The sequence below is a fragment of the Streptomyces parvus genome, from assembly GCF_014648875.1.
GTDB lineage: Bacteria > Actinomycetota > Actinomycetes > Streptomycetales > Streptomycetaceae > Streptomyces > Streptomyces parvus.
Genome location: NZ_BMRY01000004.1, coordinates 172,641 through 287,983 on the forward strand (window position 1 = coordinate 172,641; position 115,343 = coordinate 287,983).

At 71.5% G+C, this 115,343-nt stretch carries 88 protein-coding genes, 1 tRNA gene and 7 pseudogenes (2 of these 96 cut by a window edge); 51 read left to right on the forward strand and 45 right to left on the reverse strand.

The annotated features are described in order from the left end of the window. Positions 1-1,246: the 5' portion of an aspartate aminotransferase family protein gene (locus IE140_RS14390; protein WP_150193024.1), read on the reverse strand. It extends 47 nt beyond the left edge of the window; the window shows 1,246 of its 1,293 coding nt (coding positions 1-1,246); it begins with the start codon at positions 1,244-1,246; the stop codon falls past the left edge of the window. A gap of 241 nt (positions 1,247-1,487) precedes the next feature. On the opposite strand from IE140_RS14390, the gene IE140_RS14395 reads away from it, so the two are divergent. From IE140_RS14395 to IE140_RS14415, 5 genes and pseudogenes are all read left to right on the forward strand, one after another. Further along, positions 1,488-2,555, forward strand: coding sequence for a glucose-1-phosphate thymidylyltransferase (locus IE140_RS14395; protein ID WP_150193025.1), 1,068 nt, complete (start codon positions 1,488-1,490; stop codon positions 2,553-2,555). Further along, the gene (gene rfbB / locus IE140_RS14400) at positions 2,552-3,544 is read left to right on the forward strand and encodes a dTDP-glucose 4,6-dehydratase (RefSeq protein WP_150193026.1); all 993 of its coding nucleotides are present in this window, start codon (positions 2,552-2,554) and stop codon (positions 3,542-3,544) included. The genes IE140_RS14395 and rfbB overlap by 4 nt, the downstream gene beginning before the upstream one ends. A 121-nt stretch (positions 3,545-3,665) precedes the next feature. Continuing rightward, positions 3,666-6,728, forward strand: a pseudogene (locus tag IE140_RS14405) (alpha-amylase family glycosyl hydrolase); the annotation flags it as partial. Between the two features lie 143 nt (positions 6,729-6,871). After that, positions 6,872-9,916: pseudogene (locus IE140_RS14410) on the forward strand (alpha-amylase family glycosyl hydrolase); the annotation flags it as partial. Between the two features lie 181 nt (positions 9,917-10,097). Beyond that, positions 10,098-10,171, forward strand: a tRNA-Ala gene (locus IE140_RS14415). Between the two features lie 174 nt (positions 10,172-10,345). Here the strand turns inward: IE140_RS14415 and IE140_RS14420 are convergent. The 7 genes and pseudogenes from IE140_RS14420 to IE140_RS14455 all read right to left on the reverse strand — a co-directional run. Beyond that, positions 10,346-10,483, reverse strand: a pseudogene (locus IE140_RS14420) (transposase); the annotation flags it as partial. Positions 10,484-10,646: 163 nt separating this feature from the next. After that, positions 10,647-12,692, reverse strand: coding sequence for a radical SAM protein (locus IE140_RS14425; protein WP_167533411.1), 2,046 nt, complete (start codon positions 12,690-12,692; stop codon positions 10,647-10,649). 155 nt (positions 12,693-12,847) lie between these two features. Further along, entirely contained in the window at positions 12,848-13,786 is a 939-nt protein-coding gene (locus IE140_RS14430; protein WP_229826786.1) for an aldo/keto reductase, read from the reverse strand. A gap of 32 nt (positions 13,787-13,818) precedes the next feature. Further along, on the reverse strand, positions 13,819-15,306 hold the full coding sequence (locus IE140_RS14435) for a GMC family oxidoreductase (RefSeq protein ID WP_167533412.1): 1,488 nt from the start codon (positions 15,304-15,306) through the stop codon (positions 13,819-13,821). Next, complete coding sequence (locus IE140_RS14440) at positions 15,303-16,241, reverse strand: adenosine kinase (protein WP_167533413.1); 939 nt, start codon at positions 16,239-16,241, stop codon at positions 15,303-15,305. Before IE140_RS14440 ends, IE140_RS14435 begins: the two co-directional genes overlap by 4 nt. A 568-nt stretch (positions 16,242-16,809) precedes the next feature. Continuing rightward, positions 16,810-18,843 carry a carbohydrate binding domain-containing protein gene (locus IE140_RS14450; protein WP_229826787.1) on the reverse strand — a complete coding sequence of 678 codons (2,034 nt, stop codon included), beginning with the start codon at positions 18,841-18,843 and terminating at the stop codon, positions 16,810-16,812. Between the two features lie 1,352 nt (positions 18,844-20,195). Beyond that, positions 20,196-20,783, reverse strand: coding sequence for a DinB family protein (locus IE140_RS14455; protein WP_150193028.1), 588 nt, complete (start codon positions 20,781-20,783; stop codon positions 20,196-20,198). 284 nt (positions 20,784-21,067) lie between these two features. Here IE140_RS14455 and IE140_RS14460 point away from each other — a divergent pair, with 284 nt between their 5' ends. Next, positions 21,068-21,658, forward strand: coding sequence for a DinB family protein (locus IE140_RS14460; RefSeq protein WP_150193029.1), 591 nt, complete (start codon positions 21,068-21,070; stop codon positions 21,656-21,658). Between the two features lie 103 nt (positions 21,659-21,761). Here the strand turns inward: IE140_RS14460 and IE140_RS14465 are convergent, their stop codons facing one another. From IE140_RS14465 to IE140_RS14475, 3 genes and pseudogenes are all read right to left on the reverse strand, one after another. Further along, a complete protein-coding gene (locus IE140_RS14465) occupies positions 21,762-22,013 on the reverse strand; it encodes a hypothetical protein (protein WP_150193030.1) in 252 nt (83 codons plus the stop codon). Positions 22,014-22,776: 763 nt separating this feature from the next. Beyond that, a pseudogene (locus IE140_RS14470) lies at positions 22,777-23,257 on the reverse strand (transposase). Positions 23,258-23,360: 103 nt separating this feature from the next. Then, on the reverse strand, positions 23,361-26,114 hold the full coding sequence (locus IE140_RS14475; RefSeq protein ID WP_150193031.1) for a BREX system ATP-binding domain-containing protein: 2,754 nt from the start codon (positions 26,112-26,114) through the stop codon (positions 23,361-23,363). 483 nt (positions 26,115-26,597) lie between these two features. Between IE140_RS14475 and IE140_RS14480 the strand changes: the two are divergent. Then, a pseudogene (locus IE140_RS14480) lies at positions 26,598-26,777 on the forward strand (alpha/beta hydrolase); the annotation flags it as partial. Positions 26,778-27,315: 538 nt separating this feature from the next. After that, positions 27,316-29,958: an AAA family ATPase gene (locus IE140_RS14485; protein WP_229826789.1), complete on the forward strand. Its 2,643-nt coding sequence runs from the start codon at positions 27,316-27,318 to the stop codon at positions 29,956-29,958. A gap of 104 nt (positions 29,959-30,062) precedes the next feature. Here the strand turns inward: IE140_RS14485 and IE140_RS14490 are convergent, their stop codons facing one another. Beyond that, positions 30,063-30,464 carry a winged helix-turn-helix transcriptional regulator gene (locus IE140_RS14490; protein WP_150193034.1) on the reverse strand — a complete coding sequence of 134 codons (402 nt, stop codon included), beginning with the start codon at positions 30,462-30,464 and terminating at the stop codon, positions 30,063-30,065. Between the two features lie 119 nt (positions 30,465-30,583). Between IE140_RS14490 and IE140_RS35995 the strand changes: the two are divergent. The 4 genes and pseudogenes from IE140_RS35995 (at position 30,584) to IE140_RS14505 (ending at position 34,719) form a co-directional block, all read left to right on the forward strand. Beyond that, positions 30,584-31,936, forward strand: a pseudogene (locus IE140_RS35995) (LLM class flavin-dependent oxidoreductase). Positions 31,937-32,308: 372 nt separating this feature from the next. Beyond that, positions 32,309-32,503, forward strand: a complete 195-nt coding sequence (locus IE140_RS36005; protein ID WP_229826792.1) for a helix-turn-helix domain-containing protein — start codon at positions 32,309-32,311, stop codon at positions 32,501-32,503. Positions 32,504-32,661: 158 nt separating this feature from the next. Next, entirely contained in the window at positions 32,662-34,101 is a 1,440-nt protein-coding gene (locus IE140_RS14500; RefSeq protein WP_150193035.1) for an aldehyde dehydrogenase family protein, read from the forward strand. Positions 34,102-34,128: 27 nt separating this feature from the next. Continuing rightward, entirely contained in the window at positions 34,129-34,719 is a 591-nt protein-coding gene (locus IE140_RS14505) for an antibiotic biosynthesis monooxygenase (RefSeq protein ID WP_150193036.1), read from the forward strand. On the opposite strand, the gene IE140_RS36515 is transcribed toward IE140_RS14505, so the two are convergent. The 8 genes from IE140_RS36515 to IE140_RS14545 form a co-directional block, all read right to left on the reverse strand. Further along, entirely contained in the window at positions 34,616-35,386 is a 771-nt protein-coding gene (locus IE140_RS36515; protein WP_308438383.1) for an LLM class flavin-dependent oxidoreductase, read from the reverse strand. The two genes, IE140_RS14505 and IE140_RS36515, sit on opposite strands and share 104 nt — an antisense overlap. After that, a complete protein-coding gene (locus IE140_RS14515) occupies positions 35,280-36,407 on the reverse strand; it encodes a Gfo/Idh/MocA family protein (RefSeq protein WP_150193038.1) in 1,128 nt (375 codons plus the stop codon). The genes IE140_RS36515 and IE140_RS14515 overlap by 107 nt, the downstream gene beginning before the upstream one ends. Before the next feature lie 156 nt (positions 36,408-36,563). Further along, positions 36,564-37,286 (reverse strand): alpha/beta fold hydrolase, encoded by a 723-nt coding sequence (locus IE140_RS14520; protein WP_059302981.1) that lies wholly within the window; start codon positions 37,284-37,286, stop codon positions 36,564-36,566. A gap of 51 nt (positions 37,287-37,337) precedes the next feature. Further along, positions 37,338-38,243, reverse strand: coding sequence for an NADP-dependent oxidoreductase (locus tag IE140_RS14525; protein ID WP_150193039.1), 906 nt, complete (start codon positions 38,241-38,243; stop codon positions 37,338-37,340). A 52-nt stretch (positions 38,244-38,295) separates the two neighbouring features. Beyond that, positions 38,296-39,378: an MBL fold metallo-hydrolase gene (locus tag IE140_RS14530; protein ID WP_189460419.1), complete on the reverse strand. Its 1,083-nt coding sequence runs from the start codon at positions 39,376-39,378 to the stop codon at positions 38,296-38,298. Positions 39,379-39,425: 47 nt separating this feature from the next. Further along, positions 39,426-40,541: an NAD(P)-dependent alcohol dehydrogenase gene (locus IE140_RS14535; RefSeq protein WP_150193040.1), complete on the reverse strand. Its 1,116-nt coding sequence runs from the start codon at positions 40,539-40,541 to the stop codon at positions 39,426-39,428. A gap of 187 nt (positions 40,542-40,728) precedes the next feature. Beyond that, positions 40,729-41,820: a Gfo/Idh/MocA family protein gene (locus tag IE140_RS14540; protein ID WP_150193041.1), complete on the reverse strand. Its 1,092-nt coding sequence runs from the start codon at positions 41,818-41,820 to the stop codon at positions 40,729-40,731. Positions 41,821-41,897: 77 nt separating this feature from the next. Further along, positions 41,898-42,869, reverse strand: coding sequence for an aldo/keto reductase (locus IE140_RS14545; RefSeq protein WP_150193042.1), 972 nt, complete (start codon positions 42,867-42,869; stop codon positions 41,898-41,900). A gap of 111 nt (positions 42,870-42,980) precedes the next feature. On the opposite strand from IE140_RS14545, the gene IE140_RS14550 reads away from it, so the two are divergent. Together IE140_RS14550 and IE140_RS36015 are read left to right on the forward strand one after the other, a co-directional pair. Beyond that, positions 42,981-43,706, forward strand: a complete 726-nt coding sequence (locus tag IE140_RS14550; RefSeq protein WP_150193043.1) for a MarR family winged helix-turn-helix transcriptional regulator — start codon at positions 42,981-42,983, stop codon at positions 43,704-43,706. 708 nt (positions 43,707-44,414) lie between these two features. Further along, positions 44,415-44,679, forward strand: a pseudogene (locus IE140_RS36015) (glycosyl hydrolase); the annotation flags it as partial. A 60-nt stretch (positions 44,680-44,739) separates the two neighbouring features. Here IE140_RS36015 and IE140_RS14555 read toward each other — a convergent pair. The 9 genes from IE140_RS14555 to IE140_RS14595 form a co-directional block, all read right to left on the reverse strand. Continuing rightward, a complete protein-coding gene (locus IE140_RS14555) occupies positions 44,740-45,930 on the reverse strand; it encodes a cytochrome P450 family protein (RefSeq protein WP_167533414.1) in 1,191 nt (396 codons plus the stop codon). Beyond that, complete coding sequence (locus tag IE140_RS14560; protein WP_150193045.1) at positions 45,927-47,117, reverse strand: MAB_1171c family putative transporter; 1,191 nt, start codon at positions 47,115-47,117, stop codon at positions 45,927-45,929. Before IE140_RS14560 ends, IE140_RS14555 begins: the two co-directional genes overlap by 4 nt. Continuing rightward, on the reverse strand, positions 47,114-47,641 hold the full coding sequence (locus IE140_RS14565; RefSeq protein WP_032768743.1) for a M48 family metalloprotease: 528 nt from the start codon (positions 47,639-47,641) through the stop codon (positions 47,114-47,116). Before IE140_RS14565 ends, IE140_RS14560 begins: the two co-directional genes overlap by 4 nt. Before the next feature lie 120 nt (positions 47,642-47,761). Then, positions 47,762-48,217: a helix-turn-helix domain-containing protein gene (locus IE140_RS14570; RefSeq protein ID WP_032768771.1), complete on the reverse strand. Its 456-nt coding sequence runs from the start codon at positions 48,215-48,217 to the stop codon at positions 47,762-47,764. 258 nt (positions 48,218-48,475) lie between these two features. Then, the gene (locus tag IE140_RS14575) at positions 48,476-49,552 is read right to left on the reverse strand and encodes a C40 family peptidase (RefSeq protein WP_093444093.1); all 1,077 of its coding nucleotides are present in this window, start codon (positions 49,550-49,552) and stop codon (positions 48,476-48,478) included. 32 nt (positions 49,553-49,584) lie between these two features. Then, positions 49,585-50,067, reverse strand: coding sequence for a poly-gamma-glutamate biosynthesis protein PgsC/CapC (locus tag IE140_RS14580; protein ID WP_006128197.1), 483 nt, complete (start codon positions 50,065-50,067; stop codon positions 49,585-49,587). After that, a complete protein-coding gene (pgsB, locus tag IE140_RS14585) occupies positions 50,064-51,773 on the reverse strand; it encodes a poly-gamma-glutamate synthase PgsB (protein WP_150193046.1) in 1,710 nt (569 codons plus the stop codon). The genes IE140_RS14580 and pgsB overlap by 4 nt, the downstream gene beginning before the upstream one ends. A gap of 6 nt (positions 51,774-51,779) precedes the next feature. Then, positions 51,780-54,035: a cache domain-containing protein gene (locus IE140_RS14590; RefSeq protein ID WP_150193060.1), complete on the reverse strand. Its 2,256-nt coding sequence runs from the start codon at positions 54,033-54,035 to the stop codon at positions 51,780-51,782. 230 nt (positions 54,036-54,265) lie between these two features. After that, a complete protein-coding gene (locus IE140_RS14595; protein WP_150193047.1) occupies positions 54,266-55,444 on the reverse strand; it encodes a CapA family protein in 1,179 nt (392 codons plus the stop codon). A 107-nt stretch (positions 55,445-55,551) separates the two neighbouring features. Here IE140_RS14595 and IE140_RS14600 point away from each other — a divergent pair, with 107 nt between their 5' ends. Continuing rightward, entirely contained in the window at positions 55,552-56,451 is a 900-nt protein-coding gene (locus IE140_RS14600) for a hypothetical protein (protein WP_150193048.1), read from the forward strand. 94 nt (positions 56,452-56,545) lie between these two features. Continuing rightward, the gene (locus IE140_RS14605; RefSeq protein ID WP_150193049.1) at positions 56,546-58,471 is read left to right on the forward strand and encodes a TerD family protein; all 1,926 of its coding nucleotides are present in this window, start codon (positions 56,546-56,548) and stop codon (positions 58,469-58,471) included. Positions 58,472-58,648: 177 nt separating this feature from the next. On the opposite strand, the gene IE140_RS14610 is transcribed toward IE140_RS14605, so the two are convergent. Continuing rightward, complete coding sequence (locus tag IE140_RS14610; RefSeq protein ID WP_150193050.1) at positions 58,649-60,229, reverse strand: aldehyde dehydrogenase (NADP(+)); 1,581 nt, start codon at positions 60,227-60,229, stop codon at positions 58,649-58,651. Between the two features lie 188 nt (positions 60,230-60,417). On the opposite strand from IE140_RS14610, the gene IE140_RS14615 reads away from it, so the two are divergent. Genes IE140_RS14615 through IE140_RS14645 form a run of 7 tightly spaced genes read left to right on the forward strand, consistent with a single transcriptional unit; the run spans position 60,418 to position 67,277 of the window. Further along, positions 60,418-61,578 (forward strand): NAD(P)/FAD-dependent oxidoreductase, encoded by a 1,161-nt coding sequence (locus IE140_RS14615; protein WP_167533415.1) that lies wholly within the window; start codon positions 60,418-60,420, stop codon positions 61,576-61,578. Continuing rightward, complete coding sequence (locus IE140_RS14620) at positions 61,575-61,865, forward strand: (2Fe-2S)-binding protein (RefSeq protein WP_107413764.1); 291 nt, start codon at positions 61,575-61,577, stop codon at positions 61,863-61,865. Before IE140_RS14615 ends, IE140_RS14620 begins: the two co-directional genes overlap by 4 nt. Continuing rightward, the gene (locus tag IE140_RS14625) at positions 61,858-63,357 is read left to right on the forward strand and encodes an FAD/NAD(P)-dependent oxidoreductase (RefSeq protein WP_229826794.1); all 1,500 of its coding nucleotides are present in this window, start codon (positions 61,858-61,860) and stop codon (positions 63,355-63,357) included. The genes IE140_RS14620 and IE140_RS14625 overlap by 8 nt, the downstream gene beginning before the upstream one ends. 9 nt (positions 63,358-63,366) lie before the next feature. Then, a complete protein-coding gene (locus tag IE140_RS14630) occupies positions 63,367-64,281 on the forward strand; it encodes a dihydrodipicolinate synthase family protein (protein ID WP_150196601.1) in 915 nt (304 codons plus the stop codon). 1 nt (position 64,282) lies between these two features. Beyond that, entirely contained in the window at positions 64,283-65,284 is a 1,002-nt protein-coding gene (locus IE140_RS14635) for a proline racemase family protein (protein ID WP_150196602.1), read from the forward strand. Next, positions 65,281-66,336 (forward strand): proline racemase family protein, encoded by a 1,056-nt coding sequence (locus tag IE140_RS14640; RefSeq protein ID WP_150196603.1) that lies wholly within the window; start codon positions 65,281-65,283, stop codon positions 66,334-66,336. The genes IE140_RS14635 and IE140_RS14640 overlap by 4 nt, the downstream gene beginning before the upstream one ends. After that, the gene (locus IE140_RS14645) at positions 66,333-67,277 is read left to right on the forward strand and encodes an ornithine cyclodeaminase family protein (RefSeq protein WP_150196604.1); all 945 of its coding nucleotides are present in this window, start codon (positions 66,333-66,335) and stop codon (positions 67,275-67,277) included. Before IE140_RS14640 ends, IE140_RS14645 begins: the two co-directional genes overlap by 4 nt. Before the next feature lie 85 nt (positions 67,278-67,362). Here IE140_RS14645 and IE140_RS14650 read toward each other — a convergent pair whose 3' ends face one another. Continuing rightward, positions 67,363-68,073 carry a GntR family transcriptional regulator gene (locus tag IE140_RS14650; RefSeq protein ID WP_150196605.1) on the reverse strand — a complete coding sequence of 237 codons (711 nt, stop codon included), beginning with the start codon at positions 68,071-68,073 and terminating at the stop codon, positions 67,363-67,365. A gap of 77 nt (positions 68,074-68,150) precedes the next feature. Continuing rightward, the gene (locus IE140_RS14655; RefSeq protein WP_150196606.1) at positions 68,151-69,611 is read right to left on the reverse strand and encodes an aminopeptidase P family protein; all 1,461 of its coding nucleotides are present in this window, start codon (positions 69,609-69,611) and stop codon (positions 68,151-68,153) included. Between the two features lie 319 nt (positions 69,612-69,930). Here IE140_RS14655 and IE140_RS14660 point away from each other — a divergent pair, with 319 nt between their 5' ends. The 7 genes from IE140_RS14660 to IE140_RS14690 all read left to right on the forward strand — a co-directional run bounded on the left by IE140_RS14660 (position 69,931) and on the right by IE140_RS14690 (position 79,553). Further along, the gene (locus tag IE140_RS14660) at positions 69,931-71,676 is read left to right on the forward strand and encodes an ABC transporter substrate-binding protein (protein ID WP_150196607.1); all 1,746 of its coding nucleotides are present in this window, start codon (positions 69,931-69,933) and stop codon (positions 71,674-71,676) included. 20 nt (positions 71,677-71,696) lie between these two features. Next, positions 71,697-72,668, forward strand: a complete 972-nt coding sequence (locus tag IE140_RS14665) for an ABC transporter permease (protein ID WP_150196608.1) — start codon at positions 71,697-71,699, stop codon at positions 72,666-72,668. Continuing rightward, on the forward strand, positions 72,665-73,651 hold the full coding sequence (locus tag IE140_RS14670; protein ID WP_150196609.1) for an ABC transporter permease: 987 nt from the start codon (positions 72,665-72,667) through the stop codon (positions 73,649-73,651). The genes IE140_RS14665 and IE140_RS14670 overlap by 4 nt, the downstream gene beginning before the upstream one ends. Further along, positions 73,648-74,745, forward strand: a complete 1,098-nt coding sequence (locus IE140_RS14675) for an ABC transporter ATP-binding protein (RefSeq protein WP_373296171.1) — start codon at positions 73,648-73,650, stop codon at positions 74,743-74,745. The genes IE140_RS14670 and IE140_RS14675 overlap by 4 nt, the downstream gene beginning before the upstream one ends. A 26-nt stretch (positions 74,746-74,771) precedes the next feature. Next, complete coding sequence (locus tag IE140_RS14680) at positions 74,772-75,776, forward strand: ABC transporter ATP-binding protein (protein ID WP_150196618.1); 1,005 nt, start codon at positions 74,772-74,774, stop codon at positions 75,774-75,776. Between the two features lie 231 nt (positions 75,777-76,007). Beyond that, complete coding sequence (locus IE140_RS14685; protein ID WP_373296163.1) at positions 76,008-78,332, forward strand: M9 family metallopeptidase; 2,325 nt, start codon at positions 76,008-76,010, stop codon at positions 78,330-78,332. Between the two features lie 162 nt (positions 78,333-78,494). Continuing rightward, positions 78,495-79,553, forward strand: a complete 1,059-nt coding sequence (locus IE140_RS14690) for a vWA domain-containing protein (RefSeq protein WP_150196611.1) — start codon at positions 78,495-78,497, stop codon at positions 79,551-79,553. Here IE140_RS14690 and IE140_RS14695 read toward each other — a convergent pair whose 3' ends face one another. Then, entirely contained in the window at positions 79,554-80,198 is a 645-nt protein-coding gene (locus IE140_RS14695; protein WP_150196612.1) for a LysE family translocator, read from the reverse strand. 198 nt (positions 80,199-80,396) lie between these two features. Between IE140_RS14695 and IE140_RS14700 the strand changes: the two genes are divergently transcribed. Beyond that, on the forward strand, positions 80,397-81,740 hold the full coding sequence (locus IE140_RS14700) for an aminotransferase-like domain-containing protein (RefSeq protein WP_150196613.1): 1,344 nt from the start codon (positions 80,397-80,399) through the stop codon (positions 81,738-81,740). A gap of 28 nt (positions 81,741-81,768) precedes the next feature. On the opposite strand, the gene IE140_RS14705 is transcribed toward IE140_RS14700, so the two are convergent. After that, positions 81,769-83,295, reverse strand: a complete 1,527-nt coding sequence (locus IE140_RS14705) for a cryptochrome/photolyase family protein (protein ID WP_150196614.1) — start codon at positions 83,293-83,295, stop codon at positions 81,769-81,771. A 123-nt stretch (positions 83,296-83,418) separates the two neighbouring features. Further along, positions 83,419-83,856, reverse strand: coding sequence for a hypothetical protein (locus IE140_RS14710; protein ID WP_150196615.1), 438 nt, complete (start codon positions 83,854-83,856; stop codon positions 83,419-83,421). 178 nt (positions 83,857-84,034) lie between these two features. On the opposite strand from IE140_RS14710, the gene IE140_RS14715 reads away from it, so the two are divergent. Beyond that, positions 84,035-84,850, forward strand: coding sequence for a helix-turn-helix domain-containing protein (locus tag IE140_RS14715; RefSeq protein ID WP_189460421.1), 816 nt, complete (start codon positions 84,035-84,037; stop codon positions 84,848-84,850). A 35-nt stretch (positions 84,851-84,885) separates the two neighbouring features. Here IE140_RS14715 and IE140_RS14720 read toward each other — a convergent pair whose 3' ends face one another. Then, positions 84,886-85,104 carry a hypothetical protein gene (locus IE140_RS14720; protein WP_150194069.1) on the reverse strand — a complete coding sequence of 73 codons (219 nt, stop codon included), beginning with the start codon at positions 85,102-85,104 and terminating at the stop codon, positions 84,886-84,888. A gap of 155 nt (positions 85,105-85,259) precedes the next feature. Here IE140_RS14720 and IE140_RS14725 point away from each other — a divergent pair, with 155 nt between their 5' ends. From IE140_RS14725 to IE140_RS14740, 4 genes are all read left to right on the forward strand, one after another. Next, a complete protein-coding gene (locus IE140_RS14725) occupies positions 85,260-85,880 on the forward strand; it encodes a DUF8832 domain-containing protein (protein WP_150194067.1) in 621 nt (206 codons plus the stop codon). Positions 85,881-86,038: 158 nt separating this feature from the next. After that, positions 86,039-87,091 carry an iron-siderophore ABC transporter substrate-binding protein gene (locus tag IE140_RS14730; protein WP_150194065.1) on the forward strand — a complete coding sequence of 351 codons (1,053 nt, stop codon included), beginning with the start codon at positions 86,039-86,041 and terminating at the stop codon, positions 87,089-87,091. A gap of 50 nt (positions 87,092-87,141) precedes the next feature. Then, positions 87,142-88,179 carry a FecCD family ABC transporter permease gene (locus tag IE140_RS14735; protein WP_032768689.1) on the forward strand — a complete coding sequence of 346 codons (1,038 nt, stop codon included), beginning with the start codon at positions 87,142-87,144 and terminating at the stop codon, positions 88,177-88,179. Beyond that, positions 88,176-89,243: a FecCD family ABC transporter permease gene (locus tag IE140_RS14740; RefSeq protein ID WP_150194063.1), complete on the forward strand. Its 1,068-nt coding sequence runs from the start codon at positions 88,176-88,178 to the stop codon at positions 89,241-89,243. Before IE140_RS14735 ends, IE140_RS14740 begins: the two co-directional genes overlap by 4 nt. A 78-nt stretch (positions 89,244-89,321) precedes the next feature. Here the strand turns inward: IE140_RS14740 and IE140_RS14745 are convergent, their stop codons facing one another. Genes IE140_RS14745 through IE140_RS14760 form a run of 4 tightly spaced genes read right to left on the reverse strand, consistent with a single transcriptional unit; the run spans position 89,322 to position 94,092 of the window. Beyond that, the gene (locus IE140_RS14745; RefSeq protein ID WP_093444069.1) at positions 89,322-89,774 is read right to left on the reverse strand and encodes a TIGR03618 family F420-dependent PPOX class oxidoreductase; all 453 of its coding nucleotides are present in this window, start codon (positions 89,772-89,774) and stop codon (positions 89,322-89,324) included. Between the two features lie 54 nt (positions 89,775-89,828). Then, positions 89,829-90,527, reverse strand: a complete 699-nt coding sequence (locus tag IE140_RS14750; RefSeq protein WP_229826795.1) for a TetR/AcrR family transcriptional regulator — start codon at positions 90,525-90,527, stop codon at positions 89,829-89,831. Continuing rightward, on the reverse strand, positions 90,524-92,281 hold the full coding sequence (locus IE140_RS14755) for an ABC transporter ATP-binding protein (protein ID WP_150194061.1): 1,758 nt from the start codon (positions 92,279-92,281) through the stop codon (positions 90,524-90,526). The genes IE140_RS14750 and IE140_RS14755 overlap by 4 nt, the downstream gene beginning before the upstream one ends. Further along, positions 92,278-94,092 carry an ABC transporter ATP-binding protein gene (locus tag IE140_RS14760; protein ID WP_150194059.1) on the reverse strand — a complete coding sequence of 605 codons (1,815 nt, stop codon included), beginning with the start codon at positions 94,090-94,092 and terminating at the stop codon, positions 92,278-92,280. Before IE140_RS14760 ends, IE140_RS14755 begins: the two co-directional genes overlap by 4 nt. A gap of 207 nt (positions 94,093-94,299) precedes the next feature. On the opposite strand from IE140_RS14760, the gene IE140_RS14765 reads away from it, so the two are divergent. Beyond that, positions 94,300-94,854 (forward strand): hypothetical protein, encoded by a 555-nt coding sequence (locus IE140_RS14765; RefSeq protein ID WP_150194058.1) that lies wholly within the window; start codon positions 94,300-94,302, stop codon positions 94,852-94,854. 70 nt (positions 94,855-94,924) lie between these two features. Here the strand turns inward: IE140_RS14765 and IE140_RS14770 are convergent, their stop codons facing one another. Further along, complete coding sequence (locus IE140_RS14770; protein ID WP_150194055.1) at positions 94,925-95,593, reverse strand: DedA family protein; 669 nt, start codon at positions 95,591-95,593, stop codon at positions 94,925-94,927. 26 nt (positions 95,594-95,619) lie between these two features. Then, complete coding sequence (locus IE140_RS14775; RefSeq protein WP_093444064.1) at positions 95,620-96,507, reverse strand: SIS domain-containing protein; 888 nt, start codon at positions 96,505-96,507, stop codon at positions 95,620-95,622. 228 nt (positions 96,508-96,735) lie between these two features. On the opposite strand from IE140_RS14775, the gene IE140_RS14780 reads away from it, so the two are divergent. The 11 genes from IE140_RS14780 (at position 96,736) to IE140_RS14830 (ending at position 109,571) form a co-directional block, all read left to right on the forward strand. Beyond that, on the forward strand, positions 96,736-97,533 hold the full coding sequence (locus tag IE140_RS14780) for a DeoR/GlpR family DNA-binding transcription regulator (protein ID WP_150194053.1): 798 nt from the start codon (positions 96,736-96,738) through the stop codon (positions 97,531-97,533). Positions 97,534-97,700: 167 nt separating this feature from the next. Then, positions 97,701-98,105, forward strand: a complete 405-nt coding sequence (locus tag IE140_RS14785; protein WP_006128240.1) for a cell division protein SepF — start codon at positions 97,701-97,703, stop codon at positions 98,103-98,105. 126 nt (positions 98,106-98,231) lie between these two features. Next, positions 98,232-98,591: a nucleotide pyrophosphohydrolase gene (locus IE140_RS14790; RefSeq protein WP_150194051.1), complete on the forward strand. Its 360-nt coding sequence runs from the start codon at positions 98,232-98,234 to the stop codon at positions 98,589-98,591. Positions 98,592-98,715: 124 nt separating this feature from the next. After that, the gene (locus tag IE140_RS14795) at positions 98,716-99,231 is read left to right on the forward strand and encodes a DUF6099 family protein (protein ID WP_032777461.1); all 516 of its coding nucleotides are present in this window, start codon (positions 98,716-98,718) and stop codon (positions 99,229-99,231) included. 114 nt (positions 99,232-99,345) lie between these two features. Further along, positions 99,346-100,269, forward strand: a complete 924-nt coding sequence (locus IE140_RS14800; RefSeq protein WP_093444061.1) for an LLM class F420-dependent oxidoreductase — start codon at positions 99,346-99,348, stop codon at positions 100,267-100,269. 56 nt (positions 100,270-100,325) lie between these two features. Further along, on the forward strand, positions 100,326-101,294 hold the full coding sequence (gene mmuM, locus IE140_RS14805) for a homocysteine S-methyltransferase (protein ID WP_150194049.1): 969 nt from the start codon (positions 100,326-100,328) through the stop codon (positions 101,292-101,294). Positions 101,295-101,350: 56 nt separating this feature from the next. Continuing rightward, complete coding sequence (locus IE140_RS14810; protein WP_150194073.1) at positions 101,351-102,859, forward strand: 3' terminal RNA ribose 2'-O-methyltransferase Hen1; 1,509 nt, start codon at positions 101,351-101,353, stop codon at positions 102,857-102,859. Beyond that, on the forward strand, positions 102,856-105,444 hold the full coding sequence (locus IE140_RS14815; protein WP_150194046.1) for a polynucleotide kinase-phosphatase: 2,589 nt from the start codon (positions 102,856-102,858) through the stop codon (positions 105,442-105,444). Before IE140_RS14810 ends, IE140_RS14815 begins: the two co-directional genes overlap by 4 nt. Positions 105,445-105,521: 77 nt before the next feature. Continuing rightward, complete coding sequence (locus IE140_RS14820) at positions 105,522-106,757, forward strand: arginine deiminase (protein ID WP_032777468.1); 1,236 nt, start codon at positions 105,522-105,524, stop codon at positions 106,755-106,757. Between the two features lie 114 nt (positions 106,758-106,871). Further along, positions 106,872-107,876: an ornithine carbamoyltransferase gene (gene argF, locus IE140_RS14825; protein ID WP_150194044.1), complete on the forward strand. Its 1,005-nt coding sequence runs from the start codon at positions 106,872-106,874 to the stop codon at positions 107,874-107,876. Between the two features lie 207 nt (positions 107,877-108,083). Then, on the forward strand, positions 108,084-109,571 hold the full coding sequence (locus IE140_RS14830; protein WP_150194042.1) for an amino acid permease: 1,488 nt from the start codon (positions 108,084-108,086) through the stop codon (positions 109,569-109,571). On the opposite strand, the gene IE140_RS14835 is transcribed toward IE140_RS14830, so the two are convergent. Next, positions 109,522-109,971, reverse strand: coding sequence for an ATP-binding protein (locus tag IE140_RS14835; RefSeq protein WP_007452262.1), 450 nt, complete (start codon positions 109,969-109,971; stop codon positions 109,522-109,524). The genes IE140_RS14830 and IE140_RS14835 overlap by 50 nt on opposite strands. 297 nt (positions 109,972-110,268) lie before the next feature. Between IE140_RS14835 and IE140_RS14840 the strand changes: the two genes are divergently transcribed. Both IE140_RS14840 and IE140_RS14845 read left to right on the forward strand, forming a co-directional pair. Next, positions 110,269-111,096, forward strand: coding sequence for an enoyl-CoA hydratase family protein (locus IE140_RS14840; RefSeq protein ID WP_150194040.1), 828 nt, complete (start codon positions 110,269-110,271; stop codon positions 111,094-111,096). Further along, positions 111,081-113,390, forward strand: coding sequence for a bifunctional salicylyl-CoA 5-hydroxylase/oxidoreductase (locus IE140_RS14845; protein WP_150194038.1), 2,310 nt, complete (start codon positions 111,081-111,083; stop codon positions 113,388-113,390). The genes IE140_RS14840 and IE140_RS14845 overlap by 16 nt, the downstream gene beginning before the upstream one ends. On the opposite strand, the gene IE140_RS14850 is transcribed toward IE140_RS14845, so the two are convergent. Together IE140_RS14850 and IE140_RS14855 are read right to left on the reverse strand one after the other, a co-directional pair. Beyond that, positions 113,377-113,856: a hypothetical protein gene (locus IE140_RS14850; protein WP_150194071.1), complete on the reverse strand. Its 480-nt coding sequence runs from the start codon at positions 113,854-113,856 to the stop codon at positions 113,377-113,379. The genes IE140_RS14845 and IE140_RS14850 overlap by 14 nt on opposite strands. An 11-nt stretch (positions 113,857-113,867) precedes the next feature. Next, the gene (locus IE140_RS14855; RefSeq protein WP_150194036.1) at positions 113,868-114,698 is read right to left on the reverse strand and encodes a GNAT family N-acetyltransferase; all 831 of its coding nucleotides are present in this window, start codon (positions 114,696-114,698) and stop codon (positions 113,868-113,870) included. A 216-nt stretch (positions 114,699-114,914) separates the two neighbouring features. Between IE140_RS14855 and IE140_RS14860 the strand changes: the two genes are divergently transcribed. Next, on the forward strand, positions 114,915-115,343 hold the 5' portion of the coding sequence (locus IE140_RS14860) for a DM13 domain-containing protein (RefSeq protein ID WP_150194033.1). The gene runs 150 nt beyond the window's last position; only the first 429 of its 579 coding nucleotides appear in the window; it begins with the start codon at positions 114,915-114,917; the stop codon falls past the right edge of the window.

A 115,343-nucleotide genomic window follows, 5' to 3' on the forward strand; every position in this document is an offset into this window, starting at 1 on the left:
CTTCGTCGAGGAGCGCCTCGTCCAGGGTGAAGGGGGGCGCGAGCCGGATGATGTGGCCGCCGACCGAGGTCCGGAGCCCCAGGTCGAGGGCGGTGGTGTACACGGCGCGGGCGGTCTCGGGGGCGGGGGACCGGGTGGCGCGGTCGCGGACGAATTCGAGGCCGTGCAGCAGGCCGACGCCCCGGACCTCTCCGAGCACCTCGAAGCGGGAGTGCAGGGCGGCGAGTTGCTCGCCCAGACGGTCGCCGAGGACCCGGACCCGTTCGATGAGCCGGTCGCGCTCCACGACCTCCAGCGTCGCCCGTGCGGCGGCGATGCCCAGCGGGTTCCCGGCGTACGTGGACGCGTAGGCGCCGGCCGGTGAGGCCGCGGGGGAGTGCAGGAGGTCGCGCCGGCCCGCGAGGACGGCGAAGGGGAAGCCGTTCGCCATCCCCTTCGACATCGTCACGAGGTCCGGTTCCACGCCCACGAGTTCGGATGCCAGGAAGGTGCCGGTGCGGCCGCCGCCCGTCGCCACCTCGTCGGCGACGAGGAGGACGCCGTTGTCACGGCAGGCCGCCGAGACGCGCTCCCAGTAGCCGGGGGGTGGCACGATGACGCCCGCGGCGCCGAGCACCGGCTCGAAGAAGAGGGCGGAGACGTTCGGCTTGGAGGCGATGTGCCGGTTGACGAGTGAGGCGCACCGGACGTCACAGGTGGGGTACTCGAGTTCCAGCGGGCAGCGGTAGCAGTACGGCGCGTAGCCGAGGACGCTGTTGCCCGCGAAGGCCTGATGGCCGACGTCCCAGTGGACCAGCATGCGGGCGCCCATGGTCTTGCCGTGGAATCCGTGCCGCAGCGCGCCGACGCGGTTGCGGCCGGGCTCCGCCGTGGCCTGGACGACCCGGAGCGCGGCCTCCACCACCTCCGCGCCGGTGGAGAACAGCGCGTACGTGTCGAGGTGTTCGGGAAGCAGGCGTGCCAACAGCTCGAAGAACGTTGCCCGTTCGGGTGTGGGGCTGTCGTGCACGTTCCACAGCCGCTCGGCCTGGCGGGTCAGCGCCGCGACGACCTCGGGGTGGCTGTGCCCGAGTGACTGGGTGAGCGTGCCGGCGGCGAAGTCCAGATACTGGTCGCCGTCGAGGTCCGTGAGGACTGCCCCTCGTCCCTCGGTGAAGACACGCCGGGCGAGCGCGGCCTCCTCGGATGCGCCGGGCGCCAGATGTCGTGCCTCTCTGACCAGCAGTTCTCGCTGGTGACCTGCCACCGGTTGCCCCCATGTATTGGACGAACTGAAGCGCGCTGGAAGCCAGTTGATCGTTCTGACGTGCGAGTGAAGCACCCTCGCGTGACAGCTAGCAAGAGATTTCAGAAACTTTCAGACATGACTTGCAGTGCAGGGCGCGGCTCTGCTTGAGTCGCCGATGCGACCGCCGACAACTGCCTCGAGAGCGAGGAGGGACCGTGCCCAGACACCGTCAGGCCGCACCCGACCGAAGGCAGCCGATGTGAAAGCCCTGGTCCTGGCCGGTGGAACCGGCAGTCGACTGCGCCCCTTCACCCACTCCGGGACCAAGCAACTCCTGCCGATCGCCAACAAGCCGGTGCTCTTCTACGGCCTGGAGGCCATCGCGGCGGCCGGCATCAGCGAAGTGGGCCTCGTCGTGGGCGACTACGCGGGCGACATCCGACGGGCCGTCGACGCTGGGGGATCCGCTTTCGGACTCGACATCACCTACATCGCCCAGAGCCGCCCGCTGGGCCTCGCCCACGCGGTGTCCATCGCCCGCGACTTCCTCGGCGACGACGACTTCCTCGTCTACCTGGGCGACAACTACCTCCAGGACGGCATCAGGGACTTCGTCGCCCGCGCGACGCTGCACCCCGCCGCGGCCCGACTGCTCGTCACCTCCGTCGCCGACCCCAGCGCCTTCGGCGTGGCGGAGGTCGAGACGACCGGCCGCGTGACACGGGTGGAGGAGAAGCCCGCGCACCCGCGCAGTGACCTCGCCCTCATCGGCGTCTACGCCTTCAGCCCCGCACTGCACGACGCGGTGCGAGCGATCCGCCCCTCCGCGAGGGGCGAACTCGAGATCACCCACGCGATCCAGTGGCTTATCGACGACGGGCGGGACGTGCGCGCCGAAGCGACCCCCTCCGTGTGGCGCGACACCGGCAGCGTGGAGGACATGCTGGAGGTGAACCGCCACGTCCTGGACGGCCTGCGCGGGCGACTCGAAGGAAAGGTGGACCCCGACAGCGCCGTCGTGGGACGAGTCGTCCTCGGCGAGGGGGCCGTAGTCAGGGGATCGCGGATCACCGGCCCCGTCGTCATCGGTCCCGGCAGTGTCATCAGCAACGCCGTCATCGGCCCCTACACCTCGATCGGTGCCAACTGCCGCGTCCACGACAGCTCGATCGAGACCTCGGTCCTTCTCGACGGGGCCGCCGTCGACGGTGCCGGCCGCATCGAACGCTCCTTCATCGGCCGCGACGCCGTCGTGGCGGCCCCCCGGTTCCCGTACGCCCATCGCCTCGTACTCGGCGACCACAGCAAGGTGCAGATCCACCCATGACCCGACGCATACTCGTCACCGGCGGCGCCGGATTCATCGGGTCGGCCCACGTCCTGCGCCTCCTCGGCCCCACCGGGCCGCCGGAGGCCTCCGTGACCGTCCTCGACAACCTGACCTACGCGGCGGGCCCCGCCCATCTGGACCCGGTGCGCGATGACCGGCGCTTCCGGTTCGTGCACGGCAGCGTCACCGACGCGGAGCTCGTCGACACCCTCGTCCCCGGCCACGACGAGATCGTGCACTTCGCGGCCGAGTCCCACGTCGACCGGTCGATCGAGGACGGCTCGCTCTTCGTCCGCACCAACGTCCTCGGGACGCAGACCCTCCTGGACGCGGCCGTCCGCCACGGCGTACGGACCTACGTACAGATCTCCACCGACGAGGTGTACGGCTCGATCGCCGAAGGCGCGGCGGCTGAGGACGCGCCGCTCCGGCCCACCTCGCCGTACTCCGCCTCGAAGGCCGCCGCCGACCTGATGGCACTCGCCTACCATGCCACCCACGGTCTGGACGTCCGCGTCACGCGTTGCTCCAACAACTTCGGACCGCGCCAGCACCCCGAGAAGCTGATCCCGCGCTTCGTGACCGCTCTCCTGGCGGGCGAGGACGTGCCTCTGTACGGCGACGGCTCCCAGATCCGGGACTGGCTCCACGTGGAGGACCACGTCACCGCAGTCGAACTCGTCAGGACCGGTGGACGCCCCGGCCGGGTCTACAACATCGGCGGCGGGACCTCCCTCACCAACCTGGACCTGACCCGCCGCCTCCTCGGGCTCTGCGGCGCCGGGCCCGGCCGGATCGCCAGGGTGACGGACCGCAAGGGACACGACCAGCGGTATGCGGTGGACGACACCCGCATCCGCCGGGAACTGGGCTACGCCCCCCGGGCCGACTTCACCACGGCCCTCGCCCACACGGTCCGTTGGTACGCGGACCGGCACCCGCGGACGCCCGACGGCAGCCCCGTGGACGGGACCCTCTCCTTCTGAGCCCTGGCCCGCGTCCGCGGTCACGTACCCCGGGCCGCGCCCGGCCACCCCCTTCCGTACCCACCCCTCCACGCTCCCGAGGAGCAGCACACCCGTGACCGGACCTCTCCGGCGCTCCGCCATGACCCTGGCGACCGCCCTCCTGGCGACGGCCCTCACCGGCACACCGTCCACGGCGACCGCGGCAACCTCGCCCGGCGCACCGCCCCCGTCGGACCGGGCACTCGCCGCACAGCCCGCCCGGCACGACCTGACCCGCGAGCAGTTCTACCTGGCGCTGCCCGACCGGTTCGCCAACGGCGACGCCTCAAACGACCGGGGCGGACTCACCGGCACCCGCATGGAGACCGGCTTCGACCCCACCGACAGAAAGTTCTTCCAGGGTGGCGACCTCAAGGGGCTCACCGAGCGGCTCGACTACATCAAGGGCCTCGGCACCACCGCCCTCTGGATGGCCCCCGTCTTCACCAACATCCCCGTCCAGGACAGGGGGGACGCGAAGGACGCCACGGCCGGCTACCACGGCTACTGGATCACCGACTTCACCCGGGTCGACCCGCACTTCGGCACCAACGAGGACCTGCGGACACTGGTCGACACCGCCCACGCCATGGGAATGAAGGTCTTCTTCGACGTCATCACCAACCACACCGCCGACACCGTCGACTACGCCGAGAAGGAGTACGGATACCGCCCCAAGGGCGCGTTCCCCTACCTCGACAGCGCCGGCCGCCCCTTCGACGACACCGCGGAAGCCCCCCGGATCGACGCCGACTCCTTCCCGTACACTCCCGTCGCCACGGCACGGACCAAAGTGCCGGACTGGCTCAACGACCCCACCATGTACCACAACCGGGGCGACTCCACCTTTGTCGGCGAGAGCGGTCTCAACGGCGACTTCTTCGGCCACGACGACCTGTGGACGGAGCGTCCCGAGGTCGTCGAGGGCATGAAGAGGATCTACGAGAAGTGGGTCGAGGACTTCGGCATCGACGGCTTCCGCGTCGACACCGCCAAGAACGTCAACATGGAGTTCTGGACCCAGTGGGCCACCGCCCTCGACGCCTACGCCGAGGAGCGGGGACGCGAGGACTTCTTCATGTTCGCCGAGGCCTTCTCCGCCGACGCGACGATCACCGCTCCGTACGTCACCCAGGGCCGGCTCGACTCCACCCTCGACTTCCCGCTCCAGTCCGCCCTGCGCAACTACGTCTCGCGCGGCGGACCCGCCGGCGACCTCGCACACGTCCTCGCCCAGGACCACCGCTACACCACCGACAAGGCCAACGCCTACGAGCAGGTCACCTTCCTCGGCAGCCACGACATGGGCCGGATCGGCACCTTCCTCAACCAGGACAACCCCGGCGCCACCGACGCAGAACTGCTCCGCCGCGACCGGCTCGCCCACGAACTGCTCCTCCTCTCCCGCGGCAACCCCGTCGTCTACGCCGGTGACGAGCAGGGCTTCACCGGCTCCGGCGGCGACGCCGACGCCCGCCAGACCCTCTTCGCCTCGCAGGTCCCCGACTACCTCGACGACGACCTCATCGGCACCGACCGCACCCACGCGACCGACGCCTTCGACCCGGGCCACCCTCTCTACCGGGCGATCGCCCGGCTCTCCCGCCTCACCAAGCGTCACCCCGCGCTGCGCGACGGCGTCCAGATCGAGCGCCACGTCGCCGAGGGCCAGGGCGTCTACGCCTTCTCCCGCGTCGACCCCCGCGACCGCACCGAGTACCTCGTCGCCGTCAACAACGCCGAGGAACCCAGGACCGCCGAAGTCTCCACCGGAGCCGCCCACCAGGACCTCCTCTCCCTGTACGGCACCCACCGGCCCCTGCGCAGCGGACCCACCGGCACCGTGACCGTCACCGTGCCCGCCCTGTCGGCCGTCGTTCTCAAGGCCCGCACCCCGCTGCCCCGCGACGCCGCCGCACCGTCCCTCACCCTCTCCGTCCCTCCGGCCGGAGCACGCGGCACCGTGGAGATCGGCGCGACCGTCTTCGGAGACCCCCTGACCCGTGTGGTCTTCGCCGCCCAGGTCGGCGACGGACCCTGGCAGGTCCTCGGCTCCGCCGACCACGCCCCGTACAAGATCACTCAGGACCTGCCGGGCGACATCACCGCGGGCACCCCGCTGCGCTACAAGGCCGTCGCCGTGGACGGCTCGGGCCGCACCGCCGCCGCCCTCGACACCACCACGAGTGGCGAGAACCCGCCCCCGGTAAGGCCGAAGGCCGAACGCCGGTACGTCGTCGTGCACTACCAGCGCCCCGACGGCGACCACGACGGCCTGAGGCTGCGCACCGCGTCCGGCACCGCCGAGTTCGCCGGCCGCGACGCGTACGGCGCCTTCGCCTGGGTGACCCCGCCCGAGGGAACGACGAGCCTCTCGTTCACCGTGGAGAAGGACGGCGTCCCCGACGGTCCCGAACGCGTCCTCGACGTCACCGCCGCCGGCGAGATCTGGACCCGACAGGGCTCCACCCTGGTCGATGCCACCCGCCCCGCCGCCGCCCAGACCCCCCAGGATCCGGCCAAGGCCGTCATCCACTACCACCGGCCCGACGGCGACTACGACGGGTGGGGGCTCCACGCCTGGACCGGAGCCGCCCACCCGCCCGAATGGAACGACCCGATCCGGCCCGTGCGCCGCGACGCCTTCGGCCTCGTCTTCGAGGTCCCCCTCAGCGAGAGAGCCCTCTCCCTGAGCTACATCCTCCACAAGAAGGAGGAGAAGGACGTCGCCACCGACGAGGCCCTCGACCTCCGCCTCCACGGCCCGGAGGTCTGGCGCATCGCCGGAGACCCCGCCTACCTGTCACCCTCCCTCGGCGGGGCCTTCCCGCTCGACCTGAGCCGCAGCGACGCCATCTGGCTCGACGACACCACCGTCGTCTGGCGCGGTACCGGCACCGGGGTCGCCAGTCAGCAACTCGTCTACGCCCCCGGGGGCATCGCGCTCACCGACGGATCCCTCTCCCACGAGGGCCGGTGGCTGCGTCTCACCCCCACCACGCTCTCCGCCGACCAGCGAGCACGCCATCCCCGGTACGAGGGCTGGTCGGCCTTCGCCCTCGACCCCCGCGACCTCGACCGAGCCGCCGAGGCACGACAGGGACAGCTCATCGCCACCCAGCGGGCCGCCGACGGCGCACTCCTGGGCGCGACCGCCGTCCAGCAGCCCACCCACTGAACCGCCACTCTGGAAGGGACCCAGACGTGCACGAGCCACACACCCCCGCGCGAGCCGCACACCCCACCGCCGCACACCGCGTCGCACGCCCCGGAGCGCGCCTGGCCGTCGCCACCGCGGTCGCGCTGATGGCGACGGCCGTCGCCGCCCCCACACCGGCGGCGGCCGACCACCGGACCCCGCCACCGCCTTCGGACCGGGCACTGGCCGCACAGCCCGCCCGGCACGACCTCACGCGCGAGCAGTTCTACTTCGTGCTGCCCGACCGGTTCGCCAACGGCGACACGTCCAACGACCGCGGCGGCCTCACCGGCAGCCGTCTGGAGACCGGCTTCGACGCCACCGACAAGGGCTTCTACCAGGGCGGCGACCTCAAGGGCCTCACCCAGCGGCTCGACTACATCAAGGGCCTCGGCACCACCGCCATCTGGATGGCGCCGATCTTCAGGAACAAGCCCGTCCAGGGCGTCGGCAAGGACGCCTCCGCCGGCTACCACGGCTACTGGATCACCGACTTCACCCAGGTCGACCCTCACTTCGGCACCAACGACGACCTGAAGAAGCTGATCGCCACCGCCCACGCCAAGGGCATGAAGGTCTTCTTCGACGTCATCACCAACCACACCGCCGACGTCATCCGCTCCGGCGAGAACCGGTACGCCTACCGGAGCAAGGGCGCCTACCCCTACCTGGACAGCACCGGGCGTCCCTTCGACGACACGACCACCGCCGCCCCGGTGGACGCCGACAGCCTCCCGTACACACCCGTCGTCCCTCCGGCGGAGCGGGACGCCAAGAAGCCCGCCTGGCTCAACGACCCCACGATGTACCACCACCGGGGCGACTCGACCTTCGTCGGCGAGAGCGGCCTCTACGGCGACCACACCGGCCTCGACGACCTGTGGACCGAACGCCCCGAGGTCGTGCGCGGGCTCGCCGAGATCTACCAGCGCTGGGTCAAGGACTTCGGCATCGACGGCTTCCGCGTCGACACCGTCAAGAACGTCGACATGGAGTTCTGGACCCAGTGGGCCACCGCCCTGGACGCCTACGCCGCCCGGCAGGGACGGAGGGACTTCCTCATCTTCGGCGAGGTCCTCTCCTCCGATCCCGCCGTGACGGCCCCTTACGTCACCCGGGGCCGGCTCGACTCCACCCTCGACTTCCCCCTCCAGCAGGCCGTCCGCGACGTCGCGTCGATCGGCCGCCCGGCCTCTTCCCTCACGGACGTCTTCGCCCAGGACTACCGGTACACCACCGACAAGGCCAACGCCTACGAGCAGGTGACCTTCCTCGGCAACCACGACATGGGCCGCATCGGCGGGTTCCTCCGCAAGGACAACCCCGGCGCCGACGACCGGGAACTCCTCGCCCGGGCCCGCCTCGCCAACGAGATCATCTTCCTCTCCCGCGGCAACCCGGTGGTCTACTCCGGTGACGAGCAGGGCTTCACCGGAGCCGGCGGCGACAAGGACGCACGCCAGACCCTCTTCGCCTCGCAGGTCCCCGACTACCTCGACGACGACCTCATCGGCACCGACCGCACCCACGCGACCGACGCCTACGACCCCACCCATCCGCTCTACCGCTCCATCGCAGGCCTTTCCCGCCTGACCAAGGAGCACCCCACCCTGCGCGACGGCGTGCAGATCCAGCGGTACGCGGACGCGGGCGGCGCGGGAGTCCACGTCACCTCCAGGATCGACCCGAAGCGGCGGACCGAGTACCTGGTCGCGGTGAACAACGCCACCACCCCACGGACCGTCACCTTCCGCACCGGGACGTCCCGCACCTCCTTCACCCCGCTCCTCGGACAGGCCACGACGGTCCGCAGCGACGCCCACCGCGAGGTCACGCTCACCGTCCCGGCCCTGTCCTCGGTGGTCCTCAGGGCCGGGACCCCCCTGGACACCTCCCGCACCGCACCGGCCCTGACCCTCAAGGCCCCGGCAGCCGGAGCGACCGGCACCGTCGAACTCACCGCCGACGTCCGGAGCGGAGAACTGAGCCGCGTCGTCTTCGCCGCCCAGGTCGGCGACGGACCCTGGCAGGTTCTCGGCTCCGCCGACCACGCCCCGTACAAGGTCACCCAGAACCTGCCCGGCACCACCCCCGGGGGCACCCCGCTGCGCTACAAGGCGGTCGTCGTCGACGACCGCGGACGCATCGCGAGCAGCAGGGCCGCCTCCGCCGCGGGCGAACCCGCCGCGCCCACCCGCCCCAGCGCCTTCGAACGCGACTACGCCGTCGTCCACTACCGGCGCCCCGACGGCGACTACACCGGCTGGAAGCTCGTGACCGGCGGCACCACCGCGGAGTTCACCGGCCGGGACGCCTTCGGCGCGTTCGCCTGGGTCAAGGTCACCTCCGCCACCGGCAGTGTCTCCTACACCGTCGAGAAGGACGGCGCGACGGACGGGCCCCCGCGCACCGTGGAGCTGCGGCGCACCGGAGAGGTCTGGATCGAGGCGGGGGCCGACGGCCAGTCCGAGACCGTCCCGGCCGGGGGCTACCCGCCGCAGGACGAGCGGAAGGCCGTCGTCCACTACTACCGTCCCGACGGCGACTACACGGGCTGGGGGTTGCACACCTGGACCGGCGCCGCCGCTCCCACCGACTGGTCCCGGCCCCTGGCCCCGGTCAGCAGCGACGCCTTCGGCGCGGTCTTCGAGGTGCCGCTGGCCGAAGGAGCCACGTCACTCAGCTACATCGTCCACCGGGGCGACGAGAAGGACGTCCCCGGCGACCGCTCGCTCGAGTTCGGCTCCCACGGCAAGGAGGTGTGGCTCGTCGGCGGCGACACCGGCTACCTCCTGCCCGGCAACCGCACCACGCCGGACCTCGACCTCTCCCGTTCTGAGGCGACCTGGCTCGACGCCACCACCCTCGTGTGGGACGTCAAGGCCACCGACTCCACCAGCCAGCAGCTCGTCTACGGTGCCCCGGGAAGCATCGAGGTGGAGGAAGGGGCCCTCACCGACGAGGGCCGCTGGCTGCGGCTCCTTCCCACGGTCCTCACCGAGGAACAGCTGTCGGCCCGCCCGGAGCTGGCCGGCCGTCAGGCCTTCTCCGTCGACCCGCGCGACCGCGATCGGATCGGGGACGCGCTGCGCGGGCAGCTCGTCGCCACCCAGCGGAACACCGCGGGTGCCCTCCTCGCCGCCACATCGGTGAGCGGCACGGACCCGCGCTGGCTCGACCCTGAACGCGTAGTGTCCCCGAACGGGGTTGATGCTGTTGGCGAATCGGGGTTCTGGCTCCGCTCTTGTGGTCTGGTCACGCTGAGGGATCCATCGCCGCCTTCGACAATGGGAGTCGGCGAAACCCATGAGGCTCGTATGATCGCGAGGGGACGAGGCTCGTAGCGCAGCGGTTGTCGCGCCTTCACCGCATGTGGGAGGACGCCGGTTCGAATCCGGCCAGCCCCATCCTGCTCGTCAGCGCTTGCGACCCGGCCATGCTCGTAGGCCGCGCCATGTGTCACAAGGGTTGAGTCAGAACCCGAATTCGGGCATCGATCACTGGCCCCGCCGACTGCTCGGCGGGGCCAGTGCTGCCAGGTGGGATGTCCGGGCGCGGGCGTGGGACCGGTTGGAGGTTCAGGCGTCGACGCGGGCAAGATTGATCGCGGTGGCGGTCAGCCGGGACTGGAGCCGGGTCTTGGCAAGCCCGCGATAGCGGCATCGCCGCAGGCCAGTGGTGTGCACGGCTTGGGCGATGGTGCCCTCGATGCCGACCCGGGTGGCGTCGGCTGCATCGACACCGACACCCTCCCCATAAGAAAACGGCGGTTCCCAAGCCCCATGACCGGGTCTCGGGAACCGCCGTCACGTAGTGCCCCCGAATTCGCCAACAGCATCACGGGAGTCCGGGGGGCACGCGCGTTCGCGTGTCCGTCCGGCCTCAGCCTCGCGAGAGCGCGTAAGGGGCCCCGGTACGGCGCAGTGTCTCGCCGCGGCGCCGTATCAGAGCCGGCTCCCGCAGCTCGCGGGTGAGAAGCAGCCCGGCCAGCTCCTCACCGGGCACCTCCGGGCGCAGGGCGCGTACCGCGTCGATCAGTGCGGCTACCGACGGCGCGTCAGCAGCCGGAGCGCCATTCAGGAGCCGGTCGAGTGCGCGGGCCGAAGGCCCGGACGGCGCGGGCGGCCCCGCCGGCACCCCGAGAAGCGGTCCGGCCGCTTCGGCCGGGAGCAGCGTCGCGTATCCCGCGAGCTCCTTGTCGGGTGCGATCAGCAGCAGGTGCTTGGTGAGCAGCGCCGCCTCGGCGAAGGGGGCGGGGGAGGCGACGGGGGCGAGCGTGGCCGCCGGAAAGCCGAGTACGCAGCCGGCGTGGAGCAGGATCTGCCGGACGCGTACGGACTCGGGTGCGTCGGCAGTATCGGGCAGCAGTTCTGCGGTTCTGGCCAGGAACCGGGCTACCACGCCGTCGGCCTCCCGGGTGTCCAGGGCATCACCGCCCTGGAAGTACCGGCCGAGGTAGGACCGCCACCAGGCGAGCTGCACCGCGTAGAGCCCTGCCACGACCTCTTCGTACGCCCTACGGGCCATCGCGTCCCGCTCCGCGAGTCCGCGCAGCAGCGGCACGAGCTCGCGGTAGACCAGCCGGATCCAGGTGTGGGGCGAGCGCTGCACGCCCCAGCACTGCTCCCGCACATGGTCGGCGAGGACCTCCTCGACGCTGCTCACGCCAGCGGCGAGGTCCGTACGCATCCCAATCGGCGTGACGTCGAACCTATAGAGGTGATCCTCCGTCAACGGGGCACGTGGAACAGGCAGTTGCGTGTCGATGAATCGCTCAAGCTCGGCGAACTCGCGCAGGAGCGGTTCGGACGCGACTGCGATCCGGGGGTGCAGCGGGTCCGCGAACCGGCCCTTGATCTTGGCGATCTCCTCGGACAGTGCCTGATAGAGGAAGACCTTGTCGAAGCGGTAGCTGAAGGAGAGCCCGACGTAGGGGAAGACGGTGCATCCCCGGCACTCCGGACGGAAGCCGACCTCCTCGTCCCTGACCCGCCGGAACTCCTCGTCCCGTACCAGCTCCGCCAAGTTCCGGTCCCACGCCACCGAGTTGTCGAAGGCGTGGTAGCAGGGCAGGACGAGTCGCCCGTCGGGACCGACCGTCAGGATCCGCTTGTTGGCGTAGCACTGCGTCGGAGCGCTCGGGTCCCGCGTCTCCACGTACTTGCGGAAATGCAGGTTGACCAGCGAGAACGGCGCGTACAGAAGACCGAGCAGCAGATCGGGGAGGGAGCCGTCGTCCGGTCCCGACGCCTCGGCGCGGGACGGTCCGCAGGAGCCCGCCACCGGCTTGCCGTTCTGCTCCACGAGCTTCAGCTTCCGGGCCGTCCTGCGCACGTCACGGACGGTGTCCTGCGCGTCGAAGTACTCGAACATGGTCGAGAAGTAGACGGTCACCCGGTTCTCCTGGGCGAAGCGCAGCAGGTCGGGTACCTCGTCCACGTTCTCGCGGGTGACCACGCAGATGAGTTTTAGGTTCCCCGCACCGGAGGCGACGATCCCCCGGATCACGTCCAGGGCCCGGTCGAGCGTCGGCACGCCCCGGATCGCCCGGTAGCGTTCAGGCCGCAGCGTGTCCAGGGACACGTTCATGGTGTCGACGTAGGGCACGATCGCGTCGATGTGCTTGGCGAACCGGATGCCGTTACTGGTGATCTCGACGGTCATGCCGAGGGACTTCGCGTACTGGACGATGCCGTCGATGTGCGGGTGGAGCACGGGCTCACCGCCGGTGAAGTCGACGTAGCGGACGCCGAGCGCGTGCAGTTCGTCCAGGATCCTGCGGCCCTGTTCGAGGGTGAGTTCCTCGTAGCCCTTGAACTTGTCGTCCTGCCAGACATTGCAGTAGCCACAGAGGGAGTTGCAGCGGAACGTGATGTAGAAACGGGCCGACTCGAAGGAACTCGCCACGGTCGCGGCGGTGGGAATCACGGTGTCTCTCCGTCCGAGGAGGAGGCGCGCCGGCAGGGGCCGGGCGCGCAGGGAAAGGCCCGGCGCCGGTGCGGCGCCGGGCGAGGGGACGGCCGGGCTGGGGATGGCCGGGCTGGGGATGGCCGGGCGAGGAGGGGAAGGCCGGTGTGGACGGCTCAGGGGAGCGGCGCGCCCCGGGCGGCCGTCCACAGCGCGTACCACTCCTCGTGACCGAGGCCGGGCGGGCGCCCCACCGCGTCGCGGCAGGCGCGGATCCGTTCCGGACGGGACGTTCCGACCACCGGAACGATCCCGGCCGGGTGACGCTGGAGCCACCACAGCACCACCGTCTCCGGGGTGGTGCCCTTGTCCTTGGCGAGCCGCGCCACGAGCGCGGCCGCGGGACCGGCCTGCGGATCGGAGAAACGACCGCCGGCGAGCGCTCCCCAGGCCTGGAGCTCGATGCCCCGCTCGCCGCAGTACTCCACCGTGCCTGCGGGGAAGCCGACCCCGGCGCCCGCCGAGGTGTTCACGAGCACCCCCTCCTCCACCCAGTCCCTGCGGTGGAGGCTCATCTCCAACTGGTCGACGGCCAGCGGCACATCGAGGAAGGACTGAAGACGCGCGATCTGGGCGGCGTTCATGTTGGACACACCGAAACGGCGCACGAGACCCTGCCGGTGCAGGGAGGTGAGCGCCTCCGCGAGCTCCTCCGGGACGGCCAGCGGGTCGGGCCGGTGCAGCAGCAGGACGTCGACCGCGTCGGTCCGCAACCGGGCGAGGCTCTCCTCCACCCGGCGCAGCACGCTCGGGCCGCGCAGGTCGTACAGTCCTGGCCGGCCCTCCTCGGGGAGCCGGATGCCGACCTTGGTCTGGAGGGTGATCCGGTCGCGCAGCCCCGGGGTCCGGGACAGCACCTCGCCGAAGACGGCCTCGGACTTGCCGTACCGGTAGATGTCGGCGTGGTCGAAGGCGGTGATACCGGTGTCGAGCGCCGCCTCCACCGCGGCCTCGGCGCGGGCGATGTCGCCGGGGCCGTACGGCAGGGTGTCCCAGTCGCCGCCGAGCCCCATGCAGCCGTACACCAGACGTTGGCCGCGGGCGCCTTTCGTCATGCGCGTCGGTCCTCCTGGGCCGGTGCCGCGGTTCATGAGCCGGTCACGGCGGCCGCCAGCATCTCGGCGACGGCCAGGACGGGCAACTGCGTGTTGGCTGCGGGCACCGTCGGCAGTACGGACGCGTCCGCCACCCGCAGGTTCGCCACACCGTGCACCCGGCCCTCACCGTCCACCACCGCGGACGGATCGGCGGCGGGTCCCGTCGAGCACGTCCCCACCGGATGCCAGTACGTGCCGAGGCGGGCACGCAGCTCCGCCTCGGGCAGCTCGTGAGCGGGCGGGCCCTCCGGCAGCGCGGCAAACCCCTTCATAGCTGTGGACGCGGCGAACCGGCGGGCGGTCGCCAGCCCTGACCGGAGCACGGCCACGTCGCGCCCCTCCGGATCCGACAGGAACGCCGGATCGATCGCGGGCGACTCGTCCGGGTCGGCGGACCGCAACCACACCCTGCCCCGGGAGACGGGCTTCACGAGGAAGGCCGACACCCCCGCCTCGTACCGGCCCGGGGGAAGGGAGCCGAAGAGCGGCGGCCCCGCGGAGGGAAGGATGTGCAGGTCCCAGCCGTCCGCGGGGGCGTGTTCGCTCGCCGCGCGGACGAGCACACGGTTGACGTACAGCTCACCGGCGCGCTCCTTCTCCGCCAGGGCCGCGTCCAGCTCCGGGGTCGGCACGAGCGGCAGGAAGACGCCGGGCTGGTCGCTCAGGTTCGCCCCCACGCCGGGCAGGTCGACCGCCGGGTCGATGCCGATGTCCTGCAGCCGGTCGGCCGGGCCTATGCCGCTGCGCATCAGCAGCGACGGGGAACCGAAGGTCCCGGAGGCCACCACGTACAGTCCCGCGCGGAGGGTGCGCGGCACGCCGCAGGCACGCACGACGACACCCTCCACCCGGCCATCGCGCAGGATCAGCCGGTCGGCGACGGAGTCCCCGAGCACCGTGAGGTTCGGACGCCGGCGGGTGTCCGCGTCGAGATAGGCCAGCGCGGCGTTCCAGCGCCGGCCGTCCACGGAGTTGATCAGGGGGAGGCCGTGACCGGGCGGGCCGGGCAGGCTCATGTCGACCTCCTGGTGACCGAGTTCCCTGGCCGCCTCGAGGGCGGCCCGGCTCCACGGGGAAAGTTCGCGGTCGGGCACCTCGCGCAGACCCATCCGCCGTACGGCCGCGGTGCGGTACGGCTCCATGGCCGCGAAGCTCCAGCGGCGCCCACCCGAACGCTCCCACTCGACGTGGTCGGCGGCCGAACCCCAGGTGTTCCAGCAGCCGTTGACGCAGGACGAGCCGCCGATCACGCGGCCTCGAAACCGATGGACCGGCACATTGCGCTCCCACACGTCCTCGCGGGGGAGCGCCCGGGAGTCGAGCGTCCTGGCCGGCCAACCGCTCGGGTCCGGTCCGTAGTCTGGCCCCGCCTCGACGAGGCAGACGGAGCGCCCGGCGTCCTCGCTCAGCCGGGAGGCCAGGACACAGCCGGCCACGCCTCCGCCCAGGACGACGACGTCGTAGGAGCCGGCGGTCACTCGGTGTCCTTCGCGGCGGACCGGGGGCCGGTGAGCTCGGCGACCTCGTCGACCAGGGCGGCGCGGCCGATGGCGTCGCTCCCGGTGGCCGGCACGGTACAGGCGTAGGCCCCGGCGACGGCGCCGTGGAGGGCGCACCGTCGCGGGTCCTCCCCCGCGAGGTGGGCGAAGAGGAAGCCGGAGGCGTAGGCGTCGCCCGCGCCGTTGGAGTCCACCACCGGTTCGCGTGGGGAGACGGCGGGGATGTGGACGAGGCCGTCGTCGGCGGTGAGCAGGTAGGAGCCCTCGGCGCCCGCGGTGGCGACGACGACTTCGGCCCGGCCCCGCTCCAGGATCCGGCGCATGGTCCGCTCCGGATCGGGCAGGGCGGTGGTGGAGACGAAGACGATGTCGGCACCGTACGCGAAGGCCTCGTGGTACGGGTTCTCCCCGTCCCAGTTGTGCAGGTCCGTGGAGACGGTGAGGCCGGCCTCGCGCAGCAGGGGCAGGGTGAAGGCGCAGGGGTAGGTGATGGAGACGTGCGCGTGGCGGCTTGCCGCGGCCAGCTTCCGGATCAGGTCGTCGGGGAGGCGGTCGGACTCCTGCGAGCGGCTGTCGTCGTAGAGCGACAGCCTGCGGCCGTCCGGGCTCACGAGGTTGACGGCCCGCTTCGTACCGCCGGGCAGCGGGACCTCGGTGAAGTCGATGCCCCTGTTTCGGTGGAACGCGCGGATGAGATCGCCCGACGGGTCGTCGCCGATCATGTCGACGTGGTGGGTGCGCAGCCCCAGGGCGCTGAGGCCGAGCGCCACGAAGTCCCCGGTCTGGCCCGCCCGGGTCTCGATGCCGGGTCGGATCATGTAGCTGTCGGCGTACGGAAGGGGGAGCTCCGGGACGTACACGATCGTGTCGACGCCCGACCCTCCCAGGACGAGGACGTCGTAGTCGCTGCTCATGGCTGTTCCTCTCGCGTGCAGGTGTTTCAACTACCGCGGATCGCAGATGAGTCAAGCAGTCGGCGATCACGGTCTGCAAGATATTGCGGAAGGTTGCAGGAAGATCTTGCGTCCTGGAGGCGTTCATGGAGCGCGCGTGGCTTCTGCCTGCTCTGGGGCGCGCGGGCCCCATGGCTGGATCCACGGGTCCGGCCACATCTCGGTCGTGGCGAGCAGAGGGTAGAGGGTCGCGCCGTCGATGCCCGACTGGTTCGTCGACCGTTGTGCATCGCGCGGCTTGTGCAGGGCGAGGCCGGCCCGGAAGGTCTCGCGCCGCACGGCAGGCTTGAGCGGTCCTATGATGCTCAACTCGCTTGCGACGGGCGTCGTACGAGATCGTTCCTCGGCCAGGCCGTAAGCGGTGACGTGCAGTGCGCGCCGCCGGTGGGCGAGTTGGGCGGTCAGGGCCGTGCGCTGACAGCGCCAGGGATGGGGTGGGACCGCTCGCGAGCGCTGTCGCGGGCGGTGTTGTCCCAGGAGCCGCGGGCGGGTACCGGCGTCGGCCGGTACCCGCCCGCGTGCGAGAGGGTCAGCTGCGCCAGGTGTCGTTCAGTGTGATCTTGCCGTCGGCGGGGACGGTGGCGGTGCGGTCGGCGCCGCTCTCCCAGGTGACGTTGCCGGAGGCGTCCTTGCGGATGTACTTGTACGTGAAGGACGTGCCGGCGGGCAGCTTCACGTCGAGCTTCCATACCGGGTAGGCGGCGGGGTCGAGCTTGAGGGCCGCCGCGGGTGCCCAGCTGCCGAGGGCGGTGTGGTTGCCGACGACGTAGATGTTCTGGCCGGGTGCGGTGGTGGCGTTGACCGCGAAGGACGCGCCGGTTTCGGTCTGCTGGGTGTTGCAGGGGTTGCCCGTGCCGACGGTGCCGTTCTTGACCGTGATGTCCCCGGTGCCGAGGGCGTAGTCGGTGCCGTTGTTGCTGTCCCAGGTGCCGGAGCCGTTGTTGAAGGCGGCCTTGAGGCCGGTGGCGGAGCCGAGGGTGATGCTCTTCTTCACCCAGCCCGCGCACGCGCTTTCCATGGCGATGCCGGGGGCCGTGGTCCAGGTGCCGCCGGTGGGGGCGTAGTGGATGTTGTGGGCGGGCCAGTTCTTGTCGGTGCTGTAGTAGACGGTGGCCGTGTTGTCACCCGGCTTGTCCGGGGCCTTCGCGCCGATGTGGATGGCGACGGCGTCGTTGCCGCCGATGGTGGCGGTGAACTTGCCGTCCGTGCCGACGGTGTACGTGGTGCCGGTGCAGGCGCCGCTGGTGGTCGGGTCGCCGTGCTGGACGTCGCAGTAGATTCCGGCGGGGAGGGAGGTCTGGAAGGTCTGGGTGAGGGATCCTCCCTCGTGGTTGACGGCGACGAACGCCTTGGTGCCGCGGCCGAAGGCGATGGCGTTGTTGCCGTTGTCCCACCAGTTGGTGAGGCCGGTGCCCTCGGAGACGTTGCGGAAGGCCACCATGTTGGCGATCTGGCGCCAGGCGTGCTGGCAGCTCCAGCCGTCGCTGTAACAGGCTCGGACGTTGCCCCCGTTGGGGGCGCCGGCGTCCCGGTTGGCGAACTCGTACCCGGAGTGGACGGACGGAGCGCCGTAGGGGTGGGCGAGCATGAAGACGTGGGCGAGCGTGTAGTTGGCGCCGTCGCGGTAGCTCAGGCCGGAGCCGTTGCGCTCGGTGTCGTGGTTGGCGACCATGGCGCCGCTCTTGCCGGAGGCCATGTAGCCCCAGGCCTCACCAAAGTTCTTGAGGTAGGACAGCTTCTCGCCGGTCAGGGTCCGCTTGAGGTCGGTGGTGTAGCGGAACTCCTGGACGTCGCCGGTGGCCAGGTACTCGCCAGGCGAGACGGCCTCGCCCGCGCCGTGGATGGCCTCCTGCATCCAGTGGACGCTCTGGTCGGTGAGCTTGCCGCGGATGGCGGCGAGGTCGGTGGCGGGTATGTGCTTGACGGCGTCCATGCGGAAGCCGTCGACTCCCAGGGACGTGAGGTCGTTGAGGTAGCCGGCGATCCTGCCGCGGACGTAGTCACTGCTGGTCTTGAGGTCGGACAGCGAGGGCTGCCCCGTCTCACCGAGTTCGCACTCCTGCACGTTGTAGCGGTCGGAGTAGTTGCTGCCGATGGGGCGGCGGCAGCTGTTGAAGTCGGCGTCCCCGTAGGTGCCGGGGTAGGTGTACTTGCTGTACTGCGTGCCGGCGGTACCGGTGCCCGAGCCGGACGTCATGTGGTTGATCACGGCGTCGACGACGACCTTCACGCCGGCGCCGTGGCAGGTGTCGACCATGTTCTTGAAGGCGGTGCGGTCGCCGAGCGGGCCCTGGATCTTGTAGCTGACGGGCTGGTAGGCGGTCCACCAGGCGCTGCCCTGGATGCGCTCCTGCGGCGGGGAGACCTGCACGTACCCGTAGCCCTTGGGGCCGAGGGTGCGCGTGCATTCGCGGGCGATCGAGTCGAAGTTCCACTCGAACAGGACGGCGGTGACTTTCTTGTCGCCGTTGGCGGTCGGCGCGGCGGCCGCCGGCTGGGCGGACACGGTCAGGGCGGTGGTCAGGCCCAGGATCAGGCCGGCACCCGCCAGAGCGGCGGACATGCGTCTGGAGGCAGATACGGTCGAGCTCATACGGCGGCTCCCGAAGGGGGGTGGGGATACGCGTCGCGGAGGTTACGAGCCCCTCGTTCAGCAAAACATTGCTGTAACTTTCCGCAAGCGTCTGAAAGTTAGGGGCGTCCGTAGCGTCGGGTCAAGACCTCAAGCGCGACCGTCTCGCTCGCTGACACCGGATCAGCAACTTCCCACCGAGCCGCATGAGCCTGGGAGCTGGGCGGGGGTGCGCCCAGGAGCCGGGGCGCGCTCTGCGTCGCTTCCTGAAATTCCGCCCGGCATTGCCGCCGTCCGGTCTCCGTTCCTGCGGCTCCGGCGAGAGTCGCCCAGTGGGGGTACCGGAGCCTGACAGGCGTGGGGCGCCGAAGCCGTCTGACTGCGAACCCTGTTGATGGTGACCGCCGCGCCGGGGCTTCGGAGGAAGCGCTGCAGCCGACGGAGCCGGACGCGTCTCCAGTGGCAGGCGCCGCGCCGGGTCCGTAGTGCGGGAAGGGCCTCGCGTGAAGGGGCGTCCACCAGGTCGTACCAGCCGGCGAATCGCATGCCGTTCGTCAAGTCGTCGTACGGGCTGCGGTTCTCGTGGGCGACCGGACGCTGGAGGGTGGTCCGGGTGGTTTATTCGGGGCGCTGCAGGCGACCTGGCCCAAGAGGTCGGCCAACCGATGGAAGACGTCGATGGGCATGCCGTCCACAGTGAGGAGGTCCACGACTTGGCGAGCGGCCGGGACGGGTAGGCGTCGGGAGTGCCCGAGCGCGGGGCGTACGCGTCATCGGCACCACCTCGGCCCGTAACCAGGAGGCCGTCAGCGCCCTGGGAGCGCTGCCCGTCGACTGCCGGGACGACGGGCAGCCCGCCCCGGGTCACGCAGGCGCTCCAACTGCTTTGTGACAGAACCATCAAGGCGCAGAGCGACCTCGTGTACCCGCTGCTCAGGCGGCAACCGACCGTGGCAGCGCAGGTGAAGTCGCAGGTTCCGGTGTGACGCCAGGGGTTGGCCGGGACGGCACTGCCGGCGGCTTGTCAGCACGTCCTGGCCGCCCTCGAGGAGGCCGCGCGTCGTCGCTGCGTCTGACGGTCACGATGGCGGGGAGAGTGTGGCCAGGCAGTGCTCGGCGGGGCTCCGGTGTAGGCACCGTCGGCGTAAACGAACCCCGACCGATGGCGGGCGTCGACCACCTGAGCGAGCAGTGCCTTCGCGGTAGGCGGTCACCCGGCCGAGGTGGGTCATGCGGTCGGGTTCGCTTATGCGGTTGGATGACCGGTCGCAAGTCGTACCCGACGCAGGCTCCTGACCAGCGTAGGACGCTAATCGAGGCCGCCAATCGATCGGCACTTGCTGTCAGCCGACGCTCGGGGACGCAGGCTCCCACGGCTGGCCCCATGGGTCAGGCCACGCCTCGGCCGCGGCGAGCAGCGAGTCGAAGGTCGCGCCGTCGAAGCTCTCGCGGATGACGTCGGCGTGGCCGCCGTGCCGTGCCGTCTCCTCGATCAGGTGCAGCAGAACCCATCGGATCGACCATTCCCTGACTTCTGCGGGAATCCATGGAGCCCCCTGCGGCACCGGAACGGCTTGCCCGAGGTCCGGAATACCGGCGATCACCGCGTCAGTCCGATCGGCCGCCTCGGCGTACGCGGCCAGGACCTCGGCAAGGGTCTCGTTCGGGGCGAGCCTGAACTCGTCCGCGTCCGACTCGTCTGCTTTTCGCCGCGTCCCGTGCCGCTGAAGGATGAGGTCGGTCCAGAAGGTCTCACACCGTGCGGCGTGCTTGATCAGACCGCCGATGCTCAGCTCGCTGGCAGAAGCCGCCCTGCGGGCCTGCTCCTCGGTCAGACCGTGAGTGGTGACCCGTAGCGCGCGCCGCTGGTGGGCCAGGTAGGCGGTCAGTGCTGTGCGCTCATCGGCGACGGGCGAGACGACTCTCGGCATGGTTGGCCCTTCGCGGAGTGCAAGTTCTTGCAGCAGGCTTGATTACGACCCTACTGCCGCTTCCCGGCCGGCGTACACCGGGCCGATCGGCCGATCCTCCATCGCCCGCGGCGTCGAAGGGCCCGATGGGCCCCGATCCGGAAGTCGACGACGTGCACGTGTGGGACGCCGACTGGCGATGCAGGGCACGCGGACGGCGGCACGCCTTGGCCTTGCGAAAAAGTTTGAAATTCCTTTCATGGAAGGGTTGACCGACCCTTTCTCCAGAAGGGAGGGTCAGCCCCATGCCCGCACACGTACCGCCGATCGCCGACGAGCGCGAAGGCCTGCTCGCCTACCTCACCCAGCAGCGCCAAGCCCTGCGCGCCACCGCCCATGGGCTGACGGACAATCAGGCGAGGGTGACGCCCACCGCCAGTGAACTGAGCATCGGCGGCCTCATCAAACACGCCGCTCGATGCGAGGCCGGCTGGACCGACCTCATCCTCCAACGGCAGCGCGGCCAGCAGCGGACGGCGGACGAGAGCGACTCCGCCGAATTCGCGCTCACCGCGGAGGAGACGCTCGCCGATGTACTGGACCAGTACGAGGCCGCGGCCCGGGAGACGGACGCTGTGGTCGCCGAAATCGCCGATCTCGGCCAGGCCGTGCCCGTCCCACAAGGACTGCCATGGTTCCCCGCAGACGTGAAGAACTGGTCCGTTCGCTGGGTGCTGCTGCACCTCATCGAGGAAACCTCCCGACATGGCGGTCACGCCGACATCATCCGCGAAACCATCGACGGTGCCACCCTGTTCCCGCTGCTGGCCGCCGCCGAACAATGGCCCGACCCATGGTTCCAGCCCTGGCAGGGCCCGACCGAAACGACAGCGTAGGCGGCTATTGTCTTTGTGGGCTTGAGGGCGCCGGCGCCGGGCTGGTTCACCCTCACGAAGAGTGTGGCCGGGCCAGGCGGCGTGCCATGAGCTGTGTCATCGATCAGTGGACCTCGGCCTCCGGCTCCACGATGCCGGCCGAGGTGGCCTTCACTCCCATCAGCCGACCAAGAGTGGCGATCACGGCGGGACACCTGCGGTCATTGATCGGCTTGCCGCCGTCGAAGCCGCGAGTGTAGGCGCCGACGACGGCGTCCACCTCGACGGACTGGGAGTCGATCACGCCCCCGATCGGCTCCGGATCCCGCCCGGCCCGCTCGCGGATTCTGCGGCGGAGCCGATCGTGGAACTCCATGATCGGACCGAGGTCGCGCACGGGGCGGAAGAAGGCGTAGACCCGGTCTCACTGTGGGAGATCGGCCAGCATGGGCCGCCATTCTGTTCCGTTGTCGACAATCTAGCGGACCGCATCCATCACTTCGGCTGTCCGCAGCCAGTCAGGCACGGGCAGCAGCGGCAGACCATCGCCCACTCCGCATCTGACATGGCCGTCGGGTAGTGAGAGTGCAACTCGGTTCCAGGTGAGGCGTATGCCGTCGGGTCGCAGAGATGGAGTCGGAGCGAGATTCTCGACAGCGCATGGCCTCGGATATCGCCCGACCGTGCGTCAGCGGTCGCGCGTAACGCCCATCGTGCACGTAACGCACAACGATCTCGCGGCCGTTTTGCGGCTCGCCTGTCGCTGACCTGCGGTTTCCTTTGACCTGTTTTGTCTAGACCTGTTTCTTGTGACCCATCATGTGGAGTGCGTCGCGATCCTTGAGCCGGCCGATAAGGACCGTTGACCTGTGGCTTTACTCGGTGTGCGGGATGTGCGCCATGCGCGCCACGGGCGAAATCCTGACGCGCAGATGACGCTCTCCGAGGTGTCTCGACGCTCATGTGACGCTCGTTCTGATGGAGCGTCGGGTGCATCTCGGGATGCTGTGACCTGGGCTGCAGTGGGTTCGCTTGTTGGCGCGTACGGTGTGTGCCACGTCCGACCGTGTACCCGCGACGTTCGAGGAAGGTGGCGATGCCACCGTGCCGAGCGATTCACCGTCGCCTTAGAGGTCATCTCATTTGGCGAGTCTGCGGTAGCAGATGAGGGTGCTCGTGCATGCGACGAAGTGGTCGGCCTTGCGTTCGTAGCGTCGGTGGAGGCGGCGGCAGAAAGCGATCCAGGCCATCGTGCGTTCGATGGTTCAGTGGTGGCGTCCCAGCCGTTGCGAGGACTCGACTCCCTATGTTCACCGAGTCGATCGCGCACCGCGACCAGTCCAGCTCACCGCGGGCACCGGGTTCGTCGAGGACCAGGCAGTGGAGGCTGGCCCACACCCTTGCCTTCGACCACTCGGCGAACCGCCGGTGGGCGGTCGCTCCGGACGGGCCGAACGACGCTGAAGGCAGCTGCTGCCGGGTACAACCCGACGTGGCCACGAAGACGATCGCGGCCAGCACTTCCCGGTCGCCGTGCCGACGCCGACCACCGCCCTGCGGCCGCGACGGCGCCTCCGGCACCACCCGCTGGAACAACTCCCACAACTCGTCCGGCACCAGGACGGCGCGCTCTTGATCCTTTAGGAGCTCCAAAGGGCGCAGATCGCCGGCCTTCCGGGCGGCATTCGCTGTACCGCGACATAGCACGCACGCTGCCGGCCCGTCAGGGAAGCCGCAGGTCCCGCAGCTGTCGCCGGGAGGTGATGCTCAGCTTGCGGAAGATGCTGCGGAGGTGGGCCTCAATGGTGCGCGGGCTCAAGAACAGCTGTGCGCCGACCTCCCGGGAGGTCGCCCCGGTAGCTACCAGCCGGGCGATCGTCAGCTCCTGTGCTGTGAGCGCGTCCGAGGGCTGGGCGGACCGGCTGCGTGGGTACTCGCCGGTGGCGCGCAGCTCGCGTGCGGCGCGTGCGGCGAACGCTTCCGCACCCATGTCCGACAGCATCTGGTGGGCGGTGCGGAGCTGCTGGCGGGCGTCCTGGCGGCGGCCCTCGCGGCGTAGCCACTCGCCGTAGACGAGATGAGTCCGGGCCAGCTGGGTGGCCACTCGGCAGTTGCGTAGCTGCTCGATCGCCTCGCGGTAGTACTCCTCGGCGGCCGGGCCGGTGCTGACCAACGCCCGTGAGCGCGCTGCCAGCCCGAGCCCCCACGGGGTGCCGCTGGCCAGCGCCCGTGAGCTGAGCTGGTCCAGCGCAGCGGTCGCACGCTCCGGCCGGCCGCTCCGGCATGCCGCTTCAATGAGCTCGGAGTGGGCCAGGTTGCTGTGGGTCAGCTCGTCGGACTCGAAAGCCCGCGTCGCAGCGACCAGAGCCGCCGGGTAGTCGCCCAGACCGTTGTGCAGCACCGCCATGGCGTACTGCGCCAGGAAGTCCTCAGTTCGGCCCCCACGTCCAGCCGCTTCCCGGACCATGGTCGTGTGGACCTCGGTGGTCTCGTCCGAGCGGCCGCGCCAGGCAGCCAGGATGAGCTGGCCGTGGAGCACGGGCACAGTTCTGGTCGCGGCGGCGATCGCGGTCTGCTCGGCGGCCCGGGAGAAGTCACCGGAGAGCACCAGCATGACGGACTGGACGAGCAGTGCTGCCGGGAGCGTGGCCAGCGCGCCGGCTTCCCTGACCAGCCGGACATGACGAGCGGCCAGCGCGTGCACCATCCGGTCGTCGAAGACCGACATCGCGGTCCGGCCGGCCAGCCACAGCCAGCGGCGGTCGTCGCCGTCGTTCACGACATGGTCGTCCCGCTCGTGACGATTGAAGGCGTCCAACGCCCGTCGCAGCCCGGGCACTCCTGCCGCGTAGCCCTGCGTGAACGTCGTCACCAGCCCGTCGAGCAACAGATCCACGGGCCTCGGCGACTCCGGTGGTGCGGGCGCGGCCCGGGCTGCGTCGGCCACCGCACGCACGCCGCCGCCGGGTCCGCGGTCGCCAGTAACGATCGCCGCATCGAGCGCGTCCAGGTAGGTCTCCCGGGACAGCGCCGGGTCCAGCGGGGCGAGGCTCTTGGCGGCGTCCAGCAGCATCCGCGGCCCCTCGCCGCCCCTTGCCCCGTGGAACGCGATCCGAGCACGCAGCAGCTCCAGGCGGGCCTGCGCCACGGCGTCCAACGGCCCGGCCGCGGCGACCGTCAGCAGCTCCAGGGCCTCGGACGCACCGGCCTCGTGCTTGGCGTGCGCAGCTTCCAGGGCCCGTTCCGCCCGGACGGCCGGCCCAGGGGTCAGCTCGGCCGCACGCTTCAGGAACGCCGCCGCGGCGGCCAACCCGCCGCGGGCGCGGGCCCGTCCGGCCGAACGCTCCAGCTCCGCGGCGGCGTCCTCATCAGTGCCCACCACCGCCTGCGCGCGGTGCCAGGCACGCCGGTCCGGATCGACCTGCTGGTCGGTGACGGCGGCCAGCGCGCCGTGCGCACGACGCCGGTCGGTCGGTGTGGCCGCCCGGTAGACCGCCGAGCGCACCAGCGGGTGCCGGAACCGCACACGCAAGTCGAACTCCAGCAGCCCGGCGGCCTCCGCGGGCGCAGCCGCCTCGCGGGCGATCCCCAGCTCCGCGGCCGCGCGCCACAGCAACGCCACGTCCCCGGTCGGCTCGGCCGCGGCAACCACCAGCAGCATCCGCGCGTCGGCAGGCAGGCTGTTCGCGCGGCGCCGAAAGCCGTCCTCGATCCGGCGGGGAACGCTCACCACGTCCGGCAGCTCGAACCCGCCCGCGAACTGCACCGCCGGGGCACCCCGGGGTAGCTCCAACAACGCCAGCGGATTGCCGCGCGCCTCGGCTACGATCCGGTCGCGCACCACATCGTCCAGTGGTGCGCGGACCGCGGTGGCCAGCAGCGTCTGGGCATCGGAGGCCCCCAGCCCCGCCAGGCGCAGTTCCGGCAACCCGCTGAACGCCTCGACGTCGGTCATACCGGGATCGCGCAGCGCAAACACCATCACCACCCGCTCGGCCCCCACCCGCCGGGCCACGAAAGCCAGAACCTGCGCAGACGCCTGATCGAGCCACTGCGCGTCATCGACCACACACAGCAACGGCCCGTTCTCGGCCAACAGGCTCAACACCGCCAACCCCACCAGGAACCGGTCCGGCGCAGCACCCTTGCGCAGCCCGAACGCCACCCCGAGCGCGGCCTGCTGCGGCTCGGGCAGCTCGACCGCCCGCGCCAGGAACGGGGCGCACAACTGGTGCAGACCCGCGAACGCGAACTCCGCCTCGGCCTCCACCCCGGCCGCGTACTGAACCCCGAATCCCGCTGCCACGGCGGTCTCCCGCATGTGCTGCAGGAGGGCGGACTTGCCGATGCCGGCTTCCCCGCGCACCACCAACACTCCGCTGTCGCCGCCCTGCGCCCGAGCCAGCAGCTGCTCGAGCGACGCCTGCTCGGCGCGCCGTCCCACGAGCATCGCCTGGTCCTCCCCTGGCGCCGACACGGTGCCTGTCCGGTAATTGTCACCGACGCGAAGCGCGCGGGCAGCACCGGGTCGTCAAGATGCCAGCCTCTCCCGCGCCAGGGTCGGTGACGGGATAAGGGATTTTCACCGACGCGGACCAGGCGCCTTCCCCGCGACTCTGAGAGCCGACAGCAGAGCGACCGGGAAGGGAGCGACCACCGTGATCAGCACCGAGGTGCTCTTCCCCGCCGACGAGGAGTCCTCCCGCTACTACAAGCCCGCGCAGGCCGACGTCCTGCGCCGCGGAGGGCTCCTGCTCCGCCCGCATCCCGGCCGGGTCCGGACTCCGCGGGTCTGTGTCACGCCCGGCAGAGATCGGGTCACGGCTCCCACGCCGCTCAGGCCGACCGTGCCGCAACGGCACGATGCACATTCCGGGCGCGATCACCGCAGTCGCCCCGTCGAGAATCCCGGAAGGCCATGAACCAGCAACACATCACCCGACGCAGCGTGCTCACCACCATCGAAGTCACGGCCCACCGCTTCCGCCGGGACCTGCCCGACGCGCAGTACGTGGAGATCGACGGCGCCCCGCACGGGCTGCTGGGGACTCACGCCGACGAGGTCGACGCCGCCCTGCTCGCCTCCCGGGGAGACCCGCTCCCTAAGGGCGTCCGCCCCGGTTCGGAGGAGTCGCCATGACCACGGCCACCGTCGTCTCGACCGGCGCATCGCCCCGCGGCGCCGACCTCGGCGTGCGCCCGCGGCGAGCGCCTCGCCCATACGCTGCCCGTGCCGTGGCAGCGGTTCGGCGTGCTCGATGCGCAAGCTCGTCGTCGGCGATCGACGAACGGGACCCGACCCTACCCGCGGCGGCGGGGCCATCGGTCAAGGTACTCGGGCCCGTGGTCTGCGGGCCCAGAAGCGCCTGCGGCAGGCCGCTGAGCATGCGCACACCATTCACGGACAGGTCGGCACCACCGAACGGGACCCGGCTCGGTGGAGTGGCACTGCCGCAACAGGGGCCCGAGGACGCGCTCATCAGGATTCGGGCGGGGCTCACCGGCATCACGCTCGTGCACGGGGCCGGCGTCCTCGTCGGGGCGTCGGACGATCCCGCCGACCTCGGACGGTACGGCACGGACCTCCGGGGCCGGAAGATGGTCACGGCTGAGAGGACGCGATGAGGGCAACCGGTGCTGCGGCTCCGCTCGTCGGACGACAGGCAGAGATCGCTGCCGTGACCGAGGTGCTCGACCGAGCCCGCCGTGGCACCGGTGGCGCCCTGGTGCTCTGGGGTGAGCCGGGCATCGGCAAGACCGCACTTCTCGACCACGTCACGTCGGCGTCTCCCGATTTCGCCCCGCTGGCGGTACAGCCCGCACGGTGCGAGTCCGGGACCCCCTTCGCCGGCCTGGACACGCTGCTCCGGCAGGTCGAGCACCTGATCGCGGCTCTTCCGGTGTCCCAGGCGGCAGCGTTGCGAGGCGTGCTCGCGGGCGAGGCCACCGGAGCGGGCCGGTCGCTCACCGCCGTGGCGGTCCTGTCCCTGGTGTCGGCGCTGGCAGTCGACCGACCGCTCCTGATCGTCGTGGACGACGCACACCGGCTCGACGCGGAGAGCGAGTTCGTGCTCGGATTCGTCGCCCGGCGGGTGGGGACCGATCCGGTGGTGGTCCTGGTCGCCGGCCACGACGCGCCCGCCGGCGGATCGTGGGAGGGGGTCTCTCCGCTCGCGGTGAGTCCTCTCGCTGACGACCACGCCGCCCAACTGGTCGCCGCCGCCCACCCCGGCCTCGACGGCCCCGAGCTCACCCGCGCGGTGAAAGCAGGTGGGGGCAACCCGCTGGCACTGCACGAGCTGCCTGTACCGATCGACGATCCTGCCGCCGGCACGGTGCCCGTGGGGCCCCGGCTGCGTAAGGCCTTCGCCGAGCGCCTGCAGACCATGCCGACCCCGGCACGCGAGTTCGTCGTGCTCATGGCCGCGGCTCGTGCCGACGGTGACCAGCTCACGCTCGTACGGTCAGCACGTTCCCGCGACGCCGAGGAGCCGGTCTGGGAGGAGACGATCCGGTCGGGTCTGCTCGCCGGGACGCCCGACCGGCCTGCGCTACGGCACCCGGTGGTCCGGGCCGCCGTCTACGCGAGCGCCTGCCCGTCTGAACGCAGGAATGCCCACCGGACCCTGGCCGCCGCGCTTCCCCTGGGCAGTCGCGGGCAGGTCTGGCACCGGGCCGCGACCGTTCACGACGTCGACGAGGAGGTCGCCGGGTTGCTCGAGCAGACGGCGCCCTCGGGCGCCGGCGCGGTACCGATCCTGCGGCGGGCCGCCGAGCTGACCGCCGACCCGGCCGATGCGACCCGCAGGCTCGCCCGCGCGGCCGTGGCCGCCTGGCACGGCGGCGACGCCACGATGGCGCGTCGGTTGCTGGCCGATGCCCGGAGCCTGACCGACGAGGTCCTGACCACCCGTGCCAGCCGCGGCCTGCGCGGGGTACTCGAACTCGCCGAGGGGTCTCTGGAACGAGCCCACCGATCGATCAGTCGCGACATCGCCGCGTCCGACGATCCGCGCATGAGAGTGGAGCTCGGCGCCGCTGCCCTGCACGCGGGATGGTCCGCGGCCCGCGACGACCTCGTCGGCGAGACCCTCACTCGTCTCGCGGGGCTGACGACCCCTGGGCTGCCCGACGTCCTCCCGATCGTCCGGACGTGGTGGGGGCCGGCGACGGACCCGGCACAGGCAGCGTCGTCGGCAGAACTCGGTGACGTCATGGCGCGCATCTCCCGGGTGGAGTCGCAGTTGCTCCCCGCGTCGCCGCTCGGACTGGTGTGGGGCCTCGACGAGCCACTCGCCGATGCCGTGCACGCCCTTGTCCGCAGACACCGCCGTCACGCCGATGGCACCTCGCTCGCTGCGGGGCTGGCTCGGATCGCGCGACTCGACATCGCCGCGGGCCGGTGGGCCGCTGCGGAGGACGCCGCGGCCGAGGGGCTCGCGTCGGCCGAGCGGATCGGTGCCGAGCACATCGCTGCGGAGTGCCGGAACTGCCTCGGATGGCTCGCCGCCGCCCGCGGTGACGGCCGTAGCGTCGACCATCTGACCGTTCGGACCCTGCAGCTGGCCGGGCCGCGCCGCGACCGTGCGGTCAGCGCCTCGGCCCACTGGAACCGTGGAATGGCCGCTCTGGCGGCCGGTCGCGCCGATGCCGCACTCGACCTGCTCGCCCGCTTGGACGAGCACGGGCACGAGGCAGCACATCCGATCGTCGCTCTGCTGGCAAGCCTGGACACGATCGAGGCCGCCGTGCACGCGCGGCGGCCGGAGATCGGCCGGCGCCGCGCCGAGGCGCTCGACGCCTGGGTACGGCGCACCGGCGCGCACTGGGCGAGATTCACGGCGCACCTGGCACGCGCACTGCTGGACGAACCCGCCGCCGAAGGGTCCTACCGGGCGGCGCTGGACGTGCCCGGTGCGTCCCGGCGCCCGTTCGATCACGCGCGGGCCCGTCTGCTCTACGGCGAGTGGCTGCGGCGACAGCGGCGGCGCCGAGACGCCCGCCAGCAGCTCGACGCCGCTGCCGAGACGTTCCACGCACTGGGAGCGCGCCCGATGCTCGAGCGGGCCCGGCGTGAGCAGCGTCTGATCATGGCGCCCGCACGCCGTGCCACTGCCGCCGGCACGGGCATGGCCACGCTGACGGCACAGGAACACCGGGTGGCCCAGCTTGCCGCCGACGATCTGACCAACCGGGAGATCGGGGCCCGTCTGCGGATCAGCGACCGCACCGTCGGGCATCACCTGTCCAACGTGTTCGCCAAGCTGGGGCTCTGCTCACGGCGCGACTTGGCGGCCACCGGCATCGCCGGACGGAGATGATTCCGGCTCGGTCGCGACGGCCAGTACCGCAACGGTGCTTGTTCTGCGTGCTGGGCAGTTTTCAGGGACGGTGTCCGCGTCCAGCTGTCGGGCTCGCAGGACGGTCAGGAAGGCGTGGGCGGCATGGCCTCGTTCCTGGCGCTCCATTCGATCAGCGGATGCAGGACACGCATCAGGCCGGCGCCTCGTTCGGTGGGCCGGTACGTGATCTGGACCGGCGTGGTCGGTACCACGAGCCGCTCAAGCAGTCGGTGGCCCTCGAGCTCACGCACACGCTGGGACAGAAGGTGGTTCGAGATTCCGGGGATCCGCGCTCGGTAGTCGACGAATCGGCGCGCGCCCCGCATCGCCGCCAGGAGCACCGCGGCGTTCCACTTTTTGCCCACGATCTCGACCGAGCGCTGAAAACTGCGGCACACGTCGTCGTCGATGTGTTCGTAGCCCGCTTCCGGGCGGCTCCGGCCCGCGGTGGTGGAGGAATCATCGGGCTGTCGAGGACCGGTCATACGGTCACGATACTGGAGCGTGTCACTTTTGATGATCTGGTCATGTCCTGCTTGTCGCCTGTGATCATCGCCGTGCAGCCTTGGTCCATGAACGCACACTCGGCTTGTCACCACGCGCTATGAACTACGGGCACGCGCTGAGGTTCGGGCCGCACCTGCCATCTGACGCCGACTGCGGACCCGGCCCGTTGGTCGAAGTGGCGGGCCTGGCCGAGCAGTGGGGACTGGACTTGCTGGTCGTCCCGGCCGGAACCGCCGGCGACGATCTCGAACCGTCGACTGTGGCGGCCTGGATCGCCGCGGCGACGGTCTCTCTCGGACTGGTGCTGGAGGCACGCCCCGGCACCCTCCATCCGGCGATGCTCGCGCGAGCCGTCGCAGGCCTGGACCGGCTCACCGAAGGCAGGGTCGAACTGGCTTTCCGGGCGGGCCCGTCAGCCGCCGCGTCCGGGACAGCCGATTCGGTCGCGGCACTGGGGGAGGCGATCGCCGTCGTCCGCGAGCTCTGGAATGTCCTCGACCGTGGCCTCGGCCGGTTCACCGGCCGCTTCCACCGTCTCGCGGGAGCTGAGAAGGCCGCGCCCGCGCACGACGTGCCGATCTCCGTGGACGGGCAGGACCAAGACCTGCTCCGGCTGGTCGGACTGCGGGCTGACGAGTGGTCGACGGGGTGCGACGCCGCCACGCTGACGCAGGGCAACCGCGCAGTCGACGAGGCGGCCCGAGGGGCAGGCCGCGATCCCCGCGAGATCCGCAGACGGGTCACGATCCGCGGTGGCTTCGGCAGGCGGACAGGCAGGTTCACCGGGACCGCCGCGGACTGGGTGAACGACCTGCTGCCACTCGTCGTCGAGCACGGGGTGGGCACCATCGTGCTGGACACCGAGGAGCGAGACGTCGCGGCAGGCTTCGCGAGCGAGGTCGCCCCGGCCCTGCGAGCGGCCGTGGACGCGGTGCTTCCGCGCGGATGGTCGGACGCGCGGGTCCGGCGGTCCGCCGTGCGCGCCAGGCGCCGGCCGGGGATCGACTACGAGGGCGTTCCGCCGGAGGTGGCCGAGGTCATCGAGCCCGGTGATCCGGCCTACGCCCGGCTGCGGTCCGGGTACCTGCGCGGCGGTGCGCCCGGCATCATCCTGCGGGCGGCGACGAACGAGCAGGTGATCCAGGCGCTCGCGTTCGCCCGTCGGCATCCCGGCGTGGCCCTGTCTCGGCGAAGCGCCGGACACGGGGTCTCCGGCCGCTCCACCAATGACGGCGGGATCGTCATCGACGTGTCACTGATGAATGCGATCGAGGTGCTCGACAGGTAGACACGCCGGGTGCGCATCGGCCCGGGTGCGCGCTGGGCCGAGGTGACGGCCGCACTGGAGCCCTACGGCTGGGCGTTGAGTTCGGGCGACTACGGGGGCGTCGGGGTGGGCGGTCTCGCCACGGCGGGGGCATCGGGTACCTCGCGCGCGGGCACGGACTGACCATCGACCGCCTGCGGGCCGCGGAGATGGTGCTCGCGGACGGCTCCGTCGTGCGGGCCGACGATACGGAGAACGCCGATCTCTTCTGGGCCGTGCGCGGGGCGGGCGCGAATTTCGGGCCGCACTCGACACGCCAGGTGCCCGAGCCCACCCGCTGCTCCACGCGCGCGCCCAGTTGTCCTGCGGCGAGTGGTTGCGACGGGGCCGCCTGCGGGCCGATGCGCGCGTCCGGATCGGCGCCGCCCTGGAGGCGTTCGACCGGCTCGGTGCCGAGCCGCTGCGCCAACGCGCGCAACGCGAGCAGGACCTCACCGGAGAGCCGGTTCATCGCCCTGGTGTCCGGGACGCAGGGGAAGCTCGGACACCAGGGCGATGAACCGGCTCACCGCCCAGGAACAGCGAGTCGCCCAACTGGCCGCCGAACAGCTGACGAATCGCGAGATCGGCGTGCAGCTGCGGATCAGCCACCGCACCGTGGGCCACCACCTCGGGAACGTGTTCGCCAAGCTCGGCATCAACACCCGAACCGAGCTGAGCCACCTCCACGCCGGTTGCGAGCTGTCGTGAGCGCAGGGAGGCCGCGGCGGAGCGGGCGGGCGACGCCTCCGGCGGAAACGACGGATTGCCCGCCCGATTCGCTCACCGGCCCTGATTTGTAGCGTCGCTGACGTTGTCCCGCGTACCCGCGGCGAAACGCCGTGCGACGCATGACGAGAGGTCACCTCATGCCCACGTCCGAAACCCTGCCCCACGCGCGCCACTACATCGACGGGCAGTGGCAGGACTCCAGCTCCCGCGGCGAGTCCCGCAGCCCCGCGACCAACGGCCTGCTCGGCACCTTCGCCGACGGCGGTGCGCGGGAGGCGAAGGCCGCCGTGGCCGCGGCCCGAAGGGCCTTCGACTCCACCGACTGGTCCCGCGACCGTCACCGGCGTGCGGCAGCGCTGCACGAACTCGCCGACCGGCTCGAGCAGCGCAAGGACGAACTGATCACCCTCCTGGCGCGGGAGAACGGGAAAGTGCTCTCCGAGGCGGCCATCGAAGTCGAAGGCACCATCCCCAAGCTCCGCTACCACGCGGCGCTGGCCCTCACCGACCACGGCAGGGCCGGCGAAGTACGGCCCGGCATGTACTCGATGACCCTGCGCGAAGCCGCGGGCGTCGCCGCGGTGATCGTGCCGTGGAACTCACCGGTCATCCTCTCGGCGCGGTCCTTCGCACCCGCCCTGGCGGCCGGCTGCACCGTGGTCATGAAGATGCCGGCGCAGACCGGCCTGGTCAACGGAGTGCTGAGCGAGATCGTCGCCGACACGCCGAGCCTGGACCCGGGCGTGTTCAACGTCTTCACCGAGAGCGGCAACGCCGGGGCTCCGGAGCTGGTCTCCTCCCCGGACGTCGATGTGCTCAGCTACACCGGCTCCACCGCGGTCGGCCGCGTGATCATGGAACAGGCCGCCCCGACGCTGAAGACGCTCTCCATGGAGCTGGGCGGAAAGACGCCGATGCTCGTCTTCGACGACGCCGACCTGGACGCCGTCGTGCCCGTGCTCACCAAGGCCGTCACCATGTTCGCGGGCCAGTTCTGCATGACGGGCAGCCGGATACTGGTCCAGCGCGGCGTGGCCGACGAACTCCGGCGGCGGCTCGTCGCCGCCCTCGAAGCGGTCCGGGTCGGGCCCGGCGACGACCCTGCCAGCGAGATGGGCCCCATGATCGACGAAGGAAACGCCCGACGGGTCGAACAGACCGTGGCCGCCGCCGCCGACTACGCCACCGTCCTCGTGCGAGGCAAGCGGGATCGGGCGCTCCTCGGCCCGTCCCTGATCGAGGTCGCCGACGTGTCCTCGCCGATCGTGCAGCGCGAAGTGTTCGGGCCGGTCGCCACCTTCGAGGTGTTCGACTCCGAGGTCGACGCCGTGGCGCGTGCCAACGCCACCGAGTTCGGCCTGGCCGCGAGCATCTGGACCCGTGATGTCGACCGCCCCCTGCGCGTCGGCCGCGAACTGCGGGCCGGGACCGTCTGGACCAACACCTGGGCCATGGTCCACGACCAGTTCGAGGAGGGCGGCTTCAAGCAGTCGGGAGTGGGCCGCCTGAACGGCGTCCGCGGGATCGAGGAATTCCAGGAGACCAAGCACCTCGTGCATGTGGCACCGCAGCTCTGACAGCTCTCAACGGCGGAATGAGGATCGATGACCGAGACGGACGACGTCGGCCCGGCCGACGTCACCCTGCTGACCGCGCGCGCTGTGGAACCCGGCTACGAGCAGGACTTCCGGGAGTGGTTCGGGCGGGTGACCGACACCGCCTCAGCGTTTCCCGGACACCTGGGGGACGGGTTGTTCCGGCCTGCCACGGCCGCCGGGCCATGGGTTCTGATCCACCGGTTCCGCGACCAGGAGTCCGCGCGGCACTGGACGATGTCACCTGAGCGGGCCGCACTGTTCGACCACTGCGAGGGCCATCATCAGAGCGAGGTGGCGCGTCGCGAACTCACCGGAATGGAGACCCTGTTCACCACTGCGCACGACACGCCCACGACGGCGCCGCCTCGGTGGAAGATGGCGCTCGCCGCCTTCGCGGCCGTACTCCCGATCTCCCTGATCGGCAACGGTCTTCTGGGGCCGGCGCTCCGTGCTTGGCCGCTCGTGGCGCGGGTGCTGATGCTCGCGCTGCTGTTCAGTACGTTGATGACGTATCTGATGATGCCGGCTGTGACCCTCGTCCTGCGCCGTTGGCTCTATGCCGCCACCTCGACCGCCCGCGAGCGACCGACGCGATGACGCGGCCCCGGGGCGCGCCCCGCTCCTGCCAGGGAACGCCCACTCCCTGGTACTCCTCGGGCGACCAGCCGGTTCCGAGGCCGGTGATGAGACGGCCCCCGCGCACCACGTCGACACCGGTCAGCGACCGGGCGAGCAGCAAGGGGGAGTACTGGGGTGCGACGAGGGTGGATGCGCCCAGCAGCACCCGTTCGGTGAGGCTCGCGGCAACGCTCAGCGTCATGAACGGGTCGAGCACGGTGCGCAGCTGCCACGGAGTCGTGTCCGTGTCCATGGAGGGCTCTTCGCGGTCAGGGTGTAGTCGTGGTCTGCATCCGCCGGCTTCGAGGAGCGACCGGGTGATGTAGTGAGTCAGGTAGTGCGGCCGAGCTCGCGCAACTCGACGAGCCCGGCCGGGACGCCGCCGGCGAGATGGCGAACAGCGCCTCGAGACGCGCGTCTTGGCAGAGTTCTTCGACACGGTGCGAGTCAGCTCTGAGTGATCAAGCCAGGGTTGGCTCGCGGATCGCCATCTCCCCGGGTCCTGCGGCAGTGCCTCTCCCGGGTTCAACGATGGGAGTTCATTCGGTCGAGCGGGACAGATGCTGCCGATGGCCTGTTTCAGCGGCCCGGGTGATCGCCTCGAGTACCCGGTGGCGATCGAGTGCGACCGCGAAATCCGGCGCATCGGCGGTTTTGTCGCGGAGGTCGGCGGCGAACTGGGCGTAGAGGCGGGCGACCCCCGCTGCGGGTGCGTCGAGTTGCAGGTCGGGAGCCGCATAGGCGGGGGGGACCTCCAGCACCTGGACAGGCTCGCTGCCGCGGCACAGCGTGATGGTGAGATCGGTGAAATGGATGTAGCCCGACGCCGACTCCACACGCACACTGCCCTCGGTGCCCTGGATCTCCCATACCATCGCCGAGCCGGCAGACCGCCCGGCACTGTAGTGCAGCGAAGTGACGATCCCGCCTTCGAGAACGCCGGCGACGACGATCTCATCCGGCGTGTCCTTCGGCAGCGACGCGCCATTGGAGAGGCGGACGCCGTCACCGCGCTGATTGGCGACGACGGCGGACAGACTCTCGAACGTGCCGAGCACGCGCGCAAGCGGTTCGAGCCCGTGGCCGAGCATGATGCTCAGAAGCGTGGCGCCGTTCTCTGCGTGAGCCATGTACTCGACCGGCGGGTCAAATCGGCCGACCCACATGTCGTCGGCCAGATGCGCTCGGATGCTCGTGCTGAGCGGCTTGCCGATCACGCCTTGCGCGACGAGGTCGCGAAGGAAGAGGACAGGCGGGTGCAGGCCGCCCTGCAACCCGACAACCGTCCGCAGCCGCCGCTCGCGGGCAAACCCCTCCAGCGCTTCGGCCTCCGACAGGTTTCTTGCGAGTGGCCATTCGCAATAGACCATTTTTCCCGCGGCCAGCGCGTCGGAAACAATCTGCTGGTGATCCGGCACCTTGACCGCAACCACCACCAGGTCGACCTCCGGTCGCACGACCAGAGCCTCATGTGTGTCGAAGGCGAGATCGGCGCCCAGCCGACGAGCGGTCGCGTTCGCGCTTTCCATACGGGTCGTACTGACGGCGCGGATCTGGAACGCGTCGAGCGCCCGCAGTGCCGGGACGTGAGCAATTCCGCCCCAGCCCCGATCGGCACTGGCCCCGACAAGACCGACGCCGATCCGGGTATGTGTTGAATTCGTCATGAGGATGCTCCTGCCGTGTGCAGTCCCGGCAACGCTCTCCGGGCTCCGTCACCATGATTCGTTTCCGGACACATGCGTGGGCACTCGGGCTCACCATGGCGAGCGAGCAATTATTGCCGTTCGCCATGGTGAGCCCGAGTGACCCGAGCGCAGGTTCTACACGTGAGCCCAGTGGGCCTCGAGTTCGCGCGCGACATCGGCCGCACGCTCGATCATCGGCCAGTGCGAGCTGCGCAGCTTGAAGACGGCACGTGCGCGTGTGGCATTACCGAGCTCGTCGGCGAAGCGGTGAGGAAGGAACGGATCGTCCAGGCCCCAGATCACCAGCGCTGGTGCGGTCACCTTACTCAAACCTGGCTTCCACTCCGCCCCGACCTCGATCGCCGAACGGTAAAGGGCGAGAATGCTTGCCCTCATAGTGGCATCGATATGCCGGACCGCTTCGTCCGCCGCGTCGCGCGGCATCTGCGCCTCGTTGAGACTTGCTGCGAACTCCTCGAGGTCGAGGTCCGCCATCCATTGCTCGCCCTCGCCCGGCGTTTGCCAGATCTTGGCAAGATAGTGCCACGGATACTCCGGATCGATCGGTCCGCTGATGCCTGTCCATGTCCGGACCAGATCCGGCCGGACAGACGCGAGACGGCCCGTGAGCAGAGACCCCCAATCATGACCGACCAGGTCGACGGGTTCGCCGATTTCTTCGATCTTCTCGATAAGCCAATCGAGATACTCTTCTTTCGTCGACGTGAATCCTGCCGGCAGGGGTACGCCGAACCCGGGGAGATCGATCGTCACAATATCTTCGCGTTGAAGATGGGAACGGACGGTGTCCCAGAGTCGGTGGGTATCAGGTACACCATGGACGAGGACTGCAGGCATTTCGGATTCTCCAGTTGTTTGTTGTCGCGGTTGAATGGCCGGTCGGCCGGGTCAGGGAAGGAGGATGACTTTGCCGTGGGTGTGGCCCGTGGCGACGAGGCGATGAGCGTCCGCGGCCTCGTCGAGCGGGAAGCTCCGGCCGATGCGTGCGGTCCATGCGTCGGCGGCGATCAGATTCAGGGCTTCCTGGACAGGGCGGCGGTCGCGGTTCCCGCTGCCCCCGGGGCTGAATACGACGCCGTGTAGTGCGGCATCGCGGTCGGCGAGCGTCACGATCCGGTCGGGGCCGCCGAGAAGTTCGACGAGGGCGGGAAGGAGCCCCTTGCCGGCGGTGTCGAGCGCCGCGTCGACCCCGCCCGGAGTGGCAGCACGGATGCGATCGACCAGGCCCGGACCGTGGGCGACAGGGGTTGCTCCGAGACTCCTGACGAAGTCGGCGTTGTCGGTCCCGGCGACGCCGATCACCGTCACACCGCGCTGTCGCGCGAGCTGCACGGCGGCGCCGCCCAGAGCACCGCTCGCGCCGGTGACCACGAGCGTCTCACTCGGGCGAATGTTCAGAAGCCCGAGAGCCCTCGCCGCGTTGTCGGCGCCGATGACAGTAGCCGCGGCCGCCTCGAAGGAAACGCCGTCGGGGATCATCGCGAAGTTGCTGCTGACCGTGTACTCGGCGTAGGAGCCCTGGGTGGCGGAGTCCGGCCAGCCGGCGACGCGATCGCCGACCACGCCCTCGTCGACGCCCGGGCCGACCGCCTCGACGACGCCGGCGAACTCGAATCCGATGATGGCGGGAGCACGCAGGTGGAACGCTCCGGCGCGTGCCTGGATCTCCGCCGGGTTCACCCCCGCGGCGTGAACCCGTACCAGTACTTGACCCGGACCCGGCACCGGTCGCGGAGCCTCCGCAACCCGCAGCACGGAGGGTTCGCCGAACGAGGTGATGACGACGGCTTTCATGATGATCCTTCTCGTGTGCAAGGGGCATTTGCTCGCACCGTTCGGAACGGTGTCAGGTCAGGAAGACCGGAGGATTCTCGCCCCGCAGGCGGTAGTCGGGCCGGGGCCGTTCGAGGCGGATCGATTCCAGCACGGTGTACGCGTGGTACTTGGTCTGGCTGGTGGCTCCTGCCAGCCGTTCCCACCAGAGCCGGCCGTCGCTCGTCTCCTTCTCGAGGACGTGGCGGGTGGTGTAGTTCGCCATGGAGCTGATCCAGTTCTCGGTACCGACGAAGATCCTGTCCCAGCCGGTGCCGGTCACGATGTCGGCGAGCGCATCCGAGCGGCTGAACCGCTCGACCGCCGCGGTCGCCCCCTCGAGCACGTCGCTGAAGTACTCCACGCACAGCTTCACCTGCTCGTAGGTGCCGTAATGCATGTGGTGCCCGCCGACGAAGTAGTCGAAGTCGTATTCGAGGATCTGGGACTGAGCCTCGTACCAGCCGGTGATGTTCTGCGAGGCGTCGCAGTGCATGAACGTGACGCTTCCGGGACTGACGATGTCGACGGCCGTGAGCACCTTCTGCTCGGGTGCGTAGATGAAGATGTTGCCGGGGCAGTGGTTCTCTCCCTTGTAGGAGAGGTGCAGGCTCACGCCGCCCACTTCGAGGACGAGTTCGTCGTCGAACGTCCTCGTCGGCAGGGGGCGCTTCGGGTCGGGGAAGCGCTCCAGGAGTTCTTTGGTGATGCGGTGGGCGACGATCTCGACGTCGGGACCGAACACGGAGGCCGCGCCGATGTGATCGGCGTGCCAGTGGGTGTAGATGACGTGGGTCACGGGTCGGTCGGTGACGTCCTCGATCGCCGCCAGCATGTTCTCGCCCAGCGTCGGGGGTGCGTCGATCGCGACCACGCCCTCCTCGGTCACCACGAACGCGGCGTCGTAGCCGGCACTGGTTACCCAGTAGAAGCCGCCGCGCAGTTCTTCCACGTGGTAGCCGTACTTCTGGAAGTGCTCGCTCCGGAAGTACGGGGGGTAATAGCCCGCGGGGTCCAACGGGTCGTCCGCCCCCGCGCGGGGGAAGCCATAGTGGTCGATCCCGTAGAAGCTCGGGGTTTCTTCGACGCTGATGGGTATCTGACTGCTCTGGCACACCTGCGGGACGCCTTTCTGTGTTCTTGGGAAGCTGTCGAACGGGTGGTCTATCCCGGTGACGTGAATCGAAGGACCGCCTTGGTGACGCGGCCTGAGCCCGCATCCTCGAACGCGGTATTGATATCGGCGAAGTCGTAGAAGGACAGCAGTCGGTCGATGGGGAACCGGCCCGCTCGATAGAGCTGGGCAAGGTCGTTGATCAGGAGCGACGAGACGGCGTCGCCCTGGATGATGCCCTGAAGCGACTGGCCGAGCGTGAGCCGGCCGGCGTCGAGCAGGGCGCCCGCTCCTTCGTGGAACGCCACGAAGCCGAATCGGCCCATCGGCGCCAGGGCACCGACCCCGGCGTCGAGGTTCTCCGCGCGGCCGCTCGTGTCGAGGACGTACTCCAGACCGCGATCGTCGACGGCGCGGAGCGCGCCGGCCAGATCCTCGACCCGGCCGGGGTCGACGAGGTGTGTCGCTCCGAGATCGCGGGCCAGATCGAGGCGGCCGGCGTCGACGTCGACGGCAATGATGGTGGTGGCACCCGCGACATGGGCCGCCATGACCGCCGCCAGGCCCACTGCTCCCACGCCGAAGACCGCGAAGGACGCTCCCGCCGGCACGGCGAGGGCCTTGAGTACGGCCCCCGCGCCCGTCTGCAGCCCGCACCCCAGCGGAGCCATGACGTCCAGGGGCAGATCGCGGGGGACCTTGATCGTGTTCCGTTGGTGCGTCAGGGCGTGGGTGGCGAACGAGGACTGGCCGAAGAAGTGACCGTGCGGCTCAGCACCGTGGGCGACGTGCAGACCGTTCGAGCCGTCCAGGCGGGCACCTGCGAAGTTGGCCGCCCAGACGTTGTCGCAGTAGGCCGCGTGCGAGGACATGCACGGCTTGCAGCGGCCGCACGAGTGGTAGGAGAGGACGACGTGGTCACCGGGCTCGACGGTGGTGACAGCGGCGCCCACGCGCTCGACGACTCCTCCTCCCTCGTGCCCCAGCACCACCGGCAGCGGCGTCGCCATGCGCTGTGCCCGCACGTGAGCGTCGGTCGCGCATATTCCGGTCGCGACCATGCGAACGAGTACCTCGTCGGGCCGCGGGTCCTCGATCTCGATGTCGCGGAATTCGAAGGGCCCGTCCTGCGCTTCGAGAACAGCGGCGCGCGCGGAGGTGGTCATACGCCGTGAGCCTGCCGCGAAGCGCCGCGAGGGCCATGGGGACGAGGGACTGACAGCATCAACGACTCCCTGATCGGGGGGCTGGAACCCTTCACTGGGCCCGAACCTATGTCGGCCGCCCGTACTCGCGGATCGGTCGCCGTATCCGTCACGGCAGTCGTGCACGGTGCCGCGAGGCGCGGTGGCGTCAGTGCCGGACGCCGGTCCGGGCGGCTTGTTCGACTCGGGCGATGAGACGGCTGTTGTGGACGGCGTGCTGGAATCCCGGGGTGTGGTGGGTGCCGTTCGTGATGTCGCGGGCCAGGCCGGCGTAGACCTCACCGACGTTGATGGAAGCGCCCGTCCAGATATCGGCGGCGGTGGGTCCCGCGCCGGTGGCGACCGGTCGGTCGGGCGCGGTGAAGTCGACGCTCGACGAGAGGGTGAGGTCGCCGACCTGAACGCCCGCGGGGTGGTCGCCCGTCAGCTTCAGCCAGCCCTCCGATCCGCGTACGTCCAGACTGAAGTGGGCGTCGGGGGCGGGCACGCCCGCCAGGATCTGCACCCCGACCGGCGCCCCCGAGGAGGTCTTGGCGATGGCGTCGAGGTGATCCGGGACCTCGCGGACGGATATCGCGCCGGTGTCGACCAACTTCACCTGGGGCCAGAGCAGTTCGGTGCGGGCGTCGATCTCGGTGATGTCGCCGAGAACGGCCTCGACCACATCCAGGACGTGGCCCGCGGCGATGGTGAGGAATCCGGCTCCGGACGCTGCCTTGTCGAAGTACTCGTACGCGCTCACCGACTCCGGTCCGTTGCCGAAGGTCGTCGCGGCGACTCGCGCCGAGAGCAGCCGCCCGAGCCGGCCCTCAGCGATGATCTCCGCCGCGCGGCGTACCGAGGGGTTGAGCCGGCCCTGCAGGCCGATCGCGGTGTGCAGCGAGCCGGCCGCGTCAGCCATCTCCTCCGTCTGCGCGACGGTCGCGCCCAGCGGCGACTCCGCGTACACGGCCTTGTTCGCTGCGAGGGCCGCCAGGACGAGATCGCGGTGAGCCGGGACCTTCACCGCGACGGTGACGAGGTCGATCGAAGGGTCATCGATGAGCGCGTAGGGGTCCGCGAACCAACGCTCGGCGCCGAACGCCTCGGCAGCGCCGCGCGCGCTCTCCTCGTGCCGCGTCGCCACACCGGCCAGGTGGAAGTCGGGCTGTGCCGCCAGCGCGGGTATGTGCGAGGCGCCCGCCCAACTCGCCTTCGTGTCCGCGCCGATGATGCCGACCCGAATGAGATTCCTTGACATGATGTGGTGTTCCGTTTCTTCCGTTGAAGCAGGACGTGGTGTGGTGCGGGGGGCGAATCGGCGCGTTCGCGCTTCTCTCACTGGTCGACGGCGGCCATGTCGGGCTCGGCATGGCGTTCGCCGGACGCCGGTGTGAGGTTGTTCAGGCGGGCGATCTGGCCCGGGGTGAGTCGGATGCCGTCGGCGGCGCTGTTCTCCTCGAGGCGGTCGATGCGTTTCGTCCCCGGAATGGGCGCGATGCCGTCTCCTTGCGCGAGCAGCCAGGCCAGAGCGACCTGCGCGGGCGTGGCCCCGACCTCGTCGGCGACCTCGCGCACCTGGTCGACGATGCGCAGGTTGCGCGTGAGGTTGTCGCCGGTGAACCGGGGATTGGAGCGACGCCAGTCGGCGGCGTCCAGGCCGTCGAGGGTGCGGATGTCACCGGTGAGAAAGCCGTGTCCCAGCGGTGCATAGGGGACCAGTCCGATGCCGAGCTCACGCAGCGTGGGCAGCACCTCGGCCTCCGGGTCCCGCGTCCACAGCGAGTACTCGCTCTGGACAGCGGCCACGGGGTGGACCGCATGGGCCCGGCGGACGGTCGTCGCTGCCGCCTCCGACAGTCCGATGTGGAGGACCTTGCCCGCCTCCACCAGGTCCCTCAGCGCCCCCACCGTCTCCTCGATGGGAGTGTTGGGGTCGACCCGGTGCTGGTAGTAGAGGTCGATGCGGTCGGTTCCGAGCCGCCGCAGTGAGCCGTCGACAGCCGTGTGAATGCTGGCGGGGGTGCTGTCCGGGCCCGGCCGGCCGGTGTGGGAGACGAGGCCGAACTTGGTGGCGAGGACGACTTCGTCCCGGCGACCCTTGATCGCGCGACCCAGCAGTTCCTCGTTGACGTAGGGGCCGTACACCTCGGCGGTGTCCAGATGGGTGACACCGAGGTCGACGGCGCGACGGATGGTGCGGATCGACTCGGCTCCGTCCCGGCCGGCGCCGGTGTAGTACGCCGACATCCCCATGACACCCAGGCCGATGCGCGGGACATCGAGCCTGCCGAGCGATGTGGACTGCATTTGTTGTCCATTCCGTGTGGGGCGGGCCTCAGCGCCGCAGAGCGAACTTGACGCGTCAAGTTCTACCCCCTTCGAACTTGACGCGTCAATAAGTGGGTCTAGGATGTCCTCATGGCGAGTGCGGCAGATGACACGAACGGCCGGCACCGTCGGCGTCCACGGAACGGGCCGACATCCGAGGCGACGGCTCGTGCCGACGAGGGCTCCGGCTCGGGGGCGTCCACCGGTCCGGTTGCCGAGACGCGATGGCTGAACGGCGACGAGCTGGCGGCGTGGCTGGCCAACTCCGCGATCATGATCAGCCTGCCGGCCGCGCTGGATGCGCGCATGCAGCGCGAGGCTCAGCTGACCTTCTTCGAGTACATGGTGCTCTCGGTCCTCTCCGAGCAGCCGGACCGCACCATGCAGATGAGCGCCCTGGCCGCGCGAACGGCTGCGTCACTGTCGAGGCTGTCCCATGTCGTCGGTCGGCTCGAGAAGCGCGAACTGCTCGCACGGAAGCGGATCCCCGGTTCCGGAAGGCGCACCACCGCGACGCTGACCGAGGCCGGTTACGAGGTAGTGGCGGCGGCGGCGCCGGGGCACGTCGCCGCAGTCCGCGAGTACCTGATCGATGATCTCGGTCCTCAGGAGCTGGCGGCACTGCGCCGCATCGGTGCGGCGGTGGACGCGGCCATCAAGCGCGGGCAGTCCGACGCGAGCTCTGCGGCTTCGCCTCCGGGGGGCGGCGCGGTGGACGGCCGGTCACCCGCTATTCATCCGGCTTCACAGCCTTCGGCCGACACCTTGATCGTGACTCCCCGCGGGCCCGCCGGCCAAGAGCCCGGCCAGCCCTGACCGGCGGGCGTGAGTGGGGTCCGCGCAGCTTGCGGGCCGTGCTGGGCTGCACCGCAGCACGCGACCTTCACCGTCCGTGACGACCATCGACTTCACGGCGTTCTGCTTGCTCCTGCCGGAGATGAACTCGCGTACCCACAGCGGGTGTGAGCCGGAATGCGAGGGCGCCTCGGCAAGGGGGTGCCGCCATCGCCGCCCGAACGCGTCGGCATCGACTTTCCCCGAGTCGCAGGTGTCTGCCGTGGTCGTCGCCAACTGCTGGCGCAGGACATCGAGAAAGCCATGCGAGGTGGCCCTGGCGTTTTTCGGTGAGCGTGGCCTGGAAGCGCCCGGCCCGGGCCGCGAAATAGCCCCTTCCGTGGCGTGCGGTGCTGCTCCTTCGCGGAGGTGAGGGCTGCGGTTCTCGTTCGGTCTGAAGCGCTCGGTTGCGCACGCGGCGTGCGTCATGATGGAGCGCGTAGCGCACACCATGCCCGTAACGACGTGACCCGTATGCCGGATTTGCGTGTCGCGCGCTGTGGAGCTGCACGTATTTCCGCATGCTTTCGTGTCCACATGTTTCGCGATGACGCATCATGTGGAGTGCGTGGCGATTCTGGAGCCTGCTGACAAGGGCCGCTGACCTGCGACTTCGTTGTTCGGGTGGGTCGTTCGACCTGTTTGCCTCTATGCGGCGGGTGAAACGCACGACTCGGCCCTACGTCATGGGAGCGCGGACGGGTCGCGACGGAAGGGGAGTTCACCTTCTCCTGCACCGTCCGCAAAACCGGTGCGCGGGAGGGAACCGAAGCGGTGCACGGGCCGCGACGGCCGCCGGATCGTCGAACCGGGCGATCTGGAACTGCGGTTGAGCGCGTCGTGCGACGACCCGCGGCTCACCGCCCGGGTCACGCTGACCGGGCCGGTGCGGACGGTCGATCACACCCGTCGGCTGCACATGAGCATCACGACGGAGCTCCTCACGGACGCGCCGTGGGCAGGACCGCACCGACGGGGAGGGCCCGCGGTGGCACACGCTCCCCGTCGTTGCGGGTCAGCCGAGGACGAGAGGCAGGGCGGTCAGGCCGCGGGTGAGGCGGGTCCGGCGCCAGGACAGGGATTCCGCGGAGACGGCCAGGCCGGTGTCCGGGAAGCGGGTCACCAGGGCGCGGAGGGCGATCTCGGCCTCGGCCCGGGCCAGCGGAGCGCCGAGGCAGCGGTGGATGCCGTGGCCGAAGGAGAGGTGGCCGGCGGCGTCGCGGTCCAGGTCGAGACGGTACGGGTCGGGGAACACGGCCGGGTCGCGGTTGGCCGCCCCGGTGGCGATGAGCACCGGGAAGCCCGCCGGGATGTCGACCCCGCCGACGCTCAGCTCCTCCGTGCTGTGCCGGAAAGTGGCCACGCTCACCGGCGAGTCGTAGCGGAGCAGTTCGTCGAGCGCACCGGGGGTCAGGTCCGGGTCCCGGCGCAGCCGGTCGAACGCCTCGGGGTGCCGGAGCAGGGCCAGGACGGCGTTGCCGATGAACTGGGTGGTGGTCTCGTGCCCGGCGACCAGAAGGAGGGCGGCCAGGGAGACGGTCTCGTCCCGGTCGAGACCGCCCTCGTCGCAGTCGCCCAGGAGCGAGTGGAGCGGGCCGTCGCCAGGGGTGGCGCGGGCCGTGTCGACGAGGTGGGTCAGATAGTCGCCGATACGGTGCGACGCGGCGTCGACGCGGGCGGTGTCGGCCGCGTCGAAGAGTTCGTGGGACCAGCCGGCGAGCGCGGTGCGGTCTGGTTCCGGCACCCCCAGCAGCTCACAGATGACGGTGACCGGCAGGGGGACCGCCAGTTCGGCCACCAGGTCGACCCGCGTACCCGGTCGCCACTCCGCCATGATGTCGTCGACGACACGGGTGATGAACGGGCGCAGTTCCCGGACGCGGCCGGTGGTGAACAGTGGCGTCGCCACCCGCCGGTGGCGGGTGTGCACGGGCGGGTCGCTGGCCAGCATGGTGCGGGAGATCGCCGGGTGCAGGTCGCGGTCGGAGGGCCGGTCGGCGAAGAAGCGGGCGGTGTCCTTGGACAGACGGGGGTCGGTGAACGCCTCGCGGGCCTCGGCGTGGCCGGTGATCAGATATCCCTGGTGTCCCCCGGAGCCGGTGGGGACGCGCTGGACCGGGCAGCGTTCGCGCAGCCGGTCGTAGGTGGGGTAGGGGTCGGCGAAGAAGCGCGGGTCGCGCAGCGGGTCCTGTCGAGGGGTGCTCACGAGGCCGCTCCCACGTGCGCGGGTGCCGGGCGCCGCGCGTAGGCCTCCGCCACGAGCAGCAGCCACGCGGTCTCCGCGGGGAGGTCGCCCTTGCGGGAGCGGGTGCCGGCGGCGGGCGGGGCCTCGTCGCCGTCGAGGGGGAGCCCGGCGCGCTTGGCGACGACGGCCGCGGCGATGACCGCCGCCTCCACCTCGGCCTCCCCCTCGGGGGTTTCGGCGGCGCCCCGGCGGGCCGTCTCGGCCGCCGCGGCGTCCCGTACCGACGCTTGACGGTACGGGCGCAGGGCCAGCACGCAGTCGTTGATCTCGATGACCCGGCGATGGAGGTGGAAGTCGAGGTCGTGGGCGTCCACTTCGGTGTCGCCCGGGTCGAGCACGACCTCGGGGACCGCCGAGGTGACCTCCCGCCACAGCGGTTCCAGTGCGGTGAACGACGCCCGTTCCCAGCGGCGGCGGCGCAGTTGGCTGAGCGGCCACAGCAGTGCGGGAAGGGTGAGCCCGACGGTGATGAGGAGGACGGAGACGGCGGGCGCGGTCACGCTGAACGCGCAGCGGAAGGGGGTCAGCGGCGTGGAGCACCGGGCGTGGTCGGGAACGAGCCCCAGACCGAGGCCGATGGAGACCAGGGCGAACAGCTTGTACGCGGCGTAGACGAGGGCGAAGCCACAGCCGACGGACGTCGTGCGCAGGCCCCAGCGCTGGCTGCGCCGGGTCGACCGATGGGAGTGGGCCCAGGTCTGCAGCAGGAAGTCCTTGGCCGTGTACGCCAGGCAGGAGATGTAGATCAGCACGTAGCACGCGTACAACACCGGGTTCCGGCCCGTGAGTTGCTCGGCGACGAAGAAGACGGTCATGCCGGCGACGGAGACCGCGAGGGCGATGACGCGCAGCCGGATCTGCCGATGGGCCCGCTCGCGGTCCAGATTGAGCTGGAAGAGGAAGGCGAGGACGGAGGTTGCCGCCGTCAGGGTGAAGGTGTTGCTGAGCAGCCGGGCGACGTGCGGGACCACCGATTCGACCGCGCGCTCCACGGCGGGCGCGTACGAGGCGAAGGCGAGCGCGAACGAGGTCAGCAGCGCCGCCATCGCCCAGGTGCCCGTGGGGCGGTGCCCGCCGCGGCCTCGTACCCAGTAGACGGCGAAGCACAGCAGGACGACGGCCGTCCCCGTGAAGAGCATGTTGATCATTTCCGGTGGCGCTTCTTCCTGTGTGGCTCGGCGAACAGGGCGTCCCAGCTCTCGGCGCCGCTGGCGGGACGGCTCGACGGGGCTTCGCGTCCCCGGTACATGAGCTGGCGGATCACGCTGGCCATCACCTCGGCCTCGCGCTCGTCCTCGCTCGTGTAGCTGGTCCGGCCGGACATGCGCCGCACGAGGGCGGGGTCGAAACCGATCGCGCGCAGCGTGTCCTGGTCCAGTTCCAGGCTGCCGGCGTGGTCGCAGATGATGTGGCTGATCTCGTGGGCGAGGATGTGGTTCTGATGGAGGGGAGAGGTGGCCTCCTCGTAGAACAGCAGGTCCGCGTCCGGGGTCTCCAGGCGGATGCCGCACGGGGCGTCCAGGGCGCCCAGAGTGCTCAGGGGCCGCAGGACGATGGGGCGTCCGCGTTGTCCGGCCACGGCGTCGCGGAGGTCGCGGGTGCTGAAGCGGTGCGGGAGCCCGAGCGCCTCGACACGCGCCTCGCACGCGGCACGAAGCTGCTCGAAGTCCATGTCCTCACTCTGGTGACGCCGGTCGGGGTGGTCGGCCGGGGCGGATCACCCCCTGAAGCCCGTGAGAGCGCACCCATGTTGACATGTTCGAGACGCCACCCGGCGGGCGGGGTGCGCGGTTCAGTCGTCCAGGTTGAGGTCGTGGGCGCTGTCGTCGGTGGTGAGTCCTTCGAGCTTCCGGGCCTGTTCGATCACGGTCGACAGCATCTTCAGGCTGTCGACGCTCAGGCCGTTTGCGCGCAGGGCCACCTTGCGGACGTCCTGGTCACGCATGGCGGCGAGAAGACCGATCTCCGCCTTCGTGCGTTCGGCCGCCGCGCTGTCGACGAAGTAGCCCGCCGGTACGCCGAAGAAGTCGGCCAGGGCCTTGATGGTGTGCCGCGTCGGGTTCCGCTTGGCACCGGTGCGCAGTTGCTGGATGGCGCTCGCCGTCACCCCGCGCCCCTCCGACGGGGTCGCCCTGCGGATTCCCTCGGCGACCTCCGCGTAGGTGTACGGCCCCCGGGACGGAGGGTGCACCTCGCGGAAGAGGTGGTCCAGGAGTTGGGCGAAGGTGGGTGACCGGTCATCCTCCACGTACACGACCTCCTTGGCGTGATGCCGAGCTTTCGCCCACCACAGTGTTTCTCGAAGCCCCTTGGGCCGGTCCCGGCGACACTTTGGTTGACGCCGGGCAGTCACTCTGGTGTACGTTACCAATGCTTCGTCACCACTGAAGTGTCGAGGGGGTGGGTGGCGGCACCGGTCGGGCCGGGACAGAGCTTCACGGGGGTGAGCTCAGCCGGCAGCCCGGACCGCCGCGCCCCGCCGCCGTGACGGCGGGGCCCACCGGCCTCACAGCCGCTTCGCGCTCCGCAGGGTCTTGGCGTAGTAGCCGTTGCCGTCCAGGCGGGAGACTCCGCCGACGTCGCCGATGGTCGGGCCGTTGATCTCCTCGCGGCTGGAGACGAAGATCAGGTGGCCCTCGGTGTCGTAGCCGAGCACGATGCCGACGTGGTCGAGCCGCTCCTTGGTGCGGGCGTCCAGCTTGAAGAAGACCAGGTCGCCCGGCTGGAGCTGGTCGATGGCGGAGGGCCGGTCGCCGGGGCCCACGCCGGTCAGCGGGAGCACGTCGGCGCCCTCGTCGGAGCGGGCCATGCCGTTGGCGGTGCGCGGCAGTCCGTCGCCGGAGACGTCCGAGGACATCAGCGGGTACCGGGTGCGGTAGCCGAGCACCATCCGGATGAACCCCGAGCAGTCCAGGGACTTGGCCCGCATGGACTCGGGAGTTCCGGTCTGCCCGTCGCGGAAGGGGTAGGGCAGGCCGAGGTAGTCGTAGAAGTCGGACTGCTCCAGGCGCAGGTCGCCGCCCTCGGCGCCGGTGGTGTTCAGCGGGCCGAAGTTGGCGTCACCCGCGTAGGCGACGCCCTGCTCGTCCTTCTTCTGCGGGGCGCCGGCCACGTACTGGAAGGCGACGGCGAAGAGGTCGTCCTCCTTGCTGTCCGCGTACTCGGCGTGCCAGTCGGTGAACCACTTCTCCTTCTCGGCGCCCTTCTTCCAGGGCTCGGGCATCAGACGCACCCAGTCCGTGGTGGACACCTTGGAGGAGGTGGAGGCCGGTTCGGTGAAGGTGCGGGCCGGGCCGGTGAGGGTGGCCAGGCGCGCGCCGTCGGTGAACACCGCCTTGATCTGTCCGTCGGAGCCGCGCAGCACCGAGCGCGCCGGGTTCTCCAGCCGGGACCACGTGGCCTCGGCCTTGTCGTCGGCGGAGCCGGAGCTCTTGCCGCCGTCGAGGACGCCGACGTTGCGGACCTCGGTCACCCCGGGCGCCTCCTGCTTGCGCAGTTCCAGGGTGAGGTAGCCGGAGGTCGCGACGAGCGTCAGCACCACCAGTCCCGAGACGACGGGCCGTGACTTCTTCTTCCCTGCCATCGGTTACTCCTCGGTTGTTCGTGGGCCGCTGGTCAGACAGCGGGCATGATGCCGAGCAGCAGCCCGGCGGCGACGACGATGTAGGCCATGAGCGAGACCGTGCCGGTGGCCAGCAGAGTGGGGCCCTTCGGCTGGCGCACCAGCTGGTAGGCGATCAGGCCGGGCACGATGAAGCCGAGGGTCTGGTTGCCGTAGAGCAGCGGGAACTCCAGCGACAGCAGGATCATCACCGTGCTCTGGAGCAGTACGCCGAGGAGCACGACCGAGGCGAACAGCCGCTTGCCGTACAGGATCACCAGCCGCTGCATCACCTTGGTCCCGGCGTAGGTGAGCGCCGTGACGCCCAGCACCATCGCCGCGCGCTGGACGTCCTCGATCAGCGTCAGCGCGAGCCACCCCGGCGTGATCATTCCGCCGGGCGACAGGTTGGTGGTGAGGTAGCACAGCAGCGAGAAGAACAGCCCAATGGCGATACCCAGGGCGGCCATCTCGGGGGTCAGTGCGGCGGTGGTCAACGGGATCTCCGGGCGTCGTCGTGCGGCTCGTCGTGGGGCGGCCAGATGTGCGGGGCGGGCTCGTACGTCTGCTTCCGCGGCGCGCCGGCGAAGAACTCGAAGGGCTGGTCCTGCTGTCTCCGGCCCTGCCCCTGGCCCTGGTCCTGGTCCTGCTGGGTGTACGGCTCGCGCCGGGCGTACGGCTCCTGTTGGGTGTACGGCTCCTGCTGGGTGTACGGCTCGCGCTGCGTGTGCGGGTCCTGCTGGGCGTGCTGGTCCTGCCGGGCGTACGGCTCACGCTGCGCGTACTGCTCCTGCTGCGCGTACTGCTCGTGGTGCTGGTGCTGGTGCTGGTGCTGGTGAGGGGGCTGCGGCCGGTAGGAATCCGGCGGCTGCACCGGGATGCGCACCACCGGGATCTCCTGCGTCTGCGAAGCCTGGTAGCGCTCCTCGTACGCCGGGTGGTACGAGGCGAACGGGTCCAGGCGGGACGCCTGCGCCGGATTCGCGGCGACCGGGTTCGGGGTCTCCTCGTCCGCCTCGCTCTCGTCGGCGGGGAGCTCGGCGAGGTACTCCAGCAACTCCTCGCCCTGGCCGTGGATGTTGCCGATGGCCACCAGCGACGCGCCGTCGGACATCCGGCCGAGCATCGCCGGCATGAACTCGTCGGCGGCCCGCTTCTCGCCGCCCAGATCGACCGCCCGGTCCTGCCACTCGGCGGGGATGGCGTCGATCGCGCTCTTGGCGGGGTGCCCGATGACGAAGACGTTGTCGGGCTGGAGGTCGGGGATGATCTCGCCCATCTGCCCGTTGCGCTCCACGCGGTCGGGGCGGCAGTTGATCACCACGTTCAGCGGGCGGCGGATCGCGCCGAGGTCGAGGAGCTGGTTGATGTTCATCAGCGTCGACTCGGGGTCGTTGGCCGCGAAGACGTTGGCGAAGGCGAGCCGGTTGCCGTCGGGTGCCACATAACGCTCCACGGAGAGCACGCCCGGGTCCGGCGGGGCGTCGTACATCCCCTGGAGGGCGACCTCGCGCTCCACGCCGAGCAGGTCGGCGACGACCAGCGCGATCGCCACGTTCTCCTTGAAGGTGAACCAGCTGAAGCCGCGCAGCTCCTCGTCGCTGACGGTCTCCGGGTCGGCGTACACCAGCTGGCAGTTCCGGGCGTCCGCCTCCTCCTGGAGGATGTGGAAACGTTCCTTCTCGGCGGTGACGCAGATGCCGTCCTCGGGCATCGAGCGGCACAGCGAGCGGGCCACGTCGTCGAGGGTGGGGCCCATCTCGGCGAGGTGGTCCTCGCGTACGTTGCAGAGCACGCCGATCGTCGAGCGGATCAGCTTGCTCTGGTTGACCTCCTGGAGCGCCGGCATCACGGCCATGCACTCGATGACGAGCGCGTCGGGCCGGTAGGTGGCGGCCCGGCGGACGATGCCGATCTGCTCCACCACGTTGGCGATGCCGAACTTCCGGTAGACCGGCTCCTCGGTGGCGTCCGGGTGGATGAAGCGGGCGGCCGTCCCGGTCGTCTTGGCGACGGTGATCAGGTCACCGCCCCGCAGCGCGCCCGCGCAGAGCCGGGTGATGGAGGACTTGCCGCGGATGCCGTTGACCAGCACCCGCGAGGGGATGGTGTGCAGCGAGGCGTAGTGCCGCCGCTGCTCCACGATGCCCGCGACGAGCAGGAACGCACTGCCGGTGAGCAGGACGAAGTAGAGGTAGAGCACGCTGGGTCACCTTCCTCCGGCGCCGGGCCGGGTCTCGGCGGGCCGGCGCGCCTGGGTCTGCCGACGGGCCTGCAACTGCTGGCGGATCAGTTCGAGGCTCCGGACGACGGCGCCCACCTCGTCCTGGTAGCGGGGGTAGTGCACGGTCCTGAGGTCTCCGTCGGCGAGCTTCTCGGCGGCCGCCGCGAGGGCTCGCAGGGGCCGTACGACGACGAGGTGGATCCAGCCCAGACAGACCACGATCAGGGCGATGCCGAGCAGGCTGGCGAGCACGCTGCGGTCCTCGCGCTCGTAGGCGGTGATCTCGAAGCGACCGGCGTCCTGCCAGCTCACGACGGTCCAGCCCAGGTCGGCGGCGACGCCGCCGCCGGTGAACGGTGCGGCGGCGGCCACGGTGACGGCGCCACCGTCCCGGATGAGCAGCCCGTTCTCCAGCGGCCCGGCGCCCACCCGCACATTGGCGGCGCGCACCAGGTCGGGCAGCCCGTCCTTCGGCAGCCCCTCGAAGGCACGGAATCCGTCGCTGGCGGCGAGGGTCCGCGCGTCCGCGTTCACGATCCGGACCTCACCGAGGCCGGGCCGCTTCAGCAGCGAGTTGAGGAACTCCACCCGCACCTCACCGACCAGGGTCATGCCCTTGCGCTCCGGCACGGGCGCCCCGGCCTGGACAACGGGCCTCTTCTCGCCCTGGCCGGAGACGCGGACCAGCGACGGGTCCTTCTCCGCGCTCCACGGGTGGGTGTCGCCGCCGGCCCGGGCGACGATGTCGCCGTTCGCGCCGACGACGTACAGCGCCTGGTAGCGGGTGTGTTCGCGCAGGGCGTTCTTCAGCACGGACTCGGTGCCGGCGGGGTCGTCGACGTCGAGCAGGCGGGAGGTGGAGACGAGATCGGCCTGGGCCTCGTTCAGCGCCCGGCGGGCCCGGTCGGCGACCAGGTCGGTGCGGTCGCGCTGGTCGTTGACCATGACGGCGGGGATGCTCACGGTCCCGTCCGTGCGGTTGAGCAGGAGGCCGACGGGGACGCACCACAGCAGCAGGAGAACCGCCGTCAGTGCCAACGGCCCCCGCGCGCCGCCCCGGAACCGGCCGGGCGGGCGCGCGCCGGCGGAGCCGTCGGAGGCCTGAGCGCCGCCGAGGTGGCCGCGGATGCGCTCCAGCGCGGCGCCGATCCGGGCGGCCTCGCCCCAGCGGGGCACCGTGACCGGCCGGATCAGATCGCCGCGGGCGAGCCGGCGGGACTCCAGGAACAGCCCGAGCAGCGGGCGCTGCACGGTCATCCACAGCACGGCGACCGCGAGCAGGCCGAGCAGCACCAGGGCGCCCGCCGCGAGCAGCCCGAAGAGCTGCCGGCTGTCATCGGTGAAGGTCTGCTGCTGGACCACCGGAAGGAGGGAGACGACCGTGAGGCCGAGACCGGCGGCGACGCTCTCCCCGTCCTCCGGGTCGGAGGCGGCGAGGGAGGCGTACCCCACGGTGGCGACCCGGCCGTTGTAGCCCCCGCCCACCAGGGTTCCGCTGACCCCGGGGTAGCCGCGGGAACCGGGCTCCCGGGCGCTGACCGGGTTCTGCTCGGTCTCCTCGGCGGCCTGGTCGGACAGCCGGGTCATCTGCTTCTGCAGGAAGGTGAGTTCCTCGCGCTGTTTGTCGGAGTTGAGTGCCTCCGACTGGTCGAAACCAGCCGTGGCGAGTACCTCGCCGTCCCGGGCCACCACCGACATGGTGCGGAACTCGCCCAGGTTGATGGGCGGCACGGAGAGGCTGTTGGAGGCGACCAGCAGCTGCTGAGCCCCCTGCTTCCCCTCCAGCACGGCCATCGTCATCAGACGTACGTCGCCGGTCTCCAGCCGCACCATCCGCGGGGTGAGCGCCTTGTCACCGGTGAGGACGTCCTTGTCCACCCAGGCGAGCGGGATGCGCTCCCCGCGGGCGGCGAGCACCTTGCCGTCCGCCAGGTCCAGCACCGTGGTGCCGGTCCACTTCTGGTACGCCTTGCTCAGGTCCGACAGCACGCGCTCGGGGTCGGCCGGCTTGCCCGTGTTCAGGGCGGCCGCGGTGCGTTCGAGGTCCGTGACCCGCTCGTCGATCGAGGCGCGCAGGGCGATGGCGCCGTCCTCGGCGAAGTACTGCTGCGAGGAGAGCACCGCCTTCGGCACGACCGGTTCCGAGCCCGGCCCCAGCACCTTGGCCGTGAGTCCCGCGAGGGCGAGGATCAGCACGCACAGCAACGCGATCGGCGGCCGGATGCCGCCCAGCAGCGGCATGTCCGCACGTCTGCGGCTGCGCCGCCGGCCTTTCGGCACGAGGGGCGCGGCAGGAGTCGATGTCACCGGTTTCTTCCTTGGTCGCTGCGGGTGCTCAGTGCCCGGAGGAAGCACCGCTGTCGCGTGGCTGCGAGACGCTGTCGTGGGACAGCGCGAGACGCTGTCATAGGAAAGACGGACAAGCGCCTAATAGGTTGTACTCATCGGCATACGAGCGGGTGTGTGCCTGATCACTTCTCCAGGGACAGCCGCTTGAGGCCGTCACCGCCCGGCGCTCCCCGGTTGTAGAGGAAGCCGTGCGTGCGGTTCTCGGCCAGCCGGTAGCGGGCGATCCGGTCGGCGGACAGCCCTTCGGGGTTCTCCAGCGCCTGCTGGACGTCCACCAGCCGGAGGTCCTCGACGGCGCCCTCGGGGGCCTTCTCCCCGGGTTCGAGCTCCGGCGGAATGTCGACGAGCGTGGTGCGGTAGCGGGCGGAGACGTCCCAGCCGTCGGCGGTCTCGCGGAACTCGAACCAGCCGATGGCTCCCTCCTCCGTGATTCCCTTGGGGACGGAATGCCGGGCCACCTGGTTGCCGAGGCTGTAGGCGACCCAGGTGCCGTTGACCTTCTGGATCGGCTGTACCACGTGGGCGTGGTGGCCGATCACGAGGTCGATCCCCGTCTCCTCGGCCAGCTGCTGGGCCAGGGACAGCTGTGCGGTCCCCGGTTCGTTGAAGTACTCCGCTCCCCAGTGGATGGAGAGGATGACCACCTCGGCGCCCTTGTCCCGGGCCCGCCGCTCGGCCTTTTTGATGCTGGATCTGTCGGTCCGGTTGAGCGCCCACTTGTGCTTGTCGGGCGTGGGGTGGACGAACGACTCCCAGGAGTACGAGAGGTGAGCGACCTTGACGCCGTTGACGTCACGGATGTTGATCTGCTCTGCTTCCTTCGGCGTCCGCGCCGACCCGCTGTGCCCGAGGCCCACCTTGTCCATGGCGTCCAGCGTGCGGCGCACGGCTTTCAGTCCATGGTCGAAGGTGTGATTGGAGGCCGTCGAGCAGGTGTCGTATCCGACGTCTTTCAGGCTGGTCAGGATCTGCGGCGGAACCAGGAATTCCGGATATCCCTGGAACGGCCCCTTGGGGTTCCCGACGGGCGTCTCCATGTGACAGATCGCGAGATCGGCCTTGCTGATCACGGGCTTCACCCCGGCGAGCAGCGGCCCGAAGTCCAGGCCGGCCTCCCCCTGTCCGGTCTTCCCGGCATCCTTGGCGGCCTGCTCGACCAGCTCGGGATGGATGAGAACGTCTCCGGCCGCGGCGACGGTGAAACTGCGGCCGCCGGCCTTGGCCTCGGGTTGCGCCGGCTGCGAGCCGCACGACACGGTCAGGCCGACGGCTATCGCCAGCAGGCCCGCCGACCGACCCATACCGAGAGAATTACGGAATGTCACTGAGTCATACTTACATGAGCCTCATGTGTGATCGTCGTATTGCCATCACGGGACGATCACGTTTCCTCCGCATTTTCGTCCCGGTGGGTTTGCTCCTGGCTCTGGTCGGTTGCCAGGCCGATGCTTCCCCGGCACCGGAGGACACCGTTCCGCGCGCCCGGGAACTGGTCGACCTGCGCAGCCGCATTCTCGGATACACGGCGAAGTTCCGCGCCGACTCCCCCTACCGCCCGCCCGGCAAGGAGCAGCGGGAGCGGCTGGCGAAGGCCGTCGGGAGTCTGCTGTCGGGTGACGCCCAGGGCGCCGAGCGCCGGCTCGTCCCGCTCGGCCTCGGTGTGACCCGCCTCACCGACACCGACTCGGGCCGCCGTTACGACGAGATCGCCGCCACCGGCCAGGGCGAGAGCGCCCGCTGGGGCCGCTTGTACCTGAACGCCGACTCCACCGTCCGCTGGAACGCCCAGGTCCCGCACCCCGTCTCCGACCGCGACACCGAGGACCTCGGCGTCCGGCTCCTGGAGCAGAACCCCGGCGGAGCCCTCGTCATCGCCGGATCCCACCGGCGGGCCGGCGACCATGGCGAGGCCGATGTCGCCCACCGCGAGGACAGCGCCTTTCACGCGATCGTCGTGGAGCTCCAGAAGCGCGGAGTGCCCGGCGTCCAGTTGCACGGCTTCGCCGACTCCTCGGACCGCCCCTGGGACGCCGTCGTCTCCACCGGCGCCGTCGAGACGGCGCCCGCCGAGGTGGTCGCCCTGGCCGACCGCATGGACGACGACGGGCTGCGGGTCTGCCGGGCCTGGGAGGCGCGCTGCCCGCTGGAGGGCAGGAGCAACGTCCAGGGCCGCTCGGCGGAGCGCGAACACGCCGGCTTCGTCCACGTCGAACTGGCCCGCCACGCCCGCGCGGACGGCGGCCGCGACACGGAGGAGGCGGCCGAGGCCCTGGCCGGGCTGGTCGCGGGGTGGAATGCCGGAGGCTAGGGCGTCGGGGGAGCGTCTCGACGCAACGCCCCGAACCATGGCAAATCGGCATACGGGTTGAAGGAGGGCCGGATGTCGGATCATCCTTGCCGTCATGAGTCTCGTCTCCGCCTCCTTCAACACGTCCGCCATGGGCGACTACGGCTACGACTGGGCCCTGGTCGACGTGGAGACCTCGGGTCTCATGGCCCGGCGGGACCGTGTGCTGTCCGTCGCGGTGATCACGATCGGTCCGGACGGCGAGCAGACCGGGGAGTTCTCGACGTTGCTCGATCCGGGCTGCGATCCGGGGCCGGTGGAGGTGCACGGGCTGACCGCCGAGCGGCTGCGCGGTGCGCCGACGTTCGATCAGGTCGCCGGGCGGATCGGAGCGATGCTTCAGGACCGGGTCCTGGTCGCCCACAACGCCCAGTTCGACTACGACTTCCTGGCCCATGAGTTCGCCCGCGCGCGGATGTGGCTGCCGGTCTCGCAGCGGCTGTGCACCCTGGCGCTGAACCGTCAGGTGGATCCGCCGACGGACGACATGAAGCTCGGCACCCTCGCCACCCACTACAACGTCCCCCGACAGCGCGCACACGATGCCCTGGACGACACCCGTGTGCTCGCCGGGATCCTGCGGGCGTCCCTGCGCGAGGCAGCGCGGCTCGATCTGCCCCTGCCGCTGGTGACCTGTCCGCCCCGGGCGGAGTCGCAGTTCACGCCGAAGCCGCCGAAGACCCCCTGTGCCTACCGCAATCCGGGACGGCTGGCTTCCGACGGGCCTCTCCGGCAGGGGATGAAGGTCGCGATCACCGGTGAGACCGCCCACGCCCGGGCGGAGCTCGTGGGGCGGGCGGTCGCCGCCGGGCTGAACATGATGACCTCCGTCAGCCGGCACACCAGCGTGCTGGTCACCAACGAACCGGCGTCCGGTTCGGCGAAGGTCCGACGCGCACTCACCGAGGGCGTACCGGTCATCGACGAGCACACCTTCCTGCGCATGCTGGCCGACGTACGACCGGGGACCGCGCATGAGGCGACGGCCGTCGCGGCCGCCCCGATGGCCGAGCCGGAAGCAGAACCCGTCGTTGCCACCGCCGACTCGGCGCCCCGTACGCCGTCTGCCGCACCCGTCCAGGAAGCACCCGTCCCGGGCCCACCGACCCTCCCCACGGCCGTGCCCGGGGTGCCGGTACCCGCGCCACGGCGGCCGGTGCCGTCCGCCGGCGCCCCGGACAAGCCTCTGGCCCGGCGTCGCGTGCTGGTGCTCGGTGGCGTCCACGCCGATGCCGCGGCGGCACGTACCCGCATCGTCGAACTGGGCGGGTCCGCGGCGATCAACCTGTCCGCAAGCGTCACCGACGTCGTGCTCCTGGAGAAGGGGGAGGATGACCGGCGCATGAGCCGCATCGCCACCCTTGAGCTCCCCGTGCATGACATCCACTGGCTCAGCGCCCCGACCGCCACCGCCGCGTCCGGGACGGCGCCGAGGGCTCAGGAACCGCACGTGATGCCCAGAGGCGGTGTCATCGACCTGCCCACTGCGCACGGCGGGCCGGCGCCGGAGTGGTACATCACCGCAGGCTGGGCCCCGCATCCGGACTGCGGGATCGACGTCGTCGCGTTCGTCCTCGACGAGGACCAACAGGTCACCTTCGACGAGGACTTCATCTTCTACGGGGCGCCCGAAAGCCCGGCCGGGACCGTGCGGCTGCTGACCGGCGGTCCCGCCGAACAGACCATCGCCCTCGACCTGGCCTCCCTGCCGCCGGCGACGCGCAAGGTGGTCGTCGCCGCGGCCGTCGACGGCGCAGCCACCTTCGGGACGGTCGGCGCGATCCAGATCGGAGCGGCCCTGGGCAGCAGCGGTGCACCGCTGGCCAGGGCCACACTGGACGCCGCCACCACCGAACGCACCATGCTCCTCGTGGAGATCTACCGCAGAGGTCCGGTGTGGCGCCTGCGTGCCGTCGGACAGGGCTACGACCACGGCCTCGACGCCCTCGCACGCGGATACGGTGCCGACATCGCCGACTGAACGACGGCGACGGATTCGACGGGGTCTTCGGGCAGGACATGGCCGACGCCGCATCACGCTTCCTCGCTCCCGGAGGCCCTCGTCCGGATGCCCCTCGCGACGGAACGACGCCTCCGCCGTTCCAGCAACCCCGACTTCCTCCCCCGTACGCCTACCACTACCTGGGCAACGGCGCCGTCACCCGGCAGCAGCCCGTGTCCGGAGTTCGTCCGGCAGGAGCGCGTCGGGGAACGACTGGTAGCAGACCGGGCGGAGCCAGCGCTCGACGGCGAGCGTGCCGACGCTCGTCGTCGCCGGGGAGCTCGTCGCGGGCCACGGTCCGCCGTGCACCATCGCGTGGCAGACCTCGACGCCGGTGGGCCAGCCGCCCCACAGGACCCGGCCCGCCCGCTCCTCCAGTACCGGAAGCAGCCTCAGGGCCGCCGTCCGGTCGGCGTCCGTCCCGTGCAGGGTGGCCGTGAGCTGGCCCTCCAACCCCTCCAGCAGGGGCAGGAGTTCCTCCGTGCCGGACCAGCGCACGACGAGCCCCGCGGCCCCGAAGACCTCGCCGGTGAGGTCCCCGTGCGCGGTGTACGTCGCCGCGTCGCACGTCAGGACCGCGGGAGCCGGTGCGTACGGGCCGGGCCCGGCCGTGCCCCGGGCCGCCTCCCGCACTCCGGGGACGGCCGCCCACCGCCGTACGCCCTCGGTGTACGCCCGCGCGATGTCCGGGGTGAGCATGACCTGGCCCTCCACCGCCTTCAGCGTCCGGGCCACGGCGGCGAGGAAGGCGTCGCCCGCCGGTCCGGCCGGCAGCAGGAGCAGACCGGGGTTCGTGCAGAACTGCCCCGCCCCGCCGGTCAGCGACGCCACATAGCCCTCGGCCGCCGGTTCCGGTTCGGCGAGCGCCCCGTCGAGCATGATCACGGGGTTGACCGCCGACATCTCGGCGTGGACCGGGATGGGAACGGGTCGGGCCTGTCCGGCGGCGACCAGGGCAAGACCGCCGGTCCGGGACCCGGTGAAGCCCACCGCGGCGATGCGTGGATCCCCGACCAGGGTGAGGCCCACCTCGTGGCCCCGGCCCACCAGCAGCGAGAACACCCCGGCCGGTACACCGGTGCGCGCGGCGGCGGACGTCACGGCGCGGGCCACCGCCTCGCCGGTGCCCGGGTGGGCCGGATGCGCCTTGACCACCACGGGGCAGCCGGCGGCCAGGGCAGAGGCGGTGTCGCCGCCCGCGACCGAGAACGCCAGGGGGAAGTTGCCCGCACCGAACACGGCCACCGGGCCGAGGGGGACGCGCCGGAGCCGTACGTCCGTGCCCGAGGGCCCCGAGTCGATCCGCGCGCCCAGCGCCGTACCGCTCCTGACCAGATCGGCGAAGAGGCGCAACTGGCCGCAGGTGCGCCCCCGTTCACCGGACAGCCGGGCCGGCGTGAGCCCGGTCTCCCGGGCCGCGAGCTCCAGCAGGGCGTCGCCGAGCGCCTCGATCTCCTCCGCGCAGGCGTCGAGGAAGCCCGCCCGGCGTTCGAGCGGCAGGGCGCGGAAGGCGCGGGCGTCCGCGGCGGCGAGCCGGGCCGCCCCGGCGACCTGTTCCGGCGAGGCGTCCCGGTACGGAGGGTCGAACGGGTCGCCGGTCGCGGCGGCCACCGCGTGCCAGGGGGCGCCCGTGCCGGGGACCTCGCGGCCGGCCAGCAGCGAATGCCCGGTCAGGGGCGTGAGTCCGGCGGACGGGTGTGCTTCCACGGCCGGGTGCGGGTTCTCGGTCGGGTTCACGGTGATGTGTCTCCCTGTGTGCGCCGGTGGAGGCGCACCGTCGTCGTCGAGTGTCGGGGGGCGTCCGGGTGTCGCGGTGAAAGTCATCCCGGCGGTGGCGTTGTCCTCGGGTCGTCCGGATGTATAGCCTAAGCAATGGCATGTGACATTGCACTAGCGGGCGGTCGTGTGGACGCCGAGGGGTGGTCATGGAAGTCGTCATCATCGGCGCGGGCATCGTGGGCGCCGCGTGCGCGTTCCACGCCGCCTCCGCCGGTCTCGGCGTCACGGTGCTCGACCGGGGCCCCGTCGGCGCGGGCACCACCAGCCGGGGGGAGGGGAACATCCTGCTCTCCGACAAGGAGCCCGGCCCGGAGCTGGAGCTGGCCCGGCTCAGCCGCGACCTCTGGGGCGAGGCGAGCGAGGAACTGGGCCCGCAATCGGTCGAGTTCGAGAACAAGGGCGGCCTGGTCGTGGCGAGCGCCCCCGAAGGCCTCGCCGCCCTGCACGCGTTCGCCGCACGCCAGGCGGCGGCCGGTGTCCGCACCGAACGCGTCGACCGTGTCGGCGAGTTCGAACCGCACATCGCACCCGGCCTCCCCGGCGGTGTCCACTATCCGCAGGACGCCCAGGTGCAGCCCGTCCTCGCGGCGGCCGGACTGCTGCGGGCCGCCGTCCGGCGCGGTGCCCGGGTCCGTACCGGCGAAGCCGTCGCCGCAGTCACCGGAACCGGCGGGCGGATCAACGGAGTTCGCACGGCCGACGGTTCGGTGCTGACCGCCGACGCCGTGGTCAACGCCGCCGGAACATGGGGCGGCGAGGTCGGCAGCCGCCTCGGCGCTCCCGTCGAGATCCTGCCGCGCCGGGGGTTCGTCCTGGTCACCGAGCCGCTGCCGCCGATGATCCGGCACAAGGTCTACTCCGCCGACTACGTCGCCAATGTCGCCTCCAGCGACGAGGGCCTGGAGACCTCCTGCGTCGTCGAGGGCACCCGCGCGGGCACCGTCCTGATCGGCGCCAGCCGTGAACGCGTCGGCTTCGACACCGCGATGAACCCGGACGTGGTGGCCCTGCTCGCCGCGCAGGCGTGCCGCCTCTTCCCGTTCCTGCGCGACGTCCATCTGCTGCGCGCCTACCGGGGGTTCAGGCCGTACTGCCCCGACCATCTGCCGGTCGTCGGCCCGGACCCCCGGGTCCCCGGTGTCCTCCATGCGTGCGGCCACGAGGGCGCGGGCATCGGTCTCGCTCCCGGCACCGGCGCCCTCATCACCGCCCAGTTGCTCGGCCGCCCGTGGCGCGGTGCCGATCCGGCCGCCCACACCGGCCTCCTGCCCGACCGATTCCTCACGACCGGAGGTGTGCCGACATGACCCGAGCGGCCGCGGAGACCGACGTACCCACAGCACCCGCGTTCACCGTGGACGGCGAACCGCTGGCGTTCGTCCCCGGGCAGACCCTGGCCGCCGCGCTCGTCGCCTCGGGCCGGGTCGCCTGGCGGACCACCCGGGGCGGGCAGCGGCCCCGGGGCGTCTTCTGCGGGATCGGCGTCTGTTACGACTGCCTGGTCACCGTCGACGGACGGCGCGGGCAGCGCGCCTGCCTGGTGCGGGCCCGTGCGGGCATGGCCGTCACGACCGGGGAGGGCGACGATGACTGAGCCCCGGGAGCTCGGCGGCCACGCCGCGATGCATGAACCCCTCGGCCTCGTGGTGGTGGGCGCCGGGCCGGCCGGTATGGCGGCGGCCGCCACCGCCCTGGACGGTGGGCTGCGGGTCGCCCTCGTCGACGCGGGATCCGCTCCCGGCGGCCAGTTCTGGCGCCACCCCCCGGACGACGCGCGCGACGCCCTTCCCACCGAGGACCTGCACCACGACCTGCGCACCTACCGCGCCCTCCGCACGACCCTGGCCGCCCACGAGCGCACCGGACGGCTCATCCTCCTGCTCGACCACCACGTATGGACCGCGGCCCGCGCGGCGGACGGCTTCACCGTCCACGCCGTGGACCGCGGCAGGCCGCCCGAGGAGCGGGCCGTCGTGCTGCGCGCACCGGCCCTGCTGGTGGCGACCGGCGCCTACGACCGCCAACTGCCTTTCCCCGGCTGGGACCTGCCCGGCGTCCTCACCGCCGGCGGACTCCAGTCGCTGCTCAAGGGCGGGGGAGCGGTGGCCGGCCGCCGCGTGGTCCTCGGCGGCACGGGCCCCTTCCTGCTGCCCGTCGCCACCGCCCTCGCCGCCCGCGGCGCGGAGGTCGTCGCGGTGTGCGAGGCGGCGGCGCCCTCGGCCTGGCTGCGCCACCCCGCACCCCTGCTGCGCAACCCCGCCAAATGGGCCGAAGCCGCTGGTTACGCGGGCACGCTCGCCCGGTACCGCATCCCGCTCCGCACCCGCACCGGCATCGTCGGCGCCGAAGGAGACGGGCGGGACGGGCGGGTCGCCGTCGTACGCACCGCGTCCCTGGACGCCGACGGGGCGCCGCTCCCGGGCACCGAGCGGCGGATCGAGGCCGACACCGTGGGCGTCGGCTGGGGCTTCGTCCCCCAGCTCGACCTGCTGCTCCCGCTCGGCTGCGGCCTCGCCGACGCGGGCGACGGCACCACGGCCGCCGCCGTCGACGCCGGACAGCGCACCACGGTGCCGGGGCTCTACGCCGCAGGCGAGACCTGCGGGGTGGGCGGGGCCGCGCTCGCCCTGAGCGAAGGGCGCGTCGCCGCCGTCTCCGTGCTCACCGACCTCTCCGCGCCGGGCCGGCCGGGCGTCCGGCCCCTGGCAGCGGAGCGCCGATCGGTGGCCCGGCACCGCGCCTTCGCCCGCGCCATGGCCCAGGCCCACCCCCTGCCGTCGGCCTGGCCCGCCTGGCTGACCGACGACACCACGGTCTGCCGGTGCGAGGAGGTCACCGCGGGCGCGGTCCACGCCGTCCGCGACGGCGGCCCGGCAACCGACCACCGGCAGGTCAAACAGCTGACCAGGGCGGGCATGGGCTGGTGCCAGGGCCGGATGTGCGGACCCGCCGTGCACTGTCTCGTCGCCGCCCGCACCGAGCCCTACACCCCCGCCGAACGGCTGATCGCCACCCCGGTCACCCTCGGCGCGCTCGCCGATTCCGTCGATTCCCCCACCGACGCCACCTCTTCCGAACCCACCTGAGGAGTTCCCATGAACGATCTGGACCGCACCGCCCCCACCCGTATGCCCTGGCACGGCGTCATCGTCGCGACGAGCCTCCCGTTCGACCGGAACCTCGCCGTCGACCACGGTGCCTACGGCGACAACGTCGCCTGGCTCGCCGAACAGGGCCTGCACGGCGTCGCCCCGAACGGTTCGCTGGGCGAGTACCAGACCCTGACGTACGAGGAACGCGACCGCGTCGTCGAGACCGCCGTCGCCCACGCCCCCGAGGGCTTCACCGTGATGCCGGGCGTCGGCGCGTACGGCGCGATCGAGGCGCGGCGGCACGCCCTCTTCGCCAAGGACGCCGGCTGCCAGGCCGTCATGTGCCTCCCGCCCAACGCCTACCGTGCCGACGACCGCGCCGTCCTGGAGCACTACGCGATGGTCGCCTCCGCCGGACTCCCCGTCACCGCCTACAACAACCCCATCGACACCAAGGTCGACCTGCGCCCCGAGCTCCTGGCCAAGCTGTACGCCGAGGGGTTCATCGTGGGCGTGAAGGAGTTCTCCGGGGACGTACGGCGGTGCTACGCCATCAATGAGCTCGCCCCCGGGCTCGACCTGATCATCGGCACCGACGACACCCTCCTCGAAGTCGGCGTCGCCGGGGCCAAGGGCTGGGTCGCCGGGTACCCCCAGGTCTTCCCGCGCGCCTGCTTCGACCTCTACAACGCCGCGCTGGCCGGCGATCTCACCACCGCGCTCCCGCTCTACCGCAGGCTCCACTCCGTACTGCGCTGGGACAGCAGGACCGAGTTCGTCCAGGCGATCAAGCTCGGCCAGGACATGATCGGCCGCACCGGCGGGGTCTGCCGGCCGCCCCGCCAGCCCCTGGACCCGGAGACCGAGACCGTCGTGCGGTCCGCCACCCGGGCCCTCATCGACGCGGGGGTGAACTGACGTGCGCTCCAGGGTCTGTTACCATGCGGTCGACTCGCACACCGAAGGCATGCCGACCCGGGTGATCACCGGTGGGACGGGTGTCCTGCCGGGCGAGACCATGGCGGAGCGGCGGCAGCGGTTCATGGCCGAACGGGACGGGCTGCGCACCCTGTTGATGTGCGAGCCGCGCGGGCACGGAGCCATGTCCGGCGCGATCCTCCAGCCCCCGACCCGGCCGGACGCCGACTTCGGCGTGCTGTTCATCGAGGTCTCCGGCTGCCTGCCCATGTGCGGCCACGGCACGATCGGCGTGGCGACGGTCCTGGTGGAGACCGGCATGGTCGAGGCCGTCGAGCCGGAGACCCTCATCCGCCTCGACACCCCCGCCGGTCTCGTCACGGCACGGGTCGCCGTGCGCGACGGCCGGGCGGAGTCCGTCACCCTGGAGAACGTCGCCTCCTACAGCCACGCCCTGGATCAGGTCGTCGACGTGGCGGGGTTCGGCCCGGTCCGTTACGACATGGCGTACGGCGGCAACTTCTACGCGATCGTGCGCACCGAGGACCTCGGCATCCCCTTCGACCGGGCGGAGAAGGGCAGGCTGCTCGACGCGGGCCTCGCCGTCATGCGGGCGGTCAACGAACAGAACCCGGTGGTCCACCCGGAGAACCCCGCGATCGACGTCTGCCACCACGTCTATCTGGAGGCCCCCGGCTCCACCGCCGAACACTCGCGGCACGCCATGGCGATCCACCCCGGCTGGTTCGACCGCTCGCCCTGCGGGACGGGAACCAGCGCCCGGATGGCCCAACTGCACGCGAGGGGACTGCTGAAGACCGGGCAGGACTTCGTCAACGAGTCCTTCATCGGCTCCCGCTTCACCGGCCGGATCCTGGACGAGACCACGGTCGGCGGCCGGCCCGCCGTCCTGCCCTCCGTCACCGGCCGCGCCTGGATCACCGGGACCGCGCAGTATCTCCTCGACCCGACCGACCCCTACCCGGAGGGATTCACCGTATGACCACCACCCCGTACACCGGGCCGATCGACACGGCCGACTGGCACACCGGCGGCGAGCCCTTCCGGATCGTGTCCGGGTCCCCGGCCGTGACCGGGCCCGGGCTCACCGTCGCCGAGCGCCGCACGGTCGCCGCCGCCGATGCCGGGGCGCAGTGGACCCGGGCCCTGCTGTGCGGCGAACCGCGCGGCCACGCCGACATGTACGGGGCCTTCCTCGTCCCGCCCGACGACGCCGGGGCCCACCTGGGCGCCCTCTTCTGGCACAAGGACGGCTTCTCCACGGCCTGCGGCCACGGCACGATCGCCCTGGGCGCCTGGGCGGTCGCCACCGGCCGTGTCCCGGCGCCGGCCGACGGTACGACGGACGTCGTCATCGACGTCCCCTCCGGCCGGGTGACCGCGAGCGTGCGCACGGCGGGCGGCCGGGTCGCGGACGTCACGTTCGTCAACGTCCCCGGCCACGTCCACGCACGCGGTGTCGAGGTGACGACCTCGTACGGAACCCTCCCCGTCGACATCGCCTTCGGCGGCGCCATGTACGCCGTTCTCCCCGTGGCCGCACTCGGCGCCGGCCTCCGGGTCCGGGCACGGGACGTCACCGCGCTCATCGCGGCCGGACGCGAGATCCGCGACGCGCTGAACGACGCCGACGCCGCCCGACACCCCGACGACCCACGGCTGTCCGGGATCTACGGGACCGTGTTCACCGAGGAGGCCGGTCCTCCGGTCGAACGGCCCGACGGCACACAGCAACTGCACCACCGCAACGTCACGGTGTTCGCGGACGGCCAGGTCGACCGTTCCCCGTGCGGTTCGGGCACCGCGGCCCGGGTGGCGCTCCTCGCCGACTCCGGGGAGCTCCGCCTCGGCGACGAACTGCGGCACGAGTCGGTGGTGGGCTCCGTCTTCCACGCCCGGATCGACCGGCCGACCACGGTCCACGGCCGCCCCGCGGTCGTCCCGGCCGTGACGGGCACCGCGTACGCCACCGGGACCGGCCGCTTCACCGTCGACCCGGACGACACCCTCGTACCCGGGTTCGTGCTGCGATGACGGTGACGCTCGACGCGGCGGAGGTGGCCGCGCTCGGTCCGGTCGCCGCCGTCGCCGCGGTCCGGAACGCGCTGGCCGGGGGGCTCGACCCGGACGGCGGCGGCGTACCGAGGACGGTCGTGCCGCTGGCCCACGGTCAGGGGCTGCTCATGCCCGCGGAGTACGGCGGCTGGTACGGCGTGAAGGTCGCCACCGTCGCGCCCGGCAACCCCGTGCTCGGGCTGCGGCGGATCAACGCCACGTATCTCCTGCACGACAGCGCGACCCTGATGCCGGTGGCCCTCCTGGACGGGGTGGCGCTGACGGCTCTGCGTACCCCGGCGGTCTCGGTCGCGGCCTGCCTGGAGCGGCTGCGCGCGCTCGCCGCCCGGTACGGCGGGCTGCGCCTCGTGGTCTTCGGCGCGGGCCCGCAGGGGGAGGGGCACGTCGCCGCCGTACGGGCGCACGTCCCGGTCGCCGACGTCACGGTCGTCACCCGACGCGGCGGGGCCGTGCCCGGCTGGGCGGACCGCCATCCGGCCGCCGGCGACCGGGACGTGGCGGCTGCGGTGCGGCGCGCCCAGGCCGTCGTCACGGCCACGTCGGCGCGCGAACCGGTGCTGGACGGACGGCTGTTGTCCGACGAGGCGGTGGTACTGGCGGTCGGCTCGCACGAACCGGACGTACGGGAGGTCGACGGCGCCCTGATGGGGCGCGCGACGGTGGTGGTCGAGAGCAGGGAGACCGCCCTCCGTGAGGCGGGCGACGTGGTGCTCGCCCTCCGCGAGGGCGCGCTCGCCCCGGACTCGCTGGTCACCCTGGCGGACCTGATCGCCCAAGGGGCCGTCGCCCCGGCCGACCGCCCGCTGGTCGTGAAGACCTGCGGCATGGGCTGGCAGGACCTGGTGGTCGCCGTCGCGGCCCACCGGCGGAAGGAGGGAACGCCGGGGGAGTGGCGGTGAGTCGGGCTCGGCCGGTCCGACCCGGGGCGAGTGTGCTCGCGCTGCTCGGAGCGCCAACGCCTGCCGCCCCGGACCGACTTCGGCGTCAGCGCGCGCCGAGCTTGCGGGACGGGGCCGCGCGCTCCGCCTCCCGCTTCCGGGCCGCCCACAGGGTCCGCACATGCGCGAGATGGCGGCGCATGTGCTCCTCGGCCGCCTCCGCGTCGCCCTCGATCATGATGTCCAGGAGGGCGGTGTGCTCCTGCGCCGAACCCACCAACGACCCTTCCTGGGACAGGTCGGTGAGTCCGTAGAGCCGGGAGCGCTTGCGCAGGTCCGCCACCGTCTCGACGAGGCGCGCGTTTCCCGCGAGGGCGAGCAGGTCGAGGTGGAAGCGGCGGTCCGACTCCAGGTAGCCGATCAGGTCGCCCCGTTGCGCGGCGGCCACGATCTCCTCGGCCACCGGGCGCACCGCCTCCAGCTGCTCGCGGGAGGCGGTGCGGGTCACCCGGCCGATGGTGGGGATCTCGATGAGCGCGCGGATCTCGGTGTACTCGTCCAGGTCGCGCTCGGAGAGCTCGGTGACCCGGAAGCCCTTGTTGCGCACCGCCTCGACCAGGCCCTCCCGGGCCAGATCCAGCATGGCCTCGCGCACGGGTGTGGCCGAGACGCCGTACTCGGCGGCCAGGGTGGGCGCCGAGTAGATCACGCCGGGCTGGAGTTCTCCCGCTATCAGAGCGGCACGGAGGGCGCCCGCCACCTGGTCGCGCAGATGCTCCTGCACCGAGATGAGTTTGCGGGACTTCAGCTCACTCATACGTTCCCCTTCAGATTTGTCACCGCACTATACAATGTCACGTTGCGCGGTGCGCGCCCCTCCTCGGCCGCCGGTCGTCAGCCGTCCAGGAGGCGGGCCATCCACTCCTCGACGCCGTCGGCCGTACGGGGCAGCGCTCCGGAGAGGAGTTTCGCACCGTCGGCGGTGATCACGAGGTCGTCCTCGATGCGCACGCCCATGCCGCGCAGCTCGGACGGCAGCGTCTCGTCGTCCGGCTGGAGATAGAGCCCGGGTTCGACGGTGAGGACGTGGCCCTCCTCCAGTACGCCGTCGAGATAGGTCTCCGCGCGGGCCCGGGCGCAGTCGTGCACGTCGATCCCGAGCATGTGCCCGCTGCTGCACAGCGTGTAGCGGCGGTACAGGCCGCTGTCGTCGGCGAGCGCCTCCTCGGGCGGGACCGGCAGGACGCCCCAGGCGTGCAGCCCCTCGGCGATGACGCGCATGGCCTCCCGGTGGAAGTCCCGGAAGCGGGCGCCGGGCCACAGGACGGCGATGGCGGCCTCCTGTGCGGCCAGCACCAGTTCGTAGACGTCGCGTTGGGCCGGTGAGAAGCGGCCCGACAGGGGGAGGGTGCGGGTGATGTCGGCGGTGTAGAGGGTGTCGGTCTCCACCCCCGCGTCGAGCAGGAGGAGTTGGGACGGCGCGAGCGGGCCGTCGTTGCGGATCCAGTGCAGGACGCAGGCGTGCGCACCCGCTGCCGCGATGGTCTCGTAGCCCGTGCCGTTGCCCTCGGTCCGCGCGCGCAGATTGAACACGCCCTCGATCCGGCGTTCGCCGCGGGGGTGGCGCAGGGCGTCGGGCAGGGCGCGCACCACGTCCTCGAACCCCGACGTGGTGTGGTCGACGGCGAGTTGGAGCTGACCCACCTCCCACGGGTCCTTGCGCAACCGGAGTTCGGCGAGTGCGGCGTCCAGCTCGGCGTCCCCCGAAGGGGTGTGGGACCGCGCGGGGAGCAGGCCGTCGACCCGGAGGTCGACGCCGGCGAGCAGGCGGGTCGGCGGCTGCGGACCGGTGAGCAGCCCCGGCAGTTCGTCCAGGTGGGCGCAGCGCAGCCCGGTCAGTGCCGCCGTCTCGTCCAGGTCGGGCCGGCGGCCGACCCAGAACTCGCCGTAGCGGCGGTCGCGGTAGAACCCGCTGGTGTCGCGGGGGGAACGGGGGCGGATGTGGAGCACCGCCTCATGGCCCTCGGGGCCCGACGGTTCGAGGACCAGGACGTGGTCGGGCTGCTCCTCGCCGGTCAGTCCGGTCAGCCAGGCGTAGGCGCTGTGCGGGCGGAAGCGGTGATCGGTGTCGTTCGAGCGGACCTTGAGCGTTCCGGCGGGTATGACCAGCCGCTCGCCCGGGAAGCGCGCCGACAGCCGCTGCCGCCGGTCGGGCAGCAGGGCGTGGCCGGGTACCCGTGCGTCGGCGGGCAGCGGGGAGGGCGCCCAGCCGGTCGCCATGAAGGCGTCCAGGGCGGCCGGGACCGGCAGATCGTGGCTGCCCGTGTGCGGTCGGGCCGGGGGCATGGAGGTCATGGGTCTCCTTCGGAGGGTGTGCCTGGGAGTGCCGGGGCTGCCGAGGGCGCCGCGCCGGAGGTCCGAAGCGTCCGGGCTGCGGGACACGTTTCGGTAACGGGGCGTCATACTCCTTGGCTGTGCAATTTCACATTACTATGTTACGGGTCACATCGCTTGGATGCGACGCATTTCCCGGCCCGCTCCGCCTCGCGTTCCGCAAGCAGTCGCCCTCCGGGCCGCTCGGCCGCCCGGAGCGCCAAGTCCCGCCGGACCCACACCCGTTCCGCCGACTCGTCCCGCTGTCGCCGTGCCCCGTTCCCGTACCGAGGAGTGCCCCATGTCCCGTCGCAGCCGTGTGCTGTCCGTATCCCTGAGCACCTCGCTGGCCCTGGCCCTGCTGAGTGCCTGCTCCACGCAGGGAGGTGACGACCGCGGGCCGGACACGCGGCAGCCCGGTGTGGCGACCGGCACCGTCATCGGCGGCACACCGGAGCGGGGCGGCACCCTGACCGTGCTGTCCAACCAGGACTTCGCCCATCTGGACCCGGCCCGCAACTGGGTCATGCCGACCATGGACTTCGGCACCCGGCTGATCTACCGCACCCTCACGACCTTCCGGGCCGCGCCGGGGAAGCGGGGCAGCGAGGTCGTCCCCGACCTGGCGACCGACCTCGGCAGATCCTCCGACGGCGGCCGCACCTGGACCTTCACCCTGAAGTCCGGCCTCGTCTACGAGGACGGCACCCCGATCCGCGCCCGCGACATCAAGTACAACGTCGAGCGCTCCTTCGCCCCGGACCTCGCCGGCGGCCCCGACTACGCCCAGCGCTATCTGGCCGGCACCGAGGGATACGCCGGCCCGCTGGACGGCGAGCACCTCGACTCGATCCGCACCCCCGACGACCGGACCATCGTCTTCTCGCTGCGCAGGCCCGTCGCCGAGTTCTCCTCCACGGTCACGCTGCCCACCTTCTCTCCCGTGCCCGAGTCCCGGGAGAAGGGCGTCCAGTACGACCTGCGGCCCTTCTCCTCGGGGCCGTACCGCATCGAGAGCTACGCCCGGGGCAAGAAGCTGGTGCTCGGCCGCAATCCCCACTGGGACGCGGCGACCGACCCGGTGCGCAAGGCGTACCCCGACCGGATCGTGGTGGTCCAGGGCCTCAAGGGCGGGCAGATAGACGACCGGATCATCGAGAGCGCGGGCGCCGACGCCTCCGCGGTCGAATGGTCCGACCTGCAACCCTCCAGCGTCGCCAAGGTCCTGCCGAAGCCCGGGATCCGGCAGCGGCTCTCCGCCGAGCGCACCGGCTGCACCGACATGCTCGCGCTGAACACCTCCCGGGCGCCGTTCGACGACCCGAAGCTCCGTCGGGCGATGCAGTACGCCGTCGACAAGCAGGCCCAGGTCACCGCCAACGGCGGGCCGGCCCTCAACGACATCGCCACCGCCTATCTGCCGCCGTCCCTCACCGGCGGCCGCGCCGCCGACCCGGTCCACACCGGGCCGGCCACCGGGGACGTGAAGAAGGCCGAGAAGCTCCTCGCCGAGGCGGGCAAGGGCGGCGGGTTCGACACGACGATCACCGTGTCCACCGGCGACAAGACCCGCGCCGAAGCACTCCAGCAGAGCCTGGCCCGGGTCGGCATACGGCTGCGCATCGAGACCGTCGACCCCTCCGTCTACTACGACACCATCGGCGACACCGCGAACGCCCCCGACATGGCCATCAGCGGCTGGTGCCCCGACTACCCGTCCGCCGCCACCTTCCTGCCGTTCGTCTTCGACGGCCGCACCATCAAGGCCAAGGGCAACCAGGGCAACGTCTCCCAGTTCCGCGACAAGGCCGTGGAGCGGCGCATGGACGAGATCGCCGCGATGCCCGACGCGACCGCCGCCGCGAAGGCGTGGAACGCGCTCGACCGGGAGATCCAGGCCAAGTCCCCGGCCGTCCCCCTGCTCTGGGAGCGCAAGCCGCTGCTCGTAGGCGACAACATCGCCGGAGCCTTCGGACACCCCTCCTGGACCGGCCAGTTCGACTTCGCGGTGATCGGCCTGAAGGACCCCTCCCGGAGCCAGGGCTGAAAGGGCGGGGACGCGTTCCCATGAGCATCGCCAACGCCCCGGCCACCGGACCGGGCGACGCCCCCGCCGCCGACGGGCCCGGCACCCCGGTCCTGCCCGACGCCCCCTGGCGGACCACCTGGCGCCGCCTGTGGAGCGACCGGGGCAGCCGGACCGCCCTGATCGCCGCCGCCCTGCTGATCCTGATCGCCCTCACCGCGCCCCTGCTCAGCCGGCTGGGCGGCTGGTCGCCCACCGCCTTCGACGCCGGCGCCATCGACCCCTACCTCGGCGGTCTGCCCCACGGCGCCCTCGGCGGCATCAGCGCCGAACACTGGCTCGGCGTCGAACCGGTCACCGGCCGCGACCTGTTCGCCCGCGTCGTCCACGGCGCCCAGGTCTCCCTGCTCATCGCCTTCGCCGCCACCGCGATCGTGGTCGTCACCGGCACCGCCGCGGGCATCGCCGCCGGCTACTTCGGGGGCCGCGTCGACACCGTACTGAGCAGGCTGATGGACCTCACCATGTCCTTCCCCTCGCTCATCTTCATGATCGCGATGATGTCGGTGGCCCAGGACGTCAACCGGGTCGTGCTGATGACCGTCGTCATCGGCGTCTTCGGCTGGCCCGGCATCGCCCGCGTCGTGCGCGCCGAGGCCCTCTCCCTGCGCCACCGCGAATTCGTCGAGGCCGCCCGCGCCTGCGGCAGCGGACCCTGGCGGATCCTCACCCGCCAGGTGCTGCCCAACATCTCCGGGCCCGTCATCGCGTACACCACACTGCTGATCCCCGGAATGATCAGCACCGAGGCCGCGCTCAGCTTCCTCGGGGTGGGCGTGCGCCCGCCCACCCCCTCCTGGGGCCAGATGATCGCCGAGGCCGTCGCCTACTACGAGACGGACCCCATGTACTTCATCGTCCCCAGCGTCTTCCTCTTCGTCGCCGTCCTCGCCTTCACGGTCCTCGGCGATGCCCTGCGCGACATCCTCGACCCCCAGGGAGGCCGGCCGTGATCGCCTACCTGATCCGCAGGTGTCTCGGCGTGGCGGGCGTCCTCCTCGCCATCTGCGCCGTCACCTTCACCATCTTCTACCTGCTGCCCGCCGACCCCGCCGCGGCGGCCTGCGGCAAGACGTGCAGCCCCGAACGGCTCGCGGAGGTACGCCACTTCATGGGGCTCGACCAGCCCGTGTGGCGCCAGTTCGGCGACTACCTCGTCGGCATCTTCGCGGGCCGTGAGCTGGGCAGCGGCCCCCATGCGATCCAGTGCGGCTTCCCCTGCCTCGGCTACTCCTACGAGAACGCCCTGCCGGTGTGGGACCTGCTGATGGACCGGCTGCCCGTCTCCGTGTCGCTGGCCTTCGGCGCCGCCTGCCTGTGGCTGGTGCTCGGACTGGGCGCCGGAGTGACCGCGGCCCTGCGCAAGGGCGGACTCCTCGACCGCACCCTGATGGTCGGCGCGGTCGCCACCGCCTCGCTGCCCGTCTACTTCACCGCGGTGATGCTCCTGTACGGCCTGGTCCGGCTGACCGGACTGCTGCCCTACCCCGCCTACGTCGCGCTCACCGACGACCCGTTCGCCTGGGCGGCCAACCTGCTCCTGCCCTGGGTCGCACTCGCTCTGCTCTACGCCGCCATGTACGCACGCCAGAGCCGGAGTTCGATGATCGAGACGATGGAGCAGCCCTACATCCGGACCGCCCGCGCCAAGGGCCTGCCCGCCCGGACCGTCGTGGTCAAGCACGGACTGCGCTCCGCGATGACGCCCGTGCTCACGCTCTTCGGCATGGACCTCGGCGCCCTGCTGGCCGGAGCGGTCATCACCGAGTCCATCTTCGGCATCCCCGGAGTCGGACGGCTTTTCTACGACGCCCTGCAACGCTCCGACCAGCCCGTCGTGCTCGGTGTCACGCTGCTCGCGGCCTTCTTCATCGTGGCGGCCAACGTCGTCATCGACCTGCTGTACGCCGTCGTCGACCCGAGGGTGAGGAGCTGACCGTGGAGCCCACCACCGAACCGGATCAGCTTCTCGAACCGGACCAGCCCCTGCTGCGCGTCCACGATCTGCGGGTCGCCTTCGACACCCCGGCCGGAGCCGTCCAGGCCGTCGACGGGGTCTCCTTCACCGTGGCGGCCGGCCGCACCCTGGGCCTGGTCGGCGAGTCCGGCTCCGGCAAGTCGGTCACCTCCCTCGCCGTGATGGGCCTGCACCGCCGGGCCCGGGTGAGCGGATCGATCACCCTCGCCGGAGAGGAGCTCCTCGGCCTGACCGACCGCCGGTTCGGCCGGCTGCGCGGACGCCGGATGGCGATGGTCTTCCAGGACCCGCTGTCCGCGCTCCACCCCGCGTACACCGTCGGCGAACAGATCGCGGAGGCCCACCGCCACCACTTCGGCAGCGCCCGACGCGTCGCCCGCAGAAGGGCGGTGGACATGCTCGGCGAGGTCGGCATCCCCGAACCGGCCCGCCGGGCGGGGGAGTTCCCGCACCAGTTCTCCGGCGGCATGCGCCAGCGCGCCATGATCGCCATGGCCCTGTCCTGCGAACCCGAACTGCTCGTCGCCGACGAACCGACCACCGCGCTCGACGTCACCGTCCAGGCGCAGATCCTCGAACTGATCGCCCGCCTCCAGCAGGAACGCGGACTGGGCGTCCTGATGATCACGCACGACCTGGGCGTGGTGGCGCGCGTCGCCCACGAGGTGCTCGTCATGTACGGCGGACGCGGTGCCGAACAGGCCCCGGTGGACGCGCTGTTCAGCAGTCCCGCGCATCCCTACACCCGCGGCCTCCTGGACTCGCTGCCCCGTCTGGACGACCCCGACGACGCACCGCTGCGCGCCATCCCAGGCTCCCCGCCGTCACCGGCCGAGCCGCGAACCGGCTGCCCCTTCGCACCGCGCTGCCCCCGCGCGGCCGCCGCCACCGCCCCGGAGCGGGCCCGCTGCGCCGGGGAGAGCCCCCGCCCCCGGGACGTACCCGGCGAGGGGCGGCTCGTCGCCTGCCACCTTCCCCTGCCGGCCGCCCCGGCCGTCCCGCACCCCGGTCCGCCGGGCATGGCTCCCGTACCGGCCGAGGAGGCCCGATGAGACCCCCGTACTCCAACACCTCGGAAATGCCCCCTCGTTCGGCCGGAGACGGCGGTGCGGCGCCCCTGCTGTCCGTACGCGGTCTGGTGAAGACCTTCCCCGGCCGCCGCGTCCTGGGCCGCGCCGCCGCGCCCGTCCGCGCGGTGGACGGTGTCGATCTGGAGCTCGCCGCGGGGGAGACCCTCGGCCTGGTCGGGGAGTCGGGCTGCGGCAAGTCCACGACGGGCCGGATGCTGGTCCGGCTGCTCGAACCCACGGCGGGTACCGTCGAGTTCGAGGGCCGCGACATCACCCATCTGTCCCCGCGCGAACTACGGCCCACCCGGCGACACCTCCAGATCATCTTCCAGGATCCCCACGCCTCCCTGAACCCGCGGCAGACCGTCGCCCGGATCATCGCCGAACCCCTGCTGGTGCAGGGGGCCACCGCCCGGGCCGCCCGGGACCGGGTGGCCGAACTGCTCGACCTGGTGGGCCTGGGGGCGGAGCACCTGGACCGGCACCCGTACCAGTTCTCCGGCGGGCAGGCCCAGCGGATCGGCATCGCCCGCGCCCTGGCGACCGGCCCGCGCCTGATCGTCGCCGACGAGCCGGTCTCCGCCCTCGACGTGTCCGTACAGGCCCAGGTCGTCAATCTGATGGACCGTCTGGGGGCAGAGCTGGGGCTGTCGTTCCTCTTCATCGCCCACGACCTGTCCGTCGTGAAGCGGGTGTGCGACCGGGTGGCGGTGATGTACCTGGGGCGCATCGTCGAGATCGGCGACAAGCGCGAGCTGTACGACAGCCCCGCGCACCCCTACACCCGGGCGCTGCTCTCCGCGGTCCCGCTGCCCGACCCGGCGGCCGAGCGCCGCCGCGAGCGGATCCTCCTCCTCGGCGACCCGCCGAGCCCCGCCGCGCCGCCCAGCGGCTGCGGCTTCCACCCGCGCTGCCCCAAGGCGCAGGCGGTCTGCCGCACCGAGCGGCCGCTGCTCCGGGTCGTGGGCTCGGGAGCGCGCACGGCCGCCTGCCATTTCCCCGAGACGGACTGACCGTTTCCCCGAATCAGACGGAAAGGACCGTGGATTTCCGGCACGGGTCTTCCTTGTGATGTGTGACCTGTGCCATTGTACATAGCACAGGGCGTGGACATGCCAAGTCGGCATCGATCCCGTTCAGTCCGGCCGACAGCACGGCATGACGACATCCCCGAGCCGCGCCCTGTCCATCCCATCGGTCACGCAATCCCGCGTGACCCGATCCCTCATGGGAGGAAAACCAACGTGAGAACCACACTCGTCCGCCGAGGTGTGGGTGCCGTTCTGCCCCTGGCTCTGGCCGGGGCGATGGGCGTCGCGCTGCTCGCGCAGCCGGCCCAGGCGCAGCCGAACTCCCCTTCGGCCGCCACGGCATCGAACGCGTCGCAACCGTCCCGCCCCGCCGGTACGGCCGACCCCGCGCCGCAGGCGCAGCAGTCCCCCGCGACGGACACCGGCCACCGGACCGAGGACCGGCGACCGGCGTCCCAACTCCCCCCGCTGAGCGCCGACAAGTCCCCCCTCAGGGAGGCGTACGACGACCACGACGCCCCGAAGAAGCAGGGCCTCGCCAAGAAGCCCTCGGCGAAGGCGGCCGCCGCGTGCGACCCGGCCGACTTCACCGGCCGCACCGGGGCCGAACTGGTGCGGCAGATAAAGGCGTCCACGACCGACTGCGTCAACACGCTGTTCAGCCTGACCGGAAGCAACGCCCAACTGGCCTTCCGTGAGGCCCAGATGGTCACCGTGGCCTACGCGCTGCGCGACAACGCCGCCTACTACCCGGGCGACGGGAGCACCGGCACCCCGCAGCTCGTGCTCTACCTCCGCGCCGGGTACTACGTGCAGTGGTACAACCCGGATGTCGTCGGACCGTACGGCAGCGCCCTGCGGACCGCCATCCGCTCGGGCCTCGACAGCTTCTTCGCGAGCCCCCGGTCGCGTGACGTCACCGACGAGAACGGCGAGACGCTGTCCGAGGCGGTCATCCTGATCGACAGCGCCCAGGAGAACGCCCGCTATCTCGCCGTCGTCAAGCGGATGCTGGCGGACTACGACTCCTCCTGGAACGACTTCTCGCGGATGCTCGCCGCGGTCAACAGCGTGTACACGGTGACCTTCCGGGGCCACCAGGTGCCGGAGTTCGTCAGCGCCGTCGAGGCGGACCCGAGCGTCATCGACTCCCTGCACCGCTTCGCCGCCGACCACCTCTCCCTCCTCGGCGGCGACCACGCGTACCTCGCCTCCAACGCCGGGCGGGAGCTGGGCCGTTTCCTCCAGTACCCGAGCCTGCGGGGCAAGGCCCGGCCCCTGGCCACCGACCTGCTCGGCCGGAGCTCCATCACCGGCCCCACCGCCGCGCTCTGGGTGGGCATAGCGGAGATGGCCGACTACTACGACAAGGCGAACTGCTCCGCGTACGGCGTCTGCGACCTTCAGGAACGCCTCAAGCGGGAGGTCCTGCCGGTCCGCCACACGTGCAGCCCCGGCATCCGCATCCTCGCCCAGCAGATGACCTCCGCCGAACTGAGCGCGTCCTGCACCAGCCTCATCGAGCAGGACGCCTACTTCCACCGGATCGCCAAGGACGACGGCCCGGTCGCCGACGACCACAACACCAGCATCGAGGTGATCGCCTACGACTCCAGCGCCGACTACCAGACGTACGCCGGCGCGATGTACGGGATCGACACCAACAACGGCGGCATGTACCTGGAGGGCGACCCCTCCGTCGTGGGCAACCAGCCCCGCTTCATCGCCTACGAGGCGGAGTGGCTGAGGCCGGACTTCCACATCTGGAACCTCAACCACGAGTACACGCACTACCTCGACGGCCGCTTCACCATGTACGGCGACTTCACCGAGAACATGAGCACCCCCACCGTCTGGTGGGTGGAGGGCTTCGCGGAGTACATCTCCTACCACTACCGGGGCGAGCCCTACACCGCGGCGATGACCGAGGCCGGCAAGGGCACCTACGCCCTGAGCACGCTGTTCGACACCGACTACAGCCACGACACCACGCGTGTGTACCGCTGGGGCTACCTCGCCGTGCGGTACATGCTGGAGCAGCACCCCGCCGACATGGACACGGTGCTCGGCCACTACCGCACCGGACAGTGGGCCGCCGCCCGGACCCACCTCACCAGCACCATCGGCACCCGGTACGACAGCGACTTCCGGACCTGGCTGGCGGGGTGCGCGGCCGGTGACTGCGGCGACGGCTCCACCAGCCCCGTCTCCGAGTGCACCGACCCCGACCCCCGCGTCCTCGGTGAGAACTGCCGTCGCGGCAATCTCTCCGCCACCACCGGCAACTACGCCTACCACTACCTGTACATACCGGCCGGCACCAAGCAGCTGAAGATCACCGTCAGCGGCGGCACCGGCGATGCCGACCTCTACTACAGCGGCACCGGCTGGGCCACCACCGGATCCCACACCAGCCGCGACACCGGCCCCGGCAACTCCCACACCCTGACCGTCACCAACCCGCCCGCGGGCGCCAACTACATCAGCCTGCACGCGGCGAGCACCTTCGGCGGAGCCACCGTCACGACCGCCTACTGATCCGCCTCCGCACCCTCCGGCCGGGGCCGGGCGCCACCAGCGCCCGGCCCCGTTGCCAGAGCCTGTCCGTCAGGCCCGTTGTCAGTGCCTCCCCCTACAGTCGAAGACATCGCTCGGGGAACGCACCGGGGGCTCGGGGAACACCGGAGAAGGAGCACAGCCATGTCCGCCAACAGGATCCAGCACAAGGTGAATCACGTCGCTCTGGTCGTGGACGCCTCCGGTTCGATGTACCAGCACCAGGGTCAGCTGATCCGCGTCGTCGACGAGTTCGTGGCCGGGCTGAAGGCCGAGTCGGACAGCCTCGGCCACGAGACCCGGATCAGCCTCTACTCCTTCGACCACCGGGTGGAGAACCTGGTCTGGGACATGGATGTGAAGCACCTCCCGTCCATGCGCGGGCTGTACAAGGTCAACAACGGCGCCACGGCGCTGATCGAGGCCTCGCTGAAGTCCCTGGACGACCTCGGCCACATCTGGGAGGAGTACGGCGAGCACAGCTTCCTCCAGATCGTCGTGACGGACGGCGAGGAGAACGCCTCCGGCGGCGACCGGCGGCACGACGGCGACATGACCATCCTCGGCCCCTGGCTCGACCGGATCACCGCGAAGATGAACGGGCTCCCGGGGCACTGGACCTCCGCCATCCTCGTGCCGAACTCCCTGGCCAAGCGCACCGCGCAGAACTACGGCTTCCCGGCGGGCAACATCGCGATCTGGGACGCGGACTCCCAGAAGGGCGTCGAGGACGCGATCGGCACCGTGCGCGCCGCCGCCACCAGCTTCCTGCGCGGCCGCGAACAGGGCGTGCGCGGAACGAAGAACCTGTTCGCCGTTGGACAGGACATATCCGTGGACGACGTGCGGGCCACCCTCGAACCGGTCGCGGCCGACAAGTACCGGCTGCTGAAGGTCGACAAGGAGATGGAGATCCGCGCCTTCGTCGACTCGCACCCGGGCGTCACGTATGAACGCGGCTTCTGCTACTACCAGTTGGGCTCCCGCGTCCAGGTGCAGCCCGACAAGGAGGTCATCGTCGTCGAGAAGGACACCGACCGCGCGTACACGGGCGAGGCGGCGCGCAACCTCCTGTTCGGCGCCGGAGTCCGCGGAACCGTCTCGGTGAAGGCGGGCAACAACCCCAAGCTGGAGGTGTACGTCCAGAGCCGTTCGGTGAACAGGAAGCTCAAGGCCGACACGCGCCTGCTCATCATGCTCTGATCACGCTCTGGCGGGTGCCGAGGTGTCCGTCGCCACCGACACGGCGAGCAGGCCCAACGCCGTGCCCATCAGGTAGCGCTGGACACGGAGCCAGGAGGGGCGTCGCGCGAGGAAGGCGGCGATGGCTCCCGCCGCCAGGACGATGCCCAGATTGACGGTGAGGGCCACCGCGATCTGGACGGAGCCCAGCAGAAAGCCCTGGAGCAGGACGTTTCCCGCCTCCAGACTGATGAACTGCGGGATGAGCGAGAGATACATGATGGCGATCTTCGGGTTGAGCAGATTCGTCATCAGGCCCATCGTGAACAGCTTGCGCGAGGAGTCGTGCGGCAACTCCTCGGGAGCGAAGACGGACACGCCCCCGGGCCTCAGGGCGTTCCAGGCCAGATAGGCCAGGTAGGCGGCGCCGGCCAGCTTCACGGCCACGTACAGCTCGGGCACAGCGAGGAAGACCACCGACAGACCGAGATTCGTGGCCACCAGATAGACCAGGAAGCCGACGGCCACACCGCCCAGGGAGATCACTCCCGCGCGTCGCCCCTGGGTGATGCTCCGGGAGACGAGATAGATCATGTTCGGGCCCGGGGTGAGCACCATGCCCAGGGCGACCATCGCGACCCCCAGCACCCCGCTCGGCTCGACCATGCTCTCCCGCCACTCTGATCATGGGGTGCCGGAAAGGTCCGGCACCCTGTGCACCGGCCCCCCGCAACCGGTGCAATCGGAGTCTAGGTTTGCAGTCCTCCTCGGTTCAATACGTGACATTGCACTCGGTGCAATGTCATGCTTGGATGCCGCTCGCCAGGTAGTCGACGCCGAACGCCCACCGAGGAGGCGAAGCCCGTGAAGGACTTCCGGTCCGTCGCCGACGCGGTGGCGGAGGAGATCGCCGCGGGGCGGCTGAAGGGCGGGGAACGGCTGCCTCCGCAGCGGGAGTTCGCCCGGCGTCACGCGATCGCCAACTCCACCGCCGTCCGCGTCTACCAGGAGCTGGCCCGCCGGGGCCTCACCGTCGGCCAGGTCGGGCGCGGGACGTTCGTCGCGGCCGAGCCCGGTGCTCCGGTGCCGGTCCCCGCCCTCTCCGAGCCCGCCGCCCACCGGGTCGACCTGGAGCTCAACCACCCCGTCGTCCCCGAACAGGCCGGGCTGCTCGCCGCGGGCCTGGAGAAGCTGGTGCGCTCCGACGACCTGGAGTCGGTGCTCCGCCCGGTCGGGCCCGCCGGGACGCCCGCCGCCCGCGAGGCGGCCGCCGATCTCCTCGTACGGGGCGGTGGACGACCCGGTCCGGAACGGGTCCTGTTCACCGGAAACGGCCGGCAGGCCATCTCCGCCGCCGTCGCCGCGCTGACCCGGCCGGGAGCCCGGCTGGGCGTCGAGGAGTTCACCTATCCGGTGCTCAAGTCCATCGCCGCCCGGCTCGGTGTCACGCTCGTACCGCTGGCCATGGACGAGGACGGACTGATACCGGAGGCGGTGGAGGAGGCGCACCGCGCCGAACCGCTGCACGCCGTCTACGTACAGCCGGTCCTCCACAACCCGCTGTCGCTCACCATGCCCGCGCGGCGGCTCGACCACCTGGCCGATGTGCTGCTGACCTCGGGGATCCATGCGATCGAGGACGCCGTCTGGGCCTTCCTCCGGGACGACCTGCCGTCCCTCGCCGCACGGGCCCCCGAGCACACCGTTCTCGTCGACAGCCTCTCCAAACGGCTCTCCCCGGGCCTGTCCCTCGGGTTCGCCGTGGCCCCCGCCCCGCTGGAGGGCCGGGTCACGGCGGCCGTGCGCTCCGGCGGTTGGATGCCCATGCGGTTCCCCCTGGAGGCGATGGTGCGGTGGCAGGAGGACGGGGTCGTCGCCGCTCTCGTACGGGCCAAACAGCGTGAGGCCGGGGCGCGTCAGGAGGTCGCGCGACGCCACCTCGGCGACTTCCGCACCCGCAGCGACCCGTCCTCGTACCACCTCTGGTGGGAGCTGCCCGCCCCCTGGCGCTCCGACACCTTCGTCGCCGCCGCCGCGCGGCACGGCATCGCGGTGACCCCGGCTGCCGCGTTCGCCGCCGGCCGCCCCCGCGGCCCGCAGGCGATCCGCCTCGGCCTGGCGTCCCCCACCAGGGAGGTGCTCTCCCGGACCCTCGCGACCCTCGCCGGTCTCGCCCGGTCAGCCCCGGACGACCTTGCCGAGGACTGAGAGCCCGGGCCCCGGGAGCCGGCGGTGGTCAGGGCGCCCGGTCGCCGCGCTCCGCGATCTCCTCCAGGAGCCCGTCGAGGTCTTTCAGCCGGTCCAGGCCCTTCACCGCCCTGGCCATCCGGTGGTTGGCGCTCAAGGACTCGCGGTGGCGGTGCAGGAAGGCCCAGTAGCCCGCCGTGTACGGGCAGGCGTGCTCGCCGGTGCGCTCGGTGGGGCGGTAGGCGCAGGGCCCGCACAGGTCGCTCATCCTGTTGATGTAGGCCCCGCCGGAGGTGTACGGCTTGGTCGTCATCCGGCCGCCGTCCGCGTACTGCGACATGCCGACGACATTGGGCAGCATCACCCAGTCGTAGCCGTCGACGAAGCACCGGTGGAACCAGTCGGTGACCGCGGCCGGATCCCAGCCGTCCTGGAGGGCCCGGCTGCCCAGCACCATCAGCCGCGGGATGTGGTGCGTCCAGCCGGTGTCACGGACCTGGGCCAGCACGGTGGACAGGCAGTTCGCGGTGACCGCGTCGGCGTCCAGGTCGAGGAACCAGCCGGGCAGCGGTGCGGTGTGACGTAGCGCGTTGCGGTGTCGGTACTCCTCCCCGAAGTGCCAGTACAGCTGCCACACGTACTCCCGCCAGCCCGCGATCTGCCGGACGAACCCCTCGACGCTGTTGAGCGGCGCCTCGCCCGCGCGCCATGCCTCCTCGGCCCGGTCGACGCACTCGGCGGGGTCCAGGAGCCCCAGGTTGAGGGGGACGGACAGCAGGCTGTGGCTCATCACGGGGTCGGCCGCGAGCATCGCGTCCTCGTACCGGCCGAAGTCGGCGAGCCGGTGGGCGACGAAGCGCCGGAGCGCGGCCAGCGCCTCCCGCCGGGTGACGGGGAATCGGCGGGGGCCGTCGTGGCCGACGAACGTGACCTCGCCGTCCCGCTCCCAGCGGTCGAGGTCGCGGCGCACCTCGTCGTCGATCTCGTCCTCGTGCGGGCGGTAGGGCGCCGGAACGTCCAGGGCGGGGGAACCCCGGGGCGGCGGCTCGCGATTGTCGTGGTCGAGGTTCCACGTGCCGCCTGCCGGCTCGTCGCCGTCCATGAGCAGATCGTGCTCCCGGCGCACCCACCGGTAGAAGCCCTCCATCCGCAGCCGGTCGCCCCCGTGCTCCTTCGCCCACGCCCCGAACTCCTCCTGTGCCAGCAGGAATCCCCGGGCCGGCAGCACGTCGATCCCGGCTCGGGCGGTCACGAAGTCCAGCGCGGCCCGGGACGTCGGGTGGCAGACCGTCAGACGGCCGGCTTTGCCGCCCCCGCCGCCGAATCCCGCCTCCGCCAGCCCTTCCGCGTAGGTACGGGCCTTGACGTAGCGGACCCGGTCGCCCAGTTCGGCCGCGCGGTGGCGCATCGCGGAGAGGACGAGGTGGGCCTTGGCCCGGTGGAAGCGGCGCCGACGCAGGACGGACCGGGCCTCGATCATCAGGAGCGGGGCGTGGGCGTCCGGGCCGTCGCGGCGCGGGTCCAGGAAGTGGGGGCCGAGCTGGTCCCCGAAGAGCCAGTGGGTGCGTGGTGCCATGGGTGCGTCTGTCCTGTTGTCGGAGGTCCCGCCCCCGCCACGCTAGGGAGGGCGAGGCCGTCTCCGGCGACGCCACGCCGCCGCCACGAACGCACGGTCGCCGGCGGGCCCGGCAACGCCCGCTCAGACCGCCACCGGCGCCGTCATCCGCCGCAGCCCCGTGTACTGGAGCGCGGTGTAGACCGTCACGATCAGCGCGCCGATCAGCAGGAACACCACTCCGGCCCCGTTGAGCGGTACGAAGTCGGCGAAGGCGATCACCACGCACCCGACCGCACACACGGCGTTGACCCCCACGACGGTCCTGGCCAGGGCGGGCGGGATCACCGGATAGCCCGCGATCAGAGCGAGGCAGCCCGCTCCACCGAGCTGGAAGATCCCGAACGCGACGGCGAAGGCCACCGGCATCCCGGTCAGCGAGCCGAGCGGCGCGGCGGCCGCGACGAGCACGAGGCCCATCACGGCGGTACTCACGCTGTCCACGCGCAGCACCAGCCGGAGGAAGCGGGCGGTGTCCTGTGCGGGGGCCGTCGCTGCGGACGTGGCGAGGGCGTACGTCATGGCGGGTCTCCTTCGTGCGGCGGGTCGACGCCACCGTGCCACGCACGGGGTCCGGGACTCCATGACCTCCCAGGTCAAGTACGACCTGGGAGGTCATGGAGTCCCGGGTCAAGAACGACCGCTCCGGTCGAGAACGCCTCGGCGAGTGATCCACGGATACGGTGGATACGGTGAGGTCATGGAGACCCGAGATCCGTCCCGGATAGGCCCGTTGCTCCGCGCGTGGCGCCACCGCCGCAAGCTCAGCCAGCTCGACCTGGCCCTCCGGGCGGACTCCTCGACCCGCCATCTCTCCTGCGTGGAGACGGGCCGCGCCCGGCCTAGCCGCGAGCTGGTGCTCCGGCTCGCCGAGCACCTCGACATCCCGCTGCGGGACCGCAACGGCCTGCTGCTGGCGGCCGGTTACGCCCCCGCCTACCGGGAGTCGCCGCTCGACAGCGACCGGATGGCCATGGTCCGCTCGGCGGTCCGGGCGATGCTGGCCGGACACGAGCCCTACCCGGCCGCCGCGATCGACCGGATCTGGAACATCGTCGACCGCAACGACGCGATGTCCCTGCTCCTCGGCACGGTGCCGTCGCATCTGACGGAGGCGGGCGGCAACGTGATGCGGCTGATCCTGCACCCGGACGGGCTCGCCTCCCAGTGCCTGAACTTCCCTCAGGTCCGCGCCCACGCGCTCGGCCGGCTGCGGCACCAGGTGGACACCACCGGCCATGACGACCTGCGGGAGCTGTACGAGGAGGTCTGCGCCTACCCGGGCCCGGCGGACCTCGACGCCGACCCCGGCCCGGTGGACCCGACCGGCATCGTCGTCCCGTTGCGCATCCGTACGCCGCTCGGCGACATGGCGTTCTTCAGCACCATCGCCACCTTCGGGGCGCCGGCCGACGTGACCCTCTCGGAACTCGCGGTGGAGTCGTTCTTCCCGATGGACGAGCAGACCGACACCCTGCTGCGCACCCTGGCCGCGCTGGGCGGCGGGGGGCGGTAGCCGGCCGAACCGAGGCCGGCCGGGGCGGGCGGGGGTCAGTGGCGGCGCGGCCCCGAGCCCGGCCTCCCGTGCGGGTGGGCCCGGAAGTCCCGGCCCTCGCTCCGCATCTGCTGGGCCCGCAGCCGGCCCGCCTGTTCGACCAGGAGCCCGTCCGCGTTCTCGGTGGCCCCGCGACGGCCGCGCCGGATCAGCACCACCGCGCACCACGCGGACACCCCGCCGATGCCTGCCACCAGTGCGACGAACGCCCCCATGCCCCACCCGCCTCCCCGTGCTGCGCCGGACCAGGGACTCATTCTCCGCGCCACCCCTGTCGCCCGGCAAGATCCTCTGGTTGACTTTATACCCCCGGGGGGTATCTTGGGTGGCGAGTGGTCGCGATTCGGCGGCCTTGGCGAGGGAGCGGACCATGCGAACAGGCCTCAAGATCACGTCCTTCGTCGCGGGGCTCGTGGCGGCCTTCGGGTCGGCGTACGCGGTGGGCGGCGCGCTCGATCCCGTGGCCGTGCCGAAGGAGCCGTCCCATCGGGAGAGCGGGGATGGTCATGGCGAGAAGAGCGCCGGGGGCGTCGCCCCGGGTGCGGACCTCGCCGCCTCCGGTGACGCCCGCCCCGATCCGCTGCCCGAAGCCGCGCGGACGGTGACCGTCGACGGGTACGAGGTCACGCTCGACGGGGCGCTGCGTCCCGGGGCGGGCAGCGAACTGAAGCTGGAGGTCGAGAAGGACGGCAAGCCGGTCACCGACCTCCACCCCCACCTCGGCGCGTACGGTCACCTCGTCGCGCTGCGCACCGGAGACCTGGCGTATCTCCGCGTCCATCCGAACGGTGAACCGGGCGACGGGCGTACGGGGTCCGGTTCTGAGCTCTCCTTCACCACGACGGCCCCGAGCGAGGGGGCCTACCGTCTCTTCCTCGACTTCCGGCACGGGGGGAAGGTCCGTACGGCAGCCTTCGCCGTGTACGCCGGGGGTGCGGCGTCCGAGGAGCACGCGGCCGAGGGCGGGGGGTCCGCCGGTCACTGCCACTGACCTCCGCTCGGCCGGGCGGCCCCGACGCACTCCGCCGAGCGCGGGTGAGTGCGTCCTGCGGCCGCCCGTGACCGGGGGAGGGGGGCGTGTTTGAGCCATCGACCCCCCTGGCTTAGGCTTGCCTAACCTTCATTGCTCGGCCAACCTGAGGACCCTCCATGCTCGGCTTCACCCGCGTGCGCCGCCACACTCTCGCCGCCACGGCCACCACCGTCGCTCTCGCCGTCGCCCTGGTCGGCTGCTCCTCGGACGGCGACGGCGACACGAAGGACGGGGCGAAGGACTCGGCCAAGAGCGGCGGCGCCTTCCCGGTCTCGATCAAGAGCTCGCTCGGCACCGCGAAGATCGAGGAGAAGCCCGAGCGCATCGTCACCCTCGGCCAGGGCTCCGCCGAGACCGCGATAGCCCTCGGCCAGACGCCGGTCGGCATCGAGAGCTACCCGTGGGGCAGCGACAAGTCCGGCTACCTGCCGTGGATCAACGAAGCGGTCAAGAAGTCCGGCGACGAGCTCCCGAAGCAGTTCACCGGCGGCGAGGAGATCGACTTCGAGGCGATCACCGAGCTGGAGCCGGACGTCATCCTCGCCCCCTGGTCGGGCATCACGCAGAAGCAGTACGACGTCCTCAAGGACATCGCCCCCACGGTCGCCTACCCCGACCAGGCGTGGAGCACCGACTGGGACCAGCAGATCGACATCATCGGCAAGGCGCTCGGCCGCACCGAGGACACGAACGGTCTCAAGACGAAGATCGAGAAGCAGCTCGCCGACGCCGCGGCCACCCGGCCGAACTACAAGGACGTCACCTTCTCGTACATCTACAACTCCGGCCCCGGCACCCTCGGCGTCTTCAAGCCCGAGGAGCAGCGCGTCAAGATGGTCTCCTCGCTCGGCCTGAAGGTCGACCCGGTGGTCAACGGCTTCAAGGAGACCCCCGGCACCGACTCGGCCCTCATCGGCCTGGAGAACGCCGAGAAGCTCAAGGACAGCGACGTGGTCTTCACGTTCTACACGGACGCGAAGAACCGCAAGGAGATCGAGGGCCAGAAGCTGTACGGCGAGATCCCCGCCATCAAGAAGGGCGCCGTCGTCGCGAGCAACGACAACTCCTTCGTCACCGCCTCCTCGATCATCAACCCGCTGACCGTGCCGTGGACGATCGAGCGCTACCTGCCGCTCATCGACAAGGCCGTCAAGACCGCCGGCAAGTAACCCCGGCCGGGTATCCGGACCGCCGAGCCCACAAGGCACACTCCACTCCCATGGCAACCACCACGGTCGCACCCCCGAGCGGCGCCGGTACCTCGCGTACCGGCGCCGCTCGGTCGGCGTTCCTCCTGCTCCTCGGCCTGGCCGCGCTGGCACTCGCGCTCTGCGCCAGCGTCATGTTCGGCAGCCGCTCCACGTCGTTCGGCGATGTCCTCGACGTCCTGCGCGGCACCGCCGAACCCAACATCACCACCATCATCGAGAGCCGCTACCCCCGCACCGTCCTCGGCGTCCTCGCCGGGGTCTGCCTCGCGGTCGCGGGCACCCTCATGCAGGGCGTCTCGCGCAACCCGCTGGCCGAACCGGGCCTCCTCGGCATCAACGCCGGCGCCTCCGCGAGCATTGTCGCCGCGACCGCCTGGCTCGGGGCCTCCGGGGCCACCGACACCATGTGGTGGGCGCTGCCCGGAGCGTTGATCGCGGGCGTCCTGGTCCATGTCATCGGCTCCGCCGGTACGGGAACGAGCGTGGTGCGCCTGGTGCTCGCCGGAGCGGTGCTCACCGCCGTCCTCATGGCGTTCATCCAGGCGGTGACCCTCAGCAAACCGCAGGTCTTCGACAGCTACCGCTACTGGGTCGTCGGAGCGCTCGGCGGACGGGACTTCGAGGTCTTCTGGTCCGTCCTGCCGTTCGCCGCCGCCGGCTTCCTGATCGCCCTCGCCCTCGGCCCCGGCCTCAACGCCCTGGCCCTCGGCGACGCGACCGCCGTCGCCCTCGGCTCGCACCCCGGGCGCACGCGGGCCGGCGGGCTGATCGCCGCGACCCTGCTCAGCGCCGCCGCGACCGCCGCCGTCGGCCCGATCGCCTTCGTCGGCCTCGCCGTCCCGCACGTCGTACGGGCCCTGGTCGGCGTCGACTTCCGCGCCCAGATCCTCTTCTCCGCCCTGATGGGCCCCACCCTCCTGCTCCTCGCGGACGTGGTGGGCCGGGTCGTCATGCGGCCCACCGAACTCATGGTCGGCGTCGTCACCGCCTTCATCGGCGCACCCGCGCTGCTCATCGCCGTACGCAGGATGCGGGGCACCTCATGACCGTCACCGACCGCACCGTCCCCGTCCGCAAGGCGCCCCGGGGCTATCTGACCGTCGGCAGCAACGTGGCGATACCCGTACGGCGGGCCTCGGTGTTCGCGGCCGCCGGGCTCTTCGTCCTCCTCCTCGCGGCCGCCGTCGCGACCCTGGCCTGGGGGCGCCTCGGCATCGACCTCGCCGACCTGCCTGCCGCCCTCGTCGGGGACGCCGAGGGCAAGGACCGGTTCGTCTTCAACAGGCTGCGCGGCCCCCGTCTCACCGTCGCCATCGGCGTCGGCGCGGCGCTCGGCCTGTCCGGCGCGCTGTTCCAGTCCGTCACCCGCAACCCGCTCGGCAGCCCGGACGTCATCGGGCTCTCCGCCGGAGCCGGCGCGGGTGCCGCGTTCTGCGCGCTGATGTTCCCCGACACGGTCCCGGTCCCCGTCGGCGCGCTCATCGGCGCCCTTGCCGCCATGGCCCTCGTGTACGTCTCCACCGGCACCGGCTTCCGCAACCCGGCCCGGCTCGTCATCGCGGGCATCGGGGTCGCCGCGATGGGCGCGGCCCTCACCCAGTACGTCGTCTACGCCCTGGAACGCGACAAGGCCTCCGTCCTCACCGCGTACGTCAACGGCAGCCTGACCGCCCGTTCCTGGACCGACGCCACGACCGTCTGGCTCGTCCTGGCCGCCGCCGCCCCGCTGGCCGCTCTCGTCTCCCGACGGCTCGACATCGGCGAGATGGGCGACGACATCGCCGAGGGGCTCGGCGCCGAGCCGAAGAAGGCCAAGACCCTCGCCGTTCTCCTGGCCATCGCCCTCTCGGCCGCCGCGGTCAGCGTCTCGGGCCCCATCGCCTTCATCGCCCTGACCGCCCCCCAGATCGCCCGGCGCCTCACCCGCGGCTCCGGCCCCCACCTGCTGCTCTCCGCCCTCACCGGCGGTCTGCTGCTGGTCCTCGCGGACCTCTGCTCCCAGCAGCTGGCCCTCTTCGACGACCTGCCGGTCGGGATCTACACCATGGCGATCGGCGGAGCGTATCTCGGCTATCTGCTGGTACGGGAGTGGCGCAAGGGCGTGCTCTGAGCACCGGGCGGCCCGGGGCCGGGCGATCCTCCGGGGGGCTGCCCCTGCGGCCCCGCGGCCCCGGCCGCCCCTCTGTCGTCAGATGTCCAGCGCCGTGCCGTACAGCCGGTCCGCCTTGAGCCGGATGACCATCCGGCGCTCGGCCACCAACTCCTCGAAGAACGCGGTCTCGTCCTCGGGCCTCTCGGCTTCCGGGATCATCCCGAGCAACTCCCGCCCGACCGCGTCCCCCGGCTCCGTCGTGGTCCCGGAGACCTCGGCCTCGCCCTCGGCGACGGCGAACGACCACACGTCGCCGCCCGGCACATGCAGCGCCGCACGGGGGTCGCGCCGCAGATGCTTGACCTTGACCCGGTCGGCCGTGGTGGAGAACCGCGCGATGCGGGCCCCGGGGTCCCAGCTGTACACCATGGTCGTCAGGTGGGGATGGCCGCTGCGCTTGTTCGTGGCGAGTGTGCCGAACCGCTGTCGGCCGAGGAGGTCGGAGAGGGCTTCGTCGGACAGGGCGCGAGGTCCTGGGCGTTGTGTCATGAAGGGGTCAACCTCCAAGGCCCTCCAGGAATTTCACCCGGGCCTCCAGGAGCTTCACCCTTTCCTTTGACCGGCGGATCCGGGAGCGATCCTGGTGGCGAGGCCGTCCAGGAAGATGGCGAGCTTGTCGTCGAACCAGCCGCGCCCGTGCCAGGTCTCCTCGGCGGTGAACTCCGCCTCGAAGGGGTGCCGGCCCGCCGACTCCCGCGCCCAGGCCCGCCGGTGGCTCTCCCGGGCGGTGAGGGAGCCGCCCGCGGCGTCCGGCACCGTCCGGTCCAGGCCCCGCATCGCGGCGGAGGACGAGAACACCAGGTCGGCCACGAAGTCCACGGCGACCGCCGCGTCCCGGGGGCCGAGCCCCGCGCGCACGAGCGACCCGCCGTACCCGGCCAGCCGGTCCACCATCGCGCGGGGTGTCACCGGGGTCGTCAGGATCGCCTCGTCCAGCCCCGGGAACGCCTCGCAGGCACCCCACAGCGCATCCGCGAACCCGGTCAGCAGATCGCGCCAGGGCAGATCCGCCGACGGCCAGGCGGTGCGCTCCGCGACCAGTTCGATCGCGGAGCGCACCAACGCGTCCCGGTTGTCGACATAGCGATAGAGCGTGGAGTGCCCGACCCCCAGCCGGGCCGCCACACCCGGCATGCTGAACCCGGCGACCCCCTCGGCCAGCGCCGCCTCCGCGATGGCCGACCGGGTCAGCGACGGGGGGCGGCCCGGGCGTCTGCCGGGCCCGGCGGCTGCCCGTTTCACGAGGTGTCCACCGCGATCCGCCAGCCCAGCGCCCGGTGGCGCTCGTTCCAGAAGCGGGCGTACCGGCCGTCGAGGACCATCAGTTCCTGATGGGTCCCGACCTCCGTGACCCGCCCCTCGTCCAGGACCACGATCTGGTCCGCGGCCGTGACGGTGGACAGCCGGTGGGCGATCACCAGCAGGGTGCTCCGCTCCCGCAACGCCTCCATCGACCGCTGGACGTACGCCTCGTTCTCCGGATCCAGCGCGGCGGTCGCCTCGTCGAGCAGCACGATCGGGGCGTCCTTCAGCAACGCCCGCGCGATCGACACCCGCTGCCGCTCCCCGCCGGAGAGCGAGGTACCGGCCTCCCCGACCCGGGTCTCCCAGCCGTCGCGCAGCCGCTCGACGATCTCGTCGACCCCGGCGAGCCGGGCCGCCTCCAGCACGTCCGCCTCCGAGGCGTCCGGACGGCCCACCCGGATGTTGCCGACGAGGGTGTCGTCGAAGAGGTACACGTCCTGGAAGACCAGCGAGAGCTGCTCCATCAGCCCGGCCGTCGTCTGGTCGCGCACGTCCACCCCGCCGACCCGCACCGTGCCCGCATCCACGTCGAAGAACCGCGCGATCAGCCGCGTCAGCGTCGTCTTCCCGGACCCCGACGCCCCCACCAGCGCGGTCACCGTACGCGGCGCGACCGTGAACGAGACGTCGTCCAGCACCACGTCCCCGGGGCCCTCGCCGCGCCTGCCCGGATAGCCGAAGCGGACCCGGTCCACCTCCACCGCGCCCGGCTCCGTCACCGGCGTCGAACGCTCCGGCTCCGGCAGCGGCGGCTCGTCCAGCACGGCCCGCACCCGCCCCATGTCATTGCGCGCCATCCGCACCACCGCGGCGAACTCCCCCACCTCCGCCAGCGGACCCGCGAAGCGGGCCACCAGCGCCAGCAGCGCCACGAGTTCGACCGGATCCACCGCCCCGTCCAGCGCCAGCGACGCACCCACCCCGATCAGCGCGGAGAAGCACATCTGCACCGCGAAGCCGCCCAGCAGCATCCCCGGCACCGCCATCCACACCTGCTTGCGGGCGGCGGCCCGCTGCTCCTTCAACGCCGCCTCCAGGGGCGGGTATCCGTCCGTCGTCCGGCCGAAGGCCCGCAGCACGGGCTGGTTCCGGGCGAACTCCAGCACCCGGCCGGAGGCCTCGACCCCGGCCGCGTCGTCGATCTCGTCCATCCGGTTCAGCAGCCGTACGGAGACCCGGGCGGCCAGCAGGATCAGCGGCGAGCAGACCACAGCGGCGAGCCCGAGCCGCCAGTCCAGGAAGACCATCACGACCACGACCGTCGCCGGGGTCAGCACTCCGGTCACCAGCGGCTGCAGCAGATGCGCACAGCTCCCCGCGATCGACAGCACCGACTTCGTGCCCATCCGGGTGAGCCGGCCCACCGTCGTCCCGTCGAACCACCCCAGCGGCAGCGCCGCCACATGGTCGCCCAGCCGGTGGTGCAGCGTGGTCAGGATGACCAGCGCCACCCGGAACCCGAGCATGGCCTGCACATAGTGCGCCCCGAGCGTGATCAGCACCGCCACGGCCAGCCACCCGGTCCAGCGGGCCGCGCCACCGGTGTCGCCGCCCAGCAGATCGCCGAGCACGGGCACCAGGAGGGAGACGGCGAGACCCTGGGCGACCGCGTAGCCGCACAGGGCGGCGAGATAGCGGAAGAGGACCGCGCGGTGGGCGCTGCCCAGAACGGCGGAGAGGTCGCGGATCATACGACTGCCCTTTCGTGTGTGGCCCACATCCGGGCGTAGAGGCCGTCCGCCGCGAGGAGTTCGGGGTGCCGGCCGCGCTCGACGATCCGCCCTTCGCGCAGGACGGCGATCTGGTCGGCCTCGACGATCGTCGGGAGCCGGTGTGCGATGACCAGGACCGTACGGCCCCGCACCAGCCGGGCGATGGCGTCCTGGATGGCCGCCTCCGACTCGGGGTCGGTGAACGCCGTCGCCTCGTCCAGCACGAGGACCGGGGCGTCGGCCAGCAGGGCCCGTGCGATCGAGACCCGTTGCGCCTCGCCGCCGGACAGGACGGCCTCCTCGCCGACGACGGAGTCGTAACCGCGCGGCAGCGCCTCGATCCGCCGGTCGATCTGCGCGGCGCGGGCGGCCTCGCGCACCTCCTCCTCGCTCGCACCGGGCCGGGCGAGACGGATGTTGTCGCGGACGCTGGTCCGCAGCAACTGCACGTCCTGGAGGACGAAACCGATGTGCCGGTAGAGCTGCTCGGTCGCGATCTCCCGCACATCGACGCCGCCGATGGTGATCCGGCCCCCGGTGACGTCGTGGAAACGGGTGACCAGCGAGGCCAGCGTCGACTTGCCGGAACCCGAGGGCCCGACCAGTGCGGTGACCGTCCCGGGCACGAGGCGCAGGCTGACGCCGTCCAGGACGTCGACGGTCCCGTCGTAGCTGAACGAGACATCGTGCAGCTCGACTTCATGGCTGTCCGGCACCTTCGGCCGACAGGATTCCGGCAGCACCGGCGTCTCCAGGACGGCGGCGATGCGCTCGGCCGCGGCGGAGGCCTCGCGCCGGGCCTGGGGACCGAAACCGAGGGTGACGAGCACGCTCGGGATGACCATGGCCACCATGGACGCGGTGAGTACGTCGACGGGGGAGACCCAGCCCGCGCGCACGAACCAGATGCCGCCCGCCAGATTCACCAGCAGCACCACGGGCGCCGACACGGTCATCGACGCGAACGCCTCCAGTTTCAGCATCGGGCGCACCCAGCACCTGTAGTGGTCGCCGAACCGCGTCGCGGCCTCCCGGTACCCCGCGTGCGCCCGGCCCGCCCGGCCGAAGGTCTTCACCACGCCGATGCCCGTGACGAACTCGACGATGGCCTTGTTGATCGCGGCGATCCCGGCGTTGAGCCGGCCCATCTGCGGACCGAAGTCCTTCATCATGTACGCGTACGCACCGGCGTACAGCGGCAGTGTGGCCGGCGCCAGCAGGGCGAGCCGCCAGTCCAGCCAGAACAGATAGCCGAGCCCGGCCACGGGCACGGTCACCGCGGCGGTGGTCTCCACCGCGCTGTGGGCGACCAGGTAGTGCAGATCGTGGACGTCGTTCTGGGCGGCCTTGCGCACGGTCGCCGAGGAGTTGGCCGTGAACCAGCCGAGCGGGGCGCGCCCCAGCCGGGCCACGATACGGCGGCGCAGCGAGGCCTGGAGCGCGACGTCCGCGAAGTGGGTGACCGCGAGCGCCACCCCGCCGAACAGCGCCCGCACGGAGAGCCCCAGCACCGCGATCAGCACGGCCCCGCGCACCTCGCCCGGGTCGGCGGGACCCGGAGCGAGGAGGACTTTCGCCAGCTCGGCGATGGCTACGTACGGGACGATCGTGGCGGCCGCGCCGATGATCTGGAGCGCCATGGCGACACGGGTGCGCCGGCGGACCGGGGCGAGCATCGAGGCGAGCGCGGCCCGAGCCGCGCGCGCCTGCGTTTTCGCGGCCCGTGCCTGGGCTTTCGGATCCTGGTCCGGTTGCCGGGCCGCCTGCCGCGGGTCCTCGTCCTGTTCCATCCGCAGGCGCCTCCTCGAAGCACACCTGGACACAGCCTCGTCACGGACAGGCTGTCTTGGTTAGGTGAGCCTACCCTTAGTTTCGGGCGGCTGGACAGGGCTTCGCCCGTTCCGTGGAGGGGAGTTCGTCCGCGCGGCGGAGGTCTGCGACGGCGCCGTAGGGGTGGCGACTGGTCACGTACAGGTTCGTCGACCATACTGCCCGCCGTGGAGCAGAGCATAGATTCGAACAAGAAGCCCGAGTTCGCCGCAGGCACCGACCCGGCGTTCATCCCCCTGCCCGGACTGGCGGCGCCCGCCGGAACCCGCAAGCCGGAAGCGGAATCGGAGGCGGGTCCGGAGGCTGAGGAGGTCCGCGACGACGAGGCCGGGCAGGCGGTCGCGGAGGACGGGGCCGACCGGGAACCGGAGCCGGCGGACGAAGCGGCGGTCGACGGCGAGGCTGAAGCTCAGGCCGATGCCGATGCCGATGCCGATGCCGAAGACGGCCCTGTCTTCGAGGTCAGCGACCGGCGCGGTTCGATCCGGGTGGCCCGGGAAGGTGTCCGGTTCCGTCTGGACGACCAGGAGGCCGAGTTCGGCTGGGACGAGATCGGTGCGGTGGAGACCACTCCGGCCCGCTTCGGCCGCAGGTTCACGGTGACCGTCCATCTGTCGAGCCGCCGCTGGTTCAACGCCGAGGTCGAGGCGGCCAGCCGCAGCGAGCTGAAGGGCTGGCCGGCCGAGCTGGACAAGGCCCTGGACGCCTACTTCGAGGAGTGACGCCGTCGGGTCCTGAGCGGTCGCGCGCGAGACGCCCCGGAAGGGGGTGTCTCGTCGACCGCCCGTGCCGTCAGGGCTTCCCGCGCCGGCGGCTCCGGACCCGCATCGTGACGTAGCCGGCGAGGGCCACGACGGCCAGCGCCAGGACGACCTTGGACACGACGCCGACGTAGGACCCGACGACGTCCCACTGGTCGCCGAGCAGGTATCCGACCATCACGAGCACGGTGTTCCACACCAGGCTGCCCGCCGCCGTCAGTGCGACGAACACCGGCAGCGGCATGCGCTCCACACCCGCGGGCACCGAGATCAGGCTCCGGAACACCGGCACCATCCGGCCCAGCAGCACCGCCTTGGTGCCGTGCCGGGCGAACCACGCCTCCGTCCGTACCAGATCGGAGGCCTTGACCAGCGGCAGCTTCGCCCACCAGGCGTGCATCCGCTCCCGGCCGAACACGGCGCCGACGCCGTACAGGGCCACCGCGCCCACGACCGAGCCGAGCGTCGTCCAGAACAGCGCGGAGGCGATGCTGAGCACGCCCTGCGAGGCGGCGAACCCGGTCAGCGGCAGGATGACCTCGCTCGGCAGCGGCGGGAACACGTTCTCCAGCGCGATGGCCGCACCCGCGCCGGGCCCGCCGAACGTCTCTACGAGACCGGCGGCCCAGCCGGCGATACCCTCCTGAGGCTCGGAGGCCGCCGACAGCCGGTGAGCCGCCGCGGACAGGGTCAGGTGCATGCCTCCATGGTCGCGCGGCCCGCGCCTCAGGCCCCGTCGAGCACCACCGAACGGCTCAGATGGCGCGGCAGATCGGGGTCGAGCCCCCGGTCGGCCGCCCGGGCGAGGGCGAGGCGCTGTACGCGTACGAGATCGGCCAAGGGGTCGAGGGGGCCGTTCACCCACTGGGCGCCCGTCGCGCGCACCTGCTCCGGCAGGCCCTCGGGGGCCTCCCCGAACATCCAGGTCGTGGTGCCCGTGGTGGAGATGCTGATGGGGCCGTGGCGGTACTCCATGGCGGGGTACGACTCCGTCCAGGACAGCGACGCCTCCTTCATCTTCAGCGCTGCCTCGTGGGCCAGCCCGACCGTCCAGCCCCGGCCGAGGAAGGAGAACTGGGCGCTCCGCAGCAGTTCGCCGGGGAGCGGCTCGGCGAGCGCGGCCTCCGCGTCCGCGACGACCGCGTCGGAGTGCAGCCCGAGGTGGGCCCGCAGCAGGGTGAGGGCGGTCGTGGCGAAGCGGGTCTGGACGACGGACCGTTCGTCGGCGAAGTCCAGGACGACGAGCGCGTCGGCCGCCGCCCTGACCGGGGTCCGCGGATCCGCCGTCACGGCCACGGTGGGGGTGGTGCCGCGCAGCCGGTTCAGCAGCTCCAGCACCTCGGTCGTGGTCCCCGACCGGGTCAGCGCGACGACCCGGTCGTAGCCGCGCCCGAAGGGGAACTCGGAGGCGGCGAAGGCGTCCGACTCACCCTGTCCCGAGCCCTCGCGGAGCCCGGCGTAGGCCTGCGCCATGTAGAAGGAGGTGCCGCAGCCGACGACCGCGACGCGCTCGCCCGCGACGGGCAGGGCGGCGGCCCCGGGGCCACCGGCCAGGGCGGCGGCGCGCCGCCAGCAGGCGGGCTGACTGGCTGTCTCGGTCTCGGCATACGACACGTCTGCACTCCACGGGAACGAGGTGGACCACGGGATGGGGGCTGAGCGGGGCCGATCACCCCGCGTGTAGAATTCTGCACGTTACATGCAGTTATCGAGCAAAAACAAGCAAGGTGCAGGTGGGTGAGGGGCTCCCGGCGGGCCCTGTGCGACGCTTGCGGCGGTCCGGCCCCTGCGACCGCGTTCCCGCGAAACGCGGTGCCCGCGCCGGACGGTGAGGAGACGCTCTTGTCCAGGGACGCCCGGTGGGACGCGCTGCTGGAACTGGTCGGCAAGCACGGCAGGGTGGACGTCGAGGAGGCGGCGACGGCGCTCGACGTCTCGGCCGCCACCATCCGCCGCGATCTGGACCAGCTGGCCGAACAGCATCTGCTCACCCGCACCAGGGGCGGCGCGGTCGCGCACGGCGTCTCCTACGAACTGGCCCTCCGCTACAAGACGGGCCGTCACGCGCCGGAGAAGCAGGCCATCGGCCGCGCGGTGTCCGGCCTCGTGGCCGTCGGCGAGGTGGTCGGCCTGACCGGCGGGACGACCGTGACCGAGGTGGCCAGGGCGCTGGCCGTGCGCCCGGACATCGTGGGCGAGACGGCGGTGGCGGGCGGCCAGCCGACGCTGACGGTGGTGACCAACGCCCTCAACATCGCGAGCGAGCTGGCGATCCGCCCGCAGGTCAAGATGGTCGTGACGGGCGGCGTCGCGAGGCCGCAGTCGTACGAGCTGACGGGCCCGCTCGCCGTCGGCGTGATGAACGAGATCACGCTGGACGTCGCGGTCCTCGGGGTGAACGCCATCGACATCGAACGCGGTGCGTACGTCCACCACGAGGGCGAGGCCAGCGTCAACCGGCTGCTCGCGGAACGGGCCCAGCGGGTGGTGGTGGCGGCCGACTCCTCGAAGATCGGCAAGCGGGCCTTCGCGCGCGTCTGCGACCTGGGCCTCGTCGACGTCCTGGTCACCGACACCCACATCGGCGCGGAGGCGAGGGACCGGTTCGGCGAGGCGGGGGTCCAGGTCATCACGGTCTGACCGGGCCCGGTCGTCATGAACCGGTGCCCGGCGGGTATCGGATGCGACACGGACGCGGACTTCGCCGTGTCGCTGGTACGCCGAACGGGTGAGGGGCGAGAGGATTGCCCGATGAACAGTGAGTGCAGCCGGTGCCCGTCCGACCGGCTCGACGACGGGGTGGACCGTTGAGCAGGTACGACAGGTATGACAGATACGACGCCACCGACGAACAGTGGGAGGGGCTCGCCCAGGTCGTACCCCTGCGCGGCCGTGACGAGTGGCCGTCCCGGATCGACCACCGCACCGTGCCCGACGAGCGCGCCGCCGAACAGCGCCGCCTCGTCGTGCTGCGGGTGCAGGTCTTCGCGGACGCCCGGGAGGTCGCCGAGTATCTCGTCGCCCAGGTTCCGGTGCTGCTCGACCTGACGGCGGCGGAGACGGACGTGGCGAAGCGGATCCTCGACTTCAGCAGCGGTGTGGTCTTCGGTCTCGGCAGCGGTATGCACCGCGTCGACCGAAACGTCTTCCTGCTCGCGCCGGTCGGCATGGAGGTCGAGGGGGTCACGCCCGCCGGCCTCGCCCAGTCGTAGGAAGCGGCGGCCGGGACGGCAGTCGGGTGGTGGCCGGGGCGGCGGCGGCAGGTTCGGGCCGCCGTCCCCGGCCGGGCCCCGAAAGTGCGGCGGGCGCTGTCGGTGGGCGGTGATAGACCTGGGGCTGTGACGGACATCGATGTGGCAGAACTCCAACACCGGCTGGCCGCGTTCGCGGCGGCGCGGGACTGGGGGCAGTACCACACCCCGAAGAACCTGGCGGCCGCGCTCAGCGTCGAGGCATCCGAACTGCTGGAGATCTTCCAGTGGCTGACGCCCGAACAGTCGGCCGGGATCATGAAGGACCCCGAATCCGCCCACCGGGTCACCGACGAGGTGGCGGACGTGCTCGCCTATCTCCTGCAGTTCTGCGAGGTGTTGGGCGTCGACCCGACGGCGGCACTGGTGGCCAAGTTGGAACGGAACGAGAAACGCTTCCCTCTGCCGAGCGCTGCCGAACCCCTCGATCGTCACTCTTCGGAGTGATCGAGATATCCACATTCGACTTCGTGTCCACAGATTTCCGATTTCCTCTGGCCTTACGGTGCTGTCTACCTCACTGTGGGTAATGAATGAGGTGAGCGGGTTTTCGTACGGACGGGGGAGACAGATGGAAGCGGAGCGACTCATCGAGGTGGGCCGGCGGGCTCTGGCCGACAGTCGGGGCGCGCTGGACGTCATGGCGGAGGCCTGGCAGGCGCAGGCGCTCGCCCGGGCGGTCGGCAGCCGGCTGGCGCTGTGCGGGCCGATGGAATTACGGAGCGAGGCGCGGGCGCTGGGCGAGATCGGGGCCGGGTGCTCGGCACTGGACCATCCGACGGTGATCTCCGGCGGCGCCAGGGCCGCCCAGTTGTCGGGGATCGGCGAGGTCCGGCCTACCCTGGCCGGGCTCGCGCTGCTGCTCGGCGAGGCCGGGATAGCGCTGGTCGGTGTGGCCTGCGACACGGGGGAGGACGGGCTGTACTGGCAGTGCATCGAGGCCATGGACGCGGCGGACGAATCACTGGACCGCGTGCACGGGATGCTGAGACGTCTGGCGGAGCGGGAGCGGGAGCGGGACCGCGAGAGGGAGCGCGACGGCCCGTACGGCATACGCGGCCCCGCGCCGTCGGCGGCAGGGTCCTGAGCGGAGACCGAGCGGAGACAACGGGGCGCCGAGGCGGAGGCCGAGCGGAGACAACGGGGCGCCGAGGGGGAGGCGCAGCTCGGACGACGGTCCTGGGGGAGGCAGGATGGAGGCATGGATCTTCGCATCTTCACCGAGCCCCAGCAGGGGGCCGACTACGACACCTTGCTCACCGTCGCCAAGGCCACGGAGGACCTGGGCTTCGACGCCTTCTACCGCTCCGACCACTATCTCCGGATGGGCTCAGGCGACGGTCTGCCCGGACCGACGGACGCCTGGATCACCCTGGCCGGACTGGCGCGCGAGACCCGGCGGATCCGGCTCGGCACGCTGATGACCGCCGGCACGTTCCGGCTTCCCGGAGTGCTGGCCATCCAGGTGGCCCAGGTCGACCAGATGTCCGGCGGCCGGATCGAACTGGGCCTGGGCGCGGGCTGGTTCGAGGAGGAGCACAAGGCCTACGGCATCCCGTTCCCCAAGGAGAAGTTCGGCCGTCTGGAGGAGCAGCTCGCGATCGTCACCGGGCTGTGGGCGACGGAGGTCGGCAAGACCTTCAGCTACGACGGGACCTACTACCAGCTCACCGACTCGCCCGCGCTCCCCAAGCCCGCCCAGGCCAAGGTGCCCGTGCTGATCGGCGGCCACGGGGCGACGCGCACCCCGCGCCTCGCCGCGCGGTACGCGGACGAGTTCAACATCCCGTTCGCCTCGCTGGAGGACAGCGAGAAGCAGTTCGGCCGGGTCCGGGCGGCCGCGCAGGCGCACGGGCGCTCGCCGGACGACCTCGTGTACTCCAACGCGCTGATCGTCTGCACGGGCAAGGACGACGCCGAGGTCGCCCGGCGCGCGGCGGCCATCGGCCGGGACGTCGAGGAGCTCAAGGCGAACGGCCTGGCCGGATCGCCCGCCGAGGTGGTCGACAAGATCGGCCGCTACGGGGCGATCGGCTCGCAGAGGATCTACCTCCAGATCCTCGACCTGGACGACCTGGACCATCTGGAACTGATCTCCTCGCAGATCCAGTCCCAGCTGACCTGACCTGACCTGACCTGACCTGACCTGACCTGACGTGGATCCGACCTGAGGAGGCAGAGGTGGCCGTGAGCACAGGCGGTGCGCTCGCCGACGCGCTGGACGCCGGGCCCGTCCTGCTGGACGGCGGGCTCTCCAACCAACTGGAGGCGCAGGGCTGCGATCTGTCCGACGCGCTGTGGTCGGCCCGGCTGCTGGCCGACGCGCCGGAACAGATCGAGGCCGCTCACCTCGCCTATCTCCGGGCCGGGGCTCGGGTGCTCATCACGGCCAGCTACCAGGCCACGTTCGAAGGGTTCGGGAGGTACGGGCTCGACCGGGCCGGGACCGAGGCACTGTTCGCCCGCAGCGTGGAGCTGGCCCGGGGCGCCGCCGACGCGGCGCGCCGGGCCGGTCCCGACCGGAAGATCTGGGTCGCCGCGTCGGTCGGGCCGTACGGGGCGATGCTCGCGGACGGCAGCGAGTACCGGGGGCGTTACGGGCTGAGCGTCGGGGAGCTGGAGCGGTTCCACCGCCCCCGGGTGGCGGCCCTGGCCGCTGCCGGGCCCGACGTCCTGGCGCTGGAGACGGTGCCGGATCTGGACGAGGCGGAGGCCCTGGTCCGGGTGGCCGAGGAGACCGGACTGCCGTACTGGCTCTCGTACAGCGTGGCCGGTGGCCGGACCCGGGCCGGTCAGCCGTTGGAGGAGGCGTTCGCGGTGGCGGCCGGGCGGGATTCCGTCCTCGCGGTCGGGGTCAACTGCTGCGACCCGGACGAGGCACAGGCGGCGGTCGAGCTGGCGGTGGCGGTCACGGGCAGGCCCGCCGTGGTCTATCCGAACAGCGGCGAGGGCTGGGACGCCGGGGCGCGGGGCTGGACCGGGCGCTCCACCTTCGACCCGGGCAGGGTGCGGGCCTGGACCCGGGCGGGAGCCCGTCTCGTCGGGGGCTGCTGCCGGGTGGGGCTCGACCTCATGGCCGACCTGGCCGGGCAACTGGAGAAGCCGGGGGAGCCGGGGGAGCCGGAGAAGCCGGAGGGAGTGGAGAAGTAGGCAAGCGGGGCGAAAATGCCTGGTGGGGACAGGGGGTGAGGATCATACTCGGACAGGTGTTCCTGACCATCGGTACGACCGGCACCCAAGAGCGTCCCGCCACTGATCTGGGCTTCCTGCTGCACAAGCATCCCGACAAGGCGCAGACGTTCTCCACCTCCCACGGCTCCGCGCACGTCTTCTACCCCGAGGCGTCCGCCGAGCGCTGCACGGCCGCACTCCTGCTGGAGGTGGATCCGGTGGCGCTCGTGCGGCGCGGCAAGGGAAAGGGCCGGGGAGGCGCGCCCGACGCGGCGCTCGCGCAGTACGTCAACGACCGCCCCTACGCGGCGTCCTCGCTGCTGTCGGTGGCCCTCGCCGCCGTGTTCAAGTCCGCGCTCGGCGGAGTCTGCCGGGCCATGCCCGAGCGGGCGACGAGCCCGCTGCCGCTGCGGATCGAGGTGCCCGCCCTGCCCGCCCGGGGCGGCGTCGAGCTGGTGCACAAGCTGTTCGCGCCGCTCGGCTGGGAGCGGGTCGAGGCCACGGCCGTACCGCTGGACGAGCAGTTCCCCGCCTGGGGCGACTCGCGCTACGTACGGCTGGTGCTGGAGGGCGAGTTGCGTCTCGCCGACGCGCTGCGGCAGCTCTATGTCCTGCTGCCGGTGCTCGACGACGCCAAGCACTACTGGGTCGCGCCCGACGAGGTGGACAAGCTGCTGCGGGCCGGGGAGGGCTGGCTGGCCGACCACCCCGAGCGGCCGCTGATCACCCGGCGGTATCTCTCCCACCGCTGGGGGCTCACCCGCCAGGCCGACCAGGCCCTGGAGCTGGTCCGGCTCGCCGAGTCGGACGACCTCGACGTGGACAGCGTCGACAACGCGGTGGACGAGAGCACCGACACCGAGGAGAAGCCGGTCCCGCTCGCCGAGCACCGGCGGACCGCGATCCTCGACGCGCTGCGCGCCGCCGGGGCGAGCCGGGTGCTCGACCTCGGCTGCGGACAGGGCCAGTTGGTGCAGGCGCTCCTCAAGGACGTGCGCTTCACCGAGATCGTGGGCGTCGACGTCTCGATGCGTGCCCTCACCATCGCCTCGCGGCGGCTCAAGCTGGACCGGATGGGGGAGCGCCAGGCCGACCGGGTCACCCTCCGGCAGGGCTCGCTGACCTACACCGACAAGCGGCTGTCCGGGTATGACGCCGCCGTGCTCAGCGAGGTCGTCGAGCACCTGGACCTGCCCCGGCTGCCCGCTCTGGAGTACGCGGTGTTCGGCGCCGCGCGCCCCGGGACGGTGCTCGTGACCACGCCGAACGTCGAGTACAACGTCCGCTGGGAGACCCTCCCGGCCGGCCACGCCCGGCACGGGGACCACCGCTTCGAGTGGACCCGGGCCGAATTCCGGGACTGGGCCGGGCAGGTCGCCGAACGGCACGGATACACCGTCCGGTACGTGCCGGTCGGGCCGGACGACCCCGAGGTGGGGCCGCCGACCCAGATGGCCGTGTTCACCCGGGCCGACACCATGACCACGACGCCCACCGCGACCACGACGACCACCGAGAAGAAGAAGGAGGCGGAAGCCGTATGAACAGCGACCACAGCACCACCACCGGCGCGGAGACCGCCGCCGCCCCGAGCCCCGCCCGCAAGCTGCCGGTGACCGACCTCTCCCTGGTCGTCCTCATCGGCGCCAGCGGATCGGGCAAGTCCACCTTCGCCCGCAAGCACTTCAAGCCGACCGAGATCGTCTCCTCGGACGTCTGCCGGGGCCTGGTCGCCGACGACGAGAACGACCAGAGCGCCAGCCGCGACGCCTTCGACGTGCTGCACTACATCGCGGGCAAGCGCCTGGAGGCCGGGCGGCTCACCGTCATCGACGCCACCAGCGTCCAGTCCGAGAGCCGCAAGCAACTCGTCCAGCTGGCCCGGAAGTACGACGTCCTGCCCATCGCCATCGTCCTCGACCTGCCCGAGGAGGTCTGTGCCGCGCGCAACGCGGCCCGGCCGGACCGCGCCTCCATGCCCCGCCACGTCATCCAGCGGCACCGCCGCGAGCTGCGGCGCTCGCTGCGCGGTCTGGAGCGCGAAGGCTTCCGCAAGGTGCACGTCCTGCGCACCGAGGAGGAGACCGAGAGCGCCGAGGTGGTCCTGGAGCGCCGCTACAACGACCTGCGCCACCTCACCGGACCGTTCGACATCATCGGCGACATCCACGGCTGCAGCTCCGAGCTGGAGACCCTCCTCGGCAAGCTCGGTTACGTGGACGGCGCCCACCCCGACGGGCGCACCGCCGTGTTCGTCGGCGACCTCGTCGACCGGGGCCCCGACAGCCCCGGTGTGCTGCGCCGCGTGATGTCCATGGTGGCGTCGGGCGACGCCCTGTGTGTCCCCGGCAACCACGAGAACAAGCTCGGCCGTTATCTCGCGGGCCGCAAGGTCCAGCTCACCCACGGGCTCGCCGAGACCGTCGAGCAATTGGAGCGCGAGGACGCCGAGCACCCCGAGTTCCGGGGCCAGGTGCGGGAGTTCATCGACTCCCTCGTCAGCCACTACGTCCTGGACGAGGGCAAGCTCGTGGTCTGCCACGCCGGGCTGCCCGAGAAGTACCACGGCCGCACCTCCGGCCGGGTCCGCTCGCACGCGCTGTACGGGGACACCACCGGTGAGACCGACGAGTTCGGCCTGCCCGTGCGCTATCCGTGGGCCGAGGAGTACCGGGGCCGTGCCACCGTGGTCTACGGCCACACCCCCGTCCCCACCACGTCCTGGATCAACAACACCATCTGCCTGGACACCGGTGCCGTCTTCGGCGGGAAGATGACCGCGCTGCGCTGGCCGGAGCGCGAACTCGTCGACGTACCCGCCGAGAAGGTCTGGTACGAGCCGGTCAAGCCGCTGGTGACCGAGGCGCCCGGAGGCCGGGAGGGCCGGCCGCTGGACATCGCCGACGTCCAGGGCCGCCGCGTCGTGGAGACCCGGCACATGGGGCGCGTCGCCGTGCGCGAGGAGAACGCTGCCGCCGCGCTCGAAGTCATGAGCCGGTTCGCCGTCGACCCGCAGCTCCTCGCCTACCTGCCGCCCACCATGGCCCCCACCGCCACCTCCCGGGAGGACGGCTTCCTGGAGCACCCGGCCGAGGCGTTCGCGCAGTACGCGGCGGACGGCGTCGAGCGGGTCGTGTGCGAGGAGAAGCACATGGGCTCCCGGGCCGTCGTCCTGGTCTGCAAGGACGCGGAGGCGGCCACCGCGCGGTTCGGCACGGCGGGCCCCACCGGCGCGCTGTACACCCGCACCGGCCGCCCCTTCCTGGACGACCCGGCCCTGACCGAAGAGGTCCTGGCCCGGCTCCGCAGCGCCGTCACCGCCGCCGGGCTCTGGGCGGAGTGGGACACCGACTGGGTGCTCCTGGACGCCGAGCTGATGCCGTGGTCGCTGAAGGCGGGCGGGCTGCTGCGCTCGCAGTACGCCGCCGTCGGCGCCGCGTCCGGCGCGGTCTTCCCGCCGGCCGTCGCCGCCCTGGAGCAGGCGGCCGCCCGGGGCGTGGAGGTGGCGGGCCTCGCCGGACACCAGCGGGCCCGCGCGCAGGACGCCGCCGCGTTCACCGAGGCGTACCGGCGCTACTGCTGGCCCACCGAGGGACTGGAGGGGGTGCGTCTGGCCCCCTTCCAGATTCTCGCCGTCCAGGGCCGCTCCCTGGCCGCCGTCCCGCACGACGAGCAGCTCGCCTGGCTCGACCGGCTCGTCGAGCACGACCCGACCGGGCTGCTCCAGGTCACCCGCCGGCTCGTCGTCGACACCGGCGACGAGGCCTCGGTCCGCGCGGGTGTGGACTGGTGGCTGGAGATGACCGGGCGCGGCGGCGAGGGCATGGTCGTCAAGCCGCTCGGCGCCCTCGTCCGGGACGCCAAGGGCCGCCTCGTCCAGCCCGGCATCAAGGTGCGGGGCCGGGAGTATCTCCGCATCATCTACGGCCCCGAGTACACCCGCCCGGAGAATCTGGAGCGCCTGCGCTCCCGGTTCCTCGGCCACAAGCGCTCGCTCGCGCTGCGGGAGTACGCCCTGGGTCTGGAGGCGCTGGACCGGCTGGCGGAGGGCGAACCGCTGTGGCGGATCCACGAGGCGGTGTTCGCCGTCCTGGCCCTGGAGTCGGAGCCGGTGGACCCCCGGCTCTGATCCGCCGGACACCGCCTGGATCCAACGGATAGGCGATTCGCCGGGTGAACGGTGCTCCGCGCGGTGAGGATGAAGGCATGGGATTCCATGTCGACTCCGAAGCCGGGCGGCTGCGCCGCGTCATACTCCACCGCCCCGATCTGGAGCTGAAGCGGCTCACCCCCAGGAACAAGGACGCGCTCCTGTTCGACGACGTCCTGTGGGTGCGCCGCGCCCGGGAGGAGCACGACGGGTTCGCCGACGTCCTGCGCGACCGGGGGGTCGCCGTGCATCTCTTCGGCGACCTGCTGCGCGAGTCCCTCGACATACCGGTCGCCCGGCGCCTCGTGCTGGACCGGGTCTTCGACGAGAAGGAGTACGGCCCGCTCGCCACCGAGCATCTGCGGGCCGCCTTCGAGGAGCTGTCCGCGGCGGAGCTGGCGGAGGCGCTGGTCGGCGGCATGACCAAACGGGAGTTCCTGGAGCGGCACAGCGAGCCGACCTCCGTCCGCTTCCATGTGATGGACCTGGACGACTTCCTCCTCGGCCCGCTGCCCAACCACCTCTTCACCCGGGACACCTCCGCCTGGATCTACGACGGGGTATCCATCAACGCCATGCGCTGGCCCGCCCGGCAGCGCGAGACCGTCCACTTCGAGGCCATCTACCGCCACCACCCCCTCTTCACCGGCCCGGAGGCGGGCGCCTTCCACCACTGGTCGGAGGGCCAGGACGACTACCCCTCCACCATCGAGGGCGGCGACGTCCTGGTCATCGGGCAGGGGGCGGTCCTGATCGGAATGAGCGAGCGCACCACCCCGCAGGCGGTCGAGATGCTGGCCCGCGGACTCTTCGACGCCGGTTCGGCGCGCACGATCGTGGCGCTCGACATGCCGAAGGCCCGCGCGTTCATGCACCTGGACACGGTGATGACGATGGTCGACGGCGACACGTTCACCCAGTACGCCGGTCTCGGCATGCTTCGCTCGTACACCATCGAGCCCGGCAGCGGCCCCCGCGAACTGAAGGTCACCGACCATCCGCCCGAGCACATGCACCGGGCCATCGCCGCAGCCCTCGGCCTCGACGAGATCCGGGTGCTCACCGCCACCCAGGACGTGCACGCCGCCGAGCGCGAGCAGTGGGACGACGGCTGCAACGTGCTCGCGGTCGAGCCCGGCGTCGTCGTCGCGTACGAGCGCAACGCCACGACCAACACCTATCTGCGCAAGCAGGGCATCGAGGTGATCGAGATCCGGGGCAGCGAACTGGGCCGGGGACGGGGCGGGCCGCGCTGTATGAGCTGCCCGGTGGAGCGGGACCCCGTGGCTTGAGCCGTCGGCGGAACGCGAACCCAGGGCCCTGTATAGAGATGCGAGGCGTCGTATAGACTTCCATCTCTGCCGCGCGCAGTGCGCCGATCCCCGCCCGACCCAGGAGCAGTCACCATGGCCATAGACCTCACCGGCCGCCACTTCCTCAAGGAGCTGGACTTCACCTCCGAGGAGTTCCTCGGCCTGGTCGCGCTGGCCGCCGAGCTCAAGGCGGCCAAGAAGGCCGGGGGCGAGGTCCAGCGGCTGCGCGGGAAGAACATCGCGCTGATCTTCGAGAAGACCTCCACCCGTACGCGCTGCGCCTTCGAGGTCGCCGCCGCCGACCAGGGCGCCTTCACCACCTACCTCGACCCGGCGGGCTCCCAGATGGGCCACAAGGAGTCCGTGAAGGACACCGCGCGGGTGCTCGGCCGGATGTTCGACGGGATCGAGTACCGGGGCGACAGCCAGCAGGCCGTCGAGGAGCTGGCCACGCACGGCGGCGTGCCGGTCTTCAACGGGCTCACCGACGACTGGCACCCCACCCAGATGCTCGCCGACGTCCTCACCATGACCGAGTGCCGCGAGGGCCCCCTCGCGGGGACGGCCTTCGCCTACCTCGGCGACGCCCGCTTCAACATGGGCAACTCCTACCTGGTCACCGGCGCCCTGCTCGGCCTGGACGTCCGGATCGTCGCCCCCGAGGCGTACTGGCCGGACGAGGCGGTCGTGGCGCGGGCCCGGAAGCTCGCCGAGGTCAGCGGCGCGAAGATCACCCTCACCGGCGACGTGGCCCAGGGGGTCGCGGGCGCCGACTTCGTCGCCACCGACGTCTGGGTCTCCATGGGGGAGCCCAAGGAGGTCTGGGCCGAGCGCATCGCCGCCCTCGGGCCCTACGCCGTGACGATGGACGTCCTGCGGGCCACCGGCAACCCGGACGTGAAGTTCCTGCACTGCCTGCCGGCCTTCCACGACCTCGGCACCCAGGTCGGCCGGGACATCCACGCCCGGTACGGACTGACCGAGCTGGAGGTCAGCGACGAGGTCTTCGAGTCGCCGCACTCCGTCGTCTTCGACCAGGCGGAGAACCGGATGCACACGATCAAGGCCGTCCTGGTGGCGACGCTCGCCGGGAAGTAGCCCCGCGCGATACGTACGGACCGGGCAGGGGTTCGCATGCTCATACACCCGATTGGGTGAACATGCGTGCTGGTGGCTACGATGTCGGCTCTTGGTGGGGTTCGGACCCGGGGAGACCCCCGCAGGGTCGGACCCCATACCTGTGCCGCCGTCTGCCGGCGCACGGGCCGTCCCCCCACTGCACCACCAGAGATGAGAACGTCCCGCATGAGCACCGGTCTGCCGCGATCCGGCACCCCGAAGCCCTCCGGCCCCCACCTGTCGGGCCTGCGCCGCAAGAGCCCCGAGCAGCTCATCGCCGAATCCGGCGGCGACCTGGAGGGCCACGGCCTCAAGCGCACGATGGGCCTCTTCCAGCTCGTCTGTTTCGGGGTCGGCGCGATCGTCGGCACCGGCATCTTCGTCGGACTCTCCGACAGCGTCGCCGAGGCCGGCCCCGCCGTCGTGATCTCGTTCGTCCTCGCGGCGATCACCTGCATCTTCACCGCCCTGTCCTTCGCGGAGCTGGGCAGCGCCATCCCGGTCTCCGGAAGCTCGTACTCCTTCGCGTACGCGGCGCTCGGCGAGCGCACCGCCTTCCTCGTCGGCTGGTGCCTGCTGCTGGAGTACGGAGTCTCGGTCTCCGCCGTCGCGGTGGGCTGGAGCCAGTACGTCAACGAGCTGCTGAACAGCCTGTTCGGCTGGGAACTGCCCGCAGCCCTGTCCGCCGGGCCCGGTGACGGCGGTGTGGTCAACCTGCCCGCCGTCGTCGTGATCGCCATGGCCGCCACCCTGCTGGTGCGCGGCGTCCGCGAGAGCGCCACGGCCACCGCCGCCATGGCGGTCCTCAAGATCGGCATCCTGGTCGCGTTCTGCGCGGTGGCGTTCAGCGCGTTCCAGGACGACAACCTCATGCCGTTCGCCACGCACGGCCTCGGCGGGATCACCGCGGGCGCCTCGCTCGCGTTCTTCTCCTACATCGGCTTCGACGCCATCACCACCGCCGGCGAAGAGGTCAAGAACCCCCGCCGTAACATCCCGATCGCCATCCTGATCTGCATCGGCGTCGTCACCCTGCTCTACTGCGCCGTGGCGCTCTCCGCCATCGGCGCGATCGGCTCGGACGACGTGGCGAACAAGAGCGCCGCTCTCTCGATCGCCGTCAACGAGGTCACCGACTCCTCGGTGGGCGGCGGCATCATCGCCTTCGGCGCGGTCGTCGCCATCGCCTCGGTGGTGCTCGCCGTGATGTACGGGCAGACCCGCATCCTGATGTCGATGTCCCGCGACGGACTGATCCCGCGCGTCTTCGAGCGGGTCTCTCCCAAGACCCACACCCCGGTCGCCAACACCTGGATCGTCGCCTGCGTCTTCGCGGTCCCGGCCGCCTTCGTCTCGCTCGACGTCGTCGTGAACCTGACGACCATCGGCACGCTCGCCACGATGGTCGCCGTCAATGCCGCGGTGGTCGTGCTCCGTCGCCGCAACCCGGAGCTGAAGCGGACCTTCCGGGTCCCGCTCTACCCGGTCAGCCCGCTGCTGGGCGTCGCCTTCTGCCTGTACCTGATGTACGGGACCGGCTGGACGACCTGGGTCCAGTTCGCGGTCTTCCTGGCCGCCGGCTCGCTCCTCTACGCCGGCTACGGCCGCAAGCGCTCCCGGCTGGTCAGCTCCCCGGCGACGGACCCGGCTGCGCCGGTATCGCCGGAAGCGTGAACCAGACGGCCTTGCCGTGCTCCGTGGTGCGGTGACCGCACGCGGAGCTGAGGGTCCGGATCAGCAGCAGGCCGCGGCCGTGCTCCTGCCAGGGATCGACCTCGAAGCCCGGCTGCGGCCGGGACAGGTCGCCCGGCGGGGCGGGGTCGCGGTCGTGCACCTCGACCTGGCAGCCGGTGGGCAGCAGCTCCACGACCAGCTCGATGGGCTCGCCGCCCAGGGTGTGCTCGACCGCGTTGGCCACCAGCTCGGCGGTCAGCAGTTCGGCGGTGTCGCTGTCGGCCGGGGCGTCGATGTCCGACAGGGCCGTACGGATGAGAGCCCGGGCGATCGGCACGGCCGCGGTGGAGTGCGGCAGGGCGATGCGCCAGGAAGCGGGGACGGGGACATCGGGCGGCACGGCAGGGTTTCCGTTCGGGAGCGGGTCTACCTGAAGCGGGAGGTCTCGGCTCTCGGGCAGTCGTCTTCTCGGGTTCACGTCGTACTCGTGTCGAGACTTCCTGGTTTCAACCTTACGAACCGCTCCGGCCCAGCCATAGGGGCGGTCGGCCGGAGCAAAGGGGACTTTCGCCACAACGGTCTCATGGGTGCCGTATTGCGACCTCGTGACGGCAGTCACGCCTGAGTGATAACTTCGGAGGCGGAATGCGACCCGCGCACGGCCGGCACCCGCCCGATCGCTGAAGGGGACCCCTCCATGAGCCCGTTTCCCAGCTCGGCCCCGAGCGCCGAGGAATGGCGTCATCTCCGGCTGACCCGGGAGGACGGTGTGGCAACCGTCACATTCTCCCGACCCGAAAAACTCAACGCGCTCACCTTCGGCGCCTACGCCGATCTGCGCGACCTCCTCGCCGAGCTCTCCCGGGAACGCTCCGTCCGCGCCCTCGTCCTCGCCGGGGAGGGGCGCGGCTTCTGCTCCGGCGGCGACGTCGACGAGATCATCGGCGCCACCCTGGCCATGGACACCGCGCAGCTCCTCGACTTCAACCGGATGACGGGACAGGTCGTCCGGGCCCTGCGGGAGTGCCCCTTCCCCGTCGTCGCCGCCGTCCACGGGGTCGCGGCGGGCGCCGGGGCCGTCCTGGCCCTCGCCGCCGACTTCCGGGTCGCCGACCCCTCCGCCCGCTTCGCTTTCCTCTTCACCCGGGTCGGCCTCTCCGGTGGCGACATGGGCGCGGCCTACCTGCTGCCCCGGGTCGTCGGCCTCGGCCACGCCACCCGGCTCCTGATGCTCGGCGACGCCGTCCGCGCCCCCGAGGCGGAGCGGATCGGCCTGATCAGCGAGCTGGCCGAGGAGGGGAAGGCCGACGAACGCGCCGCCGAGCTGGCCCGCCGCCTCGCCGACGGCCCCGCCCTGGCGCTCGCCCAGACCAAGGCCCTGCTCACCGCCGAGCTGGACATGCCGCTAGCCGCCTCCGTCGAACTGGACGCCAACACCCAGGCCCTCCTGATGCACGGCGAGGACTACGCCGAGTTCCACGCAGCCTTCACCGAGAAGCGGCCCCCGAAGTGGCAGGGGCGCTAGCCGTGGCGGGCAGCGGCACGTCCGTCCGGCGCATCGCGGTCATCGGCGGCGGCCCCGGCGGGCTCTACGCCGCCTCCTTGCTCAAACGGCTTGACCCGGACCGCGAGATCACCGTCTTCGAGCGCAACGCCCCCGACGACACCTTCGGCTTCGGCGTCGTCCTCTCCGACGAGACCCTCGGCGGCATCGAGCACGCCGACCCCGAGGTCTACCGCGCCCTCGGCCGCGAGTTCGTCCGCTGGGACACCATCGACATCGTCCACCGCGGCCGCACCCACACCTCCGGCGGCCACGGCTTCGCCGCCCTCGGCCGCCGCCGGCTCCTGGAGATCCTGCACGAGCGCTGCGCCGGCCTCGGCGTCGACCTCCGCTTCCGCACCCCGGCCCCGCCCGCAGCCGAGCTCGCCGCCCACCACGACCTGGTCATCGCCGCCGACGGGGTGCACAGCGCCACCCGCAGGGCGCACGCCGACGCCTTCGGCCCGGGCATCACCGGACACCGCAACCGCTACATCTGGCTCGCCGCCGACTTCGCGCTCGACGCCTTCCGCTTCGAGATCGCCGAAACGCCGTACGGCGTCATGCAGTTGCACGGCTACCCGTACGCCGCCGACGCCTCCACCGTCATCGTCGAGATGCGCGAGGAGGTGTGGCGGGCCGCCGGACTCGACACCTGCGACCCGGCCGAATCCACCACCCGCTGCGCCAAGTTCTTCACCGAAGCCCTGGACGGCCGCCCCCTGCGCTCCAACCGGTCCTCCTGGCTCGCCTTCCGTACGGTCACCAACTCCCGCTGGTCCCACGGCAACACCGTGCTCATCGGCGACGCGGCCCACACCGCCCACTTCTCCATCGGCTCCGGTACCAAGCTCGCCGTCGAGGACGCCCTCGCCCTGACCGCCTGCATCGAGGAACAGCCCGACCTGCCGTCCGCGTTGACGGCGTACGAGGCCGAGCGCCGCCCGGTCGTCGCCTCCACGCAGCGGGCCGCCGCCGCCAGTCTCCGCTGGTTCGAGGGGCTGGCCCACTACGTCGACCAGCCGCCCCGGCGCTTCGCGTTCAACCTGCTCACCCGCAGCCGCCGGGTCACCCACGACAACCTCCGGCTGCGGGACGCCTCGTTCACCGCCGCCGTCGAGGAGGAGTTCGGCTGCCCGCCGGACACCCCGCCGATGTTCACCCCGTTCCGGCTGCGCGGCCTGGAGCTGCGCAACCGCGTGGTCGTCTCCCCGATGGACATGTACTCCGCCACGGACGGGCTCCCCGGCGACTTCCACCTCGTCCACCTCGGGGCCCGCGCGCTCGGCGGCGCCGGACTCACCATGACCGAGATGGTCTGCGTCAGCCCCGAGGGCCGTATCACCCCCGGCTGCACGGGCCTGTGGAGCGACGAACAGGCCCTGGCCTGGCGGCGGATCACCGACTTCGTCCACACCTCCGCCCCCGGCGCGGCCATCGGCGTCCAGCTCGGCCACTCCGGCCGCAAGGGCTCCACCAAGCTCATGTGGGAGGGCATCGACCAGCCCCTGGACAGCGGCAACTGGCCGCTGACGGCCGCCTCCCCGCTCCCGTACGCCCCCGGCGTCAGCCAGGTCCCGGCCGAACTGGACCGGGCCGGACTCGACGCCGTACGCGAGCAGTTCGTGGCGGCCGCCCGGCGCGCCGCGAGCAGCGGCTTCGACCTCCTCGAACTGCACTGCGCCCACGGCTATCTGCTCTCCGGCTTCCTCTCCCCGCTCACCAACCACCGCACCGACGCCTACGGCGGATCCCTGGCCGGCCGCCTCCGTTTTCCCCTCGACGTCTTCGACGCCGTGCGCGAAGTCTGGCCGCGGGAAAGGCCGATGACCGTGCGGATCTCCGCCACCGACTGGGCCGAGGGCGGCACCGACGCCGAGGACGCCGTCATGATCGCCCACGCCTTCGCCGAGCACGGGGCTGACGCCATCGACGTCTCCACCGGCCAGGTCGTGCCCGAGGAGCGCCCCGAGTTCGGCCGCTCCTACCAGACCCCGTACGCCGACCGGATCCGCAACACCGTGGACGTCCCCGTCATCGCGGTCGGCGCGATCTCCTCCTGGGACGACGTCAACTCCCTGCTCCTGGCGGGCCGCGCCGACCTCTGCGCCCTGGCCCGCCCCCATCTGTACGACCCGCACTGGACCCTCCACGCGGCCGCCGATCAGGGCTACACGGGACCGGGCGCGCCCTGGCCCCTCCCGTACGCCGCGGGCAGCCGCACCCCGCCCACCGGCCGCACGGACGGACCGAAGCCCCGGCTCACGCTGGGGTGAGGCAGTCGTGGCAGCGGCAGGGGACCGGGTGCGGCACCCCGCGCCAGTGCTCCTCGCGGTAGCGCGGGGCCAGGCGGGCCAGCAGGGCGGCGAGTTCCTCGGCGTACTCCCGCGTGGCCCATGTCCCGTCGACGCCGAAGGCCGCCGCGCGGCGCAGGACCGCCGGGCTGTACACCGCGACGGCCCGGAAGGTGTGGAGATTGCGGGTCGCCATGTCGATGGTGATGTACGCACCGGTGTGCCGGCCGCGCCCGATGGTGGTCAACTCCTCGTGCGCCATACCCCCATAGGTTGTGGCGACGTGCACCTTCGACCCGCCCCGGTACGACTTGGTCCCGGGCCGCAGTTCCTGCCCGCCGTCCCCGTACCGCCGCCAGCGCACCACGTTCGCGGCGACGAGCCACAACGACTCCGCCGCCACGGGCACTTCAGTCACGGGTGCCTCGGCGACGGGCTCCGCGTCCACGTGCCGCTCCGTCACGGGTTCCTCCTCAGTAGCAGCCGGTCCGCCACCGGTTCGTAACCGATGCGCAGATAGACGCCGTTACTCGTCGGGTTGGCGAGGTCCGTGAAGAGCAGGACCTCCGCCGCGCCCTCCGCCAGGGCGGCCCGCGAGGACTCGGCCGTCACGGCGGCCCCGTACCCCCGGCCGCGAAGCTCCGGCGGGGTGTACACCAACGTCACCCGCACCGTCCCCGCCATCATCAGGGAGCGACCCGCGAGAGCCACCGGAGCCCCGCCGCTCTCCCAGAGGGTGAGTGACCCGCGTTCCGTGCCCTCGTCCACCAGCCACTCGGCCGAGGACTTGGACTGCCCGGTCGCGTCGGCGAACCCCCGCACCCACTCCACGAGCAGGGCCCGGTCCGCCCGCGTCGCCGCCCTGGCCCGGCCCTCCGGCGCGGGGAAGGGCGGCCGCAGTGTGCCCAGCCGGTACAACCGCTGCTCCTGCTCGATCCGGTAGCCCGGCAGCCGGGCTGTCAGCAGCGCCGCGATGTCCCGGTCCGCGTTGACACCGTCGAGGTCGGGACCCGCCCCCAGGGCCTCCACCAGCGGCCCCACCGCCTCCGGGGGCACGGCGTTCAGCAGCGCGGCGTGGGGCGGAGTACGCACGAGAGTCCCCGCCACCGCCCCGTCCGCCCCGCGCCACCAGCCGAGGACCGGATCGTCGTCCCCGTAGTGATGGGCGCCCGAACGCCTCAGCCGCTCGGTGACGGTGAGCGCCACCGTGTGCTCGACGGGCCGCGCGGTGAGCGACGGGCCGGCCGCGGCGAGGAACACGTCGACGTCGTGGGTGAAGGTCCAGGTCATGCCTCATCCTGCCCGGGGGCGGGAGGCCGGGGCACCTGGATTTCTCCGGCGGGCACGAGGGCCACCCGCGCACGACGAAACGCCCCGGCGTCCGGCGGCGGTGATGCCGTAAGACTTTCGTCATGCGGGAGCGGTCGCCCCACGTGGTGCCGGTCGGATTGGATGGGTGGTCCGGGACCGGTGCGTCCGGCCGGCCGATGTAGCGGAGGAGCCGGAATGGGACGGGTACGCGGAGTGCTGACGTGGCCGGTGGTCGCGGGGGCGCTGGTGGTGGCCGTGGTGATGGTGGGCGTGGGCCTCTACTGGTTCCAGCCGTGGAAGCTGTGGCAGGACGAGACCGTGCGGGAGGCCCTGCCCGAGGCGACTGCCGCGGAGCCCGCCGACAACTCGGCGGGCGAAGAGGCGACTGTGCAGGGGACCCCTGTTCCCGAACCGGCAGCGCCGGTGACCCTCGCCTCCGGCGACCTGATCAGCCACGAGCACGCCACGTCCGGCACGGTGAAGCTGCTGCGGCTCGCCGACGGCTCGCACATCGTGAGGCTGGAGGACCTCGACACCAGCAACGGCCCGGACCTCAGGGTCTGGCTGACCGACGCACCGGTGAAGGAGGGGCGGGCGGGCTGGTTCGTCTTCGACGACGGTCGC

Bases quoted from the DNA above. Each gene is read 5' to 3' on its own strand.
- IE140_RS14595 (WP_150193047.1), bottom strand. From the start codon at position 55,444: ATGGGTCGGTCGGCGGGCCTGCTGGCGATAGCCGTCGGCCTGACCGTG.
- IE140_RS36515 (WP_308438383.1), bottom strand. From the start codon at position 35,386: ATGCGCCGGATTTCGCGGTCGCACTCGATCGCCACCGGGTACTCGAGG.
- IE140_RS14655 (WP_150196606.1), bottom strand. From the start codon at position 69,611: ATGACCTCCATGCCCCCGGCCCGACCGCACACGGGCAGCCACGATCTG.
- IE140_RS14735 (WP_032768689.1), top strand. From the start codon at position 87,142: ATGGCAACCACCACGGTCGCACCCCCGAGCGGCGCCGGTACCTCGCGT.
- IE140_RS14535 (WP_150193040.1), bottom strand. From the start codon at position 40,541: ATGACCACCTCCGCGCGCGCCGCTGTTCTCGAAGCGCAGGACGGGCCC.
- IE140_RS14705 (WP_150196614.1), bottom strand. From the start codon at position 83,295: ATGGCACCACGCACCCACTGGCTCTTCGGGGACCAGCTCGGCCCCCAC.
- IE140_RS14645 (WP_150196604.1), top strand. From the start codon at position 66,333: ATGACGGTGACGCTCGACGCGGCGGAGGTGGCCGCGCTCGGTCCGGTC.
- IE140_RS14690 (WP_150196611.1), top strand. From the start codon at position 78,495: ATGTCCGCCAACAGGATCCAGCACAAGGTGAATCACGTCGCTCTGGTC.
- IE140_RS14620 (WP_107413764.1), top strand. From the start codon at position 61,575: ATGACCCGAGCGGCCGCGGAGACCGACGTACCCACAGCACCCGCGTTC.
- IE140_RS14515 (WP_150193038.1), bottom strand. From the start codon at position 36,407: ATGACGAATTCAACACATACCCGGATCGGCGTCGGTCTTGTCGGGGCC.
- IE140_RS14565 (WP_032768743.1), bottom strand. From the start codon at position 47,641: ATGGACTTCGAGCAGCTTCGTGCCGCGTGCGAGGCGCGTGTCGAGGCG.
- IE140_RS14695 (WP_150196612.1), bottom strand. From the start codon at position 80,198: ATGGTCGAGCCGAGCGGGGTGCTGGGGGTCGCGATGGTCGCCCTGGGC.
- IE140_RS14465 (WP_150193030.1), bottom strand. From the start codon at position 22,013: ATGGAGTTCCACGATCGGCTCCGCCGCAGAATCCGCGAGCGGGCCGGG.
- IE140_RS14795 (WP_032777461.1), top strand. From the start codon at position 98,716: ATGGAAGCGGAGCGACTCATCGAGGTGGGCCGGCGGGCTCTGGCCGAC.
- IE140_RS14520 (WP_059302981.1), bottom strand. From the start codon at position 37,286: ATGCCTGCAGTCCTCGTCCATGGTGTACCTGATACCCACCGACTCTGG.
- IE140_RS14490 (WP_150193034.1), bottom strand. From the start codon at position 30,464: ATGACCGGTCCTCGACAGCCCGATGATTCCTCCACCACCGCGGGCCGG.
- IE140_RS14830 (WP_150194042.1), top strand. From the start codon at position 108,084: ATGAGCACCGGTCTGCCGCGATCCGGCACCCCGAAGCCCTCCGGCCCC.
- rfbB (WP_150193026.1), top strand. From the start codon at position 2,552: ATGACCCGACGCATACTCGTCACCGGCGGCGCCGGATTCATCGGGTCG.
- IE140_RS14710 (WP_150196615.1), bottom strand. From the start codon at position 83,856: ATGACGTACGCCCTCGCCACGTCCGCAGCGACGGCCCCCGCACAGGAC.
- IE140_RS14755 (WP_150194061.1), bottom strand. From the start codon at position 92,281: ATGATCCGCGACCTCTCCGCCGTTCTGGGCAGCGCCCACCGCGCGGTC.
- IE140_RS14440 (WP_167533413.1), bottom strand. From the start codon at position 16,241: ATGAGCAGCGACTACGACGTCCTCGTCCTGGGAGGGTCGGGCGTCGAC.
- IE140_RS14500 (WP_150193035.1), top strand. From the start codon at position 32,662: ATGCCCACGTCCGAAACCCTGCCCCACGCGCGCCACTACATCGACGGG.
- IE140_RS36005 (WP_229826792.1), top strand. From the start codon at position 32,309: ATGAACCGGCTCACCGCCCAGGAACAGCGAGTCGCCCAACTGGCCGCC.
- IE140_RS14455 (WP_150193028.1), bottom strand. From the start codon at position 20,783: ATGCCGAGAGTCGTCTCGCCCGTCGCCGATGAGCGCACAGCACTGACC.
- IE140_RS14660 (WP_150196607.1), top strand. From the start codon at position 69,931: ATGTCCCGTCGCAGCCGTGTGCTGTCCGTATCCCTGAGCACCTCGCTG.
- IE140_RS14800 (WP_093444061.1), top strand. From the start codon at position 99,346: ATGGATCTTCGCATCTTCACCGAGCCCCAGCAGGGGGCCGACTACGAC.
- IE140_RS14525 (WP_150193039.1), bottom strand. From the start codon at position 38,243: ATGAAAGCCGTCGTCATCACCTCGTTCGGCGAACCCTCCGTGCTGCGG.
- IE140_RS14725 (WP_150194067.1), top strand. From the start codon at position 85,260: ATGCGAACAGGCCTCAAGATCACGTCCTTCGTCGCGGGGCTCGTGGCG.
- IE140_RS14590 (WP_150193060.1), bottom strand. From the start codon at position 54,035: ATGCCGCTGCTGGGCGGCATCCGGCCGCCGATCGCGTTGCTGTGCGTG.
- IE140_RS14545 (WP_150193042.1), bottom strand. From the start codon at position 42,869: ATGCAGTCCACATCGCTCGGCAGGCTCGATGTCCCGCGCATCGGCCTG.
- IE140_RS14855 (WP_150194036.1), bottom strand. From the start codon at position 114,698: ATGACCTGGACCTTCACCCACGACGTCGACGTGTTCCTCGCCGCGGCC.
- IE140_RS14550 (WP_150193043.1), top strand. From the start codon at position 42,981: ATGGCGAGTGCGGCAGATGACACGAACGGCCGGCACCGTCGGCGTCCA.
- IE140_RS14740 (WP_150194063.1), top strand. From the start codon at position 88,176: ATGACCGTCACCGACCGCACCGTCCCCGTCCGCAAGGCGCCCCGGGGC.
- IE140_RS14760 (WP_150194059.1), bottom strand. From the start codon at position 94,092: ATGGAACAGGACGAGGACCCGCGGCAGGCGGCCCGGCAACCGGACCAG.
- IE140_RS14640 (WP_150196603.1), top strand. From the start codon at position 65,281: ATGACCACCACCCCGTACACCGGGCCGATCGACACGGCCGACTGGCAC.
- IE140_RS14605 (WP_150193049.1), top strand. From the start codon at position 56,546: ATGAGTCTCGTCTCCGCCTCCTTCAACACGTCCGCCATGGGCGACTAC.
- argF (WP_150194044.1), top strand. From the start codon at position 106,872: ATGGCCATAGACCTCACCGGCCGCCACTTCCTCAAGGAGCTGGACTTC.
- IE140_RS14745 (WP_093444069.1), bottom strand. From the start codon at position 89,774: ATGACACAACGCCCAGGACCTCGCGCCCTGTCCGACGAAGCCCTCTCC.
- IE140_RS14615 (WP_167533415.1), top strand. From the start codon at position 60,418: ATGGAAGTCGTCATCATCGGCGCGGGCATCGTGGGCGCCGCGTGCGCG.
- IE140_RS14815 (WP_150194046.1), top strand. From the start codon at position 102,856: ATGAACAGCGACCACAGCACCACCACCGGCGCGGAGACCGCCGCCGCC.
- IE140_RS14540 (WP_150193041.1), bottom strand. From the start codon at position 41,820: ATGTCAAGGAATCTCATTCGGGTCGGCATCATCGGCGCGGACACGAAG.
- IE140_RS14730 (WP_150194065.1), top strand. From the start codon at position 86,039: ATGCTCGGCTTCACCCGCGTGCGCCGCCACACTCTCGCCGCCACGGCC.
- IE140_RS14715 (WP_189460421.1), top strand. From the start codon at position 84,035: ATGGAGACCCGAGATCCGTCCCGGATAGGCCCGTTGCTCCGCGCGTGG.
- IE140_RS14575 (WP_093444093.1), bottom strand. From the start codon at position 49,552: ATGGCAGGGAAGAAGAAGTCACGGCCCGTCGTCTCGGGACTGGTGGTG.
- IE140_RS14720 (WP_150194069.1), bottom strand. From the start codon at position 85,104: ATGGGGGCGTTCGTCGCACTGGTGGCAGGCATCGGCGGGGTGTCCGCG.
- IE140_RS14505 (WP_150193036.1), top strand. From the start codon at position 34,129: ATGACCGAGACGGACGACGTCGGCCCGGCCGACGTCACCCTGCTGACC.
- IE140_RS14430 (WP_229826786.1), bottom strand. From the start codon at position 13,786: ATGACGAAAGGCGCCCGCGGCCAACGTCTGGTGTACGGCTGCATGGGG.
- IE140_RS14840 (WP_150194040.1), top strand. From the start codon at position 110,269: ATGAGCCCGTTTCCCAGCTCGGCCCCGAGCGCCGAGGAATGGCGTCAT.
- IE140_RS14625 (WP_229826794.1), top strand. From the start codon at position 61,858: ATGACTGAGCCCCGGGAGCTCGGCGGCCACGCCGCGATGCATGAACCC.
- IE140_RS14770 (WP_150194055.1), bottom strand. From the start codon at position 95,593: ATGCACCTGACCCTGTCCGCGGCGGCTCACCGGCTGTCGGCGGCCTCC.
- IE140_RS14560 (WP_150193045.1), bottom strand. From the start codon at position 47,117: ATGATCAACATGCTCTTCACGGGGACGGCCGTCGTCCTGCTGTGCTTC.
- IE140_RS14680 (WP_150196618.1), top strand. From the start codon at position 74,772: ATGCCCCCTCGTTCGGCCGGAGACGGCGGTGCGGCGCCCCTGCTGTCC.
- IE140_RS14820 (WP_032777468.1), top strand. From the start codon at position 105,522: ATGGGATTCCATGTCGACTCCGAAGCCGGGCGGCTGCGCCGCGTCATA.
- IE140_RS14665 (WP_150196608.1), top strand. From the start codon at position 71,697: ATGAGCATCGCCAACGCCCCGGCCACCGGACCGGGCGACGCCCCCGCC.
- IE140_RS14460 (WP_150193029.1), top strand. From the start codon at position 21,068: ATGCCCGCACACGTACCGCCGATCGCCGACGAGCGCGAAGGCCTGCTC.
- IE140_RS14650 (WP_150196605.1), bottom strand. From the start codon at position 68,073: ATGAGTGAGCTGAAGTCCCGCAAACTCATCTCGGTGCAGGAGCATCTG.
- IE140_RS14630 (WP_150196601.1), top strand. From the start codon at position 63,367: ATGAACGATCTGGACCGCACCGCCCCCACCCGTATGCCCTGGCACGGC.
- IE140_RS14450 (WP_229826787.1), bottom strand. From the start codon at position 18,843: ATGTCCGCCGCTCTGGCGGGTGCCGGCCTGATCCTGGGCCTGACCACC.